Below are 115,343 nucleotides of genomic sequence, written 5' to 3' on the forward strand. Positions count from 1 at the left end.
ATAAAGCAGAGGGTTACAAGATCACTTGGCTTGCGCCTGATGTTGCGACCTTTATTCAAGGTTTGGTAAATGAGGAAAATCAGCCAGCTAACCTTGAGGGTTCACTGTAAAGAAGGTAATAGCTTCACGTATTCAAATGGTTTGAAGAAGCTGCATCCGTAACAAAGGATGCAGCTTTTTTGCAGCTATTTCAGTGATTACTTCCCGTTCCATGCGGTAGAAGAAGCACGGCATTGCCGAAATCATCGGTATGTTCTGTTTAGCTGCGTTCAGGCAGCTCTGTCGTTGAATCTTCCCCATAAAGCTCGTTCAAATGAGTGATGTGGCCCTCACCCCAGTCATTCATGGCCTGTAATAAAGGTGTCATTCGTTGACCATATTCCGTGATGGAATATTCGACTTTGGGAGGAATCTGCTGATAGATTTCACGATGGATGATGTCGTGATACTCCAATTCCCTTAATTGTTGGGTGAGCATTTTCTTGGTAATGTCAGGAATTGCTCTTTGAAGTTCACTAAATCTCATGGTGCCATGGGCGAAAAGCCGGAGCAAAATCACTGGTTTCCATTTGCCAACCAGGATGTCCAACGCCGTTTCAAACTTGCAGTACGTGCTAATGGGAAGCCCTCCAATCCTTTATGTATCTAAGGTTTCTTTTTGTATACTATGTTTTGTTTAAGTGCCTACTTCCAAATAGTTACCTCATAAAATATTATAGGCCTAGGTGTTGATCATACACAAGAAGAGGGGCTTACGAGTTATGAATATGGCGTTATGGATCGTACAAGGCATATTGGGAGCAGGATTTATTTTCTCGGGATGGATGAAGGCGTTCCAGTATGAAAAAGCAAAGAAATCGTGGCCTTGGGCAAACGAAGTTTCGAAAGGGTTAGTGTTTTCTATCGGGGTCTTGGAACTGGTTGGGGTCATTGGACTTATTGTACCTCAAGCAACGAATATCGCCCCTGGATTGACGCCACTGGCAGCGATTGGTCTCGCCATGGTTGTGCTGTTAGGAGCCATATTCCACATTGTCCGTAAGGAGTATAAGCAAATTGGTGTAAATATCGTTTTCCTGGCATTAGCTGTGTTCGTGTCGGTAGGCCGCTTCTGGGTTTCAGGTTCTTGAGTGGGACGTTGAACAAATATTTATGTTAAGGAAAGTAGAGGCGATTGATTTCCGGTAGGGTTACGGAGAGCGGTCGCTATTTTTTATCTGAAAATGCCACAAAATGTAGAGGATTATGGTAGGTAGATAACGATGTCCATTGCAACATGTGGAGGAAACCAGAATTGGTACTCTCAAAATACGCATAAAGAACGGGGGGGTGGTCCGGTTGCAGCGGCCAATATTACCAATTACTTCACCAAAATTACGAATCCTTCAGTTTACAGCACCTTGTATAGTGGTAATACGACATCCGAGCAGGATTTTCCTGCTCACATGGATAAGAGAGTATGACTACGTAAAGTCCAGATATATTGGGTAAAATTTCGGTGTACGGTTTTGCTTCCGCAGTGGAAAGTTATGCAAAGGATAAAAAGGTGAATTTGAGTAGAGGATGACGATTACCAAGTATTATTGAGATTCTACAGACAACAGATGGATTGCTGTTTCGACCTGGGGCAAACGCAGAGTATCAATTATCGAACTCATTTTGATGCCATAACAGGGAACCGTATATTAGGCGGAGGATTCATGTATTTCAAATAAAGAGCAGGTGATTATATGTCTGGCATCAAACATTGTTCAGGAATATTGCACGTAGTGAATATTCTGGCTCTGGTTCTGTTCTTGACGGCATGTACTTCTTACACCAACGTCTCTTCAGAAGAAGTCAAATCTTTTCGGCAGGATATCGAGCAAGATTTTCCTGCTATTCAAAAGACCGAAATTCGTTATTCCACACCTCGGGTCGAAATCGCTTATACGGTCAAAACAGAACCGGATGAAGAAGAGATTCATCGACTTTTCACTCAAACCACAGCATTTATGACTAGTCCTTCTTTTCAAAGTGAAATTATTGATGCGCAGTACCGTAGAAAATATCCAAGCTGGGGCGACCCAGAATTTGCCGTGACTATAACCTTGCGCGGAAAGGATATATCTGCTTACCGGTTTACTTGTAAGCCAGAGAAATACGAATCCGATTCTGGTAACGCGACATATGCTCAGTGGTACGTTCAGACACCGGATGATACTGTGGGCAAGCCCTATCCTGACTCTGGGATGGAGAATGAAAAGTGACATTATCAAAAATTTCAGAAAACATGAATCAATAAATTGATTAAGAGACTTAATGGTATACAGCCCTCAAATCCATGGGGCTGTATTTTTTTGAAAACCATTTATTTCGCTTCACTAGAGAGATCCAAAATAAGGATATAGGCTCGTCCGCGTTGCAGAAAGACAATTCCTCTGTTATTATTTAAACATCTAATATTTAGTTATCTAAATAATAGATTGGCTATACATTGTCGGTTTCCTCAGAAAGGAGCTCGAGAACCATGTTAAGAATGAAAGACAAAGTGGCACTTGTTACTGGAGGGCTTCTGGAATAGGCTTGTCCGCAGCTCAATTGATGGGTCTTGTTTCTGGCTTCAGATGAGTCCAAATTCATTAGCGGACAGACCATCCAGGTTGAGGGAGGCCCTTATATCGCCAACCCAACCGTTCCGGATGTTGAACAGTTTATGAAATTACACCATACGCATAGCCATTGAAGCGGAGACATCCAAATAAATTAGATGAGGAGCAATTCATATGGGAAAATTAGATCATAAAGTAGCTATTATTACTGGCGGGGCCTCGGGAATCGGTGAGGGCATGGTTGATCTTTTTGCACAGGAAGGCGCCATCGTTATTGCTGCAGACATTAATGAAGAAGCACTGGAGAAAGCAAGCCAAAAAGAGAATGTGTACGGTATGAAGTTGAATGTATCCTCAGATGAAGACTGGGAGATATTAGCGAAAGCAGTTAACGAACGTTTTGGTAAAATTGACATTCTGGTCAACAATGCAGGCATTTCGTCAGAGAAGCCATTTGAGGAAATCAATGCACAGGATTGGCAGAAGATGCTCTCCATCAATGGATTTGGTCCATTTGCCGGGATAAAACATGTCGCTCCTTATATGGCAGCGCAAAAGAAAGGCTCCATCATCAATATTTCTTCATATACCGCTCTGATTGGACAGGGCTTTAACCACTACTCGGCATCCAAAGGTGCGGTACGCGCGTTATCCAAAGCGGCAGCAACTACCTTTGGTCGTCAAGGTGTTCGGGTGAATGCCCTGTTCCCTGGGATCATCGAAACACCAATGACTCAATCCCTGAACACATCGAAAGAATTGCTTGAACGATTAATTCAGGCAACGCCATTGCAGCGTCTGGGTAAGGCTATTGATATTGCCAACGCCGCGCTGTTCCTGGCTTCGGATGATTCTTCGTACATTACAGGATCTGAACTGGTAATCGATGGTGGATACTCAGCCCAATAGCGTGTAAAATGATGACAGCCCTAAAGTTGAATTAGGGCTGTTGTTTTATTTTTACGAGGAGGATCAGATGGAAGAACAGAACATATTTGAGCTTATTCACAATATGGATAACTTCACCAATAAATTGATTATACAATGGAACAAATCCTTCAATGAGGACCTCGGCGTCTCTCATGTGCTTGTACTCAGTCACCTGAACCAAAATGGAAAAAGCCGACCTTCGGATATTGCGAAAATCCTGGGATTAACCCCGCCAACGCTCAGTTATTTATCGGACAAGCTGGTAGCCAAGGAATTAGCCGTCAGAATGGTTGATGAAGCTGACCGTCGCATTATTTACTTGAACATTACCCGCAAAGGAACCGAAGTCCTTGAAAGAGCAATCCTGGAGGGGCAGAAGTTGCGTAAGGATTTATTCCAGAAATTAACGCAAGAGGATCGGGCACAATTAGTCCATATTTTCGAGAAGATGAATCGGGAAGATTGAACAATAGCCTGGTCCTTTGAAATAAAGGAACCAGGCTGTTTTGTCTACAATGTTAACTGCCTATGCAGAGAAACATCCTGTTTTATTATGCCGGGAATCCGCCTCCTGGGGGAGGCCATGCGCCGTAGAAGCGACGCAGCAGCACAATCTCACCCAGATGATACGAGTTGTGAGAGGCGATGTTGCGTAGCAGACCGGCTTTGGTTTCACCTGGGAAATAGAGCAGTGGATCATCTAATTGCGCCGTTTCCGCAATAGCTACGGCAAGATCAATTCCATCCAGGAATGCCTGGATATCCGTCTGCCATGTGGCTTCATCCTGAGGACCTGTCTCTTCAGGCCAGCTCTCACTTACGTTCCCGGGGAGTTGCGGCTTGCGTCCCTCCAAGTGTTCAAGCATGAACTGCTGCCAATAATGCATGTGCTTCACCAACTGATAGATGGTGTAAGGCATGGCCTCATTTGTACGTGCAGCAAGTGTAACATCAATATCGGGTAATGCACGGGCGATGCGGATATGTCCGCGTTCTCCCACCAATGATTTGACAAGGGCTTGTCCAAAGCTTTGATTAGCATCTGACATGTGGAATCTTCCTTTCTTCTGGATCAGGTCGGTCAACCCGTCTCTATATAAGAATTATACAATTAAATTGCGGAAAATTAAAATATGGTAATCGCAACCCAAAATACTTAAACTTACATGGTATAATAGTGGAAATAAATCTCAAGACTCTAGGGTCGAGGAGGAAGCTCCGGTGAAAGTGATATTGGTTGACGACGAACGTCTAGCGTTGATAGGCCTTCAAAAATCACTAGAAAAAGAAGTAAGCGGCATCAAAATTATCGCTACATATATGAACCCGACAGAGGCCATGGCAGGTATTGTGAAGCACCGCCCTGATGTTGTATTTCTGGATATTCATATGCCAGAGATGGATGGTATGGATCTGGGAAGGCAGATTCAGGCAGCGACACCGGGCACCGAAATTATATTTGTGACCAGTTACGACCAATATGCAGTGCATGCCTTCGAGTTACAGGCTTTGGACTATCTGATGAAGCCCATCCAGAAAGATCGATTGAAGCAGACAGTGAGCCGAGTCCGGGAGAAACTGAGCGTAAAACGCGAGCTGCAGTCAAAGGATACAAACGTACCTTTAATTTGCTGTTTTAATCAGATTCAGTTTAAGCTTCCAGGCAAGGATATCCAGGTTGCCAAATGGCGCACAAGCAAGGCGCAGGAGCTGTTTGCATATTTACTTCATCACCGGAATCAGACGATTCATCGCAGTGTGTTGCTGGAGATGCTGTGGCCTGAATTAGAAGAGGAAAAGACGGTGCATCAACTCTATACCGCAATGTACCATGTCCGTCAAACCCTGAAAGCATGCAATATGGATATGGTCACCATTCACAGTGGACACTTGGAAGCGGGATATAGACTTGAATTGGGTGAAGCTCAGTTGGATAGTGAGCAGTGGGAGCAGGAAATCAGGCAATGGAAGGTTGTGGACGGCAGTACCATTCATGCCTATGAGCAAGCGCTTTATCTATACAAGGGCACGTATCTTGGCAATTACCAATACATGTGGGCTGAACCTGAACGGGAAAGATTACGATACATGTGGTTGTACCATATGCGACAACTTAGTCTGTATTACCAGCAACAGGGACTGGGTGAGAAAGTAATTGAGTGTACACGGCGTATCCAGCAGATGCTTCCAGATGAAGAGGAAAGTTATTTCGTTTTAATGAAACTATATAATGAAATGAACAACGATCTCGGTGTGGAGGAGCAGTATCGTCTCTTAACCACCAGAATGGAGCATGATTTGGAGATACCAATCAGTGAAAATATTAGCGCATGGTATCAGGACTGGAAGCTCGGTTTAACTAAAGTCATGAAAACGTAATTGATGAAATCACTTCAAACGAAACCTATGAACCGTTACAGATATATGATCATCATGCTAATCATTGTTGGCGTATTGATAGGCATGCGCTCGGCATGGTCGGCGTTTTTCCATACGGTAGATGAGCATCGCGCCGTTAATGGAGTGCTTGACTTGAGGGGCGTGGATCTGGAAAACTCTCCGGTGATGTATTTGAATGGGGAATGGGAACTCTACTCGGATAAGTTGCTAACCCAGAAAGAGATTGCAAAGAGGGATGGCAGTGCAAAGACTGTTCAGGTCCCTGGGGACTGGGGAAGTGCACAGAGTCAGGAACTGGAAAGTTCGTTCGGGTACGGAACGTATCGATTGCGCATTTTGACAGATCCGCTTCAGACACCTGTTACCTTCTGGTTCAAGGGAATTCAAAGTTCATCCGAGATTGAGATGAATGGAGTCACTGACGGCGGTATTGGTGAGGTTTCCACCGATAGCAGTACGTATATGCCCAGAAGTACTTCATATACAGCGACTTATGATCGGGAAGGAACAACATATATTGAATTATTGATCCGCGTAGCCAATTACGATAGCCCATATATGGGCGGAATTAGTAAACCTGTTCGCTTCGGCTCACAGGCAGCCGTTGATTTTTCGCGGTGGTACTCCATTGGATTTCAGATGGTTACCTTTCTGATTTTGGTCCTTCACGGCATATATGCCTGTATTCTCTACGCATTTAATCCGCAGGAACGCGCCTTGCTGGTTGCGGCCATATTAACTTTATCTGTGGGCACAGCAGTTATGATGGGTCATGATAATATTTTGATGTTATGGCTTCCGATTAATTATACCTGGGGCATTAAAATTCGATTAATCTCATTGTTATTACAAAATATTTGTATCCTTCTGTTATTCCAGAGGTTAACGGTGGTTCATGTACGAAAATCATGGCTTCAGTGGCATGTTGTTATTACTTTAATCTATACCGCCGTGATTGTGGTGGTGCCCATTCATATTACCTTTGCCATGATCCATTACCACGTCATTAACGTATTCTTTCTTCTATCATTAATCTGGTATCTATACATCGTAGGAACAATGATCTTCAGGAAACAGGGGGATCGGGATATTGTGTTTCTGCTGCTTACAGCAGGAGGCATTACATCCAACCTGTTATGGAGTGTGGTCGAGACTGCCAGAGATGTGACGACAGTGTACTATCCAATCGATATCATTTTTGCGATTACCGGCTTCTCAGCCTACTGGTTCAAGAAGTACTTCAGGAATGTCCGAGAGAATATGAGACTGAATACAGAATTGCAGAAGAGTGACAAAATTAAAGATCAATTCCTGGCTAATACATCCCATGAACTGCGGACTCCGCTGCACGGAATCATTAACATCGCTCACAACGTGGTCACCCGAGAGAAGAGCGGGTTGGATGAACGGAGCCTGGAGGATATGGAACTGCTTATCACGATCGGTCGACGAATGTCCCATCTGCTTGGGGATCTGCTGGATGTAGTCCGGCTGAAGGAGCATCGAATTGTGCTGCGTCAGGTCCCCCTTTCAATACAGTCGGTGGTACCTAGTATTATCGCTATGCTGCAATTCATGGCAGAACGGAAACCAGTCCGCCTTCATATGGAAATTCCAGAATCATTCCCTCTGGTCATGGCTGATGAAGAAAGACTTGTTCAGATTTTGTATAATCTGCTGCATAACGCGCTTAAACATACGGAGGAAGGAATGATCTACGTAAGCGCCGAAATTCGAGAAGGACATGCCCTGATCCATGTGACGGATACGGGCATTGGCATGGATGAGGATACTAGGATGAGGATATTCCTTCCGTATGAACAAGGGTCGTATGGAATAAGTGATGGACAAGGCATCGGGCTTGGACTGAATATCTGCAAACAGCTCGTAGAACTGCACGGCGGGGCACTAACGGTTCACTCGGAAATCGGAAAGGGCTCGGTATTCAGCTTCGATCTGCCGCTCGCGCATGAAACCCGTCAGGCTCAGCCACAGCTTCCCCTGATCTGGGAACAGGCGATGGAGATGATGGAAGATGCTCCTGGCGGATTCCTGTTACCCCGCTCCGGTATGAGCAAGGTGGAATCCTCGGCGACAGCGGAGATGGCCCCGTTGTTAAAAGAGGGGAGAGCCACCATTCTGGCTGTGGATGATGATCCGGTGAATCTGGATGTGCTGGTCAGTATTCTTTCGACCGAACCCTACACGATCACTACGGCCTGTTCAGGCCAGGAAGCGATGGAATTGCTGGGCACACGTCAGTGGGATCTGCTCATTACAGATGTGATGATGCCTAATATGTCCGGCTATGAATTAACCCAGAAGGTGCGGGAACAATTCTCCATGTCGGAGCTTCCCGTACTGCTGTTGACTGCTCGAAGTCAGCCGCCTGATATCTACACGGGTTTCGCATCGGGCGCGAATGATTATGTCACGAAGCCTGTAGATGCGTTGGAGCTGAAATATCGGATACGTGCATTGACCGTGTTAAATCAGTCCATCCAAGAGCGCCTGCGCATGGAAGCCGCCTATTTGCAGGCTCAGATTCAGCCCCACTTCCTGTTCAATACGCTGAATTCGCTTATGGTCTTAAGTGATATTGATACAGAGCATATGCGGAAGCTTGGTGAAGCTTTCTCATCTTATCTACGGATCAGCTTCAACTATCTCAATACAGGGGAACTGGTGAAATTATCACACGAGCTGGAACTCGTGGAGGCCTATCTTTTTATTGAGAAAACGCGATTTGAAGATCGCTTGTCGGTGGTATTGAACGTAGAGCCGGATCTTTCGTTGCTTCTCCCGCCGTTATCGATTCAGCCTTTGATTGAAAATGCCGTAAGACATGGGCTATTAAGCCGAAATGTGGGCGGGACGGTATGCCTGTCCATCACTCGCCATGAGGGTTATACCCGTATTGAGGTGAAAGATAATGGCAAAGGCATGGAACCGGAGAAGGTTGCAGAGCTGCAACATGCTACGCTGGGTGGAAAAGGCGGAATAGGCATTGTGAATACGAACCGCAGATTGCTGCAACGGTATGGTCAGGGGTTATCTATTGTAAGTGAGCCAGGTGAGGGAACAGTGGTGTCATTTGATATTCCGGATGAGATATAAGGAAAAGGCCGTAGAAGTGAAAACTTCCGGCCTTTTTGTTTTGCTTGCGCGTCGATTCCCTAATTTTAATTATTTCTAATGCTTCTTACATATGTTAGTATATTTAACATTAGATGCGCAGGTTCCGGTATTGGGCGCTAAACGTTGCTATAGTGGGTGAAGAGATCGATGCGCAATTGGGTCAAAAATGAGAATGTGCAGATGACGGCCATTGCCTTTGCCACAGCGGTAGGGGCGCAATTCAAGATTAATCCGTTCCGGGAGGATTACTTCCGAATCGGGTTGGGGGTCAGCATCCTTTTATTTTTGCTGATGATTATGCCGCATCTGTCTTATGTGAAGACAGGAATTTTGGCGGGGATTGCGAACTTCATCTTCCAATCGGTTGATTTACTGAATCATGTGAGTTCGATCTCGATCATCGAAAGCATGCAGGATAATCTGGGTGCGGGTATGTATTATGTTGTGTTTGCCTATGGCCTCAGCAAGTTCAAGAACAGATTCCATGAGATACCGCCTCTTCTGTTGGGTGGATTGATTACGTGCATTGATTTTTCATCGAATCTTGTGGAGCTATTCATACGCGGTGTGTTGAGTGGGACGAATATCTTTTATATGAAAGAATGGCTTTATCTGCTGGTCCTCGGGGGGGTACGAAGCTATTTTATCATCGGGTTGTATAACAGCTTTGCGGTAAGACAGATGCGATTGCTGCATGCGGAGCAGGAGAAACGGATGGAGCAGATGCTGAGTGTTAACTCAGGTCTGTACGGGGAAGTTTTTTATCTGAAAAAAGCCATGAATACGATTGAAGGCATTACCGTAGACAGCTACGACCTTTATCGGGATCTCAGGGAGCAGGACTTGAACGAATATAGCCAGCGGACACTCGGCATCGCTCAACAGATTCATGAGGTCAAGAAGGACTCTCAACGTATCCTTGCAGGTCTGTTGAAATTGTACGATAGCGAAAAATCGGTGAATATGAGTCTTTCCGAGGTACTGAACTTTGCGATCAAAGGAAACCGGAAATATAGTGAAATGCTGAACAAAAAGATTGAGATCCACATCGAGCAGCAATATGACTGCGACTCTCCTTACTACATTCCTCTTTTGACTGTGATCAACAATCTGATCGCCAATGCCGTGGAAGCCATTGAGTACAACGGGACGATTCGGATTCGCGTTTGGGAAGAGGGAGCGGATGTGCAATTTGCGGTCATCGATTCTGGAAAGGGTGTACCTGATACCAAGCATGACGTGATCTTCGAACCAGGGTATACGACCAAATTCAATGAATTAGGCATTGCGGCAACCGGAATTGGCCTATCCCATGTACGTGATATTGTTCATTCTCTGGAAGGCCGGATTGTGGTGGAATCTGCTCCGCAGGGCGGGAAGGGTTCCGCATTTATTGTATCCATTCCGAAAGCGAATCTGATCAATGAGGACGGTGCGGACCAAATGGTTCAAATGGATAAATAAATACACTCAAAAAGTCGTTGCTATTCATTAGGAAACTGCGAGATATTATAAAGAGAAAGGCTCGGGAAAGGAGAATTTAAATGAATATAACCATTGACCAACAGGGCAGCTCCAAGGTGGCCATCATCGAAAGCAGTGACATCGTTATTAACAACGTTCAAGACGCACTGGATTTGATGGCCTCTGTGAATTACACGGATAATGCCTATAAAATGCTAATCAACAAATCCAATCTCACCGAAGACTTCTTCGAATTGAAGACCAAACTTGCGGGTGACATTTTGCAGAAATACGTGAATTACCAGGTGAAACTGGCTATCGTCGGTGATTTTGATGGATATAACAGTAAGAGTCTTAGAGATTTCATCTATGAGTGCAACCGTGGCAAGCATGTTTTCTTTTTGAAAAACAAAGAGGAAGCGCTTCAGGCCTTGCATAACATCGAGTAATTCCACATTCAGAGTGGTAAGCCATGATCTATCCTTATGGAGGAGGTACCAGTATGATTGCAGATTTGGCTAGTACCGATTGGCACAGTGGCCTGTTTCGAACGTCATTGGAGGCACGCTGCGGACCGCACTCCCCGTCCAAAACAACGTTAAGGGGGCCAGATGTCCTGTTGTTCTGCCGTGTATCTTGAGGTTTTCCACATCAGATAACGTATACATCTGTAACTTGGAATTCGCCTTCACGATACATTTCTCCTATATAATCTTCGCCCCAAGAGGGTTCACCCAATTTGTTTACACTTCAAGAAAATGGTCAACATGTTGCTTGTGTTTCTGTAAAATCTATCCAGCAAGCTTGGTTTTCAGTTCGAAGAACTCTTCGGTAAAACATTTTTTTCATCCGATCTGCTACTCCTGCTTGTCCCTCTGTCCGACCAGACCATAAAAGAACAAATCCATTAGTTGATCCATATTCTGAGTCACGGCCTCTTGATTCGACGCTTTCCAATAACGACCCAGCTCATTTTTATACATTGTGAAGTACATCGTTATCATCTCAACCGTTTGATCTCTTTGAATATACCCCTCTTGCTTTCCCATTGCCACAAACCTCATATAAAATTGCATGATTTTCTGCTCGGTGTAACTTTCCATTAACTCTACCAAGCCACTCATCTCAGGGGATGGCGTTTTCTGAAACTCATCCGATATCATTTTTAGATTTTTGGCCTCCATCATCATGATTTCCTTGGTTTTTTCGGGGAAAGAGAGCTCTGAATCAAGAATGTTTTCGTATTGCTCCAACTGCTTGTCCATCCAGTTCATAAGCATATCGGAATAGAGCTGCTCTTTGGTTCTGAAGTAGTTATAAATGGTCGCAGGGGAAACTTTTGCATGTTGAGCGATTTCATTGACACTAACCTTCTGAAAGCCGAATTTTGAAAATAATTGAAAGGACACACGGTATATTTGCTCGATCTTTTTCTGTTTCCGTCGTTCATAGCCGTTCATCTTCTCCACCTCAAATGTAGTGTAGCTCAAGTTTTAGAGTAATTCAATATAATAAGTATAAATCTGTTGAAATCCTGATGTGATATAGTTATAATGTTTTTGTAGTCATTCACTATATATAGTCTATAACTTCATTTGCTTAGAAATACATTTTAAACATTCAATTAGGATAGGAGTGTATTTACATGAAACAAATACGGATTCCTACATTTCTGCATGATGTTTTTGGTGAGAAACAGAGCATTGCATCCCTATTAGCGGTACTGCTCTTTGGTGGTCTCCTGACCACAACGATGGGCCTGATCTTCCCGGAACTTACAGGGAACTTGCCAGTTTGGCGCATCGTTCTGGCGTTATTGCTCATTTTTGATATATTCTCCGGTTGTATAGCCAACTTCTCACCTTCTACCAGCAATTTTTACGCTACACGCAAAACCAATCGCATCGTATTTATTGCAATACATTTTCATATCGTGATTGTTGCGTTTCTATTGAATACGGATATTGGGTATGCAATAGGAATCTGGGCTTATACCATTCTGGGAGCATTTATCGTAAATTCCCTTATGGGTAAGCAATCACAACGATTTGTTGCAGGTTTGCTCCTGTCGATCGGCCTGGGTTGTATGCCCATGCTGCCAGATATGAAGCCGTATATGCTGATTACCTGTTCATTATTTATGCTTAAAGTGTTATTCAGCTTCGCCGTCGATCATTATGGCAGAACAACAAACAGCCTCGGTGAAGAAACATGAGCACTCCGTATACAATCGCCAGGCTAACGAAATCAGACAAACCTTCATTTGTATTCGTTTTGAGCAAAGCCTTTGCCCGAGATCCACTATTCCTGTACTTATTTGGTGATTCGGAGATGGATGAGAAGGCAAGGAGCCGTGTGATAGCTTTTGTTTCCTTTATGTTTGATAAAGCTTTTTTGGTCAGTGAGGAGGTCTGGGGGTTATTTGAAAATGAGTGCCTGCTCGGTGCATACATCGTAGAAAAACCAGAAAAGAACAAGCTTCAAAATATGAAAGAAGGATTTCTGCTCATGGGGCGGTTCATTCCGTTGTTTTTTCAAATGTCCGTAAAATCCTTATGGCTCCTTAATTCCTATATGCGAGTCACCAGATCCGCCGCTCCCCGGCTATCGCATCATTACCTCATTATGATTGGCGTAATACCTAAGTCTCAGGGAAAGGGAATTGGTAAATCGTTGCTGATGCACCTCATGAAAACAATTAATGGGGACACACATTCACAGGGAATTGCACTGGACACGGAAAACCAAGAAAATGTTAATATGTATCGCAAATGGGGATTTACCTTAAACAAAGAAACACACATCGATAATTTACGGGTGTATTGTATGTTTTATCATAAACAATCACATAACGTTAAAATTCCGAATGTTCTCGATGGATTAGGGAATCAACATTTGTGAATAACGGGATGAAATAAGGCATATTGAACAAATAATCAGGATGATGTGAGAGCGAGCGCCCCACCTGTCCAATAACAATAGTCAGCTGGAGTGCCGATATTGGGAGAACATGTGGAAACGAGTTGCTCCACATCATCCTGTTCATTCCCGGATTAATTCCACATTCAGAGTGGTAAGCCATGATCTATCCTTATGGAGGAGGTACCTTTATGATTGCAGATTTGAAGCTAGTACCGATTGGTACAATAGCCAGTTTCGAACGTCATTGGAAGTACTCTGTGGAAGAGGTATGGTCCTATTTAACGGAAAATGAAAAGCTCACAAAGTGGTTCTCCGAACTCGAAGTAACGGACCTTCGGGAAGGTGGGAGCATCAAGTTTAATATGCCGGATGGTACGTTCCTGGTTCTTCAAATTCTGGACTTTGTGCCGCATTCCGTTATTGAATACACCTGGGCAGAAGATCGGGTTCGGTTTGAGCTGCATCCAGAGCCGAATGGATGTCGGCTGCTGCTGATCGAAACCATTCATGCTATCACAAGTCATACACCTAAAGATCTAGCGGGGTGGCATGTGTGTCTGAGTGTCATTGGGGCATTACTCGCTGGCCGTACATTGGAATCACGTGAAGAGGAATGGGAAGCCTGGTATGAGAAGTATCAGGAGCATGTTGAAGATTTTCAGTCAATGTAGTCACAGGCTGCTGCCCCTCTGGGGCATGATCACAGGGGAGGAATGTATCGTGAAGGCGAATGACAAGTTACGAACTTATGCGCTATCTGATGTGGAAAACCTTAAAATACACGGAAGAACAACAGGAAGTAGAGCGCCCTTAACTTTGTTTTGGACCGGAAGTGCGGTTGAACTCAATGTAAAAGGCTCTGAGTTGTGGGTGGAGATTGAGTCCGATTATGACCTGTATGAGCCTTGGATCAGCATCCTGATTAACGGTGTCCCGGTGAGCAGACAGATGTTAATAGCAGGAAGGTATTGGGTCTGCGTATTCCGAGGTATGAACGAGAATGTGGTGAAACATGTACGTATCGTCAAAGATGTACAGGCCATGAATGGAGATCCAGGCTGCTACTTGCAAATACATGCGTTAAAAACGGATGGTGACTTCGTACCTGTAGAGGAAAAACCGTACAAGATTGAATTTATCGGCGACAGTATAACATCCGGAGAAGGTGCGATCGGGGCCAAAGCGGAAGAAGATTGGATTCCGATGTGGTTCAGCGCCATACATAATTATACGTATATGACTGCCGAAACGCTGAATGCAGAATACCGAGTCATCTCGCAGAGCGGGTGGGGTGTATTGACGAGTTGGGACAATAATCCGAATGCGAATATCCCTGATTATTACGAGCAAGTCTGTGGATTGTTGACCGGAGATAAGAACGCAGCACTTGGCGCAGGGGACAAGCATGATTTTAACTCCTGGCAGCCGGATGTAGTGGTCGTTAATCTGGGAAGCAATGATGGGGGGGCCTTTCAAACCCCGGCGTGGCAGGACCCCGTTACCGGAAAGGTGTACAAGCAACGCCTGAACGAAGACGGCACTTACCATGAAGAGGATCTGGCTGCTTTTGAGAATGCCGTGACCCGATTCTTGACCCAACTTCGAAAAAACAATCCAGAAGCGCATCTCGTATGGGCATACGGCATGCTTGGATTCCCGATGATGCCAGCGATTTATCGTGCTGTTGACGCTTATACGAAACAGGCTGGGGATACGAAAGTCTCGGTTATACAGCTTCCCAATACGACCGAGGAGACAGTAGGTGCCAGAAGTCATCCGGGTGAGTTGTCCCATAGAAGGACAGCTGATGCATTAGCGGAATATCTAAAGGGAATTTTAAATTAATAAGTTATGTTTAAAAAATGAGCAAAGCCAGATCTCTCTTGACTAGAGAGGTCTGGCTTTTGTTTTGCAGCGGTCTTTGGACAACTGAAAGGAATGTTAAACTACGTTATTTCCTTTGTACCTGGTAGCGGATCGAAACGATCTGCCCCAGTGTCTGTGTATGAATCATTTTAAAAAGGCTTGGTACCGTTCCTGTTGGAAACAGGGGGATTCCTTTGCCAAGAACCTTAGGAATAATGGCAATCTCAACCTCATCGAGCAGTTGTTGTTCCAGAACGGCTTGCACCAGCTGGCCTCCGCCAACAATCCAAATGTCACCGCTGGAGTCCTGCTTCAATCGGGGAATCAGGTGTTCCACAGCCTCGTCCGTAAATTGTACATGCGGTGCAGGGGCTTGTTTGGAACGGGAAAGTACATACGTCGGGCGATCCGCATAAGGGAAATCCTCTGACAGCTTGAGCACCTCTTCATACGTAAGACGTCCCATGACCACCGATCCAATCGTTGAATAAAACTCGCCATACCCGTTATCGCCACCATCGCCTTCCACATCGAACAGCCAATCCACCGAACCATCCGGTCTGGCAATGTACCCATCCAGACTCATCGCAATGTATAGCACTGTTTTGTTATTTGACATCATTCATCGCTCCTTTCTAAACTGTATGATACACTTCAATTATGACAAAACATGACGCAATTAGGTGGTCCAGTCCATGAATAATAGAAAGCTTGCCATTATGCGACTTATGGATTCAAGAAAAAAGTTCACAGCCCGTGAATTGGCTGAGCGCTTTCAGGTGTCGATTCGCACGATTCAGCGAGATCTGAATGATCTGCAGGAGATGGGGTTTCCTTTGTACACAGAGGTTGGAGTGAACGGGGGTTACCGAGTGCTTCCTAATCGAATTTTGCCACCTCTTCAGCTTACCCAGCATGAGGCGCTGGGGCTGTTTATGATGATTGAATATTTGGAGAACGTCCCGGATTTTCCGTATGGTTCGATTCGTACGCATTTGGGCGAAGAGTACTTCTCCACCTTGCCCCAGGACGTGCAGGATCTGATTACACGCATGAGGGAACATATCACATTTGTCCAACATCCGGGTGAGCATACCGAGTCATTAACAACAGAGATATTAGGCGCGGCGGTGGAACAAAGAGAGATTGAATTTATGTATCATTCCCGGCAGGGATATAAAAAAGTACAGGTCGTTCCCATCGGCATCTATTACGATCACGGGTATTGGTACATGCCGGCTCGTCGGAAGGATCGGGTGTTGTTGTATCGGGTGGATCGCATACAGAAGCTGATCATGCTGGATTCTATCGACGAGTCGGTTCCAAGTTTGCAAGCATGGCTGGAGTCCAAGGATGACAGGGAGAGCGTGGAAGTTGTACTGCAATTCACGGATTTTGGCGCGAGGCTGGCAGGATCGGATGTACTGTTTAACTCGGTTGAAGGTAATGAGTGGCGAGGAGGAGTTCCACCTGAGGAATTCCCTTTTACAGCGCGGAAGCTGCTCTCCTATGGGCCTGAAGTAAAGGTGATTGAGCCGCTGGAGCTGCAGAAACAAGTCAGAGATATGCTGGAGCGGAGTTTAAATCAGTACCCGTAAGTCGAAGGTGATCTGTGGGCAGGCCAATAAGCCAGGGAAAGTCCTTGATTGAAGGATAACGTGTTACCTGTATTGAAACTATAAGAATGCACATAGCGATAATATTTTACCAGACATGAATTACGGAATGGGGGGCTACCATGATTCAATTCATAAGAAATTTCACGATCCGCTCTATGCAGAGTCCAGGCGATGAACAACGGCGGTTGTTTGCATAGAGCTTGTAATCCATTTCCGCCATGCCAGTATAGTTCGCCTAAGATGCGTTCATCGGTTGACTCTGCTGCCTTAAAGATCTAACTTTTAAGGAGTGGAGCGATATGAAGTATATTAATGCAGATACCATCTTCCCGGAAGAGTTATTGAAGGAAATACAGCGCCATGTCCCCGGTGGGCTAGTGTATATCCCCAAACCGAAGGAAGCCCATCAAAGGTGGGGCGAGGGTTCTGGAAGCAAGATGCTTTTGAAACAAAGGAACGATGAGATCCGCCAACTATTTGCTGCGGGTATGTCCATTGACCAACTTATAGAGCAATTTTGTCTGTCCATCGACAGTATCAAAAAAATTGTATATTCCAAAAAGTGATTTAAAGGATAGAGCTGCATTCGTGAAATCGAATGTGGCTTTTTAATTAACGCATAACAATGAGGCATATATTATCAAAAATATGTATCCTCTATACCTCATGATTTATCCGGACATTATGGTCTGGATGCAGAACACACTGCGAATCAACATGGGATTTTCGAGGAGAGTAACGAGTTCAAAACGTTGCAAGATCAATATGATGTCCAGAACATATGGTGGGAAAAACCGAACGTCCTCTATGCATTTTTGATTAGAGTAGATGGCGTACCCGCAGGTTTTGTATTTGTGGCTACTGCGCCTCATTGTTCGGCAGACACGGATTTCTTTGTACATGAATTTTTTCTAATGCAGCCATTCAGAGGTGTGGGGATTGCAGAGTACGCTGCAAAAGAGGTATTCCGGAGATATCCGGGCCGATGGGAGATATTTACGAATCCTTCAGAGAAAAATAGAGTAGGTCAACACTTTTGGCGAAAGACCGTATCGAACTATACGCAAGGAAATTACAAGGAGCAACATGAGCAAACCTATGATGGGGAAAAGCTGATCTTCAGATTTTTAAATCATTAAATTCCTGTCCCGTGAACGAAAAGTCATGGGGCTAATTTAACGTAATCAAAGTAACAGAATCAAGCTCACTCTGCACCTCTAAATCAGTGAGAGTGAGCACCCCGGTTGTAGATACGTTATAACCATTGGTATTACTGATCCTCGTGCTACTTAGAACATCTAGTCATATGGGATCATATAGAGACAAGCATTGAAATGACAGAAAAAAAGGGATGGCAGACTTAAAAAGTCGCTGTCCCTTTTTGCACACCTGTTAGTCTACCCTGCTTACCAATCTATTTATGACCTTTGCGGACCTTGAGTTGCATGCGTTTGATTGTTGTATTCTGCATAACCTCAAGCACGAGTGGGCCTTTGCCGTTCAGAATTTCCACATCGGTTACATTATCCAGAATGGTAATAATCCCGATGTCGTCTGCCGTGACGCCTTCAATTTTGGCGATCGTGCCCACGAAGTCTACCGCCCGGAGTTTCTTTTTCTTGCCTCCGTTGAAGTTCAGCTTCATGATCTGTTGGTTCAACTGTTCACGCTTGTCTTTTTTGCGTTCTGGCACGATCTTCAACCGTTTCTCGAACGCTTCCCGACGACGGTCAACAGCTTCCTCGGAAGGAGCTTTCACGACAGGAATTGCAAATCCGATATACGATTCGATCTCGGCCAGACGTCTGCCATCCTTCGGGGTAACCAAGGTAAAGGCTTTACCTGTTTTCCCGGCGCGACCCGTACGACCTGTACGGTGCACGTAGCCTTCTTTTTCCAAAGGAATATCGTAGTTGATGACATGGGTAATATTCGTGATATCAATCCCCCGGGCAGCTACATCTGTTGCAATCAGATAACGGAATTGTCCTCTTCTGAATGCATTCATCACTTCGATGCGCTCATCCTGCTCCATGCCTCCGTGGATGCGATCCGCTGGATAATCGAGGTCAGCCATGACCCGGAACAGTTTATCCACGTTCTCTTGCGTACGACAAAACACGATACAGCTATCCGGGTTCTCGACAATAAGCAGGTCCTGTAGGAGCGCCGTCTTGTTCACCTCTGGTACGTGAATCACAGCATGTTCAATCGTGGCTGTTGTAAGACCGCTAGCCTTGATCTCAATCTCTACCGGATTGTTCATGTATTTACGTGACAGCTTAGCTACATCCTCAGGGAACGTAGCGGAAAATAACATCGTCACTCGCTCGCTCGGCAGTGCCTGAATAATGGACTGTACTGTCTCGATGAAGCCCATATTCAGCATCTCATCGGCTTCGTCAATAACCAGGTATGAGATCCGATCCAGCGGCAGGGTGCCGCGTTCGATATGGTCCAGTACCCGTCCAGGTGTGCCTACAGCGACATGCGTTCTTTGTTTTAACTCGGCTTTTTGGACATGAAAAGGAGACTGACCATATAGTGCGGTTGCTTTAATACGCTTAAAGCGACCGATATTGGTAATATCTTCGTTGACTTGCAAAGCCAGCTCGCGGGTTGGCGTGAGTATCAAAGCCTGAGGCTTGTTTTCGTTCCAATCTACCAGCTCACAGATTGGAATGCCGTAGGCGGCTGTTTTCCCGCTGCCTGTTTGGGATTTGACCACAAGATCTTTATTTTCAAGGGCTACTGGAATAACTTTGGTCTGAACCTCCGTTGGGGTTTCATAGCCCAGGCTATCCAGCGCTTTTACGATTTCTTCGCCAAGTCCATAATCTTTAAATTGTTGCTTACTCATCGTTAACCTCTTTTACGTTAGTTTTGAATACAAGAGCATATTGCATAATTCCTTAAAGTGACTTGTACAAGGGAGCGTTTAGTATCGAATTATTCAATATGCTTATATACAAGCATTGCACCGTACATTTATCGTATACCTCTTCATTATACTCTATATATAGGTTTGCTAACGGAGTAATTGCAGTGAGCAACAAGATTATTGTCACTTTTCGGGGCTAAGGTCTGTCGCTGTTCTTCTATGAAAGCCATCACTTCTGAAAATGAAGGTGTATCAAAGCGTTCCACGTGAAAACGAAATGTATCGGTTGCTATGCCTTTTGTTAATGAATAACCATTTTCCTGGCTTTGGTCTGCGGAGGAGAAGATTTGGCGATAGACGGACCTGTCCACACTTCAGCTCTGCGTCCAACCAATGTTCCATCCAAAGGGACAGAGACGGTCTCACCATTGATGATAAGTTCGGCATTTGTATGAAGTGAAATCAAGATGGGGCCTGATTCAACACCGTTATCTTCTTCATTATGGATGAGGACTTGTCCCTTTTCTTCAACAAAATCCGTGATCACTCCGCTAACAGGAGCTTTCCCCTCCTCCTTTTCTGCTGATTCTTCTGAACATCCTAACGTTAACAGAAGCAAAATGAGCGGCATTAGGGACAATTTTCGCACAACGGACACTCGTTACTCACCTCTTCCTTTGTAATGGTTCTATACGTATGACGGTTTCTGAGCCACCAAAGTTCCTGCACATCGCTGAAAAAGAACGGAAATATCCTCAATTTCATCTGGAACCGGGAAATGGAATATGTTAACATATGGGTAACTTACGGAACGGAGGGATATGTGTGGCAAATTTTATCCGATTGAGATAGTATGGCGAAACATTTGTTTGCGCTTGCTGTATTTCTGCCTGTGTGCAGCTCATCGGGATCGGTTTGCCTATTTACACGTATGCCGCTAGTCATTAAAGAAACACTCGTTTAGAGTGGTTTTTTGGTGTACTACTATTTTATTGCGAGCATTCAGGTATACCCAATATCCGAAATAGACTGCACAGGCATGGATGTCTGTGTTTCTTATTTTATTGAGGAAAAGGGGAGATCCTGAAATGACAAAATCGAACGTGAATGAGCAGTTGGAATTTCAAAAGGAACTAACATCTTTAGCTGCACAGAACGGGCTTCAGATTGCTGAGGAATCCGTGATAATCAATGAGTCCGGTATGGACTTTCGTGTAGGGTTTGCCACCGATGAACAGGGACAACAGTGGATACTGCGCCAGCCACGGCGCGAGGATGTATGGGAGCGGGCTGTAAATGAGCGCAAGGTGCTGGAGGTTGTAAAAAGGCATCTGCCGATAGAGGTACCGGAGTGGCGGATCTTTACGCCGGAGCTGATCGCTTATCCTTTACTTGTTGGAGAACCGATCGCCGTAGTTGATCCGGCAGGGGGAGGGTACGCTTGGCGTTTTTCGCAGGAAAGCCTATTCGAAGATTTTTTCGATTCGCTCGCTGCTACCCTCGCCGCATTGCATAACATTGATCCTGATGAGGCGGTAAAGGGCGGAGTGCGCAGCAAGACGCCTACAGAAGCTCGTGAAGCTTTTGCAGCCAATATTGAGGAGATTAAACAAAGCTTTGCGGTACCAGATCAACTGGCCAGTCGGTGGGAAACGTGGCTGACAACGGACAGCTATTGGCCTGAGCACTCAACGTTCAATCACGGTGATCTGCACCCACCGCACATTATCGTCAACGATGCCCAGCGGGTAACGGGGTTAATTGACTGGACAGAAGCAGAGATCGCCGACCCGGGTAAGGATTTTGTCATCTATTATGCGCTCTTCGAAGAGGAAGGCTTGCGGGATTTGCTCAATCGCTATGAGCAGGCAGGGGGAAGGACGTGGCCTCGGATGCTGGAGCATATTCGGGAGCAGTGGGCGGCATACCCGGCAGTTGTGGCAAAGTTTGCGTTAATTACTGGAGAAGAGTCCAATATGGAAATGGCGAGAGGTATGCTTGCGAACTGGGATGTGAAACAGGGCTAAAATTCTAAGCCAAAGTTAGAAACTGAAAAAGCGATCCCTCCATTGTTGTGGGGGATCGCTTTTTGGTTTGTTCTTGATCCAGGGTTTGTTATGTACGACCTGGCAGCAAAAGCCTAGAGGGGAGTAAAACTCTTACGCTATAACAGCGGTTATAGAATGGGCTCTTTTAGTATCTAACTGGAGGTAGACGCGGTGAATGGACGCCTATGTTATTCTCTTTCTGGATGATTGGTGTGCTTCTTTTCAAGTGATACAGAAAGGTGATACGGAAAGGGGGGTGTCCATGACATTTGGTTATCTTTTAAGGGATGCAGGTTTGGCTAAGCCACGGGTGCTCGTCGTTGGGCAAGGCGGGAACGCTACCGGTTACGCCCGGGTTCTGGAGAGCCTGGCTGGTTACCTGAAGGATGATTTTGATCTGGTCTACTTTGCCATCAGTGACTATGGTGATGTGTCACGTGATACCACATGGAAGCTGGAAATCAATCAGATGCTGGGTGACAAGTACGGCTGCTTGCAATTGCCGGGGCTATTACGTAAATATCGGCCTGATCTGGTGCTGATGTGCGATGATCTTGGTTTTTATGGACTGCATGAAGAAGCACTTCGGCATTATGAGGGAATCACGGTTGTATACTGTCCGATCGATACCCCGGTGGATTCATCCCGATTGAGGGCATTGAGTTATGCCGATGTAGTAGTCACTTACACACATTTTGGATTCAATATGGTATCCCAGGCCTTTGAACAAGAGAGGAGTCGGGGCGTACATGTCGGAAGCCCGCGGATGTACATTCTTCCTCACGGGGTGGAGACATCGCAGTTCTACCCATTGTCATCCCGGCCGCTTCAGAAGCAAGGACTGACAAGAGAAAGACGTCATGCACGGATGTTCATGTTTCCAGATCGACCGGATCTGCAGGACGCATTCATTGTACTGAATGCCAATCGTAACGGACAACGAAAAAGGGTGGATATTACCCTTGAGGCTTTTGCCGAGTTTGCTCAGGGCAAGCCGGATGTCTATCTCTATTTGCACATGGGGATGCGCGATTGCGGTGTTGACGTGCTCAAACTGGCGAGCGAGTACGGCATTATGGACCGACTATTGACAACAACCCGTGACAGGCAAAGGCCGCGTACAAACGAAATCGATCTGAACCTTATATACAACTCAGCTGATGTGGGGCTAAACACCAGCAGTGGCGAAGGATGGGGACTCGTTGCTTTTGAACATGCGGCCACCGGGGCAGCCCAGGTGGTGCCGGATCACAGTGCCTGCGGAGAATTGTGGCGGGCGGAAGGAATCTGTATTCCTTCCAAGCCAGAGACAGGAAACATGCCCGTGGTGTCTGCCAAGACAACTGCCCAAGTTCTGGAGGAATTGTATACCTCCCCTGTTTATCTGGAAGACCGATCCTGGCAGGCCTATCAATACGCAACTTCTCTGGAATGGAGGTGGCAGGAAATCGCAAAGCGCTGGAAACAACTGTTTCACCAGGAATTGCAGAGATTGGAGGAAAAAACGCATTGAAGCTATCCCTTTTGACATGGAATATGCAAGGAAAGGACTCCAAGGACCCGGATAAAATGGGCAATAAAATGAGCGCGCTGAAGAACTGGTTATTTTCCGGAGCTGTCGAAAATCCGATCATTTGTCTTCAGGAGTGCGGCAAGCTTGATGAGTTCAAACAATTGAGACCCATTAGTCCCAAATCCTCCGTATCCGCCGGAGATATCCGTTTTAGTTCAAGGCAGGTAATGTTTGTGGTCTACTACGAGGCGGAGGTCGATAACAATCGGACCAATCTGGCCATTGTGACCCGAGCGGATCTGGCAACCGGGAATGTGGAAGCTATCCTCCCGCCACCGCGTCAATCTGGACTTCGTTCTGTTGTTGGTATGGAGATAGCCCATACTGGAGGGTTGTATATCTACTCCCAGCATGCTCCGTCCTCAAATCCCAAGTTTGCTTCGAGGTATACCCGGCTTATGTTACCCAAAATTAGAAATTCACAATGGATCTATGCCGGAGATTTCAACTGCGAGCCTTCCGAGCTGGATCAGGGAACAGGGGACTGGCAGCAAGACTGGATCGTTACGGCGGGTTCGGAGCAAACCCAGATCAGCGGTGGCAAGCTGGATTATGTAGTCAGCCGAAATATGCTGTCCTCCATTCCAGGTAACGGAATTCGCTGGATCAGGGAAATTCCCGGCAAAGCCGACAATTTTGTATCGGATCACTATGTTCAATATTTTGAAGTTACGCTGAAATAAGAGCGTGAACGAATCATTTGAATACAGAGGAGGATTATCCACATGGGGAAGATTGAAAACACAGAACAGACCCCGATAATGTCACAAGCCAACGCACTTGCCCAGGGAATGAATATTTACGGTACACGTGACGTATCCTCGTTTATCAAATTGCTGGTTTCTCCGGCCAAGGCCGCGGTCAAGACGGTTACCTTTCTGGGGAAAGACTATGAGGTTCCCGAATATGTGAACCTGATTCAGGATACGGAAACCTATGATGAAGGCGGCGCGTTCCGAACACGTGAAGAAGTCCAGAACAGTCTGGCTGCTCATGTAGGCATACAGGGAAGCTATGGTGCGTTCAGCGGGGAGATGGCTCTTGATTACTCGGGTGAATTCAACAAGAACAGCCAGTATGCCTACGCATACCGAAATTTTTACGCTGAAGCGGCTACGCTGCAATTCCAGTATGACGCCCGTTTTTTATCCGATGAATTTAACGAACGACTGAACGAATTGCCGTATGAGCTGTCGGATGAAAATTTGGACGTGTTCAGCAGCTTCTTTAATGACTTTGGCATGTATTTTACCAATAAAATCGTACTTGGCGGTTCACTCCAATTTTACACCGCTGTAAGTGTGGAAGGCCTATCCAATGTGCAGGAAATCTCCGCCATGATGAAGGCACAGTACGAGGCACTGTTCAGCAGTGGCAGTCTGGATGCCGGAGTCAAGAACAGCAGTGCGTGGAAGCAGTACGCGTCACATAGCAGCACAACGGTTCGTGCCCATGGAGGCAATCCCTCGGAGGTGTCCGATCTGACACTGATCAATCCGTTGGAACCCGGGGAGAACACGGTAAATCTGTTCCGTAAGTGGGTGGACAGCGTCTCATCCGAGCCCGCCATTATTGATTTTACGCTTGAAGGGATCTGGCAGATTTGCGGGAAGAAGCGGCAAGCTGTGCAGGCCGCCTGGGAAAAGTACGCAAGAAGTATGCACCCGCACCTAGCTATTGGGACGCGCAGCCGTGGAATCACTTGGCCGATTGAAGATAAGGCCATCGTACCCGATATCTACATCGGATCTGTTCCCTACGAGCCCTCCTCCGGGCAACCGGGCGGTCCAGCCGGATATCAAGTCGTTATTTTGGACAGTAGCAATCTGAGCCATGTACTGCTCGATCGCTATTATACGGTTCCCAAAGAGCAAGGGTGGATCAGGACCTACCATGTGTTGTTTGATCAGATGAAGCAGGACATTCAGGGCAAGCTGGATACGGCCGGCAATATCCTGATTATCAGTTCTTTTGGCATTGACAGCGGCATGTCTCCCACGCCTGATATTGTTGGCATGTTACGCAGTGCCGGAGCGGGTGAACAACTCAATTATTGGCTGAAGGAACACCAGGAGAGCCAGGGACCGGGTAACTCATGGGTACTGTATCCGTCGAATTACATGCTGGTTGGCATTTTTGGCAATGGTCCAGATACGGGCATCGAATTTTATGATTATAATACGCTTGAAACGGCCCAGCTTAATGTATATTTGTATCGAGAGATCTACAGCGGCAACTATACTTTGGGACTTGGGGAAATGTAATTGCGGGGATAAACGGCTTTTTAGCCAGAATTGTCTGAAACCTGAGCTTATTGTCAGATGTTCATTACAAGCAAAAACCAACCCAGCTAACAGGCTGAGTTGGTTTTTTCGATTTCTGGCGATGCAGGCCATTTCCTCAATATATAGAGCTGTTAAAGTTAAGGCAGCATGTTTACATATTTACCGTAGACATAAGCTATGCGACCATCCAGTTTCACTTTTACCCAACCATACTTATCGGTACTGATCACCTCAAGGACGGTGCCTTTCGGTACGGCAGTAATTACTTTGGCTTTGGATGATGAGCTGGAACGCACGTTCAGGTAGGCTGCAGTAACCTTGGCTTGTTTACCTTTAACGACTGTACCTGGTTTACTTGCACCTGGTGATGTCGATGGTTTGCCGGGTTTCGATGTGTCTGGTGTCGGTTTAGGTACCGTTGGTGTTGTAGGCTTCTCAGGTGTAGTCGTCTCTTCCTCACCACTGCCAGTGGAAGCCTTGCGAGCTTTATTCAGCTCTTGATAGAACTCACCTTTGGTTTTCGCGCCAGACAATTTCGCTATACTCACGTTTACTTTGGTGGCAAGTGCAGTCATTTCTTCTTCAGTCACCGCATCCAAAATATTAATGGACGCAATATTGGTATACTTGCCATCTTCCGTTGTCGGAACGGTCATAATGCCATCGTTGATCAATTCTACGATATCTGCACGTGCAGGTGCTGTCAGATCCACACCGGTGATCTTCCAGTTGTGCTGGATCTTCGGTTCGTAGACGCCTTTCATCACATCTTTCAGATAAGCAATCGACAGATTACGGATCGTACCTTGTATCTCGCCGAATGCCGAAGCATCCTTGGAGGACCATAACGGTTTGAACTTACGTCCTTCCAGAGCGCCACCTTTGGCAATCAGCGCTTCCATCCGGTAAGCATTCATGCCGAGCTTGAGTGTATCGTCTTCTTTAACCACTGTGCCATTGCTGTACTTGAGGTTCTTAATCCGACTGCCGTAAGGCTTGGTCAGGTCAATTTCATACGTCACCCCGCCGAAGAAATCGTCGGTGCTGTATTTGGATGCACGTCGTTTCGGATCAAAACTGATCGTCACATCGCCAGGGCGTGTGGAGTTAAAATATCCCGCAGACCATTCCATGTAATCCTTCAGATCACGTCCGGTCACTTCATATACGGTTACTTCACCGAAGGTGTATTGGTAGTTGAACGCAATATCCTTTTTCTTGATCGGTCCAACGTCCAGCTTGGCTTTATCGTTATCAATCTGGTGCGCGACAACGTCGGCATCGCTATAATGCAGCATGACCTCGGTGAAGAAGCCCGAGAGTGGTGTCTCCTGAATCTGCACGGCAGGAATGCCTTTGATCTCATCTGCCGGTACCAGGTTGGTTCCTTTCAGTTCAGCCACTTCAATGTTGGCATCGGCACGAGCGAACTCATGGAACGGATGCAGTGTATTTTCCAGTCCGGGATCGGACACTTCATAAGAGCCATCAGCTGCTTTTACAGCGAGTGCCTGAGCTTCCTTGCTTTTCAGTACAACCTTGTCGCCTTCTTTGGCAAACGTGAGGTCAATCCGTGAAATGTGTGAACCATATTTGTTCGGCTCGGAGATCAATACGCCGTTTACCGTTTGCGATTCAATTAGTGTATGCATGTGTCCGGCAAAAATGGCAGCCAGCTCCGGGTTGGCATTGGCGATATCCGTGACCCCGGTTCCCGGGTTCCCGTTCTCGTTGTCCAGTCCCATATGCATGAGTCCAACCATGACGTCCACTTTGCCTTTCAGCTCGGCGATAGCCTTCTTGGTCTCTTCCACAGGGTCTTTGACAATGATACCGTCCAGGTGATCCGTCCCTTTTTCGAACTCGGTAATCATGGGTGTGTTCATTCCGATGATGCCAACCTTGATACCGTCTTTCTCAATAATCGTATAGGCAGGCATGTAGCGGTCGCCGTTTTCTTTGAAAATGTTACCTACCAAGGGTTGTCCCTTGAACTGTGAGGAAATCTTCTCTAATACGTCCAATCCAAAGTTAAATTCATGATTTCCCATAACCCATGCGTCATATTTCATTTCGTTCATTGCGACCATCATGGGAGATTGAGGTTGATCGTTGAACAGTTCAGCCGAGTTGTCCTGAATCATGTCGCCTGCATCCAGCAAAATCGTATTCGGATTCTCAGCACGCACCTTTTTCACGATCGAGTACAACTGCGTCATGCTTCCTGTCGGATTCGGACCGTCCAGAGCGTAGTCCCATGGCATGAATCGGCCGTGAATGTCCGATGTTCCCAGCAACGTAATCTTGGTTTCCTTGTCTGCTTCAGCAGCCTGAGCTGACGTGGAAGCGAAGGGGGCAAAGAGGATGGAGGCACATAGGAGGAATGATAAGGGCCATCCGGCGAATCGTTTCGGTGAAAATTTGCGCATGTTGTAATCTCCCTTGTTATCTAGTGTTATGTAAAGATAGGTGTCATTGGAGTTAATACTAGATAAACATTTGGTAAATGTAAACCACAAAATGACAAATAAAAGAGACTACTCTGGATCATTCGAGAGGAATTCACTGGAAATGATTAGAGTAGTCTCTACACGTCTCTTTATATGTTTAAACTTCTTCCTCAACAACACCCAAATCATAATTGATTGTATATGACGCTTGGCACTTCAGTATGAGCATGTTACTGATGAAGAAGGGATTTTCTCGTTATGGAAGAGAGCACTTTGCTCCAGAACAACGGGCTCCTTAACTCTTAAAGCGTCTCAATTGAACTATGACTACGAGAGGTGAAGAATTTTATTTTGACAACGATAGACACCAAAGCAAGCAAACCAAACATCATCCCGCTCCAGATAACCTGATGAATTCCAAGTTGGGCAATGAACCAGCCGCCAATGGAGGTACCGAGGGTAATCCCCAGATTAGAGAAAGAGACAAAGAGGCTATTTCCGAATTCCGGTGCTTCCCGAGACTCCGTTGTTAGCCAAGTTTGACTGACAATCAGACCACCAGAGTGAATGGCACCCCAGACAAACACCATAAGGATCATCGGGGTGAAGTAGGAGCCTGCATAATAAACGAGTAAATAAGCTGCCATGTATAGCACTGGGAAAAGGAGAACTGTCCTCGGAATATTCCGATGCAGAAGCTGTCCAAACACCAAATTCCCGGCAATCATAATGACGCCAAAGACCAAGAGCATTACACTAATCCAGGAACCGCCCATATGAGTGACTTGCCCAAGATATTCGGCGAAATAACTGTACACGGAGAACATGGCTGCAAAAATAAAAACGACGGTGGCAATGTTCAACCACAGCGCAGGTTTACGCAAAATACCGATCTGTTTGCCATAAGACATCTTTTCTTTCACAGGCATCGAAGGCAGCCAAATCCATATACCGACGAAAGCGATCATACTGACTACTGCACCGAACCAGAACGCAGTCTCCAGTGAGAAGCGATCCGCAAGATAGGAAGTTAGGGGTACGCCGAATGCAAAGCCAGCGGTGATGCCGGTAAACACTTTGGCAACCGCCTGACTGCTCTTTTCCGCTGGGACCAGTTTGGCACCCGTGACGAGAGCAACAGAGAAGAAGACGGGATGAAAGATGGCCGGGATAATCCGAAAGATGAACATCATGTCGAATCGGGTTGTGTAGGCATAGACTACGTTGGAAATGGCAAACAACAGCACAGCCGTTAACAATATGGTTTTACGATTGATACCGGATACGAGTAAAGTCAGGAAAGGGCCGGACACGGCAACGACCAGAGCGAAAATACTTACCAGCCATCCAGCCTGTGCAGCGGTGATGTTGAATTTCTGCGTAATCAGGGGCAGGACACCTATAATGCCTACTTCTGTAGTGATGATGGCGAATACACCCAATGCCAGAATGAGGATGAGCAGCGGGTTAACCTGTTGTGATTTCATTTTAAAAAGTAGACCTCCAATTGATTTTATATTTATATATATAGAAAAATAGATACAATAAGTTGAATAAATACCTCCTTATCTTATATTAATGATCGCTAAAAAATCAGGTTCTCTGCATTACATTATATCTAGATTTATAGATTTGTAAATATAATAAAGTGGAATGATCTTTGGTTCGCTAAATATAATCACTATCCAATACCTATAATTATTGAGGGATAAGCTATACTTTTTACATGGATAATTACAAATATATCCAGTAAAATGAAATTGTAAGCGCTTACCATATGGTCAACTATTATACTTTTAAAGGAGGAAATACATTGTTTAAGTCCAAATGGTTCAAAACGGTGGGTTCGCTCGCTTTAGTGGGTGTACTTGCTGCATCAGTAGCCGTGGGCAGTGTGAGTGCCGGTTTGGCGAAAGGCAGCAAATTTCTAGGGAATATCATCGCAAGCAGTGTGCCTTCCAATTTTAATCCCTACTGGAATCAGGTGACACCCGAGAATTCAACCAAATGGGATGCGGTTGAGGGTACACGCAACGTCATGAACTGGTCTCAGGCAGACATGGCATACAATCATGCCGTCAATAATGGATTTCCTTTCAAGTTCCATACTTTGGTGTGGGGAAATCAGCAGCCAGGATGGATAAACAGTCTTTCGGCTGCTGATCAGAAGGCTGAAGTGACACAGTGGATAAAAGCAGCGGGACAACGTTACCCTAAAGCCGCATTTGTGGATGTAGTCAATGAGCCGCTGCATGCCAAGCCTTCCTATCGCAACGCCATTGGAGGGGATGGAGCAACGGGCTGGGATTGGGTCATTTGGTCTTTCGAACAGGCGAGACAAGCCTTTCCCAATTCCAAATTGCTGATCAATGAATACGGCATCATCGGTGATCCGGCTAAAGCGGATCAATATATACAGATTATCAATATCCTGAAAAGCAGAGGCCTTGTTGACGGGATTGGTATTCAGGCCCATTACTTTAATATGGATAACGTTTCCGTAAGCACAATGAATACCGTATTGAACAAGCTGGCGGCGACCGGTCTGCCGATTTATGTATCCGAACTGGACATGACGGGTGATGACAATACCCAATTACAACGTTACCAACAGAAGTTCCCTGTACTATGGAAGCATTCCGCTGTTAAAGGTGTGACGCTGTGGGGGTACAACCAGAATCAAACCTGGCAAGCAGGTTCCCATCTGGTGAACAGCAATGGTACAGAGCGTCCAGCAATGCAGTGGCTGAGAAACTATCTGGCTAACAATCCTTAAGCAGCATAATAATCACGTTCTTCCTGCTATCACTTGTATCCAAAAAATAGCGCCTGTTCCGCAGATCAAGTAGCGGTCAGAGCGCTATTTTTTAATACGTCTTGACTAGGACGGAATGACAATACTGTTGAAGGAATCAGCTTCCAACTCGAACCGGAGTGTCTGCCCTTCATATGCCAGATGCAGGTCACGTCTGTCCTTGAACGGGTTGTTGATGACAATGACGAGAATATTGTCCGGGTTGCGGAAAGCGACTGCTTTGCCGCTCCAGGCTCCAGACAATCCTACTCTTCGCGCACCAGGAACGACATCATGAGCAAAATGTTTCATCACATAATACTCGGGATTCCGTATGGTTCCTTTGGCATCCGGATCTACTGTAATCATGGAGTTTTGCTCCCATCCCCACGTGCTGCGGCCTTTTGGCTCCAGAACCATGTTCCAGTAAATGTATGCATTCACTCCATTGCTGAAATAATGCTGATATAGATTGAATACATACTTGGCATAGTTCCAAGAGTTATTGCCATCACCGCACTCATTCTCGGTCTGCATGTAACGAAGCTCCGGGTAACTTGCGGCTGTACGTTGAATGGCGTTTTTGCCTGCCCATTGATAACCGACTCCCTTGATATAGGCGTACGCTTTGGGATCACTAAGCACCAGTCCGGCATATTCGTCGAAATCATTCGTTTTCTTCTTGATCAATTCTTCCCATGGATCAGGTGCATTGATCGTTCCCAGCCAGATTTCCGTGTCCAGACCATGCTCGTCAAAAGCAGGCCCCAGGTAATCGGCGATAAACTCACGCAGCTGCTCACCAGTCCACATGCAGGAAGGGAATTTCTGATCCGCGATGACTTCGTTTTGTACATGGACCTGATGGATCGTAATGCCAGCGTCCTGGTAAGCCTGTACAAATTTGACGAAATACAGCGCATACGCTTCCAGAATATCCTTTTCCCAGCGCAGCGTTCCGTAGTTATAGGCTTTCGGCGATTTCATCCAGGTTGGCGGGCTCCACGGCGAGGCGAAGAATTGCAGATTCGGATTGTAGGTCAGGGCCTCTTTGATGTATGGAATCAGATATTTGAAGTCGCGCTCGATCGAAAAATGTTCCATTGCCACGTCACCGTCCACCTCATTGTGACTATACCATTGCTCTGCATAATCACTCGCGCCAATGGGCAGGCGGCAGATGCTGAATTTCTGATCTCCCTCCGGATGGAAGAGGGAATGAAATACGTCATGGCGCTGTTCCTCATTCAAGTGGGACAGCGCCATATAACCAAGCTCATTGAAACAACCGCCAAATCCTTCAACAAGCTGATGCTGTTCACCTGTGAGCTTTAAGTTAGCGTTTTCATTTGTAAGTGTATAAGAAATCTCTTTCCACGAATGATCTGGTGTGGTGGAATAACCATGTAACGTCAGGGACATTGGAATTTCCTCCTCGCTTGAATCTCAGGTATGATGTACAGTCAGTATATCAAGACCTGTTGCAAAAGAAGATACGCTGAACCGCGTAAAATTTGCCCTAATCCAAGGTGGTGAAATTCATGATCATCCCAGAACCATATCGTTCTTATCTATCTCCGGAGAGCCGATGGCTGCCTGCGACGGACTGGAACGTCAAGCTGTTTGGTGCTCACATGCAGAAGGTGAAGCAAGGATGGCAAGTGCCGCTTGAATCACATTTGGCCTTCGAATTGATACTGATTCTGGAAGGGTCGCAGACGACGATACTGGAGAACATCCGATATGATCTCCAAGCAGGAGATATATTGCTTATCCCGCCTGGCTGCAAACATACCAATGAATGTAATCAGGAGCAGGGGCTGACCTACTTTATTGCCCATTTCAATGTAGATGAGGTTCTGTTTCGCCAAGAGATGAGTAGACGTGTGCAGATGCTGTTCCCATGTGGCGGCGAGGATAACCATCGATTGACGGAGGTCATGATGAAATGGGTGGACCTGCTTCAGGATAAAGAAGAATATACAACGTCGGATTTGTTCCGCATGCAGGCTGGTTTGCTGGAGATTTTAGCGATATTGGCAGAGCAGAGTTCCTCCCGTTCCCAAGAAGCCGTATCGCCTACTGTGGCCCATTATGCAACGCTGATTGCCGAGGCCATCAAGGGTCAGTTCAATGCCGGTAATATCCAGCGGGAAGGGCTGGGGGACAAGCAGGTTCGGATGGAAGAGATCGCTGCTTCGCTTCAAATCAGTCCTGGTTATGCACTGGAGACGTTTCAGAAAGTATATGGCATCTCCCCGCGCAGATATTTGTCCGAACTGAAACTTCACGAGGCCAAGCAGCTGATACATCAACCTGATCTGAACCTCACTCGGGTTGCTGCGATGCTCGGATATTCCAGTCTTGCGCATTTTAGCCGGCAGTTCAGAAGATGGACTGGCATGAGTCCCAGTGAATACAGGCAGACGATGGGCAGTATCCGTTTTTTCGATTAAACAATCGCATTCCCCGTGCGCGCGTGCTCGTATCCCGTTTAATGCTCACCAAAAATCCCCGCTGATGTTCAGACGGGGACTTCGCTGTGCATGTAGCAATCTACAGGGATGGCTTATGAATTGAATGGTACATTGAGATAAGTGCTTGGTGCTTGATCATGCTTTGCTTAATTAAGGTTGCACACTCTCGTCTTGCGCTTTATTTTCGAAGATCAAAATCGTTTTGCTGTTTCCGATATAACCAACTGTTGTATTGAATTGCTCCGAAATAAAACGTACCGGGACAAACGCCTTTCCATCCTTCATCAATAGGGGTGCATCGTTCATTGCAAGCCTATCGTTTACAACCACGTGTTTGTCGCCTACTGTCCACCGGACCGATGTATCATTCTGCGCAATCTGAACCTCCTGTGTATCCGGATTCCAGTTTACGCTGGCGTTCAACTGTTCGGAGACAAATCGGAGCGGTACATAGGTCCGACCTTCATCGATAAAAGGCGCAGCCTCCAGCGCATAAGCACGATCCCCGACGTAAGCCGTTGTAGACCCTTCAATCAGCCGCTGAAATCTCCCTTGTGGGGTGCGTTTCTGCTCCCGTACATTCATCTGGTTCAGAAGGTGCATCGTGTCGCTGCCGTTCGCAACATCTAAATAGTTATTTTGTACCGTTAGTCCGGCAGGTTCCGGTTCGGAGACTGAAGTCTGGGTACCGGAGGATAAGGAGGTGGAGGCCGAGATGTCCGTTATGGTATGGGCAGTGTTATTTCTTGTAAAAGTAAAACCTGCAATGGGTGTCAGATCCCACACCCGGTTGTTAGACAGTTTCAGCACCTCCAGCTTGGACAGCTGTCGTAACGGTTCCAGATCATAGATCTGATTGGACTCCGCATTAAGTTCCCTCAAATCTACCAATTCTTCCAGAGGCGTCAGGTGTTGAACCTGATTCCCGGAGAAGTCGAGTGTCCGCAGACGTGTCATATGCTCCAGAGGCATCAGATCGGTAATCTGATTGCCTGCCACATTCAGCTTCTGAAGTGTATTTGGCAGATCAGCCAGTACATCCAGTGTGTGGATGTGATTGTTGGCCACGTTGAGCTGGTGAAGCTTCCTTTTATCCCCTAGTGGTGTCAGATCGGTTATCGCATTATTGGAGATTTCGAGCCATTGCAGATCATTTGCATCTGCCAGCGCGGTGAGACTGGTAATCTGGTTTCCGCTGGCGTGAAACGTATGTAGTCTGGTGAATCCACGTACAACGTCTATGGAAGAAATGGAGTTGTTGCTGATAAACAGCCGTCCCAGGTCTTTTAGTTCAGCCAGAGCATCAATGGATGTAATGTAATTATTGCGAACGTCAACCTCGCGAAGCTGAGTCAGATGCTCCAGCGGTGTCAGATCTTCAATCTCATTGCCATATAGCCGGAGGTGAGTCAGATTCGTGGCGTATTCCAGACCAGCCAGGCTTTGAATGCCTGCATTGCTCAGATCCACGACGTTTAGCTGCTCCAGATCAGATGAGGTTAGAGGGGAATCTATCGGTTTGTTCAGAATCAGCTTCAGTCCGTTCTCCAGTGCAGGATCTTTGATCATTCCTTCGCCCAAGTCTGATGCGGTATAGGCCATCGCTTGCCCAGCCACCCCGAGACTCAGGATAAAGACTAGAAATAGTAGAGTCATTCTTCTCATTGCATGAATTCCCTCCGATTCCGATTTTGAGGATAGGTAAATGTACTGTTCTTATGTACTTTGTGAGTACCCATTTATGTTGATAAAATATTATAGTTACGATATGGACAGATAGAATAGATAAACACATCTATAGTTATTAACCCATCATCAGGTAAAAGGAACAAGAAATTCACGACGAGCGGATAACTATACTTCTATTCTATATGATATGAACCTTACACTGCACTTTTCCAGCCATCTTTTTCAAAAAAATCGTACAACTTCCCCATAACCTATTCAACATGAGGGCAGTTAGGGTATAGATGAAGTAAAGAATGCCATTTGGAGGAGAAGATGCGGGTATGCGTCAAGCCATGATCATTAGCAATCCATCGTCAGGCAAGGAAGAGGCTCAGCAATATGTGTCCCAAGTGCAAGAAATTCTTGAATCAGTGCAGTATGAAGTAGCGGTCAACGAGACGGCCGGAGAAGGTGATGCGACGAACTTCTGTCTGAGTGCCTGCAAAGATGGTTGTGACCTCGTTGTTTCTATCGGTGGGGATGGGACCTTGCATGAGACGATAAACGGCATGATGGATCAGGAACATCGTCCCAGACTGGGTGTGGTGCCACTGGGCACGGTGAATGATTTTGCGCGTGCGCTGAATATCTCGCTTGACCCGGAGGAAGCCATTCGGCAGTTGCGTTCGGATCAGATCCATAGGGTGGATTTGGGTAAAGTTAATGATCGTCTGTTTGCCAACGTGGTGGCAGCCGGTTCATTGGCAGAGGCGTTGTTCTCAGTATCATCGGAAGAAAAGTCGAGGCTGGGTTCATTCGCTTATATGAAAGAAGGCTTAAAAGACCTGATGAACACAACCGCCAAGCCACTAACTATTGAGTATGACGGGCAGTTCTGGGAAGGAGAATCTCCACTTTTTCTCGCGGCGCTGACCAATTCGGTCGGAGGTTTTGAGAAATTATCCCCGGAAGCAGCGGTGGATGATGGGTTAATTCATTGTTTTGTGATTCGGAGCATGAACGTCTTCAATACGGTTACTCTCGGAACGTCCTTGCTGTTTGGCAATCTGAAGAACCATAAGGATGTGGATTACTTTACGGCAAAAGAAGTACACGTCCGCTCCACGGAAGCCATCCGTACGAATGTGGACGGGGAGGAAGGGCCTTCTCTGCCCATTCGAATCCGTGTATTGCCTCGGCATATTGAAGTGATTGTCCCGGAAGAAATATAAGTGGGGAAGCGGTGAATAAAAAAACCTTCATTATTCCATATAAGAGTTCTATAATTCCATTGAAAACGATTGCAGTTCTGTGTCACAATCATAGATGGAAGATAAGTATATACCAGCAGGCAATGATGTTGGGCACAGGTATACAATACTATCCGAATATGGAGGGAAAGCATCTTGAGAACAATTAAACTGGGCAGCAGCGAACTTGAAATACCAGTTGTAGCCGTTGGCTGCATGCGAATTAATTCATTAAGCAGCAAAGAAGCTGAACATTTTGTTCATTCGGCGATGGAAGCAGGCGCGAACTTCTTCGATCATGCTGATATTTATGGAAACGGAGCGTGTGAGGAGATCTTTGCAGAGGCTGTACAGATGAATCCCCAGGTTCGTGAAAATATGATTCTTCAGTCCAAATGCGGTATCCGCAAAGGCATGTTTGATTTCTCGAAAGAGCACATCTTGAATTCGGTGGATGGCATTCTGCAACGCTTGAAAACCGATTATCTTGATGTTCTGTTGCTGCATCGTCCGGACACATTGGTTGAGCCGGAAGAAGTGGCAGAAGCCTTTGACCAATTGGAACGTGAAGGCAAGGTTCGTCACTTCGGGGTATCCAACCAGAACCCGAACCAGATCGAACTGTTGAAAAAATACGTTAAACAGCCACTGGTAGCCAACCAGTTGCAGATGAGTATTACCAATACCACGATGATTGACAGTGGAATCAACGTGAACATGGAAAATGATGCCGCGGTTAACCGTGATGGTGGTATACTCGATTATTGCCGTCTGCACGATATCACGATTCAACCGTGGTCCCCGTTCCAATACGGATTCTTCGAAGGGGTATTCCTGGGTAGTGATAAGTTCCCGGAACTGAATGCGAAGATCGACGAGATTGCTGCAAAATATGAAGTGAGCAACACGACCATCGCTATTGCCTGGTTGCTGCGTCACCCGGCGCACATGCAGCCAGTAACAGGTACGATGAATATCCAGCGTTTGCAGGATTGCATCAAAGCTGGCGATGTTCACCTTTCACGCCAGGAGTGGTACGAAATTTATCGTGCAGCTGGCAATGTGCTGCCTTAAACCAAAATCAATATGTATAGCAGATCAACCTGCTGTATTGCATGTAAAACACGAGCGTATATGCCGCTCGTGTTTTTATTTTATCCTTTATTTGATGCTTGTCCGTTCCCGGTATAAAATAAGGATAGGGCCTCTGCTTCATCAAAAGGATTTTTTTGTAATTAATACAAATTAGTTGAATTTATCTTATTGACCCTTGCTTAATTATTACATATAATTACTTTTGCATACCGTTAATCCTGTTTATGGTTTTTTATTTTGGAGGGTGGTGTTAGTTTGGAGCCGACAACCACGATACGCGATCATTTAGAAAGTTATCTGAAGCGTGAGCAGATGTCCATTAGTCTTTTTTCGGAAACGTCAGGAATTAACTCGGGTACGCTGAGCAATATTTTGAACAAGAATCGTCCGATTGCGATGCAGCAGCTGGATCGAATCACTTCAGCTATGAGACTTGAAGAAGGTTACTTCTATGAATTGTACATAGATGAGTGTTTTGTCCATGCTACCCCTGACTGGCGAAGACTGGGACCATTCCTTCATCGTTGTGCTGAGTTGAATAAATTGAACTGTATTGAAGAGGTTATCCGCTTGATGATGGATAATCTATCTTATATTCCTTTGTTATTTGATCTGGCTGAAGAATTCTACCATGCAGGTAAATTCGAACCAGCCGTTCTACTATATGAAACGATAGCCGAAAGTGAGAAAATGCAGCACTCCGAACGGCTTGCGCTGTGTCAGTATCGACTGTTCAGACTGGGACTGACCAATGATCAGCAACGAAATCTGATCATTGCCGCTCAATTCGAATACTATGTGGATCGACTGGATGAACGTTACCAGCTGGATGCGCTCAATGAACTGATAAATGCCTTTGGTGCACTGCACAGATGGAATAAAGTTCAGGAGCTGGCCGAGAAGTTACGGGTGAAAGCGACCATCCATTATGAGTTGAATGGGAGAAGAAAACAAGAAGAAACGAAAAGACCTATTGTCTTCTACATTCTGTATTCCTATTTGGCTTCAGGAAGTGCGTGTTATCAACTTAAAGACTATCCAGGCGCACTTAAATATGTATCTTTGTATACTGATAACAGTTGGGTGAAGAATCCCGATAAAGATGAAATGGTCGTCATGAATCAGTTTCAGGAATGGGCTGAGGGCAACCGTTATATATATCAATTAATGAGCGGACAGTTTGAAGTTTTGCCTGAATATCTGAGTTATATCTCAACGAAAGAAAATGAGATTTTTCCAGCACTTTGTGATATTGTGACTGCTGCGATCCGTTATGATGAGAATATTGATGACGTGCTTGAACAATACGGATCTTACTTTACGTACCAGGAACAGAGTAACCGGATTGGAAAGGTCAGCAGACAGGTTACAGATGATCGATATCTACGTCTATTAGTGGATTTGGGTGCGTATTATCTAAAGAAAGACGATTATTCCACGGGAATAGAATTTGTTCTGGATAGTTTAAGATTCTCTATTGAAATTAGCAGTGGACGAGGTATGCTTAGAGGTGTCGGACTGTTTGAGCAGTATAGGGAGTTTGCAACTGAGACGGCGAAACAGCAATACAAAATGATCATTAGTGAGGTGCAGAAACTCAATGAAGAGAAAGTTGGCTTTGCTGATAGCTACATGTAGTATTGTTATTTACATTGTAGCTCCTGCTACGGAACCTGTCTCAGGCAAGGAAGTTCCAGACCCCGCAATTATGAGAACTGCTGATCACGGATTCGGAACTTAAAAAATGGGTAAGGGGCGCTTCTGAATATTCATTCAGAGGCGTCTTTTTTTGCGTCTGGTGGAAGAAAAAGTATGTCGTACCCCTTGCGTCCTATCGATTGGCATAATAAACTAAAATATGACAAAAAGGAGGGGTGTTATGGATTGCCTGGAGTTGATGTCACAGATCGAAGAGGCCAGACAACAGCTTTACCGCTTGCAGTCAGAATACGACAGCCTGCTTCATCCTGAAGTTATCCAGCAATCTGTAGTTCTCGACGGCCTTATTAATCAATACAATCGAGCCAAAATAAAAAAAATAATCAATTAATGCTTCGCCTATTTACAATTTGGTTTCTGTATACTATAGTTAGTCACATGAGTAACTAACCGACTAACTAATTAACCATTGAATGAAAGTTGGAATCGCATGAAATCGACTTTGGATGAATCTCAGCCTATTTTTCATCAGATCGCCATGATGATTATGGATGACATTGTGGATGGCAGATTAAAGGTGGAGGAACAGGTTCCCTCAACCAATGAACTGTCTCGCTTTTACAATATCAATCCAGCCACAGCCCGTAAAGGACTACAGGAGCTCGTGGACAAGGGGATTATATACAAACAGCGGGGTGTTGGCATGTTTGTTGCGAAGGGAGCCAGGGAAGCATTGCTTGTTGAACGAAAACAGCATTTCTACGAAGAATATATCAAGCCGTTACTTGAAGAGGCCAGACGCATCCACATGAATGAAGACATGATTATTGATTTGATCCGGGGCAAAAAGGATAAGGAGAGTGAATTATGATTCAGATCGAGCAGGTGACCTACAGCTATCAACAGACGCCGGTGCTAAGAGATGTGACTTTACATGAGAGTGAGCCGATCATCAGTGCAATGTGGGGGAGAAACGGCGCAGGCAAGACAACCCTTATGAGTCTGCTCGCAGGTCATAACAGGCCTGATGCGGGAACCATTCGTGTGATGGGCCAGAACCCATACAACAATTTGGCTGCGCAGGAGAACTTGTGTTATATCCAGGAGAACCATCCCCTGGGTAGGAATTGGACGATCAACGACATGGTTCGATTCGGCCAATACTTCCATCCTCAGTGGAATCAGACCTTTGCGGAGCAATTAATCGATAGGTTCGAATTGCCAGTCAAGAAGAAGATCAGCAAATTCTCAAAAGGCATGAAGACCGCCGCCCAGATGATACTGGGTCTGGCCAGTAATGCAAGGGTAACGATTCTGGATGAGCCAACCAACGGACTCGATGCCGAGAAACGCAAATATTTCTACAATGCTTTACTGGAGACTTATGAAGATAACCCGCGTTTAATTCTAATATCAAGCCATCATATTGAGGAGATTCAGCCTTTGTGTGAGTCCCTTATTGTTCTGAAAGCAGGGGAAGTATTATTTAATCAGCCGATGGAAGAGATGCGTGAAAAAGGAGTTCTTCTAACAGGGAGAATAGATGATATCAACCGAGTAACAGCAGACGTGAAGGTCATAGAATCCTCCCAAATGGGGTCGACTGTGAAAGTGATGATTGATGAGCCCTACTCTAAAGCGTGGAAGGACATTGCTCATGCACAGGGGCTTTCTATTGAAAAGGCGACATTACAGGATTATTTGGTTAACAGGACTCGTAATCAAGAGGGGGTTAAGCGATGAACGCAATGAAAGGTACGAATCGACTGATTCTGGAGGATATGCGCTGGTATTTAATGATCTTCTCCTTCATCACCCTTATGCTTACTGTCGTCTATCTGGCCATTGGATTCATATTTGATGTGACGTATACGACGCAATTATTTGGTCCGATGTACGGAGGGATCTGTGCTTTTGCAATCGCGGGGATCATCACGTTGTTTCCGGTTGCGATAGGTATGGGGAGTACACGAATACAGTTCATGAAATCCTTCTATGTGATTTCGCTATGGATGGTCGTAAGTACCATTACGATACTGAATGTAATCTATCTTATAACGCATCTTCTCCATGAATATGGAATGCTTGACGTAACCTTTTATCAACCAGGCATGCTGTATTCAAGCGAATATCATTTTTTTTCCTATCTATGGATCGATCTGATGATTGGTTTTCTGGTGCTGGGGCTATCCATCTTCTCAACTGTTTGTTGGATTAGATTGGGGATGCGCAATTTTTTCGTCCTGTTCTTTGGGGTTAGCTTGATCGTCACGCTGGTATTTGTGCTATCCGATCTGAGTATGTGGGTACAGTGGTTTACGAATGTCAATCTCATCGCATTGTTCACTGCTCTGGGAGCCGTCGGAGGTGCTCTGCTTCTGAGCACTTATCCCATGATGAAGAACGTACCGGTTTCCATGAAAGGCAAAAAAGACTGATGGGAAACTGTTATATGAAGGAACCCAGACAATGATCCATTGTGAACAAAAAACACGAGTGCGAATATGCCTCGTGTTTTTTTGTGTCATCTTGGTGAATCTTTGTGCATCCCAAATGAGTTTGGTTGAGTTAAGCCTGGGCCTGTGGTTTGAATCCTTCGTCTTTGAGATACTCGCCAGCTTCGCTGCGAGATTCGAAAGCCATATCCAGATTAAGGCCGGAATATACATACCACATGTCATCTTCATATTTTAAAGTAAGTGTATGTCCATCTTCATCGATCCATGTTCCGCCACCAGTAGAGGTTGTAACCAATGTAGGAACAGTCTTTGCTTGTTCTGGCTCATTTGATTCTACAGCGTTGGGATTGTAAGACATCGCTTTGATCGTTTCATCTAACAATGTGCGCAGAGCTGCTTCGGAGTAATCACGAATATTGACGAATCCTTTATTATCGGTCTCATAGTTAGGCAGTAGCCCTGCATAGATATAACCGTTACCGTTAGGATGAATATGCAGAGCAACGATCTTTTTCTCATACGCACTGTCTTCGTAGTGGAAGTTAACACGACCGAGAGAAACATCTTTGCGTTGCAGTTGGGGATACGATTGTAGCACTTCAAGCTTTTGTTCAACGTTAAGCATATGTGCCTCCTGTACATGTTCAATAGTGGTGATTATAACATAGGTGAAAAGGAATAAACATCAATAAACAGGTGCAGTCTAGCACCTGTTTGAGGATTCACATCATAGATGATCGCTTATGTTGGTTCGGGAACTACCCATCAGAATGCTTCGTCCCAGCTCTTTCAAATGTTCCATCGCTTGCAGATAAGGATAAGGCCCATAACTTACGCGCGCCACACCCAGCCCGGCAAGTTGTTTCGGTGAAGGCTCATGGGATGTAACCATCACGTTGACCGGAAGCGACGAACGTTCACACAATTCCTGAATTAGTTGTTGATTCTGTAGGCCTGGAACGAACAGTCCGCTGGCTCCAGCTTCAGCATAAGCGTTTGAACGGATAAGCGCTTCCTCCAAAAGAGCATCATTATGTCGTTCAGGCCCATTTTGCAGAAAGATATCCGTACGCGCGTTAATGAATAGTGGAATGTCAGCTAACTCGGCGGCTTCCCGTGCGGCGGAAAGCCGCAGACATTGCTCCTCCACAGCGTACAGCCCGCCTCCGCCGGGAAGCTGATCTTCGATATTGATTCCCACGGCACCGTGATGGATCACTTGGCTTACATTTCCCTTCACTTCTGACGCAGACCTGCCATACCCTCCCTCAATATCGATCGTTACAGGGAGTTCGATGCTCTTGGTGATCCGCGCCAGATTGGCGAGCACCAGATGGAACGGCATCACTTCTCCATCTTGTTCACCATGTGCGGCCGCTACGGACCAGCTTCCCGTAGCGATTGCTGTTGCTCCAGCAGATTGGATGGCAAGTGCACTCCCGGCATCCCATACATTGACCAGAACCAATGGCTTCCCTGTCACATGGGATTGTTGGAACATCGACGCTTTTTCCTTTAGGGTACTCATATGGTTTCTCTCCTTCGTTAGATAGCTGTATTCCTCACCACAATACTTGACGTTCTTTTCTCTTGGGTCTCTTGGGTACTCAGGTATTCTGCTTCTCATGCGTTAAAAGCCAGTTTTTGCGCGTCAGCCCACCGCCGTATCCGCCCAATTCACCACTTGAATTGATTACACGGTGACATGGAATGACAATGGCAAGCTGATTCGCTCCGTTGGCCTGTGCTACCGCTCGGCATGCCGTTGGTTTACCCAGTGTATTGGCAATATCCTGATATGACCTTGTTTCCCCCGCAGGGATCGCTATCAGCTGCTCCCAGACGCTCTTCTGAAATGGTGTTCCTAAACAGAACAACGGGGTGCGGAATGAAGTTAATGTCCCTTCGAAATACTGCGCAACTTCCCGTTCAATTGAACGAATCGGCTCTGTAATCCCAGGTACAATGGCCGACTTCGTCCGTTTGCGCAACCGTTCGACCTCACGTTCCAGACCTCTGCGATCCACAAATTCAAGCAGATATAATGCTTTCTCATCAGCTACAGCCATCATGGGTCCGAGACGTGTGTCGATCCAGGACGCTTTCAATACATGTTCTTCATCTACTTGCGTAGGCGCTGCGCCCATGATTCGCGAGAAGGCATCCCGGAACCCGCTGCCTGACTCGTAACCGGTAGACAGCTGGGCATCAATGACTGTATGACCGGAGCGAATATTTTTCAGGGCCAGCCCCATGCGGCGGGCGCGGGCATACTCCACAAAGGTCATGCCAAATCGCTTCTTGAACTGACGTCTGGCCGTGGATTCGTCGATGGATAATGCCTTGAAGTCCTGTCCCTTCCAGCGTTTCTCGGGATTGCTCTCCACAGCTTCTACCAATACGCGAACCACATCTGATACCTGATTGGGATGAGATAAGGGGCGGCAACGTTGGCAAGGGCGATACGAAGCAAGCAGGGCCTGCTGCGCCGTCTCATAGAATTCACAGTTTTCGAATTTTGGCTTTCGCGCAGGGCAAGTAGGCCGGCAGAATACGCCAGTCGTCTTGACTCCGACGTAGAATAAACCTTCATATTCCGAATCCTTGGCAACCAGAGCATGGTAATATTGTTCTTTTAGTTCGGCAGAAATCATTGGGCGCACGTCCTTACATCAGTAGAATTGATCCTTGTTGATATTATAAAAAAACGATGCACGGGGCATCGCCGAAAATCAGGCATGAATATTTTATATTTCAGCATTTATGCAAAATGCTTATTTGAATGATGCTTCCTTTTTATTCGTTCGTCCAGTCCAGTTTACCAGAAAGATCCCCAGGAATATGCATAGCCCACCCGCATAGACGTAATTGCGAATCACTTCGTCCAGAAGAAGCCAGCCGGTTAATACACCGATTGCCCCACCTGCGGCACAACAACTTTTCAAAGGATAATATTCACTAGTTGACAGGGCGAAAAAAATATCTGATCTAAGCGATGCCATTAATGCCTTGAAGAATGAAATACAAAAAACGTAAAGCGGTGATAATATGTTGTCCGAACTTTTAGTACAAGCACAGCCACACCACGATCAGGAGGCAACATTACATATCCTAGAATCTTTTATACCAAAGATCAAAGCCTCCTTGCGACAAGTCCCCGCTGATTATTGAGATGGTACAAACTTTTGATATTAGTGCATTGAAATAAAATTAGGAGAGTGGTTGTAAAAAAAAGAGACTCATTTCTCTTTATATATATGTGAAGGCAATACGGCATTGCAGAAAACTTGGGAATGGTTGTTCTGGCTATGATTCCTCCTTATTGCTCTCATAACTAATAAAATAACTTTAGGAGTGATTTATTATGGCAAATCTAAGCGCTAATGGAGCAACTTTTATGAAAGGGCATGAGGGACTTAACTTAAAATTCTATGCCGATCCAAAAGGTTTTCCAACAGTTGGATATGGACATCTGATAACAAAGTCTAAAACATACACAGCAAATACAACTTTAACCCAAGCACAAGCTGACGCTCTATCAAAATCTTTGGGACTCAGTTATACTTCTCCAATTACTCAGTCTCAGGCAAATACATTTTTCACCAATGATACTGCAAGTGCTGTAGCTGCCGTAAATAAAGTGGCACTTCCTGCAGGTATGTCCCTTTCACAAAATCAGTTTGATGCACTTGTTTCGCTTACTTTTAATGCAGGCTCTGGTGTGCTTAGTACCGATGATGTAAAAGCTCTGCTTGCATACACGCTAATCTACCCATCTTTCCAAGGGCCACGTTCAACTCAGGAACTTGACAATTGTTCTAAACTAGTAAGTAAAGCATTTTCATATGATAGAAGTTTGCAAAGACGTAGAAATGAAGAAGCTGAACTATTCTGTAAAGGCTCGGGTTATACTCATAAATATCCAGTATATACACTATAGTTCAATCGTCTTACAACACAAACAAGAAAGGTCAGCCTTTATGGCTGACCTTTCTTGTTTTATCACAAAATTTATTACCACAAGCAAACTCATCTAGTCATCCGTTTTTTCAAGCTCAAAAATAGTCCCCTCTGATAATAAGATCAGCCTATCGTTATTAACAACAAAGAAACTTACGCTAACAGGTATACTGAGCTTTGTTGATGGATCACTTATATCGATGGCTTTTACTACATCATTAGCATTCAGATCCGGCATATCTATTTTATATAGTCTATAAAATGCGTCAGCGTTATCGCATGTTGATGTAATTTCATATAATGGATTCTTCAGCTCATATTGATAATCACTATAGTTTTTAAGTCCTTTAGATGAAAAAAGGTCTTTTTCGATTATAAGGTCATCCCCGATAAATTTTTGCCCTGTTGGATATTCAGAAGCATCATTATAAGAATTTGCAAACCCAAGGTGCTTCTTAACTTTCCAAGTTCCGTAAATAAATTTTTCAGTTTCACTATCCAATTTTACACGTCCTTGCGAACAATACTCGGAGGTGCTAGCTGGACTGGTAGACTCCTTTGCTTCAGGTTTTGGCTCACTAGATGTATTCGAACTTGAAGTCATTTCAACCTTTCCACAAGCTGATGCTAACATCAGCATTATGATCATACAAGCCAATAATGTTTTTTTCATATCTCACACTCCTACTATAAAATTATGTATTCGCATGTTTACTCGCTTGATAACTGAGCTAATCCCCGTATGGATTAAAATCTCCTATTTCATCATTTTTTATATCACCATGTGCTAAAAGCTACTTCCATACAGCGAATAATCCTTCACTGCTGTATATCAAGTGGGGGGATGCTTTACTTTATTTTTCCATGTCGCTCATTTTTCAACAATTTATCCCCTTTTATCTACCTAGCAGAAATTATATCAGAGCAATTTAAGTGATGAATGACATAAAATTAACATTATTTATGAATAAGGTTAACTTTATGTTATCTAAATCACAATCAGCAATTTCCAATAAAGCCCTGGACAGAGTCATGAGCTTCATCCCCCGTTAATTCGAATTGAAGTGGGTTTCAGAGCGCATCAACTACGGCATGAAATTTTGGTGCTTAGTCCTTCGCGGGAACGTCCGATCGCTTGCTTTGACCCCTTTTGCGCCTGATCCATGCTGGTGAACACGCATAATCGAGCTATCTTATAACTCATTTACATAATATGGAGCTTAATGTGAGACGATATGGTGTAGTAATTACTATAGAAGGTGCTGATTGGAAAGTTCTCTTTTGATGAATGCATCGTGCTTGTTATTTTAGATAAAATGGAGGGAGTTCCAATGGTGAATATCTATAAAAATAAATCTATACTCTGGGTGTCTGCCCTATGTGCCCTGCTGTTAACCAGTGCGTGTGGAGCGAAAAACAACAATGAATCCGTACAGGAACATGCTTATCCGCAATCGAAGCAGCCCATAGAGGAAGCGGGAAAGAGCTCCGTTCCCAATATGGAGGCGAAGAATAACAATAATCAGGCGGACGAAAGCGGGAGTGAGAGCAAGCTCTCGGCTAAATCGGAATCTTCCGCTAATGCGGAAGAACAGGTCACGATCGTGATTGACCAGACGGATAAGCCCTCCAAGGGCAATAGCTTTGATTTTGCGATCAAACAAATTCCTGAGGGCTACGCTTTGTCCGAGATGCGCTGGATGTCCAACATGGTAACGATTGTGAATTCCTACAAGGAAGCGATCGAACATGGCGCAAATGGAAAAGAAGGATTTTACATCAGTGGTGACGGGCAATTCTCCGGGTTTATTTATTCGGATGATATGAAGGGTGAACGGGGCAAAGCGACATTTGTGTTTACCAATGAAGAGGGGAACGAAGTCACTTCGGAAAAGGAAATTAAATTAAAATAATAATACGGCAGAGCCTTAGTCATGTGCGGTGTTGTTATCATTTGATTCCAATGGAGAAAGGGTGGAACAGACGCACTATGCGTGCGTCTCTCATTCCCTCATAAATGTGCAAGCAGCCATTAAGGCTGCTTTTTGTAATGCCGCAATGTTATATCTTATTTTTAATCCAGGGTGTACCCCGCTCTCGTATCTTAACGGATACGACTGCTTGCCTACATAAAGTCGAAGAAATAACGCACCACGTGGAACATGACCGGAGAGGTGTACGTCAGGCTGTCGACCCGGCTCAGGTAGCTTTTTTTCAGTGCATCGAACTTATTGTCATCCCCGATTAACAAGTCCCGTTTCAGGACAGAAACCGTCAGACTTCCGAAGAATCCCGCCAGACCAATTAACACACCGATGAAAAGCGCAAACCGTGCATCAAACGGGGTCAGATATGGATGAATGAAATAAGAGGCAGCGGTGGTTGCAACGAATGCACAGGCGAACCCTTCCCATGTCAAAAAAGGATTGGCGGTGGGCACCACTTTGCGTTTGCCCAGATAGAGCGAGGCCAGATAATGCACCACATCATTCAGCTGGGTTAACACGACCAGAAACAGAACCAGCTTTGAACCATATTCCGGTGATGCAAACGGAAAGTACGCCAGATGACTAAGTCCAAATACCATCAGCATCAATCCCCATTGCGTCGAGCTGACACTACGCAGGAAGCCAACCGTTCCCTTATTAATCAGACGTGGCAGGGGCAGTACCAGAAAGACATACAGCGGAATAAACACAATAAACATCCCATACCATCCAATATAGATCCAGTAGAACTGCACCGGAATAGCCAGGTACGCCCATAGAAACAGCCTGCGATCTGCTTTGCGGGTGCTGCGGATCATGGAGAAGTACTCTTTGAGAGCGAAAAATGTGAGTACCATCAGGGAGATCAAGGAGACAATCGGATTAAAGAGAGTGGCAAGACAGAAGATGACCAACATGCCCCACCAGGTTTTAATTTTGTTGCCAATGCCCGAATAGTCCTTGTCCGGCTGAAGCTTCGTAATGATTTTGTATACGATATGTATGACCAATAAAGCTATAAAAATCAGTGTTAAAGTAAAAAGTGAACTGCTCAAGTATGATCACCTGCTTATCCAGAAGTAAGATTTCAATATAGGGTACCTATGTTATTATGAAGGAATAGTGTGAACTTGATAAGGGGAAATTTCGTTATGACAGATAAACGCTCGATCTATATCCTGCTTACCAATACGGGAACGTTGTTTACCAAAGTGATCCAGAGTTATACCAGAGCACCTTACAATCATGCCTCCATCTCATTTGACCGGGAATTATCCGAGCTGTACAGCTTCGGCCGCAAGCATCCCAGCAATCCGCTGAATGGCGGGTTCGTTAAGGAAGACATTCAGACAGGTACATACAGCAAATATCCGAATACTACATGTGTCATTTATGAGCTTCAGGTGACGGAACGTGAAGTGGAAAAGATGAAGCGGGTGCTGCACATCTTCATTCGCAGCCGCCAGAAATATATGTACAATTTGCTGGGTGTGATTGGCATTACATTAAAGGAGCCGGTGGAGTTCAGCAACTCCTACTTTTGCTCGCAATTTGTTGCCGAGATTCTGCAACGCTCAGGCATTAAACTGTGGAACAAGCTGCCTGCGCTAGTGACCCCGGATGATTTTCGCCAGAGTGAACAACTACGGCTGGTATATGAAGGGAAGTTAAGGGAATATAAGCCGGGAAACGAAGATCCGGGTTCCAAGGAATAAAAGCATGAAGCAGCCTGCCGCCACGGATGTCCGGGCAACAGGCTGTTCTGAATGTGTTTCGGAGTATGCACAACCGCATTTCGAACTTGAAGCGGGAGTTCACCAAATGAGATCCAATATTTATCCTTTAATAACACGGATGGAGTGAGAGAAGATGGGAGAGGCGACATTTGTACTGGCGCCGGATTCATTTAAGGAGAGCATGACAGCGAAAGAAGTATGTGTGGCGATGGAAAAAGGATTGCGTAAAATCTACCCATCCGCGAGTTATATTCATGTACCAATGGCTGACGGAGGGGAAGGCACAGTGCAGTCGCTGGTGGATGCTTCTGGGGGAGCGATTCACCAGCGAGAGGTGAGCGGGCCACTTGGGCAGCCCGTAACTGCGCAGTATGGCATTCTGGGCGATGGGTTAACGGCAGCGATTGAGATGGCATCGGCCAGTGGCATCCATCTGGTGACCAAGGAGACCCGTAACCCGCTTCATACGACAACCTATGGAACGGGAGAGCTGATTCGGGCATGTCTGGATCAGGGTATTCGGAAAATCATTATCGGGATTGGCGGCAGTGCAACCAATGATGGCGGTACAGGCATGGCCGAAGCGCTTGGTGCAACGTTCTTGGATGCACAAGGCCAGCCACTTGTGCGTGGAGGCGGGGCACTTGATCAACTTGCTCATATCGATGTATCCGGCCTGGATGAGCGATTGCAGGACGTGGAATTCATTGTCGCATGCGACGTGACCAATCCGTTATGCGGGGAGCATGGCGCTTCACGGGTATTCGGGCCGCAGAAAGGGGCTACACCGGAAATGGTGCAGCTACTGGATGCAAATCTGTCCCATTATGCGGATGTGGTGAAGCAGCAGCTGAACAAGGATATACGTGATGTGCCCGGTGCTGGTGCAGCAGGTGGTTTGGGCGCAGGGCTTTTGATTTTTACACAGGCCGTGCTTCGCAAAGGCATTGAGATTGTCATTGAATACACGGGCTTGCGTGAGAAGCTGGTACATGCAGATGTGGTGTTTACAGGCGAAGGCGGCATTGATTTTCAAACGAAATTTGGCAAGACCCCTTACGGTGTAGCGCGGGCAGCCAAGGAAGCGGGCAAACCGGTTATCGCAATGGCGGGTTACGTTGGTGAAGGAATAGATACGTTGTACAACGAAGGCATTGATGCCGTGTTTGGTATTGTGCCGGGGGCGGCTGATTTGGAACAACTTTTACGCGAAGGCCCGGAGAATGTGGAGCGTACAACCGAGAATATTGCGAGAGTGCTGAAATTTGTGCATCTGGGCGGAAGTATAGATTGACAAGCCTGTCCTAAACAAGATTGTTTTCTGGGAAGGGGATAGCCCTGGCGGGTACACGATGCTTTGATAGGTCTCCCTGTTGTTGTGCAAGAAGCGGTTAAAGAGTAGGGAGACGTGACAGGTCTCTTGAATTTTGTGATGTGTAGGTCTCTGTAATTACTCGAAGAAAAATGATGAATAATGACGAAAAATATTTGAAATCCGGCCTGTTTTTCCCTACATGCCGGATTTTTTCCTTTTATTGGGGTGAATGTTCAGAATCCGTTCAGAGCTGTGTACTACAATAGGCCTATATTTTGATAAGCGAGATGAGGGAGGAAAGCGTATATGCAGTACAGGAAAATAATTAGCATGCTGCTCATATTGGTGTTAGTAGCTCCATGGTTGGCAGCACCAGCAGGAAAGGTAAGTGCAGAAGCATCGTCGGATCCGGTACCAGGAAATAATGGTCTATTAACGATAAAGTATGTGAACGAGAACTCAATTGAACTAAATTGGAAGTACGCCGAATCCGATTCTTCTACACCACCTGATGTAAATTACCAGGTTTACATATCCAATGCTCCTGATCTTGCAGACATGGAACAAATCAGCGGAACGTTAGGTCATCCCTACGGTGATCCGATTAATGGTTCAGAATCTACAGATGGTACATTTACGAAAATAATCACGAATTTAGTAGAAGGCGATACGTACTATTTCAATGTAGTTGTTAAAGATCGAAATAACTTGGAAGCTGCGTATCAAATGCAATCTATCAAATTCACTGTGCAGCTGAGTGAACTGGATCAGTACAACGAACTCAAAAAAAATGCAGACCGAGGCAACAGCAATGACTTTATCCAAGATGTTATTTTGTTGCTTCGTAATAAGCAATTCATTGGTACGCCTGATTTTGAATCTTTGCCTGTAGAAGATCAGGAGGCTATTGCAAAATACTTATTAGATATCGAGGCGCCAACAAGCAATGGATACGAGAAAAAGGGGCAAGTTGAGTTCTTGGTGCAATTAGCTCTGAAAGCCCTTGAAGTGACTCGCCAAATCGGTGGACCGAATGCAGTAGCTGCACTTGATGACCTGTATACGAAGCAAGCAGAAGGAATAAATCATTTTGATTATCCGAGTGCTGAGGATAAATTCTATCCACTCATTGCTGCATATAGCAATGCCTCCGAGGTAGATAAACGCACAACGGCTTATCTATACGAACTTAGACTCAAAACAACACCTTCCATTTCACGTGTTTTGAGATATGTAGACACAGCTGTGGAAGAAACACCTTTCATTAATCGTGCAAACACGACTGAGGAAATGTTAACGTCACTGGATAAATTCTATAAAATTTATGAGGACACTCTGGATTATAACAATGCGAATCAAGGAAGTCCGATAACGAGCTTCGCTTTGGATACAAGCAAAATGGATAACCTGACGCCAGAACAGAAGGAGCAGCTGGCTGATCATATGCTTACTCAAAGACCGGTTAATGGATATACAAGTTTTGAAGCCATTCAGACTGTATTTAACCAATTTTTCCCCGGTAATGAAACTGATGCGTTGGCTGCCGTAAATGCTGCAAAGAGTAGCAACGATATTAATGGTATGATTCTGGCCATGGAAAATCCTGCTCTGAGCATTACTCTACCTAGTGGGTACGGTGCTTTATCATTGCAGGAGAGAAAGTTCATTGCTGGTTTCCTTATGGATTATGTGAAGAAAGATTACAAAAATAAAGAACAGGTTCAATATATGATTGAACTCGCTGTTTTGGCGCAATCCATCTGGGAGCAGAAGGAGCTTGATGTTCTTAAGAACAAACTGGATTTATTTGCACAGCAGTTGGTGGATGGACCAGATTATTTTAATGACCAACAGACATATTTGCTACGCAGTCTTGGGCAACAACATTTGGAACGTAGCAAAGTAGATAAAGGCGTTTGGGCTTATAAATACCTGCATCTAGTGGCTTTTGAAAGGTTGGAAGGAGCATTTAAAGGGGATATTGTTAATCCGGACATTGTGCTGAATCTCTTTTCTATGCCTTTGGAGTCCTTTGAGAAAGCTACTTCTATTCCGCTAATGGATCAATGGCTAGATCATGCCATGAACGAATGGATTGCAGGTGAGGCATTCTTCAATAACTATAAATTTAGACGTACAGGTGCCCTTGATTTATCCAAAAGAGCTGACCTCAGTCCTGAAGGCCGTAAGGAACTGGCGGAATGGGTGCTTAACGAACAAGACAGCTACGAGGATGTTGGGAATCTACAATATGTGATCAACCAATTCTTTACGGCCCCGAATGTAACGGGGGATGATATAAACAACAAGATAACGGGCTTGAATGACACGATGGAGATTTCCCTTGATGGCAAACGGAACTGGATTGATGTTGCCTCCATTCAGAAATTCGATTTTAGTGGTGACAAAACGGTATGGGTTCGTTACAAAGCCACCAGCGATGAATTGCCAGGACGCGCGGTGAAGATTGACTTCACGGCAAATGGCGATAGCAATAATGGAAATGGTTCAACCCCTAACCCGGGTGGAAGTACAGGTGGTGGATCGTCCACAACTGCACCGGTTACCTCCACGCCTGCGCCAACAAGCAAACAGGAACAAATCGTGGTTGATGTCAACGGAGCTAACGGCACGAACCTGACCAAAACACCAATTACACGTACAACCGAGGCCAACGGTACGATCAAGGACCTCGTGAAGATGTCTGAGGCGATTGCCAAGGAATCGGTTGAAAAAGCGAAGCAATTGAACATGAACACAGCACGTATTGTCATTCCTGACGCCAAAGATGCGGTGTCCGAGACACGCATCGAACTGCCAAAAGCAGCGGTGAAGCAGCTAAATGATGGTGGGCTTAACCTTGAGATTTCCACAGAGAACGCTGTTATCTCGGTTCCAACGAGGTCGATTGCCGGATTTGACCAGGATCTGTACTTCCGCGTCGTTCCATTGAAAAAGGAATCCGAGCGCAAAGAAGTGGAAGAACGTGCGAAGACGGAGCGGTTGATCCAACAGATTACTCCAAATTCCAACGTAAAAGTATTGGCTCGTCCGGTTGAAATTGAAACAAATATGCAAAGCCATGAAGTAACACTGACATTGCCACTGCAGGGCAGTCTTCCAACCGATCCTGCTGCCCGTCAGCAAGCATTGGACAACCTGGCTGTATACATTGAACACAGTGACGGTACGAGAGAGTTGATTCAAGGCAAACTGGTGAAGCTCAGCGACTCCAGTGAAGGCATCGAGTTTACAGTTAACAAATTCAGCACGTTCACGCTCGTCGTGGTGGATGGACTGAAAGCTTCCCAAGGCTCGCATAACCCGTATATCAACGGATTTGGTGCTGATTTCCGCCCGGATGCATTTGTAACCCGTGCGCAAATGGCAGCGATGCTGGCTCGTAATCTGTCTGAGGAAGCGGGAACCGCATCGGCGAGCTCTGTAAACTACACCGATGTATCTGCCACCCATTGGGCAGCAAGTGATATTCAAAAAGCGCAATTCGCAGGCATCATGAATGGCATGAATGCCACTCAATTTGCACCAGAGGGTTCGATCACCCGTGCACAAATGGCAACCATTGCGTACCGCTGGATGCAGCAACAAAGCACAGACGCACCAAGCAGAACATCACAAGCAACAGATGGCTCTGTATTCACCGATGTATCTGCTGGCCTTTGGGCTTCCGACGCGATTACCTATGTACAATCGGCTGGCCTGATGACTGGATACAACGATGGTACATTTAAACCGGACAACAAACTGACCCGCGCTGAAGCTGTGAAAGTACTAAATGTACTGTTCAAACGGACGCCGGCAACAGGCGTAACTACACCATCTTTTACAGACGTACCTGCAGCACACTGGGCTTATGCAGACATTGAGGCTGCGGCACAGAAATAAGGTAACCATATCTATAACAACAAAAAGGGAGCCCCAACCATGAAAAACATGGCGGGGCTCCCCTTTTGATCATTTAAAGCCAGAACAAGTCCTGCAACCATCGTCGCTCGCTGAGCGGCTTTTTTAGTTTAACGAACGGAGTGAATGCTATTCATAATAAAGCGCAAACGCTGCATTAATCACTTTCATGCGGAGCGTCTTTGTAAAACGCGCCATCCCGCAGTTGATCTACAAATCCCTGTAACCAATTATAATACTGCTCGGCATGCTGAAGCTTATGCAGATCCCGCAAAGCCTCTTCCCGTTCCTCCGGCGGAGTTGTTCTGGCGAGAATAATCTCCGATAACTGCGGAATGACCTCCCGAAGGCTTTCCTGCATCACGTCGATTTCCCGTTGAAGCTTGGCCCCGAAGAAGTTCTGAAACGTACGGAAAAAGTTGGTTTCGGCCAGATACTGATCCTGACGTTCCCGCTTTTCCTCCAATTTATAAATCATCTGAGATTCGGTAAGAGAACGAACAGCGTAACTCATATTACTTTTGCTCATGTTCATGGACGTTTTCATCTCTTCCAGCGTCATGGGCCGATCTTCGAAGTACATAATGCCATACAGTTGGCCAAATGAATGATTGACTCCGTATAGATCCATCGTATTGGCAATCGCGCCAATCACTTTCTCCCTCAGCTCAGGCCGATAGGACGACGAAGAATGATTTTGGTCCTCGGCAGCTTCTTTTCCCACAATCTCACCTCTAGTATATGGATGGGACTCCCTGTTTTCATTTCATATTTTACATGACCTCCCGTTATTTTAACATAACCCGGAATTACATTTTTCAAATGTATTATACAATCATTTTTGTACAGAAGAGAATAAAGGGTGTTTGAAGGGTTGATTTTTAGAAAAATTAAATAAAATTTGGACGATTAGGAGTGTGCGGAATTGCGTGTGAAACTATGGAGGGAGACAGAAGCGGTTCTCTTCACCCTTCCTGCCCTTATCCCATTACTCATTTTCTGGCTGGGGCCCTTGGGATACATTGTATATCTGAGTTTTACGGATTGGGACTTCATGAGTCCTGACAAATTATTCGTCGGTTTGGATAACTACAGCTATCTGCTAACCAATTCTGAATTTTACCGTTCATTAAAAGTTACGCTGTTGTTCGGTCTTGGAAGTGTCGTGCCCACGATCGTTGGTGGATTGGCGTTGGCACTGCTCATGAACAGCAAGATTAAATCCTCCGGTCTGTTCAGGACGCTTCTTTTCTCCCCTTGGGTGACCCCGACTGTCGCGGTTTCCATTGCGTGGTCCTGGATTTTCGAGCCGGAAGTGGGGCTTGCTAATCTGTTGCTTGGCTGGGTCGGGATTTCCCCGATCGGCTGGCTGAGAGATGCAAACTGGGCACTGGTAGCTGTTCTCATCGTCACGCTGTGGAAATCGATCGGCTGGTCCATGGTATTCTACCTGGTCGCATTGCGTAATCTGCCATCCGATTTGCTTGAAGCAGCATCGATTGATGGGGCAGGCAGCTGGGACAAGTTCCGAAGCATTACACTGCCGTTAATCTCGCCAACTACGTTTTTTCTGTCCATCATCCTGACGATCCAGTCGCTTCAGGCCTACGACCAGATCAACGTGATGACTCAAGGGGGACCGGCTGGATCAACAAGGACGCTGCTCTATATGTATTATCAATCTGCATTTGAATCCTTCAATGTAGGCGAGGCTTCTTCCATCGCCGTTGTTATTATTCTGATCTGCGTTCTGCTGTCAGGGGTATCCTTCCTGCTCGGCCGACGCCTGGTGCACTACTGATGAACATGACCGCTCTAAGCAAACAAACCAGAAAAGATAATAGTCGTGAGGAAGCGCAGAAACGGAAGATCCCTAGTGGGGGAAAAGGATTTGCCACCGCACTCCGTTATTTGCTGCTTGCCCTGATCAGTCTGACGATGGCATTTCCGTTCTACTGGATGGTCATTAGCGGTTTCAAGACCAATGATGAGATCTGGCAGTTCCCGCCAACCTTCTGGCCCGAAACGTTCCGCTGGAACAATTATGTGGATGCGTGGCAGTCTGCGCCATTTTTCCGCTACATTTTGAACAGCACAGGGGTAGCGGCAGCGATATGTCTGATCCAGGTCATCAACTCAAGCATGATGGCTTACGCACTTACCCATATGCGTTTTCGCATGAAAGGGGTACTCACCGGATTGATCCTGGTAGGCTACATGATTCCGAGTACAGCTGTTTATCTGCCCAGTTATCTGGTGCTCAGCGAGCTTAAATTGCTGGATTCCTATACCGGACTGATTGTGTCCAACTGTGTCAGTGTGTTCTCCATCTTCCTGATCCGTCAGGCATTCATGCAGGTGTCTCACGAACTGGTGGAAGCCGGACAGTTGGATGGAGCGTCACACTTCCGCATTCTGTGGACCATTATGACGCCGCTGGTTCGTTCGTCGTTTGCCGTGATGGTGTTGATTACATTCATTGACCAGTACAACAACTATTTCTGGCCAATGCTTATTACCAAAGACCCGAATCTGCAATTGGTATCCGCAGGTCTGCGCAGCTTTTTCGTGGAAGGTGGAGCCTACGGTCTGGCATGGCCGCAGATCATGGCTGCCAGTGCCTTTACCATTGCACCGCTGCTTATCCTTTTCCTGTTTACCCAGAAAACGATCATGCAGAGTGTGAATATTACTGCCGGCGTGAACAAGAACTGATTTTCACAACATACTTTATATAGGAGGAATCAAAATGAAATTGGGTCAAGCGAGTATGAAATGGCGGAACAAATTAAAGCTCAGGTGGAGAGGGGGCATGTCACTGGTACTGGCTGCAAGTTTCGCCCTGATCACTGCATGTGGTTCCTCGGCCGATAGCGGCACAGGCAAGGGTTCAGAAGCAGCAGCGGCGAATGGAGCTGATTCTGCATCAAGTAGTCCGGTAGAAATTGAGTTCTGGTATGGTCTGGGTGGTAACCTGGGCGATAACATGAAGAAGACAATTGATGCCTTCAATGCATCCCAGAGTGAGGTTGTTGTGAAAGGGATTGTACAAGCAGACTACACGGAGACTGAACAGAAGCTTCAGGCTGCCATTGCCTCGAAAAAAGTACCTGCCGCTGTACTAAGCTCCAATATCGACTGGGCACGCAAAGGGTATTATGCATCTCTGGATGAGCTGATCGCTGCCGATCAGAGCTTTAACAAGGAAGACTACGTGCAGACCTTCCTGGAGCAGGGGAAAGTAGACGGCAAGCAGTATTTCTTACCGATGTATGGAACAACTCAGATCATGTATTACCGTATGGATGCGCTGAAAGAGAATCATATCGATCCTGCAACTCTGACGACGTGGGAGGCACTTGCTGAAGCGGCAGCGAAGATGAGCAAGCAGGAGAATGGCAAGACAACCTTCTATGGTTGGGAGCCGATGTGGGGTAGCGATAACATGATCGACGCCGTGCTGGGTAAGGGCGGGAAAATTCTGAGTGATGATGGCAAGACCGTAATGATTGATTCACCGGAATGGGTAGAGACGTGGGAGTTGTTCCGCAAGTGGATTAATGAGGACAAGACCATGGGAATTCATTTTGGCGGCCAAGGCTGGGAGTACTGGTACAAAACGATTGATGATGTCATGAAAAATAAAGCAGCCGGATACACCGGCTCCAGCGGTGATCAGGGAGATCTGGATTTCAGTATCGTTGCAGCCATGGAACAACCGGGCTGGGAAGGTGTAGGCCAAGGCAAACCTGTAGCGAGTGCCATCATGGCAGGCATCCCGGCTGTAGCAAGTCCGGAACAGCAGCAAGCAGCCTATAAGTGGCTGACGTATTTCTCGGAAACAGCCAATACAGCAGCATGGTCCATGAACACAGGTTACATTGCGGTTCGTCAATCTGCTCAGGAAGATCCTACATTCAAAACGTTCAGTGAAGAGAACCCGCAAATCAAGGTTCCACTGCAGCAGGCTTCCCATGCTTCGGCTCCTTTCCAGGACCCGACCGGAGGCAAAATCAATGATGCGCTGAAGGATGCAGCAGATCAGGTACAGATTAATAACATTCCAGCAGCACAAGCACTGAAAGAAGCTAAGGAAAAGGCTCAAAAAGAATTGGATCGTGTGAAATAACAAGGGAAACAAGCTTATCTTGGAGGAGCGGTGCAGACATGTACCGCTTTTCTGACCTAGTAATTCAGCAGACAAGGAGCGTAATCGATGCCCGAATTAACGCTGGGGAGCCTTTCGACCCCAATTGAGGCTATTTTGTTTGACAAGGATGGGACATTGCTTGATTTTACAGCCATGTGGGGCTTCTGGACCGATCGTGTGATGGAGAACTTCCGGGAGGAGCTTGCTGCCCGTGGTCTTCCATTCAATTCAGCAGAGATTCCTCACATATGGGGAACATTCCATGATGAGCAGGGACGAATGAACGGCTATGATGTGCGAGGACCCCTTGCCATGGGAACGATGGAGGAAGTCTACGCCGTATTGACCTGGCATGGTTACCGTGCAGGATTAAGCTGGGCGGAAGCGAAAATAATCGTGAGGGAATGCCTGCTACAGGCAGAATACGCCATGAATAAGGAACGCCCTGCTCAGCCCCTCCCAGGCGTCCTTGCCTTTCTTGAGCAGTGCCGAAGCAAGGGAATGAAAATGGGCGTTGTCACAGCAGATGAGACAGAAAATGCCCTAAGTCATTTGAAGTGGATGGGTATTGAATCTTTTTTCACCGTAGTTGTAGGAACGGATCAGGTAGGACGAGGAAAGCCGTTTCCTGACATGTTGTTGCTGGCGTGTGAGCGTCTGGGTGTACCTACTGCAAGAGCTGTCGTGATCGGCGATACGGATGGTGATATGGAGATGGCACGCGCTGCGGGGGCTGCCTGGAAGATTGCTGTCGGTGAACCTGCTCATATCAAGCTTGCGGATCTTACGGTTCGTTCATTTCATGAATTGCTGGAAGTCGAGGTAAGTCGATGACGAGTCATTCGTATACGGGATGGATACTGCTTGCCCTGGCGATTGGATTGGAGCTCAGCGGTACCATTCTGATGAGGGTCTCGGATGGTTTTACCCGATTATGGCCATCCATTTTTATGTTTGCCTGTTATGGAGCGAGCTTTACACTGTTGAATTTTGCTGTGAAGTATATGCCGCTTGGTGTTGCTTATGCCATCTGGTCGGGCGTAGGCATTACATTGATTGGGATCGTGGGACATTACTTTCTGGGAGAACGTCTGAAGGCGATGTCGATCGTCTGGATGGGCTTCATTCTGATTGGCATTATTGGACTGAAATGGAGTGATTCCTGATGGGAAATGAAAATAAACACGAACAGCCGTTAGTCAGCTTTCAGGTCATCACTGACACTCATGTGAGAGAGCAGGCTGATCATATCCATAACCGTCATCTGGAGAGCGCGCTGGAAGACATCGCAACATATAGCCATGGAAGCAGTGGAATTATGCACGTGGGCGATGTGACCGACCGTGGACTACCGCAAGAATACCAGGAGTTGCGGCGTATATTGCAGGCTCAAGGCGATTCACTGCCTCCAATACGTTACACCCTAGGTAATCATGATATAGGAGCCATTCTATGGGGAGATCCGCCGTTGAACCTAACCACAATGACCCAGCATGAGGTGGGTGAGGTGCTGGGGCATTCAGAGAATATGGGACAAAGAGAGGCCCAAGATATTGAGAAACCGCAGGAATCCATTTCAGTAGAAGAATTATGGCAGAAGCGGTTGAACGATTTTACAGCAACTACAGGGATGAGCGGATCGTACCACGACCACTGGATCAACGGTTATCATTATATCTTTCTGGGTACGGAGCAGCCTCATCCGAAAGATTGTGATATGTCTGTCGCTCAACTGCAATGGCTGGAAATGAAATTGTCGGAGCAAGCTTTGCCTGAGCAGCCGATATTCGTATTTCTCCATCAACCGCTAATGGATACGGTGGCGGGTTCCATGAAGGAACAGGGTTGGTATGGCGTGAATCAGGACGCAGCATTAAAGGCTGTTCTAAGTCGTTATCCGCAGGTCATCCTCTTCTCCGGGCACACCCATTGGCAATTGGAGGCCCAGCGTACCATGTACGAAGGTAAAGGACAGATGCCAACGATGTTTAATGCCTCTTCCGTAGCTTATCTCTGGACCGATGAGGATGAGCATCTGGAGGGAAGTGAGAGTTTACAGGTGGACGTATACGGTGATCGCGTTGTCGTTAAGGGGCGTGACCATGTGACGGGCAGCTGGATTGAAGGCACGGAATATACGGTTCATTATCCGGTAAAAGTAAACGGCGGTACTTGATCCATTCATCGGGAAAAGTTGATAAAGTCAGATCAAGGTGCAATGTATGCCCTCATCCTTTCTTTTCATTGCAGGATGTCCATAAGCAGGGCAGCAATAGAAGACTTCGCTCGTTAATTGAAGCGAAGTCTTTATTATGGATGTAAAAGTTCCACGTGAAACGTAGTGGTAAAGGTGGATTAGGGTAAACTTGTAAATGGGTCTTGCTGGGATTTATACTCAAATAAGTGGAAACGCGCCTGTCAGTACATATGTGAGGACGTTGAAGCAATGAAAGTTACTCTTCCTGTACGTTTTAATAAACACATAGCCAGGGTTTCAAGTCAGCACAAAGTTACACTCGGATCTGAGCAACCCAGTCGTCAGCCGGAACTATCGATCAGTAGAGAGGATGTATATGCGCATGAAGGAACTTCAAGTGAACACTAGATATGGCACGGTTCAAGGAGAGCTTCTGCATGGAGCGAGTGTATGGAAAGGCATTCCCTATGCCAAGCCACCCGTGGGTGAATTACGCTTTCAGGCTCCGGTACCACCCGAGTCTTGGGATGGAGTCAGAGAGGCGAAGCAATTCGGCCCTGAAAATATACAACCAAGAAATCCTCAAACCGAGGGCATATCCGGACAGCCTCCGGTGGAATCGGAAGATAGTCTTTATCTGAATATCTGGGCACCTGAAAAAGAAAGCCATGATGCACTTCCTGTGATGGTATGGATTCATGGTGGGTCATTCGTCTCAGGCGCTGGCAGCCAGCCGATGTACGATGGAACACAACTTGTTCTGCGCGGAGAGGTTATCGTTGTGACAATCAACTACCGCCTGGGACCACTCGGTTTCCTGCATCTGGCTCCGCTTGGAGAAGGCTTTGCATCCAATGTGGGTTTACTGGATCAGATTGCTGCACTGCAATGGGTACAGGACAACATCGAGGCTTTTGGCGGTGACTCGCGTAACGTCACTGTATTTGGAGAATCTGCGGGCAGCATGAGTATTGCGGCTTTGATGGCGATGCCAGCAGCCAAGGGATTGTTCCATCGTGCCATTATGCAAAGTGGAGCTTCACAGGTTGTGCCAGCAGAGCAGGCTTCAGCCATTCGTGATGGCATGCTGAAAGCACTGGGTGTAACACCAGACGACCTGCAACAACTCAAAACCATGCCAGTGGAACAAATTATCGCTGCTGGCGAGACGGTCAAACAACAAAGCGGTGCAGGCATGGCCCTGTTGTTCCAGCCCGTACTGGATGGAGTTACACTTCCGAAGTCACCTCTCCAGGCAGTAGAAGAGGGCGCGGCACAGAATATTCCTGTACTGATCGGAACCACTTTGCATGAAGGATCGTTGTTCATTCAGCCCCATGTGCCATATTCCGAAGAGATCGACATGGTGAAGGCGGTTGATTTCATGACACCTGATCTGGAGAACCGGGCTGCCATTGCGGACAGTTATCCCAAGACTGCAGATGGTCAGGCCCAAGTGATGACGGATCTGTTCTTCTGGCGCTCGGCTGTGCAATATGCGGCAGCTCAGCAGAAGCATGCACCTGTATGGATGTATCGGTTCGATTGGGTCATGCCGGAGCATCCGCTGTTGCAAAAATCAATTCATAGCATCGATATTTTCTTTGCTTTTAATACATTGCCTGTATTGAAGTTTATGAATGCCGAACCGGATGACGCCGCAGCAGAACTGGCAGGTAAGGTGCAGGATGCATGGATTTCATTTGCCAAGCAGGGCAAGCCAGAGACAGCGGGAATAGATTGGTCTGCTTATGAGGACAACCGGGCTACGCTGATTTTCAATCATGAAGTGCAGTTGGTTCATGACCCTGATGCTTCCAAACGTGAGCTGCTGGGGCTATAGTTCGATCCCATCGGGACTTTATCTTATATAGTCAAAAGATGTGCCTTGTCATTGGTTGACGAGGCACACCTTTTGTTATGAGGGGATCGAACCTGTCGACTTTAACGACGGTCCGCTATGGTACTATTTTTCATCTGTACCTGTGTGCTGTGAATTGTGTGAGTCCAAAGTTTACTTTCGGGATGCTTTTGTATTGGATACCACATCACAATAGAATGCTCGTTTGCCTCGGGAGAATAGCACTACCATGACATGAATGAACAATACCAAGAGAACCAGCACATGCAAACCAACAATGCCGACAGAAAGCCATATTTTGTAGGGCTGGAGCATCGCATTTTCGTTTAAGAAAGCATACTCATTTATCATTTGAGCAATGGTCACAAACAGCCAAGGGGCGTAAAGTGCAAGCAATCTTTTGAACAGGGAAGTGCTGGAAGGCTCGCCAGTCCGTTGATCAACATATCTGAATCGCATCAGGGCTGAACCTGGTGTTTTGCCTTCTTTCAGGGATGGGATAAAGAAAAATACAAACAGCATCGCGATCATGGTATTTAACATAATGGTCATGGCATTTGTATGGGTCAGATTGAAAGTAGACATTAAATTGGTTGCAAACACAACAACTACACTATCGATAATGAGCGCGAGCAGTTGGGCTACAGGGTAGACCTTGTTTTGTTCGAGGATTTGTTCGCTTTTCGCCTGAATACTTGCACGAGACGGGAATAAGGCAAGTACGATGGGTGCTGCAAAAAAACCGAGTACCGTTCCTGAAGTATTCAGCAGAAGGTCATCCACGTCAAACAACCGATACGGGCAATCGTAATAACCGTAGAAGCCGGTGATCTGGGTAATCTCAAAGAACAGAGACAAGCCGAATCCGCTTAACAAGGCCTGCTTCCAGTACGATCTCTTTTGCCAAAAATACCGGATGTACACACCAAGCGGCATGAGAAGCATGACGTTAAACAGAACTTGCAGAAAAGCTCTGCCCTGAATCATCCCCATATAACTGGAAGGCTGAGACCAGACGATTGGTGTTTCTTTCATAATATCTTTCACAAAGGTGAATGGAACAAGGTTGTAATAAACCGTATCGGCTGCTTGCTGTGCACATGTATTACGAGTGGTCGGGAAAGGAAGAATAACCAGACAGTATGCAGCCAGCAGGTAGAAAATAAATGAAAAGCTGACGGCAAATCGCGACCAGCTAAAAAATCCATCTTTTCGATATCCGTAGATTAACCAAGGAACCAGCAAAAACATGGCGATAATGACAAAAATCAAGAATGCCGTTTGGACAGGAAATATATAGGGTGACATAAGCAGAAACTCCTTCTAATCGGAAATGTATATCAGCAATTCGTGTGAGACACGACTTATAAGATAGTAACTTGTTGTGATGATCTACAATTGTTCTTCTGGAACTTCAGTATAAGGGGCCTTCCTTAAATCAGGGGGCGGGGCAATCTTAAATTTAGTTTAAAATCGATTAACCTCTTCCATTTTGTATTAACATGGAGCTGTAGAGATGATAAGGCGATACATAATAAGTCCTCCGGTGGAACAATGGACTGCGATCCCGTATACTTGCGAGGAAGCCACAAAATGAATGGAGAGTTTAATACATATGTCTAATTTGCCTAACTGCCCCAAATGTAATTCCGAATACACGTACGAGGACGGTAATTTGTTGGTATGTCCAGAGTGTGCGCACGAATGGGCGCCAGCGTCTGAACAAGAGAGTGCAGAAGAAACGAAAGTCGTACGTGATTCGAATGGTAATGTCCTGAATGATGGCGATACCGTTACGGTCATTAAGGATCTGAAGGTGAAAGGCAGCTCGCTGGTGGTTAAGCAGGGTACCAAAGTCAAAAACATCCGTCTGATTGACGGTGACCATGACATCGACTGCAAAATCGACAGTCTGGGCGCGATGAAGCTGAAGTCCGAGTTTGTGAAAAAAATCTAGCAAATCTCCTTTAGGGGAGCTGGATTGCCATGTTACTGGCCTTGTTTTAAGCCATAAAGAACGTTCATTTCTGCAATGCTGTGGAAGTGAAGGTTCTTTTTTGTTGTGTGGAGAAAGGGTAAGAATGAACCTTTGAAGGATCGGCTTTGTCTATAGATTTGAAAAGGCGGATGCAGAGAGAGGAGGTAAGCTTTTGAACGAAAGGGAATTGTTTGAAATGTACAACAAGGATGTGTACCGAACCTGTTACTACATGCTCCATCATGCTCAGGATGCAGAAGATGTATGCCACGATGTCTTTATTACGGTGTTTCGTCAGGATTGGCAGAAGGTTGAGTATATGAAGACATGGCTGATGAGAATTACGGTGAATCATTGTCTTAACTTTCTGAAGAAGGAACGCACAGCCAAGCAGCGGGAGAAAAAGCAGTTTATTCTCACGCCTCAACGAACCGCTGATCCGGTTGATACGTTGATCGAGCATGTGGAGGAGTCCGAGGTCTGGGCACAATGGGTTCATGAGCTGCCTGAGAAGATACGTTCAGCGATTCTGCTGCGTTATATGAATGAATTAAGTTTATCCGAAGCTGCAGAGATTCTGGAAGTACCCCTGGGCACGGTGAAGTCAAGAGTTTATAAGGGAATTCGATTGCTTAGGAAAAAATGGGATCAAGCGAGAAAGCAACATCAGAAAGGGGAAATGTATAGTGAAGCATACGGAAAATCTGTTGTCTCGTCATCTGAAAAATGATGCAGATATTCGCTATCCCGATTTCGATGCCATGTGGGATCAGATAGGGCAGGATCGGGAGCGTTGCCCTGAACTTCATGTATCAGAGAATAAAGCACATGTGCCACAACACTTCAAATGGAAAAAGACTGCATTGATCGGAACCGCTGCAGTTATTCTCATGGCGACGCCGGTATATGCAGCAGTCCACTATAATTGGGGTGATCTTTTAAATCACCGCAGTGGTATCCAGAATGCCATGCAAAAGGAGCTTGGACAGAAACTGAATCAGTCCGTGACAGAAAAAGGGGTAACATTAACTCTGGATACAGCCTTTTCCGATGATAATCGCACAGTTATTTTGTATACACTGGACCCTGGTAAGTATAAAGGTGATACCGTAAGATTCCCTTCTATTGGCCTGCGGGATGAGAGCGGCAAGCTAATTGAAGGGAGATACTACCATGTTCCTGATCAGACTGATGGCAAGTTTAAAGGGTATTTTGAGACAGAGTGGACGCCATCAGGAAAAGAAGCGAATGTTGACTTCACGGTAGGTGGAATCCAAATACTGGCTCCGGAAGAAAAAGAAATTACCCTAGATCTTTCTCAGCAGCAATCACAGGTGTTCAATATCAACAAGGATGGTTTGGGTAAACTTGTAGTTAGCGCATTCAACGAGAAGGAAAATAAGATGATGTTGTCTACATCATTAACCTTTGATCAGCTGGAGGTTCGTGACTATGCCTTTCCTTATTTGAAGATATACGATCAGAAAGGTCAGACGTTGGAGGAGAATGCACCGAGTATAAACGGTAAGCCTGGAGAACATGGTGAATATATATCAGAACAGTTCTATAACCTGAAGACGTTGAAGCAACAAGCATCATCTTATGTACTGGCTTACAGTAAAGAAGAAGGCAAAATGGATCAATCGCTGGATATTGGTATTCGTCTGGATAAGACAGAAATGCTTAGTGGTACGAGTAAACGAGTGCTGAATATCCCTCTGGATCAGCAATCGGATGAAGTGATCGTTAAGGAAACCATCATTACACCTACCCAAATCAGGGTGACCCTTGCTCATGATGAACCGTTCTTGCAACTACCCTATTTGAGATACACACTTGATGTGAATGGCGCCCAGCTAGATGGAGGAGTGTGGCTGTCAGAGGATTCGAAGCATGAAGCGGAACTACGTTTTGAAGTGAGCGCTGGTCTGGAAATCAATCCAGATACACCAATGACCCTTCATGCCCATCATAAAGTTCATTATTTTGAGGGTGAATTTGAGCCAGTTACATTATCCGCGATTAGTGAGAAACCACAGCAACTTGATTCAAATCTGGGCGGTTCTTTAATCCATTGGACATATTACCGCAAGGACGGGGATTTGTACGTGGAGAGATATAGTGATGATCTGCATTTTGGTGGAATTAATCAAACCTATACGATCCAGAAGGGCAAACGAAGTTATGGTACTCCGGCCAAAACTCAATTTGCCGGTGATGGAAAAAACCTGGGTATTGATCGCTATGAGAAGTACACATCGGATACGGCAATCGTATATCCTTGGATGTACAGCACTGAGGAGCCTGATCGTGAAGTGACTGTGCAACTGGAAGAGAAAACGAAATAGAGCTGCTTGGCGTATTTGAGGAAAGAAAAAGATCTGTAACTCATTGGAAAACAAGAGTTGACAGGAAATATTTTGAAGTAATATACTGGATAAAATTTAACAGTCAAACGCAATGATCAGGAGCATTAAGGTTCAAGGTTTGGTCCAGAGAACTGTCGATTTGGTGCAAGGCAGTCCAATCTTCCCCAACTCACCTGTGAGCAGCAGAATCGAAAAGCAGTTACGTGAGTATCGTCATTGTTCAGCGAACGAAGGGCTGGATGTTGAGAATGATGAGATATACTGACTTCATGTAGATTCTGACGGTTAACCTCCGTCATCAGGTCCTGAGATGTTATGGCAGGATAGGTTGGAGCATGTCATTTCCAATCCTGTTCATGGCAAGAAGAGTGGTACCGCGAAGGTCAGACCTGTCGCCTCTTAGTTGAGGCGGCAGGTTTTTATTTTTTTTGTATGACTTTAATGTTGAGAAAAGGCAGGTGCAGAATCATGGAAAGATCACGTGTGATTGAGTATTATTCCAGATTTGACGAGTGGGGAAGGTTGGACCGGGAACCGCTGGAGTTCATCATTAACATGCATTATATCCGAGAGTCACTTCCGGCAACCGGACTTGTGCTGGACAATGGCGCAGGACCCGGAAAATATGCGATGGAGCTTGCCAGGCTTGGATACCGTGTCACGCTGTCAGACCTGACCCCTGCATCTGTGGATATGGCCCGACAGAAGGCAAAGGAAATGGATTTGACACAGCAGTTTGACGGATTTCATGTATTGGATGCGACCCATCTGAACGGTATTGCAGATGAGACATATGATGCGTCTCTGATGCTGGGGCCACTGTATCATTTGCAGACAGAAGAAGAGCGGGTGGCTGCGGTACGGGAGCTGCATCGGGTGACCAAGCGTGGGGGAACCGTGTACGTAGCGATGCAGAGCCGGATGCGAATGGGCATTACATCGTTGCAATTTCCGCAGCAATGGAAACCACATGATCACATGAAAGCCATCCGGTCTTTTATGGAAAAGGGGATATTCGATCATTCGGATCAAGGAAGGTTTACGGGCGCATACTATTTTAACATTCAGGATATTAACCCATATATGGAGAAGCACGGATTTGAGACGGTAGACCTGATCGGATCGTCCAGTCTGAGGTCGATGCTCACCGAAGAGCAGCAGCAATATTGGAAAGAACGCGGAGAATACGATGAACTGATCCAGTACATGATTGAGGCAGCCAAAGACCCGTCGATATTGGGAATCTCATCTCATCTGCTGTACATTGGTAGAAAGAAATAATCATGAAATTATTGGTTTTTGAGAAGAATATGTCACGAAAGTGCCCTCTGGATAACAGGGGGCACTTGTATTTTTCATCAAAATAGTTCAATATTAAGATAAATAACAAAAGGTGATCTACTTACAATAGGTTAGATGAACGGCGGATCGCTTCATAACAGGGAGGAACAGACAATGGAAATTGGAATCAGTACATTTGTGGAGACGAACCCGGATGTAAAAACAGGAGAACTTATAAGTCATGCGCAGCGTATTCGGGACGTCGTAGAAGAGATTGTTTTGGCAGATCAGGTGGGGCTGGATGTATATGGCGTGGGAGAACATCATCGTGCCGACTATGCCGCTTCATCACCAGCTGTCATTCTGGCAGCAGCAGCTTCACAAACCAAGCGCATTCGGCTGACCAGTGCAGTGACCGTTTTGTCTTCGGCTGATCCGGTACGGGTATTTCAGGATTTTGCAACATTGGACGGCATTTCGAATGGGCGTGCGGAGATTATGGCAGGACGGGGTTCGTTTATTGAATCCTTCCCTTTGTTCGGCTACGATCTGAATGACTACGATGAACTATTCGACGAGAAATTGGATTTGCTACTCAAACTGCGCGATTCTGAAAAGGTAACCTGGGAAGGCAAACACCGCCCTTCCTTTAACAATCTGGGCATCTATCCGCGCCCCGTACAGGAGAAGCTGCCCGTATGGATCGGCAGTGGCGGTAACCAGGAATCCGTTGTCCGCGCAGGTCTGCTTGGATTACCGCTGGTACTCGCCATTATTGGTGGTCGCCCCGTTCAATTCGCACCACTGGTAGAGTTGTACAAAAAAGCAGCAGCACATGCAGGCCACGACGCTTCCAAACTGACTGTGGCTTCTCACTCTCATGGGTTCATTGCAGATACAACCGATGAGGCGGTAGAGAAATTCTTCCCGCCAGCTCAGGCTACAATGAATATGTTGGGCCGGGAACGTGGCTGGGGACACTATAGCCGTGCAACCTTTGACGCGGCACGAAGTCTCGAAGGAGCACTGTATGTGGGTGATGTGGATACGGTGGCTGAGAAAATTATTTACCTGCGCAAAGAAGTCGGTATTACCCGCTTCATGTTACACACCCCCCTCGGTACAATGCCGCATGAGGATGTCATGAGAGCCATAGAGTTGCTCGGTAAAGAGGTAGCACCGAAAGTTCGTGCTGAAATCTCGCGTTGGGAAGCTGAGAACGAAGTTGCGCGTTAATTGACAACGTAAATTCCTTTTATATCTAGTTAAGAAAGAAGGAGCAGGTCTTCATCGCATTACGGTGAAGTGCCTGCTCCTTCTTTCGTTTACTTTTCAATTCCTGGCTTAACTATTTGGAAGATGCTCCAACAAGGGAGAGTAAAACCATGGACAACGTATGATCATATAGTCTTTTGGCGGCTTCCTCACTCTCAATATGACCTCCCAGGTACAAATGGATGACACCATGCAGGGGGGCCCAGATCATACGGACTGCAAGCAGGGGGTCATTCTCCTGAAGCATTCCCTGCTCAATTGCAGCCACAACCAAGGCCGTAATTTGTTTAAGGGCTGTCGCTGTACCTTGCAGACTCTCTTCATCCGGTTTGAATTCTGCAAATGAACCACCAAACATGAGCTGATAGAAGCTGGATTGTGATATCCCGAAATTCCAGTACGCATAAGCGAGATCGCGAAAAAAATTCTCAAATGATGCTTGCTCAGGTACAGATTCAAACGATTGGGACAGGAGGGTACACCCCTCCAAGTATAGGTATTTGGCTAACCCCTCTTTCTTGCCGAAGAGGTTATATATAATTTTGGTCGAGCACTCCATGCGTTCTGCCACACGCCTTACCGTGACAGCTTCGGGACCGTGCTCTTGCAGCAAGGCTGCAGCGGCATGCACGATATTCTGGCGCAGATTTTCGGAGTGCTGAAGTCTGGCTTCTTGAAAGGTAGTGACCGTGTGAGCGGATTCTTTGGAACCCGAATTGTTGTCTTTCATCTATATCATCCTCATACATCCATATTGTTGTTTAACGGAAACCTTGTTTCTTATCGTCATTCTACTGTTTTACGCTGGAAATCGTCAAATGTTCAAAAGCAGTTGACAGGAAGAAGACAAAAGGGTACGATGATTTCATTAGGAAACAATGTTTCCAATAAAAAACGAGTGTTCTGAAAAGGTGGATGAGATATGAAGCAGGTTCAAAATCAATGGGTACTCATTACAGGAGCTTCTTCAGGAATTGGGCAGACTTTTGCATTGGAAATGGCATCAAAAGGGAAACATGTGGTCTTGGTCGCCCGATCAGAGTCCAAGCTGCGTCAACTGGCAGAGCGCATTGAACGAACCTATCAAGTGAAGGCGGAAGTCATTGTAGCGGATTTATCCCAAGCGGATGCACCACAACGTGTTTATGAGGAATGTAAGAATCGGGGCATACAGGTCCATACATTAATCAACAATGCGGGATTTGCTACGCATGGAATATTTGAACAGGTGGATGGAGCACGGCAGCAGGAAGAGATTATGCTGAATGTACTCGCGGTTATGAACATGACCCATCTATTCCTGCCAAGCATGCTGCAAAAGCGGAGTGGTACCATCATTAATGTCTCTTCTACGGCTGCTTTTCAACCTGATCCATACATGGCTGTATATGGGGCTACGAAATCCTTCGTCCTTTCTTTTACAGAGTCGTTGTATGAAGAGAACAGGAAACGTGGCGTGCAGTTCCTAGCACTATGTCCCGGAGCAACAGAGACCTCATTCTTTGACGTAGTAGGAGCCGAAGAGGCCTCGGTAGGCAAACGGGATACGCCCGAGCATGTTGTGGAAGTGGCGATGAAGGCATTGGAGTCAGGCAAGCCGTATGCTGTGCCAGGGGCCTCCAATTACTGGACGGCCCAGTTGGCCCGCCTTATGCCGCGCAGACAAATGCTGCGGGTTGTAGGGGGCATGCTTCAACCTCGTTCGAAGAGCAGTAAGCCGCAAAAGGCCCGGGTATAAACGTGCAAACCAAAAGACGCTACCAGAGAGGGAATGCTCACTGGCAGCGTCTTTAATAACGAAGAGAAATTTGATTGAATATATGACTTGCTTAGCAAACGAGCTGTTTAGGCGAGAATACCTTTGGATCGTGCTTCCTTGATCCAATCTGGAAACTCACTAAGAAGCCGATCATATAATTCTTCATCACTGATCTTGGATATATCGTCCAGAGCAAAAAAGTTAGCGTTATCAATAAAGCGTCCGGACATGTCATCGAGCTTTTCAAGGATTCCGTAATAGGACCTGCCTAGGCCAACAAATTGCCAGAACAGATTTTTGTTAGAGCTTTCGGTAATGAGCTGTGTAATTTTACGTTCTTTATCCACGCCTCCATCGCTAAAAAAGATAATGTAGGTTGGGATATTTGCATTAGGCTCCTCCTTTGTATACTTACGAATGACATTTTCCATGACCTTGGGTTCATTGTTTCCGAAGCCCTTGCTTCCGAGAGTATACGTACGATCAATGTAATACCGGTAATCCTCGGCTGTTACACTCGGCGCTCGCATAAAATCATCAGCAAAGAACCAGACATCCAACTCGCCATTGTCATCAAACGCTGCGGCAATCGCCAATATACGTTCAAAAGATTCTTGCACTATACCTCTACGGTATAAATGAAACATGGAACCTGAAGCGTCAAATACCACGGCTACACGTGCCTTTATAGGAGCGACCTTTTTCTTTTCCAGAGATAATGTAACTTTACGCTTAAGCAGATCTATTTTCGTCAAATTCAGGGGTGCAGGTTTCTTTTCTGGTGCAGGAGCAGGTGCTGTTGACTCTACGGATGCGGCTGATTCAGACTTGGCGTCACTATCACTTTCAATTTCGACTCCAAACGACTCGGCAAGTGGTTGCAGACCTCCAAAGAATCCGCGTCCGATGGCGCGAACCTTAAATCCGTCGCGATGCTTATAGATTTCTATAAAAATTAGTGCTGTTTCAGCCGTGGCTTGGGTAATTTCGTATGTAATTTGTTGTGAACCTGCTCTTACAATCGCTTGGCATTTCTGAACATTTGCGAAGGTTCCTCCCGCGTCAAGTGTAGCAGTAAAGACACATTTTTCTACAGGTGCTTGGCTTAGCTTGCTGGTATCCAGCACGAAGGATGACTTGAGATCTTCTGCATGTTGAAGAACAACGCTCTGGTGAGGATCACTATTCTGATTATAAAAAACAAAATAATCGTCCGAGGGTACTCGTCCCCCTTCGTTAACCATAAAACAGCTTGCATCCAGAGGGGAGGGTGCTGAAACACTTTGAATGGATACGTGAATCTGGGCTGCTTCATTAATGGTGGTATTTTGGCCTGTGTTTAGATGAATGATAGAATCCGCCATATTTCTGATTACCTCTTTTCTTCAAAGTCAATGTTAACTGTAGATCGTAACAAGCTAGATTTTGAGACAAATGTTACCGGAAGTCAACTAAATATTGACAGATTCAACAGATAATCTAATACCTCTAACTCAATTTCAAAATCAAGCAACTGCATAAATCAGGTATGTTCACCCATGTTCCTGCGTGTTCTCCGACTCATGCTTCTCCCGGTGCTCCTTCTTCATTCTCACATAATCCACATCCGTTTTGGCGATCTCCCATTGTGCTTTGAAAATGGCTGCCGCCTCTGCCTTCACTTTATCGTTCTGATAAGGCAGGATGGAGCCGTCCTCCTTCGAGTATTTGCGTCCACCTTTATGATTCGTATACCGCCTTGCCCGCGTATAGCCCATTTGCAGAAACTTGCGCGCCATATCCATACCGACAAAGTCATCCTTTTTCTTATACTCCAAAAATAGTTCATAGATCTTCTGCGAGGATTCTGTCGCAATTTCAGGTGTTTTGAACCGCCAGTGCGGTAAGATTTCGCTTTTGTAGGGCTCCACCATTAATACCCCTTGCTCTCCCCGGCCAACGGTATACAGCTCGGGTTGTTTGCGCAGATCAAGCTCATCGTAATTGAGGCTGTAATCAAACTTTTTCATGGATTCCGCTCCTCCTTGAAGATTATTATTCCTTTCCACCTCTTTACCCCGATTCTTGTTCCACATGCAAGGTTAATGGAAATGAAGAGAAGTACATACATAGGAGGGATACGGGTATGGGCATGTCCGGCAGATATCTTGTTGTGACCAAGGAATTAATTGAATCCATCAAATCAGGGGAAGTCAGTGTGCATGATTGTTCGGTCGATCTGGATATCGATAAAATGTGGCAGATGATTCAGTTTACATTGACTGGTGACATGGTGCACGGAGAGCCTCCTCTGGGCTATGTGGTCCCTATGGCAGGTGAACAATATATAGGCAATTATTCAGATATGGATCTGTTCCTCCTGACCAACGAACAGGTCCTTGAGGCGTACATGGCGTTAGAACAGCTGACACCTGAGGAATTGAGGAAACGGTTTAGCCTGGAGCAAATGGTGGCGGAGGGCGTGTATCCTGTCATGGAGGATTGGGATGCAGAGGAGACATTTCAGGAGATCGTTCAGACAATAAACGAAGTTCAGGCTTTATATCAGGCAACTGCTGCAAGCGGGAACGGCATTATTTTTTATATTTTCTAAGCTACCAACTTCGTCTGTTTAAGTGATCACCATTCCGGTTATGGATAGAAACGAGGGCATATTTGCCTAAACTCCGGTAGAAGAGAGGGAATACGATATGACACAGGACCAGAATGAAGAAAACAAGGCCATTCAGGACGACGAACCGGATCAATTCGAGTCCCCTGCAAGCTCCGATGGCGAAGAAGCGGATGAGAACAGCGACAGCGAGGCAGAGGGCAAAGAACAAGAGTAAACCTACTGTTGATGATTGCATCAAGCATAGTGCGATTGAACCCAATGGCGATACATGTTGAAAAATAACGTCAATCAGAGGTCGGACAGCTGTCCGGCCTTTTTTTGGACTTTATTTGTCGATCCGGTTTACAACAATTACCTGTAACCCTCATAATAGGAGTGAACCACATTTTTCCTAAGGAGGAGATCGTATCAAAAATCACAAGCTATTGAAGTGGATTGCCGTACCACTCGTTTTAATGATGGTTGCGCTTACGGGATGTCAGGCCGTAGGTGGCGTAGATATTGGCAAAGCTGTTGCCAACAGTACAACCGTCAAATCCGGTGAATCCAAACAGTCCATGCATATAAAAGTTGAACCTGCAGCAAACCTCGTCGAAGAGGATGCGCTTCAAATGATCGAACTCATTAATTCCGTTTCATTGGATATTGAAGATGCCAAAGTGAAGGACTCCAGCACGGCGTCTATCAAAGGTACACTTAGTATGCAAGGAAAGAAATTGCCTTTCCATCTGTCGATGGATAAATCGGAAATGGTCATTGATGTAGACGGAGCGCAAAAGCCTCTATACATATCTTTGGCGGATAACACGCTTCCTATGCTAGATACGAAGGCGTTGGAGAAGCAGATCGAGGAGCTTTCCCCGAAACTGCTGAACTTTGCGCTGAAGCATTTGTCCAACCCGAAAAATATTTCGGTAACTCCGGTACAGGAATCGGTTAACGGTGAATCACTCAGCCTCTCCAAGCTGCATGTGGAGATCAGTGGGGAAGAGCTTCTTGCCATGGTTAAACCGTTTCTGACCAGTGTTGCTCAGGATGAACAAGGGCTCAAGGATCTGATTGGGGATCTGTATGATGTGTTCTACCCTATCCTCGTTACGATGAACACGGTTGATCCTGGCGACGGCAGTGCCTTGCCTTCTGTTATTAGCGAATCACGGGATGCTGAGGTTGCTTCATTGTACGAAATGATTAAGGGTGGTCTTGACGAGATTCTTGCCAATTACGACAAGGAACTAGCGAGCTTGTTGACCGAAACGCCTGAATTGAAGACGGTGTTCGGAACAGAGACCAAGCTCAAATTGGACTTTTATCTCGATAGCGCATTGAATATCCGTAAACAGAACTATGATTTCAAAGTAGCATTGCCTGCTTCTGAAGATCTGCCGATCAAATCGGTATCCGTATACGGTGACAGCGAACTGTGGAATATTGGCGGACCGGTGACTGTGGATACCGTCGACAAAACGGACGGTGCAATCGATCTGATGCAGGGAGATATCACGCCAGGTCAGATGCTGCGTAATTTTGATTCCAATTCACTGATGTATCAGCTGTTGAAAGATGAAGCGGGCATTACGCGTAAAAATGTCATGCTGTATCCGAACGACGAATCCTATGGCGCAATCACCGTTAAAAATACAACATTTGTTCCTCTGCGCTATCTGTCCGAGGAATTGGATGCTGAAGTAAAATGGACCAAAGGATCGGAGAAAATCGTTGTCATTGACGATATCACCGGCAATGAGATTGTCCTGACTGTAGGTTCCAAGAAGGCAACCGTTGCAGGCAAGGAAGTAACGATGGTTGAACCCGCCTATGTAGGCAAAAACGGCAAAACCTATGTTCCGCTGCGCTTCATGGCAGAATCTCTTGGGGCATCCGTAGATAACGAAAAAGAAACAGGCTGGATTTTCATCGACCGGCCATAATTAGTAGAAATCAGATGATTGTTCTGACAGTAAATTGTTAGGTACGTTATTGTTCGTTGCAAGCTAGATAACGCCCGTTTCCGGCCTTTGTGCTGGAAACGGGCGTTTTTGTGGTTACCCTGTAAAGAATAGTGAATTCCATCCGGAAGCCGTCATGATGTCATCAGCGTCAGTTATGTTGCAAAGCCTGAGGCTTTTTGCTAAACCCGGTACTTCCCGCAGTAAAGCCCATCTGTTGGTAAAATTTATGCGCAGCTTCACGATCCGGGCGATTGCCGCTGTTCAGGGACAAGGAATCTACACCATGAGTGGCTGCCCATTGCTCTGCTTCCAGAATAAGCTGACGACCAATGCCGGAGCTTCTGAACTGGTCATGCACGATAAGAGCCATAATACGGCAGTGTTTTCCGTTTTTTTCATACAGGTAAGATGTTTGTAACCCAATTAATCCAACGACACGGCCACGAACTTCGGCAACCAAAGTTGCAAAATTTGAATCCGCAGCGATGTGCGAATAACGCTCCTTCATCTCGGCATACGTGGTTGGGTAACCGAGTTGATCCATGAGAATGACCATATCCTGCAGATCTTCAGGGGAACTGTTACGGATCGATACATTTAGACTCATGATCGCGTTGCCTCCTTTTGACGTTCTTTTAACGAGAGATCAATGATGGAATCCAGCAAACTGGAAAATGAAATACCTGCTGCGGCTGCACTTTTGGGCAGCAGACTGTTTCGGGTAAGCCCCGGCAGCGTGTTCACCTCTAGCACGTATGGCATGCCATCTCTAATCATCATGTCTACGCGGGCATAGACACTGCATTTTAACACCCGGTAACAGGTGAGTGCAGCAGCTTCTACACGTTTGTGCAGGTCCGCAGGCAAATGGACGACCTGCTCTTCAGCGCCGCCATCATTATATTTGGAGGTGTAATCGAAAAACTCCGCATTTGAACGAATTGAGATTACAGGAAGCATCTGACCATCGAGAACGGCGCAGGTGATTTCCTCGCCATCGATATATTGTTCGATCATGACAACTTCGTCCCAAACAAGCGCCGCTTCTACAGCTGCATGAAGAGCCGAGGGTTCCTGCACGACTTGTGTTCCGATGCTGGAACCACCTGAATTGGGTTTTACCACCGCAGGATAGGTTAACTGCTGCACAGTGGCTGATGACAATTCATCCAAACTGCTCACCTGAAGCCATTCGCCGGTAGGCACGCCCGCATGCTGGATGAGACGTTTGGACATATCTTTGTCCATGCATACGCTGCTCGCGAGTACACCACAGCCTGTGTATGGAACGCCGAGCGACTCCAACGTGCCCTGTATGGTACCATCCTCCCCATACTTACCATGCAGAGCGAGCAGTGCGACATCCAGTCCCGCCGCTTTTTCAATGAGATCCCGTTTGCTGTTGATCTCCACCGGAATAACTTCATACTTCACTGTATCCAGATGGTTGATCATCTCCTGTCCGGTGAGCAGGGAAATATCCCGCTCCGAAGATGTGCCACCCATAATCACGCCAACTTTCATGTGTATCCTCCTCATCTCATTTGAGCAATGGTTTCGCCAATGATACGAATGCCTTTGCGAATGTTCTCATCGCTGACCCGGGAGAAGCCCAGACGCATCGTATGTTGTCCCTGCCCCGGTTCAAGATAAAAGGTATCGCCGGGCATAAAGGTAACGCCCTTTGCCTTGCAAGCGGTGAGCAGATCTCTCGTCCGGTATTCCGGTGGGAATTGTACGAACAGGTGAAGACCGCCTTCACCTGAAACCCGGCACATCGGCAGATGCTGCCGCAAGCAGCGAACGACCAGCTCATATTTACGCTTATATTCCGTACGGGCCCGCTTCAGATATTTCTCGAAATTGCCGTTGCTCAGATATTGATAGAGCAGGGACTGGTCCAGTGTCGAGGTATGAATGCTGCGCGCCCGTTTCATGCTTTCCAGATAATCAATCAATGCCGCATCCGCAATGACCCAACCTACGCGCAGGCCCGGAAACAGCACCTTGGAGAAGCTGCCCAGATACACCAGTCCATTCCCTTTGCCCGCACTGGCGATCAGGGGAGAGACGTGGGAGCCGGAATAGCGCAATTCCTCGTTAAAGCCGTCTTCAATAATCGGCACATGGTACTGGTTCATCAACCGAATAATCTCTGCCCGTTTGGCAGGTGACGTGACGATCCCGGTTGGATTGTGATAAGAGGGCACGAGATAGGCCAGATCATACGGGTTTGCTGCAAGTTCCCGTTCCAGCTGCCTCAGATTCAGACCATCTGGCTCCATATCGACACCGGTGAGCTGAAATTGATGAAGCCTCAGATTTTTGACCGCGGTATGATGTGTCGGGTTCTCACACAGGGCCCTGCCGCTTTTTTTGCGTAGTGCGCTCAGGACCAGATCGAAACCTTCCGTAAATCCATTAGTGATTAGAATATCTTTGCCGCTTAGGTCAACACCCTTATTTTCCATATAACGCAGCAGATACTTCATAAGAGGCCTGTAGCCTTGCGCATATCCGTAATTCAGCAGCACTTCGCCTTCAAGAGACATCCGATCAAGGAAGGCCCTTTTTACATTGTGCATGTCAAAAAGCTTCTCATCAGGTGCAATGCTGGTAAATGAAATCTGACCGCGCTCCGAGCCGGAGCCATGCTTCATCAGATCGTATTGCTCCGCCTGAATCGCGTAGTCGCTGACACGCTCGTTCCAGTCCAGCTGCCACCCGGATGAAGCCTCAGGCGTTTCAATAGTGGAGCTGACGTAGTTGCCTTTGCCTTTGACCGCGTAAATCAGACCTTCCTCTTCAAGTTCAGCATAGGCGAGCAGGACCGTGCTGCGGCTCACTTTCATAAGTGTGCTGAGTTCACGGGTGGAAGGAAGCTTTTGTTTGGCTTGCAGGCCGCCTTTGAGCATCAATCGCTTCATATAATCTTTGACTTGTATATATACAGGGCGGTCCTCCGTCAATTGCAGATCGGAATACATCCCATCACTCCCTCTTTTTGCAATCTTGCCATATTATAACCCCTGCAGAAAGAACCACGATACCTTTGTTTCCCTGCGGGAGTGGTTGGTTGTTTGCGCAAACGTAAAAAAGCCCAGGCATCATGCCGGGCTGGGGTGAAACGTGATCCGTCTTTTATAGTTCTGCTGCTATGACGTTCTAGGTGACGTTGCATGACTAATCTCTCTAGGATCGATAGCTATCTGTCCTTCTACGTGTGTCTATTTATTCTCGCGACTATAATTGCAGGCTTTCTAAGTGAATCCATTTCTACAATGATGCAGTTAAAATTCTAGGATCTTTCTTCGTTTGCTTGCTGCAAGGGTCGAATAGATGTTGAATCGTAAAGCTATAGGTCTGGGTTCTTGCTAACTGTACTCCTGTCGTGCGCGCGTAACAGAATACAGTATGAAAAAGATCATCAATCATAGGGTACAATAGACGGAAGTAGATATAAAGACATATGTCTTAGTGCCCAAATTCTTCCTCATACCCCTATAGTACCACTTTGAATCAGGGAAGTTAACCTTTTTTTTGAAATATTTGTCGTAATAGTTGAAAAAAGCGTGAATTGTGCGTCATATAGAATGAAATGGTGTCCTTATGGGATATATGATAGGATGTAAACCTATAGATAACGAGGAAGTGAGCCAATTGATTAATATTACTGTGCCAACACCAGATGTCACCATCACGAAGCAGGCAGACCCACAGCTTAGCCACATTTATGGATTCACTGATTTCCACCTGATTACAAGGGAAAAAGGTGGTATCTTTATGTTTTACAATGCCGCTGGTGAGTTGTTATTTGTCGGGAAAGCACGAAAATTAAGACCGCGCATCAAAAAGCATTTTGAAGATACCGTATCACCCATGAAGTCACACCGCGAGGAAGTAACCACCATTGAAGTGTGCATTATTGAAGATCCAGTCGATCGCGAAATTTACGAGACCTATATCATCAACACGATGCGTGCGAAATACAATGTAGACAAGGTGCTGTACAAATAGGTATCTCGAATATAGCTCAAGAGCGATAAGAATCAGAATCAAATGATGGAATGTGCAGAATAAAGTGTAAAAGTATTCTTCGCAACGTTTGGGACATATAGCCTATACCTTGCGTCAACAGACAAGGATGTGATCTGCGGATTGCATCCCACGTCTGCTTAGAAGCATTAGATTTTTTCAATATGTAATTCGTAAATGGGCAATGTAGAACGTAGAGATGGTAGTACAGGATGAACCAAATACATAGAAGAGGTGATTGTTTTGATCGGACGTAGCGGTAACCCAACACTCAAAGATAGTACATTTGAAAACTCCAGCGGGTATGGAGATGATCGGTATCAAAGTAACATGACGATCAACGGTACGGTAAACAAGGCGTTTATTACGCTGATCATCCTGCTGGGCAGTGCATTTGCAACCTGGATGATGTTTTTCAATGGACAGGAAGTGCTTCCTCTCGCATACGGTGGGGCAATCGCCGGATTTATCCTCGCATTGATTATTTCGTTCAAGCCTGTTGCGGCGCCTTACCTTGTACCGATCTATGCGGTCGCAGAAGGGCTGTTTCTGGGTGCGCTCTCAGCTACGTATGAGTCGTTGTACAATGGCATTACGTTGCAGGCTGCTTTACTGACCATGGCAGTATTCATCGCGCTGCTGACGGCATACAAGACAAGACTGATCAAAGCTACGGAGAACTTCAAGCTGGGTGTTGTAGCTGCAACCGGGGGCATCATGATTATGTATCTCCTGAGTTTTGTACTTGGTTTCTTCGGTATTACCGTTCCTTATCTGCATGATAATAGCCTGATCGGAATTGGCATTTCTGTCGTAATCGTCATTGTGGCCGCGTTGAATCTGGTGCTTGATTTTGATTTTATTGAAAGTGGTGCCGACAACGGTGCTCCGAAATATATGGAGTGGTACGGTGCATTCGGATTAATGGTTACGTTGGTATGGTTATATATTGAAATCATTCGTCTGCTTGGCAAGCTGCGGAGCCGGGATTAATTCACTTCAACTTTTCAAATCCAATCATGCAATTCATCATCAAAAGCTAACTCGTGCTCAAGCATGCAGTTAGCTTTTTCGGCGTTTATTGGATAGTCTTAACATCGGACTGTGTCCGTTTTTTCATATATGAATTGACTGAGTGGAAAAGAATGTGATATTTTAATTGATAATGATTATCATTTTCGTTAAGGCGATATAGTAACGGCTTTAATTCACTGTACATCTCATATCAAACCGATCAAGCAGATCGAAAGGAGTGGCCTTATGTTACTGGAAAATGATTCGCAGACCTCTGCGCACTTGCCCGTTACCGGCCGCAGTCCCAAGACGGATCTTGCCAAGGCAAAAGCATATATGGACGAGCACTACGACGAACCATTGTCTATTGCGGATCTCGCCCACAGAGCCAATATCAGTGCGAAATATTTCGTGGATCTCTTCAAGAAGACCTATGGACAGAGTGCAATGGAATATCTGACCGATCTTCGCATCAATCGGGCCAAACGATATCTGAAAGAAACAGGGTACAAACTCCGTGAAATCGCGCTGAGGGTAGGCTATAGCGATGAGTATTATTTTAGCCGCAAATTTAAAAAGGAAGTGGGCGTATCTCCTTCGGATTATGCCAAAAATGCGAGAAAACGCATCGCCACCTGCTCCTCCAGCATCATTGGACAGCTATTGGCGCTTAATGTCATGCCTGTCGCTGCGCCGATTGATCCCAAATGGACCGCTTATTATTATAACGCGCACCGTACAGAGATTCAGTCACACTTGAGACTGACAGACCCGTATACCAGCTTGCGATTTGAAGCCAACGTGGAACGACTGGTTCATATCCGGCCGGACGCTGTTGTGGGTACGGATCAGATCAGTGATCAGGATCAAGCCAAGCTGGCTGAGATTGCACCCTGCTGTTTTGTGCCGAAGTATCACTTGGATTGGCGTGCACAGTTACGCATGATTGCCGCTTTTCTGGAGAGGGAAGAACAGGCGGAACAATGGATCAGTGTATACAACCAACGAGTCCAGAAGGCGCGCGATTCCGTACAGCAGAAAGTGGGCCGGGAGAAGGTCATCGTTGTCCGAGTGTACGGGCAGCATCTATATCTATATCGTAATCCGGGTATTGAGGAGGTCTTGTACAATAATGGTTTACGGCTCGATACGTTCCCTGATGTTCAGGCCAACACGCCGTTAACATTGGAACAGCTGGCTTCGCTAAATCCGGATCGGATTCTCGTTATGGTGTGCCCTGAGGCAGCATCGCGGGCATACTGGCTCAGCTTACAACATTCGCCTGTGTGGCGTCAGCTTAAGGCAGTAAGGCAATATCAGATTCATCTGATTACAGGTGATCCCTGGTTTGATTACTCCGCCGTAGGCGTGATGCGTATGCTGGATGAAGCTCTGCTGATTTTCACGGGATATTGTCCAAATGTATATCTGGATAACGTCCATGGTGATTCCCGGGCAACATGACATATAATCCATCTATCTAAATGAGAATGTTTATCAAGGGGGATACGTCATGTTTCAGCAGAAAAAAAGTAACGGACAACGTTCCGTTCATCAACTTCGTAGTATCGGTTTCTCAGTCTTACTCATGCTGGTATTGATGACAGGTCTGTTGTCTGCCTGTGGTACCAAATCAGAAAATGCGGGAGAAGCACAGAAAGAGCAGCCAACAACGGAGGCATCGACCACGGCATCATCTGGAACGTCAGTGGCAGAAGATGCAAAGGAAGAAACTACAGGTGAACGAACGGTAAAAGATGACTTGGGACATGATGTACTCGTTCCTGAGCATACAGAGCGTGTCTTTGCACCATACCTGGAGGATTCTCTGCTGACACTTGGTGTCAAACCGGTAGCCCAATGGGCAAGCGGAACGCAAGGGCATGTGTATCTCCAGGATCAACTGAGCGGGATACCTACCCTCGATTTCTCCAGCGGATTGCCCTCTCCGGAAGCGCTGATGGCGTACAATCCGGATTTTATCATTTTACACACGGCCCAATATGCCGAAAACGGTGTATATGAGAGTTATTCCAAGATTGCACCCACCTATGTATTTACGAATGCTTCAGGTGATGTAGAGAAGTCTTTGCAGGTGATTGGTGATCTGCTGGGCAAAACGGCTGAGGCCGAAAAAGCCATTGAGACGTACCATGCAAAGGTCGATGACGCAAAAGCCAAGCTGGCAAAAGTGACTGAGGGCAAGAAAGCAGCCATTATTCGTTTTGCTCCTCGGGGTATTAGTATGATGGGCGGCAACTACTTTAGTGGTTACGTAGTATATCAGCAGTTAGGGCTTGGCAAGCCTGCACTGGTGCAAACCGAGAACAGCGCAACGGTGTCTACTGAGGTGTTGCCTGAGATTGATGCCGACTTTATTTTTACGGTGGAACAAGGTCCCGGCAGCATGAAAGAACTGACGGATACCAAAGTCTGGAATAGCATGCCTGCGGTTAAAGCAGGACATGTATACGCTGTGGAGCCAGCTCCGTGGCTGGGTGGTGGATTGATCGCTTATGGTCATGTCATTGACGATACGTTGAAGGCGTTAACGCAATAACCCAGGAATTTTATTAATGAATTGATCTTCCATATGACATGAGAAGTACAGCTCCCCGCGGAGCACCCGAAACCGGACATGATTCCAGCGTTTCAGGTATGCCGTGAGGGAGTTCTTTTGTTTTTACGAGCAACCAAGTCGGTTACATCAGTATGTTGCATAATTCGATTTTTATCGCTCACGGGTACAAGATATAGATGAATAGAATCATTTCGATCTATATCTTGCTGATTGGAAGACGCTCTGGGGATTTATGCAAAATGCTCACATAAATATGGAAATATGGAGATAATCAAAATCATTTCTGGATATCGTCCATGGGACAGCCGGATCGACTCTCTTATAATTGGTAATGAGAATCAATCTCATACATTTCAATAATATTATTAAACATAACAGTATAAGTTGAGTTTATGAACTACACAGAAACGGAGAAGTCAGAAAAAACCTGGAGAAGCGGAGCGTTCGCCTTTATCTCCGGATTTCTCCCTGTATAAAGAGGGGATAGAGGAAATCTGGAGATAACAGCGATTGGAAGGTTATTCTGACGGCGGAGTGTATGTGTAGTTCAGTGTTCAACTTATATACGCAGAACAACGAGGAGGAACCATCCGTAATGACGTTTCAGCCCAATCAACCCGCATCTGACATCCTTGAACATATCGCACGCAGTACCATACAGATTCCACGCGCCGAACAATGGACCGTGAAATCCCGCAACGGCAATCATGCCTATCAGATCATGGTGTTCCAACCGGCAGAAGCGCCACCGCCTTCGGGATATCCGGTGATCTATCTGCTGGATGCCAACTCTGTGTTCGGAACGATGGTGGAAGCCGTTCGTGTACAGGGACGCAGACCGGAGAAGACCGGAGCACTTCCGGCCATTGTTGTTGGCATTGGATATCCAACGTCAGGCCCTTTTTCGCCGCACCGATACTATGACTTTACCCCGCAGGCCACTACGGAATATACCCGGAAGTCGGATGGAACCCCTTTGCCGGAACAGGGCGGGGCCGATGAGTTCTTGCAGTTTATTGAGGAGGAGCTGAAACCGGATATTGAACAACAGTTCCGGATCGACCGGAGCAGACAGGCCATATTTGGACATTCGCTTGGTGGATTGTTCGTGCTGCATACCTTGTTCAAGAAACCGGAAGCTTTTCACTATTACATTGCAGGCAGCCCTTCGCTTCACTGGAACCAGAACGTCATGCAGGCGGAAGAACAGGAATTTGTCGCACGGCTGGAACAGCATCCCGTCAACGTTAAAGTGTGGATTGGTATGGGTGAACAGGAGAAGACGCATCCTGCCCGCAACAATGATAAGGCGTCGAGTCTTACGGAACGGTTATCTGCGCTGAAGCAGCCGGGTCTGGACATTAAATATACGGAGTTCGAGGAAGAGAATCATGTCTCGGTATTACCGTTTCTGATTAGTCGTACGATGCGCTTTGCATGTAGCCCGGAGTCGTAGGAGGTAGAGGCAACCGCATTTCTCAATCAGAGAAATAGGGAGAGTGGGCGAGAGAGCAGCAATGCAAGGGAGGAACAGGAGTGAGTTACACAGGAATTGATGGAAAAGTGGCTGTAGTCACTGGTGCTGCGCAAGGGATCGGTCAATCCGTGGCAAGATTGTTTGCCGAGCAGGGCGCTATTGTTGCGGCTGTCGACATACGCGAGGATCAGTTAAATCAGCTGGTCACAGATCTGCGAAATCAGGGCCATCAGGCAACAGCCTGTCCTGTGGATATATCGGATCACCAAGCCGTCGAAGCAGTCGTTCAACTAATTGAGGAAACCGTGGGCCCCATTGGCATTCTGGTGAATGCAGCAGGGGTACTATACACGGGGGCAGTGAGTGAACTTCGTGATGAGGAATGGACAAAGACCTTTGATGTGAACACGCATGGCGTATTTTACATGTCACGTGCAGTGGTACGAAACATGGCCGAACGTCAATCGGGGGCGATCGTCACAGTTGGTTCAAATGCTTCGGGCGTACCCCGGATGCATATGTCTGCCTACGCAGCGTCCAAAGCGGCTTCGACCATCTTCACTAAATGCCTGGCGCTGGAGTACGCCTCACAGCATATTCGCTGCAATATTGTGTCCCCAGGCTCGACGGATACTGCCATGCAGCGAGCATTATGGCAGGACGAGCAGGGAGCTCAGGAGGTTATCGCTGGTTCCCAAGAGGATTACCGTCTGGGCATACCGCTAAACCGTCTGGCCCTGCCATCGGATATCGCGGATAGTGTGCTGTTTATGGTATCGGATCAGGCCAGACATATTACGATGCATGACTTGTGTGTGGATGGAGGCGCCACGCTGGGTGCCTGAATCAAGATAAGGAGATGATAATCATGTCAAAAGCGGGTACCGTTGCTACAGCTTCCGCCTTACACCTTCTGGATCAATATCGGGAGGGGACGTCCTTTTTCTGGTCTTCGCCGCAACATACCTTGCTGGCTCAAGGGGAACGAATTCGATGGTCTGATGTAAATGTTACAGATGAAAACAACCCAAATTCTTATGCTGCAATTGATATTAGTGAACAAAAGCGTGGCGAAGAAACGCATCTCTTCATTGATCGAATAGAAAAGCTTATGGATGAGGCCAGACGTGCAGGGCAAACCAAACCCATGGTGGTCGGGGCCATTCCATTCGATCCGCTTGATTCTTCTGCCGAGCTATTTGTGCCAGAGACGGTGCAATGGGCTGAACCGCTATCCCCGGACTCCAGAGCAATGGTGGAAAAACGTCCAGTTGCATTGGGTTGTGTGGTGCGTGAAGAACCTGTTGGAGCGGAATTCAAGCAAAGCGTAAACAACGTTTTGGTTGATCTGAACCTAGGGAATCTGAACAAAGTTGTTCTATCCCGTTCTCTGCAGGTAACTTCACAGAGCTTCGTGGACACGCATCAATTACTCCGTAATTTGTTCAGGGATAACACACATGGGTATACATTTGCCGTTCCGATGACGAATCTCCCTTCTTCAAAAAGTAATATAACAACGGATAAACGTGCCAATGTTGAGGTGGGGAAAGAAACCCATCGGACTTATATCGGGGCAAGTCCCGAATTGCTGGTTACCCGAAAAGGGTCCAAAGTCAGAGCCAATCCACTTGCCGGGTCTGCTGCCCGGAGTGAAGATCCGGCTGAGGACCGCCGCCGCGCAGAAGCGCTGCTGGCTTCAGCCAAAGATCGCCATGAACATGCAGTAGTCATTGAGGCCGTTGCAGAGGCACTGCATCCACTGTGCAAACACCTAACGATTCCGACAGAGCCTTCTCTGATCCAGACACGGACCATGTGGCACTTATCTACGGAAATTCACGGGGAGCTTGCCGACATGAATACATCGTCCTTGGAACTGGCCTTTGCGCTTCATCCTACACCTGCAATTTGCGGCACGCCTGTCCAGACCGCCCGGGAAACCATCCGAGAGCAGGAACCGTTCGAACGTGGGCTATTTACCGGCATGGTGGGCTGGTGTGACAGTGACGGTGACGGCGAGTGGGCCGTAACGATCCGATGTGCAGAGGTGGAGGGCAAGACCCTTAAACTATTCGCTGGAGCGGGTATTGTTGCAGGTTCCACAGCAGAAGCGGAGCTGGCAGAGACCTCAGCGAAGTTCAGAACGATGCTGCTTGCCATGGGCTTGAATTCATCTGTGTCCAGTATGAAGGAGGCATGAGTGATGCTATCAGGATTTCAGGCCTGGCCTGAAGAAGTTGCAAAGCGTTATCGTCAGGAAGGCTGCTGGGAAGGCATTACGTTTGGAGAAATGCTACGCCAGCGCGCGGATCTATATGGCAATCGGGTAGCCGTTATCAGCGGCGAACAACAATTAACCTATGCGGAGCTGAACGAACGGGTGGATCGTCTGGCTTCTGGCTTATATGCAAAGGGAATACGACAGCATGATCGAGTTATTATCCAGCTGCCCAATATCACGGCGTTTATCGAGGTGTGTTTCGCTTTATTCCGCATTGGTGCACTGCCTGTATACGCACTACCTTTGCATCGGAAGAGCGAAATCATGTATTTTGCCCGGTTCTCTGAGGCCGCAGCATACGTCATTCCTGATCAGGACGGAGGGTTTGACTACCGAACACTGGCAGAAGAGGTTCAGGCAGAGGTTCCGGGGCTTCGGCATGTATTCGTGGCGGGAGAAGCTGGACGGTTCACGGCCCTGGATGATATCTATGCACAACCAATCACACAAGCGGATCAGCCTGTTTCTTCTGACGTTGCTTTTCTGCAGTTGTCTGGCGGAAGTACCGGGCTGTCCAAAATGATCCCCCGCACCCATGATGACTACATCTACAGTTTGCGTAGAAGTGTGGAGGTCTGCCGGCTCAGCCCGGGGAGTGTTTATCTGGCCGTGCTGCCTATAGCACATAACTACCCGATGAGCTCACCAGGTTTTCTGGGTACGCTGTACGCGGGTGGAACGATTGTGCTGTCACGGGGATCAAGCCCGGATGAAGCTTTTCCACTCATTCTGCGCCATCAGGTGACTATCACGGCTCTAGTACCACCACTTGCGCTCATATGGTTGAACGCGGCGGCTACAAGGGGGATCAAATTCCCCTCACTTGAGGTTCTTCAGGTTGGTGGAGCCAAATTCAGCGCCGAGGTAGCTGCGCGTGTCCAACCTGTCCTTGGCTGCACCTTGCAGCAAGTGTTCGGCATGGCAGAAGGACTGGTGAACTACACCCGTCTGGATGACCCGATGCATGTCATAGTTAACACTCAGGGTAAGCCAATGTCTCCGTATGACGAAGTACGAATCGTGGATGACGAGGACATTGAAGTGGAACAGGGACAATCGGGACATTTACTGACGCGGGGACCATACACGATTCGTGGTTATTACAAGGCTGACGAACATAATGCCAGATCCTTTACCACGGAGGGCTTCTACCGTACGGGAGATATTGCCAGCCTTACGGCTGATGGATATCTCGTTGTGGAAGGACGGGCGAAGGATCAGATTAACCGTGGCGGCGATAAAGTGGCAGCCGAGGAAGTGGAAAATCATCTGCTGGCCCATCCTGCCGTACATGATGCGGCACTGGTATCCATGCCGGATGAATATTTGGGTGAGCGTTCCTGTGCGTTTATCGTGCCGAGCGGTGAGGTTCCGGCTGCTGCCGAGATCAAGTCTTTTCTGCGTAACCGGGGACTGGCGAGCTATAAGATCCCGGATCGGATTGAGTTTGTACAGTCTTTTCCCAAGACGCAAGTTGGCAAGGTCAGCAAAAAAGCGTTACGCGAGATGATTACCACCAAACAGCCCATCTCCTGATAGTGATTCCTTAACGATAGCGTTGCAGGGCAACGATGAACCATGAACAAGATTGGGATAAATAAAGGTGAAAAGAGGGATATTCATGGCACTTCCAAAGATTCAACCCTATGCAATGCCTATAGAGTCGGAGCTTCCTGGCAACAAGGTAGCGTGGACGCCGGATGCGAAGCGCTCAGTACTCCTGATTCACGATATGCAGCAATATTTCATGAACGCCTTTACGGCAGGGGAATCCCCTGTGGTAGAGCTGATCGATCATATCTCACAACTTCGTTCGAAGTGTCATGAGCTTGGCATTCCGGTGGTCTACTCCGCACAACCGGGCGGACAGACACCGGAGCAGCGCGGGTTACAGCTGGACTTTTGGGGGGCTGGGATTGATGGAGGGCCTGTGCAAAAAGAAATTATTGAAACGCTCACACCCGCTCCGCAAGATACCTTCATGACCAAATGGCGATACAGCGCCTTCCAAAAGACAGAATTGTTTGAACTCATGCAGCAGTATGGTCGCGATCAACTGATCGTCTGCGGCATTTATGCCCATATCGGATGTCTGATGACCTCTTGTGAAGCCTTTATGCGAGACATTCAGGCATTCTTGGTTGCGGATGCAGTAGCTGATTTTTCGGCTGAAAAACATCGCATGGCTCTGACGTATGCAGCAGAACGGTGCGCGGTAACACTGACAACCGGGCGTTTGCTTGAGGCTCTAAATGATTCAGCCACAGACGTAATTGGAGGAGTGCTGAAATCCGAGGCGGGTAAGCAAGAGGACCAATCCTATGCCTCACCTGCTCAGGAGGTTGTATCGGAGGCTGAGCAGCAAAGGGCATCGGCAGCGGAGAGACTCCAGGAGGGAAGTCATGGCGTTGACCATGTGACATTGGAAGCATTGAGAAACCAGGTCGGAGAGATGCTGCAGGAGCAGCCTGCGCACATTGGAGAGCATGATGATCTGATTCAGAACTGGGGACTGGATTCCATTCGTATTATGAGTCTGGCTGAGCGCTTTCGTGTGGAAGGAGCGGGAATAACGTTTGTGGATTTGGCAGAGGTGCCTACATTGGCTGCATGGGCGGCGTTGCTGGATAAGGCCTATACGAAAGTACTCCCGAACGGAGACTACTTTTGAGCGGGGCCGTGCATACGTCGCACAGTCGGAACACGGCTTGGCCCCTATCCTCTGCACAGTCCGGCATCTGGTTCGCGCAGCAGTTGAATCCGGACAATCCGATGTACAACACCGCCGAGTATGTGGTCATTCAGGGCAACGTAGACGCCAGACGATTCGAAGAGAGTGTGCGCCAGACCGTTTCGGAAGCTGAGTCGCTGAATATGGTTTATGGTGAAAATGAACAAGGTCCGTGGCAGTCTTTGAATGCCACGGATACATGGACATTTCATGTTATTGATGTGAGGGAAGAAGCGGAGCCCCATACAGCAGCACTGACGTGGATGAAAAAGGATCTGGCCCATCCCGTCAATCTGGCGACAGGGCCACTCTTCACGGAGGCGCTGTTCCAGGTGAGCCATGAGTGTTACTACTGGTACCAGCGCATTCATCATATTGCGATTGACGGATATGGTGTTTCACTGATTACCCGCAGGGTGGCCAGCCTATACTCCGCAAGTGTAAGAGGGGAAGCTGCAGATCAAGTACAGCGAGCGGCATCGTTCGGCTCGTTATCCGCCGTTCTTCAGGAAGACGAGGCGTATCTTGCCTCAGCGGACAAAGAGCAGGATCGTCAGTTCTGGATGGACCGCTATGCAGACGAACCGGATGTTGTCAGTCTGGGGGAACGGGCTCCGCGAACATCTACCTGCTTCCTGCGGCAGAGCGGTCTGCTCACACAGCCACAGCGCGAGCAAATGCAGGTTGCAGCGGCAAGGTTCGGTTCGACCTGGCCGGATTTGTTTATAGCGGCAACGGCTATCTACGTTCACCGGATGACGGGGGCGACGGACGTTGTGCTGGCTCTGCCCGTAATGTGCCGATTGGGATCAGCATCCCTTCGGATACCGGGCATGGTCATGAACGTGCTTCCGCTGCGTCTCAACGTGGATTCAACAATGACCGTGTCAGAGTTGCTGAAACAGGTTGCCCAGGAGATTCGGATGGTACGCAAACATCAGCGCTATCGTCACCAGGATCTGCGGCGTGATCTCAAGCTGCTTGGGGAGAATCGTCGGTTGTTCGGACCCATGATTAATGTGATGCCATTCCACCATGAATTGAACTTCGCGGGGCAGCGCGGCATGATTCATAATCTGTCCACGGGTCCGGTGGATGATCTGTCCATTCATGTGGTGGACCAGGGTCATGGTCATGGGCTGAGTATTGATTTTGATGCCAATCCGTCCATCTACAGTGATTCCGAACTGCTGAACCATCAGCTGCGTTATATGCAGCTTCTGAACCAGGTGATGCAGGAAGGGATGGAGACGGAAACGGTTGGGCGTCTGGAATTGCTGCTTCCTGTCGAACGTGAGCAAGTACTGGTTACATGGAATGGAACAGGAGAGGTGCCAGCCGACAGCCATTCGGCAGCACGGTTTGAACAGCAGGTCCGCCGCACGCCTTCTGCAACGGCGCTGACATTCGAAGGGGAATCCCTGACGTATGCGGAGCTGAATGAACGGGCGAATCAGTTGGCGCATGAGTTGATACAGCGATATCAGGCAGGACCAGAACAGAAGGTAGCCATTGCTCTGCCTCGTTCACTGGAAGTGATTATTGCCATTGTGGCTGTTCACAAAACGGGGGCTGCCTATCTGCCGCTTGATCCTGACTATCCCGAAGAGCGCCTGATCTACATGCTTGCGGATGCCAAGCCTGCTTGTGTAGTGACGGTGATGAGCAATGTTTCCAATCTGCCGACCATGTCCAGTGCACCTGTCATGGTGATGGATGAACCGGCTATGGCAATGAAAGTCAGTAGCCAGCTCAAAACGAATCCCGAAGGTGATGATCTGACAGGAACAGCTTCTCTGCTCAATCCTTCTTATATTATCTATACTTCAGGTTCCACAGGTAAGCCCAAGGGCGTAGCCGTAACCCATCTGGGGCTGGCGAACCTGCTTGAGGATATGAAGACGAGATTACGGGTGGGTCCGCAGGACCGCTGGCTGTCGGTAACGACGATTGCTTTTGACATATCCGTACTGGAAGTATTCCTGCCGCTTACGACGGGAGCCCGGCTGGATATTGCACACAAAGAGACAATTCTTGATCCGGTAGCTCTCGCTGAGAAGATGAGAGAACGGGAAACCACCATCATGCAGGCTACGCCTACGTTATGGCAGTCTTTGGTGACGAGCCGTCCGGGGCGATTCGACGGGCTAACCGTGATTACCGGAGGAGAGGCGTTGACGGAGGAACTGAAGCTTTCTTTGCAGGAGCTGGGGTGTCACGTCAATAATCAGTACGGACCGACCGAGACGACCATTTATTCGACGGCAGCAGCACTGGAGACAGGGGCAACGGGGAAACCGTCGATTGGTGGTCCGGTTCGCAACACGCAGTTATATGTGTTGGATCAAGGCTTGAAGCCAGTACCTCCGGGTGTAGCAGGGGAGCTGTATATCGCAGGTGAGGGACTTGCGCGGGGGTATTTGGGCAGACCTGATTTGACTGCAGAACGCTTTGTAGCCAATCCCTTCGGTCAACCAGGCAGTCGGATGTACCGTACAGGTGATTTGGCGAAATGGTTGCCGGATGGTTCCATCGATTATTTGGGTCGCGCAGATCATCAGATCAAAATTAGAGGATTCCGAATTGAACTGGGCGAGATCGAATCGGTAATCTCCAGATATCCGGGCGTTACTCAGGTCACGGTCATGGCTCGCGAAGATCAACCGGGAAACCAGCGGCTGGCAGCGTATGTAGTAGCTGAGTATGAACTCGAAAATCGTATGGATATGGCAGAACTAAGAGCATATGTAGCTGATGCGTTGCCGGATTACATGGTGCCTTCTGCATTCATGCTGCTGCCCGAGATGCCGCTGACACCGAATAAAAAGATCGATCGTAAACGGCTTCCTGTACCCACTTTGCTATCAAATGCCAATGGACGGGAGGCGCGTACACCACAGGAGGAGATTCTGTGCAGTCTGTTTGCTGAAATTCTTGGTGTAGGTCGTGTGGGCATTGACGATGATTTCTTTGAACTGGGTGGACATTCCCTGCTTGCCGGGCGAATTACAGCACGTATCCGTGATGTTTTCGGTGCAGATCTAACCATTGGCAGTGTATTTGAAGCTCCAACAGCAGCAGGACTAGCCCAACGATTGGATCAGGCGAAATCGGTGAGACCTGTTATTCAGCCTGTCCCACGTCAGGGCGAGCTACCACTTTCTTTTGCCCAGCGGAGATTATGGTTCATGTATTGTCTGGAAGGCGCCAATCCGACGTATAATATTCCGCTGGTTGCCCGCTTGACTGGGGAGCTGGATGCGGATGCTTTGGAGAACGCTCTACAGGATATTGTAGACCGTCATGAGACATTACGAACGTTGTATCCGCCTGAACTGGGTTCTGCGAGCCAACATATTCTGAATACCGCTGATGTCAAAGTGAAATGGAATGTAACCGCTGCTACCGAGCAGGAGCTTCCCGAGCTTCTGACAGAAGCGTCACGCTACAGCTTTCAGCTCTCCACTGAGCCGGGCATCCGCGCCGAATTATTCAGAACCGGGACAGATGAGCATGTGCTGCTGTTGCTGCTCCATCATATTGCCGGAGATGGATGGTCATTGTCGCCGCTGATCCGGAATCTGTCGGAGGCTTATACGGCACGTCTGCGGGGTTCTGCCCCTGCTTGGGAGCCGCTTCGCATTCAATATGCCGACTATGCGGTATGGCAGGAGAGATTGCTGGGGGATGAGAAGCAGCAGGACAGTCTGATGGCAAGGCAGATGGAATTCTGGACCAACCAGCTGGCCCATTTACCGGAGCAGGTTACGTTTCCTACTGACTATGCCCGTCCAGTCGTGTCCAGTTACCGCGGCGGGTCAGTTCCTTTTACGATCAGCCCACGTCTGCATGAGCAACTGATGGTAACCACACGTGAGAATAAAGTCAGCCTGTTCATGGTGCTGCACTCGGCACTGTCCTTGCTGCTTACCCGAATGGGGGCAGGAACGGATATTGCAATAGGAACACCAATTGCCGGACGGAGCGATGATGCGCTGGATGAAGTCGTTGGCATGTTCATTAATACCCTTGTGCTGCGTACGGATACTTCAGGTGATCCCACCTTCCGCGAACTGCTGGCCCGTGTGCGGGAGGTCGATCTGGCTGCATATGAACATCAGGATCTGCCCTTTGAACGATTGGTTGAAGTGTTGAATCCGCCGCGATCCCGTTCCAAACATCCACTCTTCCAAGTGATGCTTGTACTGCAAAATACACCGGACATTCGTCTCGATCTGCCGGGTGTTACGGCGGAAACCTGCATGCATGGTGTGGGTTCATCCAAATTTGATCTGACGCTAGAGCTGACAGAGCGGCGTGAGCATAACGGATCTCCAGCCGGAATTGAAGGTGTGCTGGAATATAGTACGGATCTCTTCCGGGAGTCTACCGCAGGCGAACTTGTGGTCCGATGGATTCAGGTGCTTGAGGATGCAGTGAAGCAGATGGATGAACGGATCAGCAGATTTCATGTCGTGACTCCGACAGAGCAGGCGCAGCTTGAAAAGGACCGGTCCTTTACGCTGAGTGAGGATGCGCATCTGACCATAGCTGAGCGGTTTGAAATAACAGCAGCAGCCCATCCGGAAGCGACAGCCCTGAATTATGAGGATATCACCTTGAGTTACGGGGAACTGAATGCAAGAGCCAACCGGCTTGCCAGATTACTGATCGCTGAAGGTACTGGGCCGGAACAGATGGTGGCGCTGGCCTTGCCTCGCTCGGTGGAGATGGTCGTTGGTATTCTTGCCGTGCTCAAAGCAGGCGCAGCTTATCTACCACTGGACCCGAATTATCCGGCAGACCGATTGAGACATATGCTGACAGATGCAGCACCAAAAGTGATGATAACGAGTACAGAGGTGTATGCCTTGCTTCCGCAGGTAGCGGAAATTCAGTGTATTAATATGGACGATCCGCATACCCTGTGGCAATTGGAAGCCATGGATGAGCGAAATCCGGCAGACAGTGAACGTAACGGACGTGTAACTGAGCTGAGCCCGGCCTACATGATCTATACCTCAGGTTCGACAGGTAAGCCCAAAGGGGTTGTTATTCCGCAAGCCAATGTCATCCGTTTATTGGATGCTACGCAGCACTGGTTCCATTTTGACGCGAGCGATGTGTGGACGCTGTTCCATTCCTATGCATTTGATTTCTCCGTGTGGGAAATTTGGGGACCATTGCTGCATGGAGGGCGATTGGTCGTTGTGCCCCATGAGATCAGCCGTTCACCGGGAGCCTTCCTGCAATTGCTCGTTAAGCAAAAGGTAACCGTATTGAACCAGACGCCATCCGCATTCTACCAACTCATGCAGGCGGACCGGGAGAATCCAGCCTGGGGGCAGCAGATCGCGCTCCGCTACGTGATTTTTGGGGGCGAGGCACTGGAGCTTGGCCGCTTGGACGATTGGTATGAACGCCATGCGGATGATGCACCAAAACTCATCAATATGTATGGTATCACCGAGACGACAGTTCACGTTAGCTACCAGGAACTGCATGCAGGCGGTTCTACGGAGGGGGCAAGCAGCTGGATCGGTTGCGCTATACCGGATCTTCGGGTATACGTGCTGGATGATCATCTGGAGCCTGTACCGACAGGAGTAACCGGAGAGATGTATGTAGCCGGAGCGGGCCTGGCCCGTGGTTATTGGAATCGACCGGATCTTACAGCAGAGCGATTCGTCGCTGATCCATATGGCCCCCCGGGTACCCGCATGTACCGGACGGGAGATCTGGCAAAGCGCCTGTACGATGGCTCGCTCGATTATTTGGGCCGGGCGGATCAGCAGGTGAAAATACGGGGGTTCCGTATTGAGCTTGGCGAGATTGAAGCGGTACTGGCAAGATTTTCAGGCGTGGCCCAGGCTGCAGTAATTGTCCGTGAAGATCAGCCGGGAGATAAGCGTCTTGTAGCTTATATCGTTCCGGCATCAGATGGGAGGGGGCTGGAATCTGCTGCTTTGCGTCGTCATGCATCCGCCAGCCTTCCCGATTATATGGTTCCATCGGCGGTCGTTGCGATGGAGACCCTGCCGCTTACCCCGAATGGCAAGCTGGATCGCAAAGCACTTCCTGCACCGGAGATGCAGTTAACGACAGGTGGTAGAGCACCCCGTAACCCGCAGGAGGAGATCCTCTGTGATTTATTTGCCGAAGTACTGGGGTTGCGAAGTGTAAGCATCGACGATAGTTTCTTCGAACTGGGTGGGCATTCCCTGCTCGCTGTTCGCCTGATGAGTCGCATTCGTGAGGCTATGGGTCGGGAGCCGGGAATCGGCATTCTGTTCGAAACAGCCACCGTAGCGGGACTGGCGGGGCGGTTGGAGATGGATTCGGATTCAGGGAAAAGTTCGCTTCAGGTGTTATTGCCGCTTAGAACGCATGGGAAGCATCTGCCCTTATTCTGTGTCCATCCAGCAGGAGGGCTAAGCTGGTGTTATGCGGGGCTGATGAAACATCTGGGCATGGAGTATCCGCTCTATGGGTTACAGGCCAGAGGCATTGCCGAGATTGAGGAACTTCCGCCCACACTGGAAGAGATGACGGCCGATTACATCCGTCATATCCGCTCGATACAGCCTGAAGGACCTTACCGTCTGTTGGGTTGGTCTCTCGGAGGTAACGTTGCCCAGGCCATGGCGGTGCAGCTGGAATCGGAAGGGGAAGAAGTGGAGTTCCTCGCCATGCTGGATGCGTATCCGAGCCATTATCTGCCGATTCGTGGAGAACCGGATGAGGAAGAAGCGTTAACCGCTTTGCTCGCACTGGGTGGCTATGATCCGGACAGCATTGGGGATGGGCTGCTGGATATGGCAACAGCTATGCGCATACTGCGCAGTGAGGGCAGTGCGCTGGCGAGTTTGGACGAAGAAACCATCATGAAGCTGCGGAAGACCTATGAGAATTCCGTACGGATCTTGGGGGCCTACACGCCATCCCGATTCGAGGGGGATCTGATCTTCTTCCGTTCCACCATTATTCCGGAATGGTTCGACCCGATTGAACCGGAAATGTGGAATGCATATATCGGAGGCCAATTGGAGCGTCATGATATTGCTTGTCGTCACAAGGACCTCTGCCAGCCTGGCCCGCTGGAGGAAATCTGCCGAACACTGGCTGCCAAGCTGGAAGAGCTGAACAAGCGCAACATTCAACATAAATAGGAGGATAAGGCGATGAGTAACCCTTTTGAACATGAAGACAGCAATTATCTGGTGTTAATTAATGAGGAAGGTCAATACTCCCTTTGGCCTGCTTCCCTTGCGGTACCCGCAGGTTGGACCATGATGCTTGGCAAAGCCAAGCGTCGGGTATGCCTCGATTACATCGCTGAGCAATGGACAGATCTGAAACCACTGAGCCTCTGTGATGAACTAGGTATGCCTGGTGCTGTTCATGAGAGTATCAGATGAAATTCGGTCTGAATCCGAAGCTCGCCATTGTCCGTATCGTCTACGTGCTGGTGATGCTGGACGGGGCCATGAATGGAACTTTCTTGAACAAAATACGACGAACTATCAGTGAGGAGCTGGGGATTAACCCAGTTGAACAAGATATCCATTCAGATCAGAGTATGTGGATGCAGTCCATTGAATATCAAAAATCCCTGGCGGGGTTCGCCAGGGATTCTGTCATTTCAGCATGATTGCTAGTTCATAAATCTACAAGAAGAATCTAAAATATCCATTGCTATGTTCCTTACGTTCGTTTCTATGGCTTACGCTGCTCGAGCAATAATCTGATTTCTCTCCAGAACCGCTTGAGATTCAGCGTTTGCAGGACGGTTTGGAAAGGGGATTATGCACTGGTTTGATAAAATAAAAAAATGAAGGAGGGGTTTGTAACCCCCTCCTTCATATTAATGCCTGATACAACTCTTCCATTGTGATGACATCCGGCTGGGCAGGCAATTCTTCACCTGCGGAACAAGCTGCCAACATATGTCCTTGATCCAGCCGCAGACTAAGGAATGGATAAGAAGCGGCCTCCGGCGAGTGCCAGTTCCCGTCAGCTTTGCGGATCATGGAGAAAGAATCGAGCGGCATGGACAGGCCCATGCCGACGGCCTTGATGTAGCTTTCCTTGAGCGTCCATAGGCGATAGAACGTCTCCAGCTGCATCTCAGCGGGCTCGGCAGCCAGAAATTGGCTCTCCGTGAGCGAGAAGAAGCGTTCCGCAATCTTCATGTCGATCGGCGCTATTTTTTCCACATCCACACCCAGATCAGCGGTAGCGACAACGCCAGAGATTAAAGCAATCCAATCCCCGGAGTGTGAAACATTAAATTGGACATTGGGATCGTGACTGAGCGCAGGTTTGCCGTATTTGTTACGGGTAAAGAACAGCTCCCCCGGCTTCTGGCCAGTCAGCTTGCTTAGCGTCACCCGGGTCAACACTTCACCCAGAACAGAGCGATATGCATCCGCCAGACGAACGAATCGTGAAGCTTGTTCCCGTCTTTCCTCCGATACATGAGACAGGAAAAAGTTCCAGTAGCCTTCCGGCAATTCTGCCGGAACTTGCAGAACACGAATAGTTATCATCATTTATCACCTGACGTTGTATTCGGCATCAATGGCAGGCTTTCCTTTATATTCATCCCGTTTCTCGCGTCTTCCCCATATCGCCTCAGGCCAGTTGTGTTCTTTTCCATTCCTCATGTGCAGCCCGTACTCGATTCCACATTTCTCTGCGTTCCAGTTCCGTATAATTCACCAACGGTTCGTGGAATCGTTCAGCTAGTACGTCTTTCCATTCGCTGTAGGTTTGAATCTCCGTTTTGCATATACCTTCGATCCCATGCGTGCGGAGCATGCATCCTCGCAGCTCGTTGCTGTGGGCTGCATCCCTCTGACGGAGCAAAAATGCGTTATGCCATGGTGATTCGGCTGACTGACTGTAGAATTCATGCTTGGGAAGGAACTCTTCCAGACGGGTAAGCTCTTCGGGAGCGTAGTCGACACCTTCACTTGGCCCATTGGGTTCATATTCAAGTCGCCATCCGCCAGAGGCAACGGATGATGGCAACAATGTATAAGTAAACGGCGCTTGGCCGTAGGTTCCATAACGAAGAGGGAGAGGTTCAAAGGGCATGCCGCCCAGGCCAACATCCACAATCCAACGCTCCACATTCGGGTCCTCATCTGGCAGAAGGACGGACAGACCAAGATGGAACGAGTTCACTCGCGGCTGCTCTCCATGTGGCTGAACTCCGGCACGATGCCAATGCACCGTATATCCCAGGGAGCGAAGCAGAATGCTGAATCCTCCATTCAGATGGAAACAATATCCACTGCGCCCTTGTAATATAAGCTGGATCGATTCTTGAACATCGATGCCCGCAGGCCGACCAGCAAAAATATCGACCGTTTGCCAGGATAGATGCTGCACATGTGCCCGCTGGATTTCGGATAGAAATTCCAGTGAAGGCTCCTTGATATCATCAATGCCTATCCGTTTCAGGTAGGCCCGTATTTCAGGTTGAGTCAATGTAACATTCATCCAGATCACCTCAAGTCATGTAGTGGGCTGCAGGTACTCGTTATGATTGGCTGCTCCCTGATTTCATTGTAAAAGTGAATGGCTAAGATGAACACATAGGTTTACTTTGATTGTACCGGTACAGTTTAGGGGATAGTGAACTATAGAGGTTATGCCGCATACACATCTTTCCATGAATGGGAGTGTAATTTCTTTTTCTGGGGTATGTTAACCGTTTGGAAGGGATATAGGTTAGAATATAGATAGAAAGCAGGATTAGGAGATGGAAAAATGGCTAATGATGAAGTGATTTTGACACAGGAAGGCTTGGAAAAGCTGGAGGACGAACTGAGGGATTTAAAGACGGTGAAGCGTAAGGAACTGGCGGCGCGTCTGAAGCTCGCAATCAGTTACGGTGACCTGAAGGAAAATAGTGAGTATCATTCAGCCAAAGATGATCAGGCTTTTATGGAAACCCGCATTTTGATTCTGGAGAAAATGCTGACCAAAGCAAGAGTCATCACTTCGGACAATATCGATTCGAATAAAGTAAGCATTGGCTCAACCATTTTGCTTAATGATATTGAATTTGCCGAGAAGATTGAATACAAGCTGGTTGGTCCAGCCGAGGCTGATGTTGCCGATAACAAAATATCGTATGAGAGCCCGCTTGGCAAAGAACTGATGGGCAAAGAAGTAGGCAGTGTCATTCATGTCAATGCGCCAATGGGCATTATCAAATATGAGTTGCTTGAAATTAAAATTTAATAACAATAGAGGTGTTCCGGAAGCTATGGAAATGGCTGTTGGGACACCTCTTTTTTTGTCCTTATCGGATAATATATACGAAATTCTCCTTAATACATAGCAGATAGGCTGCTGCACCCACCACGGCAATGACAAGCAACAGCAGACCGACCATTTTGTGTGTCAGAATACAAACAATACCGTAGCGGCGCTTGTTCCCGGATCACCACGCAGGTGATACTAGATGTTCATGGCGTTCAGGGAAAGCTGCGGATACATATTAACGGCACTTCCGTGGGACCCGAAAATGAAAAAAGCCCTTCCACTTCTTATTTGGGAAGGGAAAGGCTAGCATGGAAGTATTAATGATTATGAAGGATGTGTTTATCGGCAGATGACCCGGATTTTTCGGGTTCATCTTTCATGTCAGCAACCTTTATCACGGGATATGTTTTCACCGCTCGGTCCAAAGTCTGCTTCTCCATCAGCTTTCCGTCCAATACAACAGCAGAGATGCTTGTTGTATTTCGAATGTTCTCCAGCGGGTTCTTGTCAAGCAACACGAGATCGGCAAGCTTTCCTTTTTCTACGGTGCCCAGTTCCTGCTCTCTCTCCAAATATCGCGCCGGATTCAGCGTTGCCGTCTGCAAGGCTTGCAGCGGTGTGAGGCCGCTTTTAACGAACAATTCGAGTTCATCGTGCAATGAAACGCCGTATATAAAGTTAGTCATTTCGAAACTGGAATCGGTGCCTGCAAGCATAGGTACACCGGCATCGTTTAACTTTTTGACCATGCCCGGCGTTGTGGAATTGATGGCTGTCACTAATTCCGTTGGTTCGGGAGGAGTCGCGCGAATGATCTCGGCCCATTGCTTCTGCACGGCAGTCGGTACATATTTGGACCGCGGATCGATTTCGGTTTTGGCCATATTCAAATAGGTAACAATGGTCGGTACAGGCCAGACTCCCTTTTCTTTGAATTTGCGGAACAGCTTGTTGGCCTTTACGGAATCATAGGCTTGGGAGGCCTCGATCTCTGACAGCGAATAACCGAGCAAATCACTCATGTCGGCATTCTTGAAAATATCGTCTTCGATGCTCGAAGTGGCAATAAACAAACCGTGCAGATGTTCTATGCTCTTGAATCCCAGTTGAGCGGCTTCGCTGGCCCGTACCTCTACAGGCAAATGGCCGACCACCGGCAAACCGTACTTTTGGGCCTCATCCATGACCGCCAGAAACAGTGGACGGGGCAACCAAGAGTATACCTTGATATGATCCGCGCCTTTTGCCACGTTAAGACGTACGGCTTCCCGCGCCTGTTCCTCTGTTTTCAAGTAGAACATGTGGGGAGCATCGTCAGCAGGACCTCCATTTAAGGTCGATCCTGCATAAACAAGGCGTGGGGCAGGCATACCGGCTTGAATGCTCGTTTTCCATATATCTACATTTTTCAAAGCTGCCCCCATTTCCCGTATTCCAGTCACTCCGTTAGCCAAAAAGAGCGGGAAAGCGTCTTTATAGTTATCTTCCAGATGGACGTGCATGTCCCACAAACCGGGAATAACGTATTGGCCCTTAGCATCCCTTACTTGTGCGTAATCGGGGATGGCTGTTTCTCTACTGTTTCCAATGTAATCTATCTTATTGTCCTTAATGATAATCGTCTGATCATTGGTTAACTTTCCGGACTTTACGTCCACGATCGTTGCATGCTGAAGTGCCAGCGTCTGTCTAGTCTCAGGTTCAATGCTTGCATAACCGACACCTGTACCTCCCGTTAATGCAATCAATAATGCGAAGAATCCTATTAGGGACTTCCTGAAGCTGCGCATTTTCCTTATTAAACTCATCTTTGTTGTCCACCTCCCAGAAATGTATCGTATCAACCGATATAACTTGATTGTAGAGTGCGAATCCTGCTTTTTTATTAATTCATTCTTACAAAAAGCTTACAGTTGAAAGGGTGGAAGAAAGACAGGCTGAGAACGACCGAAATCTGTGTAGAATAGATTCAAAACGTTCACATAGGGAATTCATGTCGGGGGTACACGAAGGCTGTTCGGGTTGCTAGCAACAATCTTAAGGTTTTTGTAAGAATCGAGTAATTAAAATGAAGGCTTTTCCCTTTACAATAGAGATATAATCACCCGCAAGGGACTGTACATAAAGGAGAGCACGAGCAATGATATATATTGTGCGCACCATTATCGTCATCAAATCCTATGGCGACTTAAAGTCCGTTTCCCATGTCAGTTTGAATATCAAACAGGGCATAATTTACGGATTGCTTGGGCTGAAGGGAGATGATGATGTTGCTTAAACTAATCTCGCTGGAAATACGGAAGTACCGGTTTGCACGTCACATAGGCTATGCCGCCATGGCTAGCCTGGCGCTCCTTCTGTTCCTGACCATGATAGGCATTACCGATTTTGGAGCCAAGGATTACGCTTTTTCCACTTACCCGGATTCGTTCATGCTAATCGATACCTTCGTTAGGGCAACCTTCATGATATTCGCCGGGGCGCTGCTCTCAAGTATGATTATCGGAGAATACAGAAGAAAAACGTTAAGTGTGCTTTTTACGTATCCAATCAAACGCTGGAAGCTGATCGCTGCCAAATTAGTCATCATCTTCGTTTTTACGTTCGGAATGATCCTGTTCACCGATGTGCTGATGGGTGCTGTCTTGGTTGCCGTGGATCGCTTCTATCCATTCATTGCTGATTCGCTGACGATGGAACAGATACGAGTGCTGCTGCTCAAGTACACCTTCAGTTCGCTGTCAGCTGCCGCAATGGCTCTGATTCCTTTGTTATTCGGGATGCGCAAGCATTCGAATACAGCCACCATGGCCTCCTCCATCTTTCTGGTGCTCATCGTATGTTCCGGGTTTAACGGTCTGTTGGTATCCATTAACTCCATCCTCGCGATCCACCTTTCGCTCGGAGCTGCCGGTTTATTGATTGCCTTGCTATCGATGCGTCGACTGGAGACGAAGGACGTGAACTAGACTGAATATTACAAAAGGGTACACGGACACGATGCCAAATCTCGGATATCCTCCAAATTCAAGAGAACCGTCAGGGCGAACTCCCCTGACGGTTTTTTGAGTTTGGTAGAAAATATGGGGATTGAGATGGTGGGGGAGGTTCAAATTGACTACAAATCACATACTGCTTTCTGAGGATGATTTCCTTGCTGGGTGAATTGGTTGTTCATATGTTGGGAAAAATGGGTTTTGGAACTGTGGAATGGGTATACCGGAGCGAGTGGATTGTCGTAGCGCATCATAATCAGATTGCTTTGTTAAACGAAGAAGGCAAAGGTAATACATGAGAGTAGACATTACTGTAAATAAATAACATTTCGATTAATTTCGATTTTCGAATGACCTGAGGGGATGACTGTTATATAATAACGGAAAATCTTAGAACAGATGGAGTAGATATAATGAATTTGAGTAAGTCCAATAATCCCAATTTGAATCAAGACGGAGCCAACAAGGGTGAACGCTTCTCACAGGCCGGATTCATTCTGGCTGCCATCGGCAGTTCAGTCGGTCTGGGCAACATGTGGAAGTTTCCTTATATTACGGGAGAGAACGGGGGAGCTGCGTTTTTCCTGCTCTTTATCGTCTGCCTCCTGTTGATTGGTCTGCCTGTTCTGCTGGCTGAGCTTGCAATTGGTCGGAGCGGCAGAGGTAGCGCGGCGACGGCCTTTATCAAGGCAGGTGGGCAAAAAGGGTGGCTTGCGGCTGGATTACTGCAAGTACTGACGCCGTTTATCATCCTTTCCTTTTATGTGATCATTGCAGGTTGGACGCTGCAATATGCAGTGACGTCCTTTAGTGGCACGTTGTATAACAATTCGGATTATGCCGGACAATTCGGTGACTTCGTGGGTGGTTATTTACCGATTGTATGGCAGTTGGTTTCGGTTCTAATCACAGGCTGGATTGTAGCCAAAGGGGTATCCAACGGGATCGAGAAGTTTAACAAGATACTGATCCCCGCAATGCTTGTCCTGCTCATTATCCTGATGGTTCGTGCAGTGACTTTGCCGGGAGCTGGCGCGGGAGTTTCTTTCTTCCTAAATCCGGACTTCTCTCAGCTGACGACCGAATCGGCGCTGGTTGCACTGGGGCATGCCTTCTTCTCCCTATCGCTGGGTATGGGTATCTTAGTAACGTACGGCTCGTATGTCGATAAAAATCAATCGCTCGGTGCAGCAACAGTCGCTGTCGGTGCGGGTGACCTGCTCTATGCATTCATTGCAGGTTTGATCATTTTTCCGACGACATTCTCATTCGGAATTGCACCTGATCAGGGGCCGTCACTAATCTTTGTGGCTCTTCCAGCGGCCTTTTCGGCCATGCCTCTCGGGTTCCTGTTTGGAGGACTATTCTTCGTCCTCCTGGCAATTGCAGCATTGACGTCAGCAGTATCCTTGCTGGAAGTTCCGGTGAAATATTTCATGGAAAGATTGTCCTGGAGCCGAAGCCGCGCGGTATGGACCATTTCACTCGCTGTGTTCATCGTTGGGCTTCCTTCGGTTTTGTCGCTCGGATTGTTCCCTGAATGGACCATTGGTTCGAAGAGTGTGTTCGACTGGATGGACTTTGTAGCATCCAACATTTTGCTTCCGATTGGTGGATTGCTCGTTACTATTTTTGCCGGGTACTTCTGGAAAAAGGCAGCCGAAGCATCCGGCCTGCGTGCAGGCTGGTTCCGTGTATGGCTGTTCATGCTGCGTTATGTAGCGCCAATTCTGGTGTTTCTCGTTCTGCTGCACACCTCCGGTATTATCCACTTCTAAAAGCTGCGGAGTGCAGCTGGTTGAAATAAGCGGCTGTGTAGATTTGCCATGAATAAAACCTCTTGGAAGAAATGCAAAAGCCCTTGTGTTCCCTCGTCAATTTTGGGACAATACAGAGTAGAGGTTTTTTCGACAGAACCGATGAGCCATATGCTTTTTTGCGAAAAGAGGACAATAACATGATTAAATCATCCATATATGGATTAACATTAGAGCAATTACGTGCCTGGCTGCCGGAGCACGGGCAGAAGAAATCCCGCGCTTCCCGCATCTGGGAGTGGTTATATCAGGAACGTGTGAATGATTTTACAGAGATGACCGACGTCCGTCAGGAATGTCTGGATGTCATTTCCGAGCATTTCACGATGAACTCGCTGAGTGAACATGTGAAGCAGGAATCGGCGGACGGTACGGTGAAATTTCTGCTTCGTATGCAGGACGGGAATTTGATTGAAACGGTCTTAATGCGCCAAAAGTATGGGCTAACTGTATGTGTAACCACCCAAGTGGGATGTAACATTGGCTGCAGCTTTTGCGCGAGCGGGCTGATCAAGAAGAGCCGCGATCTGTCCGGTGGCGAAATTGTGGAACAGATTATGCATGTACAACAGTATCTTGATGCAGCTGGCCAAGGTGAGCGGGTAACTAACGTGGTCGTAATGGGGATTGGCGAACCGTTCGATAATTTCCAGAACATGTCTGACTTCATCGAAGTGATCAAAGATCGTAAAGGTCTGGCGCTTGCAGCCAAGCGGATCACCGTATCCACGAGCGGGCTGCCTGACAAGATCAAGGAATTTGCAGACAGCAATCTGCAGGTCAATCTGGCGATCTCCCTCCACGCACCGAATAACGAACTGCGTACACAGATCATGAAGATCAACAGGGCCTTCCCGATTGAACAATTGATGGACGCGGTGGATTATTACCTGGCCACGACAAACAAGCGTATTATGTTTGAGTATATTTTGCTTCGGGACGTCAACGACAAGCGGGAACATGCCGCAGAACTGGCTGAACTGTTGTCCAGTCGCAAAAGTATGGTCAGTATCAATCTGATTCCGTATAATCCGGTGGATGAGCACAGTCAATATCAGCGGAGTACAGAAGAGTCCATTCTGGGGTTCTATGATACATTGAAAAAGAACCAAATTAATGCCACTGTACGCATGGAGCATGGTACCGATATTGATGCGGCTTGCGGACAATTACGCAGTAAACAGATGAAAAATAATGCTGCTGACGCACAGCCAGGCCGTCTGGCTTTGGGATGAGGATGCAAGAGGAGAAGTCAGGTTAACGCCTGACTTCTTTGTCATGATATATGCTAAGTAAACGCTCCCCTAAGTGGAGCACTCCTAACGAACTCACTGCACTTTATTGAGGGAAATTACTTGAATTAGAAATGCTAACGAATTTCAGTCACGTTATTCCAGTAAAAGCCGCATAAGAAGTGCAAGTTAGGTTTACAAAACAGAAAATAAGGTGTGTAAGATTCCTTACATTCCCCAAATGGCTAAATCGCCAATAATAACACTTGCTGGGTTCCTTAGAACTCAAAAAGAGCATCCCAAAGTCCTGTTCCAGACCTTTGAGGATGCTCTTTTTGTCGTTATTTCAGTTTTTTGGTCATCAGCAGATGAGGAATGCCGTCTTCCATAAATATGTTCGAGGCTGCCGTATATCCGAGACGTTCGTAGAACCCCGAGGCTTGTACCTGTGCGTGCAGCTTGGCTTTCTCCAACCCTTGATCGAGTGCCATCTGCTCAAGCTTACCAATCAGCACACGACCGAGTCCATGTTTACGATAATTCAGCATCACACAGATTCGCTCCAATTTGGCAACATTTTCGACCACACGCAGTCTGGATGAAGCGGCCGGTACACCGTCCACGTAAAGTAGAATATGTCTTGCTTCTGTACCAAGGGCGTCATAGGCATCAAACTCATCCTCGGCAGACACGCCTTGTTCTTCAACGAAAATAGCGGTACGAATGGCAAAGCAGGCGTCGAGCACCTCCTGGTTATTCGCTTCAACAATAGTTGTTTTCATGAATGTTTCTCCTTTGGTCAATAGTAATCCTATCCTGACATGGTAAACTGGTACATAGCATGAACGTAAACCTATTACATGTGTTGTTATGATTAAAATTTAAATCGATTTCAATCATTTATATCATCAATTATGTTGCGAATGCAACAATTTATTATGGAGAGTGAAGACATTGACTGAAAAAAAAGAAGTGTTGCGTGAAATTGGTATGATTGCCCGCTGTCTGGATGCTATTAGTAACGTTGAATTCCAACATTTAAACCTGTCTCGTGGACAGTATCTGTATCTTTATCGCATTTGCGAAAATCCAGGCATTATTCCCAACCAGTTGGCTGAATTAATCAAAGTCGATCGTACCACGGCGGCCAGAGCCATTAGTAAACTGGAATCGGACGGGTTTGTCGTCAAACAGTCGGCAATGGGTAATAAAAAAAATAAGCTGTTATATCCGACTGACGCTGGCCTGGAAGCTTGGGAGTTTATCCGCAGAGAGGGTGTTCATTCCGATCAGGTAACGCTGGAAGGCTTAACGGATGAAGAGATTGAGATTGCCGTTCAGCTTCTGCGCCGGATGCGTCATAACATTGAAGTGGATTGGAAATTTGTCAAAAAGGGCGGCCGCCGGCCTTATATGGATCAATCTGAATGAAACATACCTCTACCCTTGATCCTTACATCCCAGAACTTAGCCAGCCCTATCTCAAGGAGAAGAGTAGTGATTCGAAAGTTGCAACAACGCAGGAGGACAGCATGCAGATCATGAATCGGAAAAGAATACTATGGTTGGTCATACTGGCCGTCAGCATCATGGCAGCATGGATTATTTTCATGAAGGAGCGGTTTGTCATGAACGAGCTGTCCCCAACCGTTTCATTTGTCCAGCATCATATGACCAACCCCAATGGCACACTGGCAACGTATCTCCAGGATGCTTCGTCAGAAGATGCAGATATCGTGGCAGGCCGAGAGGCGTTGTCTGAATCTCTTGGTCTGTGGATGCAATACGCCGTCGCCAAGAACGATCAGGTGTTATTTGAACAGGCTTATGATCGGTTAACGACCTATTTTCTGATGCCGCAAAACTACATTGCCTGGAAACTGGACGCGAACGGGGCATCACATGTGACTACCAATGCGCTCGGTGATGATTTTCGAATTGTTGATGCTTTATTGAAGGCAGCAGATCAATGGGAACAGAGCCGGGAAGAGAAGCTGACCACAGCGTCGAATATTGTTCGTACCCTGACACAATCCGTTCAGAACAAGGGATATTATGTTGATTTTCACGATTTCGCCCATGGAAACACCCCCGATACGAGTACATTAAGCCTGGTTTATGTTGACCTGCGGGCTCTTCAGGCGATGGAACAGCATGAGATGCTGGAGCCTGGAACCTATGCTAAATACGAATCACTGCTGAAAAGCATGCCGGATGACGGCGTGTTTTATCCTAAAACCTTTAATGTCGAAACGAAAAAATATACATATGATGACACGGTCAACCTGATTGACCAGTTGATTGTGGCTAATCATCTTACGGTAACCGGCCGGAAACCGGACAAGCTCATTACCTTTCTGAAAAAGGAATTCAATACCCGTCATCGGTTGCCGGGTCAATATAAACGCTCGGAGCGAACCTCTGCGGTATCCTATGAATCTCCATCCGTCTATGGACTCGCCATACTGCTCGCTGTTCGATCGGGTGATCCAAAATGGGCCAAGCAGCTGTATAACCATATGATCGCCCTGCGCAATCTGGATAAAGCTTATCCAGGAGGATATGTATTTGATGGAAATACACATATGTTTGACAACCTGTTTCCGCTGCTTGGTGAGACTGAATTGCAAAAAACACTTAAAAAGTAATATAAATGTCATTTTATATTTTGGTTAATGTGGTAGCATAATATTTGTGTTTTCATGTCGTAATTTGTCGTAATTTAGACATCACTTAGACATCACAAATCCATTAACCGGAGAGAAGGTCACTATGAGGAACAAAGCACCCATTCTTCGTATGGCATGGGGATATGCCATTTTGATCGGATTAGCTGTGATCCAGCAACTCGTTGTCTATCTAAAAATTGAAATGAATCAGAGCTATACCACACTGGATCTGGTGTTCAGCATCGCATCGCTTGGTGCGCTGGTTCTTGGTTTTGTGATACCTGTCGGGGTGTCTGTCGTTGCCGGATTTGTATATCTGGTCTCGTATTTTGTCTGGCTTGTTACCTATGCGGATGCAAATGTACTTACATTCTCATGGTGGCTGTTAATTCCGGCCAATGTGGCTGTGGCTGCTTTTATCAAGGCAAGCCTTGTGCGCACTGCACGGGTCATGGAGCGACTGCAGGAGCTGCAAGAACGTAATCCGGAGATTGACCCGGATACATCCTTGGGCAACAAGGAAGCTCTAGCCGATACGGTCATGAAGCAAAGCAATCTCGCCAGACGTTACTCGGAGCATTATGGGTTCAGCATGGCGATGTTCAAGATTGAATTTTTGCCACTGGTGCTGGAATCGCTTGGCTCCATACGATATGCACAGTTTCTGCTAGAGTTGTCCAATACGATCCAGAAGCAAATCCGGTATGAGGATTACAAGTTTTTTGTGGATCGGGGACGGTTTGTGATCATTTGCCCGATGACCGATGTGGAGTACTTGCCCTTGCTTACAGAGCGGATCAAAAAAGCGATGATGGATCTGCAGATGATTGATAAAAAAGGAAATGAACTACAGACGGTTATTCGATCCGGTGCACTGGTTTTCCAGAAGGAGCAGTTCGAAAAGTATGAGGATATTGATGCTGTTATTGCTGCACTGGAACGGAACACAGAGACAGATCTCATAGGAGAGTATATCTAAAACTAGCAGGAAAGGAGAGATGCTCTGTGGAATACATGTCCTGGTTCATACCCATCTGTATTGCTGTCAGTTGCATATTGGGTGTTTTTACCATTTTATTAACGATCGCCACTCTTCGCTTTCGCTCCAAGGTGAATCGCAAGTACGATCGGAGGAAGGTAAGTGGCTGACTTTATTTTGATATTATCCATATTTAGTATATGGATCGCTGTATTTGAATCCATAGTCATCATGGCTGGAGCCATTCGTTTTATTCAGAAACAGGATAAAAGGGGGATTCAGCTTCCTGTAAATATGGATCATTATCCGACCGTAACCATCATGGTACCTGCGCATAATGAAGGTATGGTTATTGTGGCTACCGTAGAGCATATCCTGCGCCTGAATTATCCTGAGGATAAGGTCCAGGTTATCGTTATTGCAGATAACTGCACCGATGATACCGCGGAGAAGCTCCGGACATTTTTGAGTAAAACCAGTTATGTACATCGGAATGTGACCGTTATGGAACGTAAGGGTACGGGAGGCAAGTCCGGTGCATTGAATGACGGTCTGGACATATCCACCGGAGAGTGGATTTGCATCTTTGATGCCGATGCTGCCCCTGAGCGGAATTCCCTGATGTTTTTGACGCAAAAGGCTTTGGAAAATCCCGAACAATACGGTGTTGTATTTGGCAGAAATAAAGCACGGAACCGGGGACAAAACTTCCTTTCCCAATGCATTAATCTGGAGATTATCACATCTCAGCGGGTGTATCATACAGGGCTGTGGGAATTATTCCAGCTTGGTTCCATTCCGGGGACCAATTATATTATTAAAACAAAGCTGATCCGGGAGATCGGCGGCTGGGATGTTACAGCGATCACGGAGGATACGGCATTATCCTTTGAGATTCTGAATCGTGGTCAGTTTGTTGCCCTTGCGCCTCAAGCAGAAGCGTACCAGCAAGAGCCGGAGAAGCTCAGCGTGTATATGAAACAGCGCGAACGGTGGGCAAAAGGGAACTATCAGGTTGTTCTGGATAATATCCATAACCTGTTCAACCGATCCAGCTGGCGCAACAAGTTATTGGTTCTCTATTATGCGGTCAGCTATTTTTGGTTTATGCTTGCCATTATTGTATCGGATATTATCTTTCTTGTTAATCTCGTCTACCAGATCATTGCAATATTTAAACCGGACGTGAGTTCGCCGTTCCAGTTTGCCGGAGATGCCTATGTGTTCCTCGTCATTGGATGGGCATTAATGTACTTTATATATGTATTACAGATTAATCTTGCACTCGCGGCAGATATTGGACAGAGTAATACGCGTAATTTTATTTACGCCTGCGTATCCTACTTTACGTATGCACAGCTGTTCATTATCATCTCGATCAAGGCTTTCTACTCTTTGGTTATGGACAAGATCAAGAAACGTGAGAGCAAATGGTACAAAACACAGCGCTTTGGCTGAGCAAGCTACTTGACCAACCACGAGCCAGGCGGTTCTGCAAAGCAGAGCCGCCTGTTCTTATAATGCCAGAGAGGTTAAATTTCGTTACATTCGATCCCTGATAGGGGAAGGGACAGTGATCATGAACAAGTCAGCCGTGAAGAAGAAGGCTTATATTCCTCAAAAAGACCGCAAATGGATAGGGCTCAGTCTGGTGTTGACCGCAGTTATTTTGGCTTACGGTCTGTGGAGTTTAATTCATCTGTATAACAATACAACAAACTGGAACGACCAACACATCAGCGAGGCGTATAAGGTTTATGGCTCTCAAGCCCGAATCTTGCTCTTTGTTGTGCTGGCTTATTACGTGATTCTGTTTATGATAAAACGAAAGTGGCTTGACGCCTGGGCGGGAATCAGGAAGCTGGCTGTAAAGCTGCTGGGTATAGCCCGGCGAGTACACGTCCCGGTTGCCATGGTTGCGATGGGTTTGATTGCGCTTCATGTGGTCGGAGCCTTTTTGTTCGATTTTAAGCTGGACTTTAACCATATTACGGGTCTGCTCGCCGGTCTGGCTCTGCTACCTGTTCCGATTGCTGGGTTTTTCCGTTACAAGAAGCTGGACCGGCAGTGGCATCTGAGATCGGGTCTCGCCTTTGCTGTATTGTTCTTGATCCATGCTTTTCTATAGCAGAGAAAGAAGACGTTGGCATGTTTATTTATTCGAGGCTTGCCAATTCCTAATCTGAAAGGTATTCCCGAGTTAACTTCCGAAGGTGTATAATCTTCCAGGCTGAATATGAGAGCTGAATTTCATAACAGTAACGGAGGGTTGTGCAATGAGCGAACGGGGATCGGATTTTTACGAAGATGAGGCTAATTTTGAGAAATACATGGAACGTCGGCAGTGGCAGGAGAATGCCAATGATACGTTGGAGAAACCTGTCATGCTGGAGCTAATCGGAGACGTTGGGGGCAAGAGCATACTGGATCTCGGCTGCGGGGATGCGAGGTTCGGAGCAGAACTGCTGGGGCCTGGCCACCTCGGTGGCAGTTACACAGGAATTGAAGGTTCAGTGAATATGATTCAGGCTGCCCATGAATCGATAAAGGGACAGAACGCACACATTGAGCAAGCGTATATGGAAGATTGGAGCTACCCTGCGAATACATATGATCTGGTCATCTCCAGACTGGCGATTCATTATATTGAGGATGTGGACAGCCTGTTCCGCAAGGTATACCATACGTTAAAAGAGAATGGCACATTCGTATTTTCGGTAGAACATCCTGTGATCACGTCAACATTGCAGCCATCAGGGGTCCGAACTAACTGGGTCGTCGATCAATATTTTGTGGAGGGATTTCGAGAGCAGCAATGGCTTGGAGGCACGGTGAAAAAAATGCATCGTTCCATTGAATCCTATTACATGGCATTACAGCAGGCAGGATTTCAGGTGCAGTATCTGCGGGAATCGGCGCCTCAGCGTCCCAATTTCGTGAACGAGGAGACGTATCTGCGCAGACAGCGTATTCCGTTGTTTTTATTCCTCTCTGCCCGGAAATAACACACAGAAAACTGTGGATAATTCATAATATAGCCAAGCAGCCCAAAAACCTGTCCACATGTGGATAAGATTTGTGGGCTGCTCGGATTGTTCTGACTGTGAATAGATAAATTGAACTAAAAAATATTTACACTTGCCACTCCGATGACAGAACTACCTTCCGATCGCTGTTATCCCCAGATTTTTTTGAATCCCTTATTTAAAGGGGAAAATCCGGGGATAAAGCGTATGCTTCCGATGTAGCTTTCTTTTAGAAAGCTTTTAGGCGAGCGCTCCGCTTCTTCAGGTTATTTCTGTCCTCTCCGTTCTCGTGTAAATGTTTAGTTCAATTTTATATAGATATAGAAAATTATTTGTCCGATGCTCTTACATAGACCCGTTGTCCATGCCGATCCACATCCACAGGCGCTTCAAAAAAGCTGCTCAGTACATCTCTGTGCATCAACTCGCTGGTTAATCCGCTATTCACGATCTCGCCCCGCCGGAGCAGAAGACTGTGACTGAACACAGGCAATATTTCTTCCGTATGATGGGTCACGTAGATGAGCGAAGGGGTGTCCGGTTTCTGTGTCAGTTCACTGATACTTTCCAGCAGCCGCTCTCTGGAGAACAGATCAAGCCCGTTGCAGGGTTCGTCCAGAATGAGCACACGCGGATTAGCCATCAGGGCTCTGGCAATAAGCAGTTTCTGCTTCTCTCCCTGGGAGCAGGTACGGTATTCGCGATCCCACAGATGCTGACAGCCGAGTGTACGCATCAATTCCCGTGCCTGATCCAGATCCTCATCCGAAAGTTTATCGTACAGTCCGATGGTGGCATGTTTACCGCTGATCACGACATACTGGGTGCGGTCGGTGCCATACAATTTCTCCTGAAGGGAGGAGCTGACCCAGCCGATCGACTTCCGCAGCTCACGCAAATCCACATCCCCGTAGCGGTGTCCGAGCACGGTTATCGTACCTTCTGTCGGCCAAAGATATCCGGTAATCATGTTCAGAAGGGTGGTTTTGCCAGAACCATTCAGGCCAAGCAGTGCCCAATGTTCGCCTTCGTTTACACGCCAGCTGACATCGTTCAGCAGGGTGATTGGTCCCCTTTTCCAACTAACATGCTGTACATCAATGATCATGGGTTATTCCTTCCTTCTGTTTAGCCTCTGTCTCGATTCGATTATCCTGACCCTATTGTAGTCACAAAACCACTGTTGTATCAATATATTAGGCGTTTCTTGGCCGATCTCGGCGCAGGAATACAGCACACACCCCGAGCAGAGGCAAAAAGGAACATAGCTTGATGACGAATGAAATGCTGGTCACATCAATCAGGGAACCAAGCACAACCGATCCAAGTCCCGCCATGCCGAATGACAGGCCGAAGAACAATCCGGACACCGTTCCGATATGACGTGGCAGCAACTCCTGCGCATATACAATGATAACGCTGAAGCCGGACATGAGAATAAGTCCGATGATGCCGCATAATACCATCGATAAAGCAGGTCCCGCATACGGCAGCAACAGTGAAAATGGAGCAGTACCCGCGATGGAGAACCAGATCATCGGTTTACGTCCATAACGGTCAGCCAGTGGGCCGCCGAGCAAGGTTCCAACCATACCCGCAAATTGCAGAACGAACAGGCAGATCTGTGCCTGCGAAAGAGGCAGGTTATACACATCGGCGTAATAGAATGCATAGTATCCGGTCATGCCGGCAATATATACGAATTTGGAAAACAGCAGCAAGATGAGAATCCCCATCGTAAAAGCGATAAATCCCCGACTTGCAGGCTGAGCAGCAGGCTGCACGATGCCATTGGCCTGTACAGGCTGTTGCTTATGGCTGCGATTGTCTGCCAGCTTGTCTCTGTACCAACGGCTCACAGAAGATTGGATAACGATCCCGATTAGAGCAAAAGCCATAAGCCACAGAAAACTAAGCTGTCCATGTGGGAGCAGGATAAAGGCAACCAGCAGCGGGGCGAGAGCCTGACCTGTGTTGCCACCGACCTGGAAGATGGACTGTGCCATTCCGCGTCCTCGACCTGCCGCCAGATGGGCAACGCGCGAGGATTCGGGGTGGAGAATGGATGAGCCTATGCCAATCAATGCTGCGGAGACAAGCAGCATCCATAACTCGGAAGACAAGGCAAAGCCGAGAACACCGATGAGGGAGAATAACATGCCGCCGGGAAGCAGGATCGGCATCGGTTTGCGATCTGACATATAACCGACCAACGGCTGCAGGACCGATGCGGTAATATTCAATGTGAAGGCAATCCACCCCATCTGGGCGAAACTGAGCTGCAGGGTTTGCTGGA

General features: G+C 47.0%; 105 protein-coding genes (2 of these 105 running past the window's edge). 75 read left to right on the forward strand and 30 right to left on the reverse strand.

What is annotated here, in order from left to right:
• On the forward strand, positions 1 to 110 hold the 3' portion of the coding sequence (locus ACFTRD_RS21005) for an SMI1/KNR4 family protein (RefSeq protein WP_379383395.1). The gene continues 856 nt to the left of window position 1, outside the view; 110 of the gene's 966 nt are visible here — the last part of the coding sequence; the start codon falls outside the window, past its left edge; the stop codon is at positions 108 to 110.
• A 149-nt stretch (positions 111 to 259) separates the two neighbouring features.
• Here the strand turns inward: ACFTRD_RS21005 and ACFTRD_RS21010 are convergent, their stop codons facing one another.
• On the reverse strand, positions 260 to 619 hold the full coding sequence (locus ACFTRD_RS21010; protein WP_379384427.1) for a winged helix-turn-helix transcriptional regulator: 360 nt from the start codon (positions 617 to 619) through the stop codon (positions 260 to 262).
• A 142-nt stretch (positions 620 to 761) separates the two neighbouring features.
• Here ACFTRD_RS21010 and ACFTRD_RS21015 point away from each other — a divergent pair, with 142 nt between their 5' ends.
• The 5 genes from ACFTRD_RS21015 to ACFTRD_RS21035 all read left to right on the forward strand — a co-directional run bounded on the left by ACFTRD_RS21015 (position 762) and on the right by ACFTRD_RS21035 (position 3,987).
• Positions 762 to 1,130 carry a DoxX family protein gene (locus tag ACFTRD_RS21015; RefSeq protein ID WP_379383397.1) on the forward strand — a complete coding sequence of 123 codons (369 nt, stop codon included), beginning with the start codon at positions 762 to 764 and terminating at the stop codon, positions 1,128 to 1,130.
• 132 nt (positions 1,131 to 1,262) lie between these two features.
• A complete protein-coding gene (locus ACFTRD_RS21020) occupies positions 1,263 to 1,463 on the forward strand; it encodes a hypothetical protein (RefSeq protein WP_379383399.1) in 201 nt (66 codons plus the stop codon).
• A gap of 267 nt (positions 1,464 to 1,730) precedes the next feature.
• On the forward strand, positions 1,731 to 2,249 hold the full coding sequence (locus ACFTRD_RS21025) for a hypothetical protein (protein WP_379383401.1): 519 nt from the start codon (positions 1,731 to 1,733) through the stop codon (positions 2,247 to 2,249).
• A gap of 516 nt (positions 2,250 to 2,765) precedes the next feature.
• Complete coding sequence (locus ACFTRD_RS21030) at positions 2,766 to 3,500, forward strand: SDR family NAD(P)-dependent oxidoreductase (RefSeq protein WP_379383403.1); 735 nt, start codon at positions 2,766 to 2,768, stop codon at positions 3,498 to 3,500.
• Between the two features lie 67 nt (positions 3,501 to 3,567).
• Complete coding sequence (locus ACFTRD_RS21035) at positions 3,568 to 3,987, forward strand: MarR family winged helix-turn-helix transcriptional regulator (RefSeq protein WP_379383405.1); 420 nt, start codon at positions 3,568 to 3,570, stop codon at positions 3,985 to 3,987.
• 85 nt (positions 3,988 to 4,072) lie between these two features.
• On the opposite strand, the gene ACFTRD_RS21040 is transcribed toward ACFTRD_RS21035, so the two are convergent.
• Positions 4,073 to 4,570: a DinB family protein gene (locus ACFTRD_RS21040; protein ID WP_379383407.1), complete on the reverse strand. Its 498-nt coding sequence runs from the start codon at positions 4,568 to 4,570 to the stop codon at positions 4,073 to 4,075.
• 172 nt (positions 4,571 to 4,742) lie between these two features.
• On the opposite strand from ACFTRD_RS21040, the gene ACFTRD_RS21045 reads away from it, so the two are divergent.
• The 4 genes from ACFTRD_RS21045 (at position 4,743) to ACFTRD_RS21060 (ending at position 10,972) form a co-directional block, all read left to right on the forward strand.
• Positions 4,743 to 5,900: a response regulator gene (locus ACFTRD_RS21045; RefSeq protein WP_379383409.1), complete on the forward strand. Its 1,158-nt coding sequence runs from the start codon at positions 4,743 to 4,745 to the stop codon at positions 5,898 to 5,900.
• Between the two features lie 3 nt (positions 5,901 to 5,903).
• On the forward strand, positions 5,904 to 9,038 hold the full coding sequence (locus ACFTRD_RS21050) for a hybrid sensor histidine kinase/response regulator (protein ID WP_379383411.1): 3,135 nt from the start codon (positions 5,904 to 5,906) through the stop codon (positions 9,036 to 9,038).
• Between the two features lie 168 nt (positions 9,039 to 9,206).
• Complete coding sequence (locus ACFTRD_RS21055; protein ID WP_379383413.1) at positions 9,207 to 10,523, forward strand: sensor histidine kinase; 1,317 nt, start codon at positions 9,207 to 9,209, stop codon at positions 10,521 to 10,523.
• An 80-nt stretch (positions 10,524 to 10,603) separates the two neighbouring features.
• Complete coding sequence (locus ACFTRD_RS21060) at positions 10,604 to 10,972, forward strand: DUF4180 domain-containing protein (RefSeq protein ID WP_379383415.1); 369 nt, start codon at positions 10,604 to 10,606, stop codon at positions 10,970 to 10,972.
• Between the two features lie 69 nt (positions 10,973 to 11,041).
• Here ACFTRD_RS21060 and ACFTRD_RS21065 read toward each other — a convergent pair whose 3' ends face one another.
• Both ACFTRD_RS21065 and ACFTRD_RS21070 read right to left on the reverse strand, forming a co-directional pair.
• Complete coding sequence (locus tag ACFTRD_RS21065) at positions 11,042 to 11,215, reverse strand: hypothetical protein (RefSeq protein WP_379383417.1); 174 nt, start codon at positions 11,213 to 11,215, stop codon at positions 11,042 to 11,044.
• Positions 11,216 to 11,380: 165 nt separating this feature from the next.
• A complete protein-coding gene (locus ACFTRD_RS21070) occupies positions 11,381 to 11,983 on the reverse strand; it encodes a TetR/AcrR family transcriptional regulator (RefSeq protein ID WP_379383419.1) in 603 nt (200 codons plus the stop codon).
• 185 nt (positions 11,984 to 12,168) lie between these two features.
• Here ACFTRD_RS21070 and ACFTRD_RS21075 point away from each other — a divergent pair, with 185 nt between their 5' ends.
• The 4 genes from ACFTRD_RS21075 to ACFTRD_RS21090 all read left to right on the forward strand — a co-directional run bounded on the left by ACFTRD_RS21075 (position 12,169) and on the right by ACFTRD_RS21090 (position 15,290).
• Positions 12,169 to 12,738 (forward strand): hypothetical protein, encoded by a 570-nt coding sequence (locus ACFTRD_RS21075; protein WP_379383421.1) that lies wholly within the window; start codon positions 12,169 to 12,171, stop codon positions 12,736 to 12,738.
• On the forward strand, positions 12,735 to 13,424 hold the full coding sequence (locus ACFTRD_RS21080; protein ID WP_379383423.1) for a GNAT family N-acetyltransferase: 690 nt from the start codon (positions 12,735 to 12,737) through the stop codon (positions 13,422 to 13,424). Before ACFTRD_RS21075 ends, ACFTRD_RS21080 begins: the two co-directional genes overlap by 4 nt.
• A gap of 209 nt (positions 13,425 to 13,633) precedes the next feature.
• Positions 13,634 to 14,116 carry an SRPBCC family protein gene (locus tag ACFTRD_RS21085; protein WP_379383425.1) on the forward strand — a complete coding sequence of 161 codons (483 nt, stop codon included), beginning with the start codon at positions 13,634 to 13,636 and terminating at the stop codon, positions 14,114 to 14,116.
• A gap of 25 nt (positions 14,117 to 14,141) precedes the next feature.
• A complete protein-coding gene (locus ACFTRD_RS21090; protein ID WP_379384429.1) occupies positions 14,142 to 15,290 on the forward strand; it encodes an SGNH/GDSL hydrolase family protein in 1,149 nt (382 codons plus the stop codon).
• 106 nt (positions 15,291 to 15,396) lie between these two features.
• On the opposite strand, the gene ACFTRD_RS21095 is transcribed toward ACFTRD_RS21090, so the two are convergent.
• Positions 15,397 to 15,933 carry a dihydrofolate reductase family protein gene (locus ACFTRD_RS21095; RefSeq protein WP_379383427.1) on the reverse strand — a complete coding sequence of 179 codons (537 nt, stop codon included), beginning with the start codon at positions 15,931 to 15,933 and terminating at the stop codon, positions 15,397 to 15,399.
• Positions 15,934 to 16,006: 73 nt separating this feature from the next.
• On the opposite strand from ACFTRD_RS21095, the gene ACFTRD_RS21100 reads away from it, so the two are divergent.
• The 3 genes from ACFTRD_RS21100 (at position 16,007) to ACFTRD_RS21110 (ending at position 18,069) form a co-directional block, all read left to right on the forward strand.
• Positions 16,007 to 16,909 carry a helix-turn-helix transcriptional regulator gene (locus ACFTRD_RS21100; protein WP_379383429.1) on the forward strand — a complete coding sequence of 301 codons (903 nt, stop codon included), beginning with the start codon at positions 16,007 to 16,009 and terminating at the stop codon, positions 16,907 to 16,909.
• Between the two features lie 320 nt (positions 16,910 to 17,229).
• The gene (locus ACFTRD_RS21105; protein WP_379383431.1) at positions 17,230 to 17,496 is read left to right on the forward strand and encodes a CD3324 family protein; all 267 of its coding nucleotides are present in this window, start codon (positions 17,230 to 17,232) and stop codon (positions 17,494 to 17,496) included.
• 186 nt (positions 17,497 to 17,682) lie between these two features.
• On the forward strand, positions 17,683 to 18,069 hold the full coding sequence (locus ACFTRD_RS21110) for a GNAT family N-acetyltransferase (protein WP_379383433.1): 387 nt from the start codon (positions 17,683 to 17,685) through the stop codon (positions 18,067 to 18,069).
• Positions 18,070 to 18,344: 275 nt separating this feature from the next.
• Here the strand turns inward: ACFTRD_RS21110 and ACFTRD_RS21115 are convergent, their stop codons facing one another.
• Complete coding sequence (locus ACFTRD_RS21115; protein ID WP_379383435.1) at positions 18,345 to 19,790, reverse strand: DEAD/DEAH box helicase; 1,446 nt, start codon at positions 19,788 to 19,790, stop codon at positions 18,345 to 18,347.
• A gap of 322 nt (positions 19,791 to 20,112) precedes the next feature.
• Entirely contained in the window at positions 20,113 to 20,469 is a 357-nt protein-coding gene (locus ACFTRD_RS21120; protein ID WP_379383437.1) for a hypothetical protein, read from the reverse strand.
• 430 nt (positions 20,470 to 20,899) lie between these two features.
• On the opposite strand from ACFTRD_RS21120, the gene ACFTRD_RS21125 reads away from it, so the two are divergent.
• From ACFTRD_RS21125 to ACFTRD_RS21140, 4 genes are all read left to right on the forward strand, one after another.
• Positions 20,900 to 21,838 (forward strand): macrolide 2'-phosphotransferase, encoded by a 939-nt coding sequence (locus ACFTRD_RS21125; protein ID WP_379383439.1) that lies wholly within the window; start codon positions 20,900 to 20,902, stop codon positions 21,836 to 21,838.
• A 283-nt stretch (positions 21,839 to 22,121) separates the two neighbouring features.
• The gene (locus tag ACFTRD_RS21130; RefSeq protein ID WP_379383441.1) at positions 22,122 to 23,372 is read left to right on the forward strand and encodes a glycosyltransferase family protein; all 1,251 of its coding nucleotides are present in this window, start codon (positions 22,122 to 22,124) and stop codon (positions 23,370 to 23,372) included.
• The gene (locus ACFTRD_RS21135; RefSeq protein WP_379383444.1) at positions 23,369 to 24,115 is read left to right on the forward strand and encodes an endonuclease/exonuclease/phosphatase family protein; all 747 of its coding nucleotides are present in this window, start codon (positions 23,369 to 23,371) and stop codon (positions 24,113 to 24,115) included. The genes ACFTRD_RS21130 and ACFTRD_RS21135 overlap by 4 nt, the downstream gene beginning before the upstream one ends.
• Before the next feature lie 42 nt (positions 24,116 to 24,157).
• Positions 24,158 to 25,696, forward strand: coding sequence for an MAC/perforin domain-containing protein (locus tag ACFTRD_RS21140; protein WP_379383446.1), 1,539 nt, complete (start codon positions 24,158 to 24,160; stop codon positions 25,694 to 25,696).
• A 158-nt stretch (positions 25,697 to 25,854) separates the two neighbouring features.
• Here ACFTRD_RS21140 and ACFTRD_RS21145 read toward each other — a convergent pair whose 3' ends face one another.
• Complete coding sequence (locus ACFTRD_RS21145; RefSeq protein ID WP_379383448.1) at positions 25,855 to 28,146, reverse strand: 5'-nucleotidase C-terminal domain-containing protein; 2,292 nt, start codon at positions 28,144 to 28,146, stop codon at positions 25,855 to 25,857.
• A gap of 323 nt (positions 28,147 to 28,469) precedes the next feature.
• Entirely contained in the window at positions 28,470 to 29,654 is a 1,185-nt protein-coding gene (locus ACFTRD_RS21150) for an MFS transporter (protein WP_379383450.1), read from the reverse strand.
• A 290-nt stretch (positions 29,655 to 29,944) separates the two neighbouring features.
• Between ACFTRD_RS21150 and ACFTRD_RS21155 the strand changes: the two genes are divergently transcribed.
• Positions 29,945 to 30,943 (forward strand): endo-1,4-beta-xylanase, encoded by a 999-nt coding sequence (locus ACFTRD_RS21155; protein WP_379383452.1) that lies wholly within the window; start codon positions 29,945 to 29,947, stop codon positions 30,941 to 30,943.
• A gap of 105 nt (positions 30,944 to 31,048) precedes the next feature.
• Here the strand turns inward: ACFTRD_RS21155 and ACFTRD_RS21160 are convergent, their stop codons facing one another.
• Positions 31,049 to 32,383 (reverse strand): glycoside hydrolase family 30 protein, encoded by a 1,335-nt coding sequence (locus ACFTRD_RS21160; RefSeq protein WP_379383454.1) that lies wholly within the window; start codon positions 32,381 to 32,383, stop codon positions 31,049 to 31,051.
• 119 nt (positions 32,384 to 32,502) lie between these two features.
• Between ACFTRD_RS21160 and ACFTRD_RS21165 the strand changes: the two genes are divergently transcribed.
• The gene (locus ACFTRD_RS21165) at positions 32,503 to 33,417 is read left to right on the forward strand and encodes an AraC family transcriptional regulator (RefSeq protein WP_379383456.1); all 915 of its coding nucleotides are present in this window, start codon (positions 32,503 to 32,505) and stop codon (positions 33,415 to 33,417) included.
• A 171-nt stretch (positions 33,418 to 33,588) separates the two neighbouring features.
• Here the strand turns inward: ACFTRD_RS21165 and ACFTRD_RS21170 are convergent, their stop codons facing one another.
• Positions 33,589 to 35,103, reverse strand: coding sequence for a leucine-rich repeat domain-containing protein (locus ACFTRD_RS21170; protein WP_379383458.1), 1,515 nt, complete (start codon positions 35,101 to 35,103; stop codon positions 33,589 to 33,591).
• 344 nt (positions 35,104 to 35,447) lie between these two features.
• On the opposite strand from ACFTRD_RS21170, the gene ACFTRD_RS21175 reads away from it, so the two are divergent.
• From ACFTRD_RS21175 to ACFTRD_RS21205, 7 genes are all read left to right on the forward strand, one after another.
• The gene (locus tag ACFTRD_RS21175; RefSeq protein ID WP_379383459.1) at positions 35,448 to 36,338 is read left to right on the forward strand and encodes a diacylglycerol/lipid kinase family protein; all 891 of its coding nucleotides are present in this window, start codon (positions 35,448 to 35,450) and stop codon (positions 36,336 to 36,338) included.
• Positions 36,339 to 36,512: 174 nt separating this feature from the next.
• Positions 36,513 to 37,430 (forward strand): aldo/keto reductase, encoded by a 918-nt coding sequence (locus ACFTRD_RS21180; RefSeq protein WP_379383461.1) that lies wholly within the window; start codon positions 36,513 to 36,515, stop codon positions 37,428 to 37,430.
• Positions 37,431 to 37,706: 276 nt separating this feature from the next.
• A complete protein-coding gene (locus ACFTRD_RS21185; protein ID WP_379383463.1) occupies positions 37,707 to 39,089 on the forward strand; it encodes a transcriptional regulator in 1,383 nt (460 codons plus the stop codon).
• Positions 39,090 to 39,330: 241 nt separating this feature from the next.
• Positions 39,331 to 39,501 (forward strand): aspartyl-phosphate phosphatase Spo0E family protein, encoded by a 171-nt coding sequence (locus ACFTRD_RS21190; RefSeq protein WP_192271942.1) that lies wholly within the window; start codon positions 39,331 to 39,333, stop codon positions 39,499 to 39,501.
• A 99-nt stretch (positions 39,502 to 39,600) separates the two neighbouring features.
• Entirely contained in the window at positions 39,601 to 39,981 is a 381-nt protein-coding gene (locus tag ACFTRD_RS21195) for a GntR family transcriptional regulator (protein WP_379383465.1), read from the forward strand.
• Complete coding sequence (locus ACFTRD_RS21200) at positions 39,978 to 40,853, forward strand: ATP-binding cassette domain-containing protein (RefSeq protein WP_379383466.1); 876 nt, start codon at positions 39,978 to 39,980, stop codon at positions 40,851 to 40,853. Before ACFTRD_RS21195 ends, ACFTRD_RS21200 begins: the two co-directional genes overlap by 4 nt.
• Positions 40,850 to 41,548, forward strand: a complete 699-nt coding sequence (locus ACFTRD_RS21205) for a hypothetical protein (RefSeq protein WP_379383467.1) — start codon at positions 40,850 to 40,852, stop codon at positions 41,546 to 41,548. Before ACFTRD_RS21200 ends, ACFTRD_RS21205 begins: the two co-directional genes overlap by 4 nt.
• A 130-nt stretch (positions 41,549 to 41,678) precedes the next feature.
• On the opposite strand, the gene ACFTRD_RS21210 is transcribed toward ACFTRD_RS21205, so the two are convergent.
• From ACFTRD_RS21210 to ACFTRD_RS21220, 3 genes are all read right to left on the reverse strand, one after another.
• Positions 41,679 to 42,194, reverse strand: a complete 516-nt coding sequence (locus ACFTRD_RS21210) for a hypothetical protein (protein ID WP_379383469.1) — start codon at positions 42,192 to 42,194, stop codon at positions 41,679 to 41,681.
• 102 nt (positions 42,195 to 42,296) lie between these two features.
• A complete protein-coding gene (locus tag ACFTRD_RS21215) occupies positions 42,297 to 43,097 on the reverse strand; it encodes an isocitrate lyase/PEP mutase family protein (protein ID WP_379383471.1) in 801 nt (266 codons plus the stop codon).
• A gap of 79 nt (positions 43,098 to 43,176) precedes the next feature.
• The gene (locus ACFTRD_RS21220) at positions 43,177 to 44,223 is read right to left on the reverse strand and encodes a bifunctional transcriptional activator/DNA repair enzyme AdaA (RefSeq protein ID WP_379383473.1); all 1,047 of its coding nucleotides are present in this window, start codon (positions 44,221 to 44,223) and stop codon (positions 43,177 to 43,179) included.
• Positions 44,224 to 44,933: 710 nt separating this feature from the next.
• Between ACFTRD_RS21220 and ACFTRD_RS21225 the strand changes: the two genes are divergently transcribed.
• Positions 44,934 to 45,509 (forward strand): lysozyme, encoded by a 576-nt coding sequence (locus tag ACFTRD_RS21225; protein WP_379383475.1) that lies wholly within the window; start codon positions 44,934 to 44,936, stop codon positions 45,507 to 45,509.
• 93 nt (positions 45,510 to 45,602) lie between these two features.
• Here ACFTRD_RS21225 and ACFTRD_RS21230 read toward each other — a convergent pair whose 3' ends face one another.
• Positions 45,603 to 46,202, reverse strand: coding sequence for a hypothetical protein (locus ACFTRD_RS21230; protein WP_379383477.1), 600 nt, complete (start codon positions 46,200 to 46,202; stop codon positions 45,603 to 45,605).
• Positions 46,203 to 46,860: 658 nt separating this feature from the next.
• On the opposite strand from ACFTRD_RS21230, the gene ACFTRD_RS21235 reads away from it, so the two are divergent.
• The gene (locus ACFTRD_RS21235) at positions 46,861 to 47,442 is read left to right on the forward strand and encodes a hypothetical protein (RefSeq protein ID WP_379383480.1); all 582 of its coding nucleotides are present in this window, start codon (positions 46,861 to 46,863) and stop codon (positions 47,440 to 47,442) included.
• 212 nt (positions 47,443 to 47,654) lie between these two features.
• On the opposite strand, the gene ACFTRD_RS21240 is transcribed toward ACFTRD_RS21235, so the two are convergent.
• Positions 47,655 to 48,572, reverse strand: a complete 918-nt coding sequence (locus ACFTRD_RS21240; protein ID WP_192271928.1) for a phosphatidate cytidylyltransferase — start codon at positions 48,570 to 48,572, stop codon at positions 47,655 to 47,657.
• A gap of 96 nt (positions 48,573 to 48,668) precedes the next feature.
• Between ACFTRD_RS21240 and ACFTRD_RS21245 the strand changes: the two genes are divergently transcribed.
• The 3 genes from ACFTRD_RS21245 to ACFTRD_RS21255 all read left to right on the forward strand — a co-directional run bounded on the left by ACFTRD_RS21245 (position 48,669) and on the right by ACFTRD_RS21255 (position 54,474).
• On the forward strand, positions 48,669 to 49,232 hold the full coding sequence (locus ACFTRD_RS21245; RefSeq protein WP_192271926.1) for a hypothetical protein: 564 nt from the start codon (positions 48,669 to 48,671) through the stop codon (positions 49,230 to 49,232).
• 154 nt (positions 49,233 to 49,386) lie between these two features.
• On the forward strand, positions 49,387 to 50,547 hold the full coding sequence (locus ACFTRD_RS21250; RefSeq protein ID WP_379383483.1) for a glycerate kinase family protein: 1,161 nt from the start codon (positions 49,387 to 49,389) through the stop codon (positions 50,545 to 50,547).
• 327 nt (positions 50,548 to 50,874) lie between these two features.
• Positions 50,875 to 54,474, forward strand: a complete 3,600-nt coding sequence (locus tag ACFTRD_RS21255; protein WP_379383485.1) for a DUF4073 domain-containing protein — start codon at positions 50,875 to 50,877, stop codon at positions 54,472 to 54,474.
• Positions 54,475 to 54,649: 175 nt separating this feature from the next.
• On the opposite strand, the gene ACFTRD_RS21260 is transcribed toward ACFTRD_RS21255, so the two are convergent.
• Complete coding sequence (locus tag ACFTRD_RS21260; protein WP_379383487.1) at positions 54,650 to 55,216, reverse strand: GbsR/MarR family transcriptional regulator; 567 nt, start codon at positions 55,214 to 55,216, stop codon at positions 54,650 to 54,652.
• Positions 55,217 to 55,417: 201 nt separating this feature from the next.
• Here ACFTRD_RS21260 and ACFTRD_RS21265 point away from each other — a divergent pair, with 201 nt between their 5' ends.
• The 7 genes from ACFTRD_RS21265 to ACFTRD_RS21295 all read left to right on the forward strand — a co-directional run bounded on the left by ACFTRD_RS21265 (position 55,418) and on the right by ACFTRD_RS21295 (position 62,682).
• Positions 55,418 to 56,293, forward strand: a complete 876-nt coding sequence (locus ACFTRD_RS21265) for a carbohydrate ABC transporter permease (RefSeq protein WP_192271918.1) — start codon at positions 55,418 to 55,420, stop codon at positions 56,291 to 56,293.
• Positions 56,293 to 57,207 carry a carbohydrate ABC transporter permease gene (locus ACFTRD_RS21270; RefSeq protein WP_379383490.1) on the forward strand — a complete coding sequence of 305 codons (915 nt, stop codon included), beginning with the start codon at positions 56,293 to 56,295 and terminating at the stop codon, positions 57,205 to 57,207. Before ACFTRD_RS21265 ends, ACFTRD_RS21270 begins: the two co-directional genes overlap by 1 nt.
• Before the next feature lie 34 nt (positions 57,208 to 57,241).
• Entirely contained in the window at positions 57,242 to 58,621 is a 1,380-nt protein-coding gene (locus ACFTRD_RS21275; protein ID WP_379383492.1) for an ABC transporter substrate-binding protein, read from the forward strand.
• An 87-nt stretch (positions 58,622 to 58,708) separates the two neighbouring features.
• Complete coding sequence (locus ACFTRD_RS21280) at positions 58,709 to 59,476, forward strand: HAD family hydrolase (RefSeq protein WP_379383494.1); 768 nt, start codon at positions 58,709 to 58,711, stop codon at positions 59,474 to 59,476.
• Complete coding sequence (locus ACFTRD_RS21285; RefSeq protein WP_192271912.1) at positions 59,473 to 59,808, forward strand: DMT family transporter; 336 nt, start codon at positions 59,473 to 59,475, stop codon at positions 59,806 to 59,808. Before ACFTRD_RS21280 ends, ACFTRD_RS21285 begins: the two co-directional genes overlap by 4 nt.
• The gene (locus ACFTRD_RS21290; protein WP_379383497.1) at positions 59,808 to 60,818 is read left to right on the forward strand and encodes a metallophosphoesterase family protein; all 1,011 of its coding nucleotides are present in this window, start codon (positions 59,808 to 59,810) and stop codon (positions 60,816 to 60,818) included. The genes ACFTRD_RS21285 and ACFTRD_RS21290 overlap by 1 nt, the downstream gene beginning before the upstream one ends.
• A gap of 403 nt (positions 60,819 to 61,221) precedes the next feature.
• A complete protein-coding gene (locus tag ACFTRD_RS21295; RefSeq protein WP_379383499.1) occupies positions 61,222 to 62,682 on the forward strand; it encodes a carboxylesterase/lipase family protein in 1,461 nt (486 codons plus the stop codon).
• A 171-nt stretch (positions 62,683 to 62,853) separates the two neighbouring features.
• On the opposite strand, the gene ACFTRD_RS21300 is transcribed toward ACFTRD_RS21295, so the two are convergent.
• A complete protein-coding gene (locus ACFTRD_RS21300; protein WP_379383501.1) occupies positions 62,854 to 64,008 on the reverse strand; it encodes a VanZ family protein in 1,155 nt (384 codons plus the stop codon).
• Positions 64,009 to 64,315: 307 nt separating this feature from the next.
• Between ACFTRD_RS21300 and ACFTRD_RS21305 the strand changes: the two genes are divergently transcribed.
• The 5 genes from ACFTRD_RS21305 to ACFTRD_RS21325 all read left to right on the forward strand — a co-directional run bounded on the left by ACFTRD_RS21305 (position 64,316) and on the right by ACFTRD_RS21325 (position 69,564).
• Positions 64,316 to 64,657 (forward strand): zinc ribbon domain-containing protein YjdM, encoded by a 342-nt coding sequence (locus ACFTRD_RS21305; RefSeq protein WP_192271904.1) that lies wholly within the window; start codon positions 64,316 to 64,318, stop codon positions 64,655 to 64,657.
• Positions 64,658 to 64,850: 193 nt separating this feature from the next.
• Positions 64,851 to 65,408 (forward strand): RNA polymerase sigma factor, encoded by a 558-nt coding sequence (locus ACFTRD_RS21310; RefSeq protein WP_379383504.1) that lies wholly within the window; start codon positions 64,851 to 64,853, stop codon positions 65,406 to 65,408.
• Positions 65,365 to 67,026: a DUF4179 domain-containing protein gene (locus ACFTRD_RS21315; RefSeq protein ID WP_379383506.1), complete on the forward strand. Its 1,662-nt coding sequence runs from the start codon at positions 65,365 to 65,367 to the stop codon at positions 67,024 to 67,026. The genes ACFTRD_RS21310 and ACFTRD_RS21315 overlap by 44 nt, the downstream gene beginning before the upstream one ends.
• A 489-nt stretch (positions 67,027 to 67,515) precedes the next feature.
• The gene (locus ACFTRD_RS21320) at positions 67,516 to 68,328 is read left to right on the forward strand and encodes a class I SAM-dependent methyltransferase (RefSeq protein WP_379383508.1); all 813 of its coding nucleotides are present in this window, start codon (positions 67,516 to 67,518) and stop codon (positions 68,326 to 68,328) included.
• A 174-nt stretch (positions 68,329 to 68,502) separates the two neighbouring features.
• Positions 68,503 to 69,564, forward strand: coding sequence for an LLM class flavin-dependent oxidoreductase (locus tag ACFTRD_RS21325; RefSeq protein WP_192271896.1), 1,062 nt, complete (start codon positions 68,503 to 68,505; stop codon positions 69,562 to 69,564).
• 112 nt (positions 69,565 to 69,676) lie between these two features.
• Here the strand turns inward: ACFTRD_RS21325 and ACFTRD_RS21330 are convergent, their stop codons facing one another.
• Complete coding sequence (locus tag ACFTRD_RS21330) at positions 69,677 to 70,333, reverse strand: TetR/AcrR family transcriptional regulator (RefSeq protein ID WP_379383511.1); 657 nt, start codon at positions 70,331 to 70,333, stop codon at positions 69,677 to 69,679.
• A 192-nt stretch (positions 70,334 to 70,525) separates the two neighbouring features.
• Here ACFTRD_RS21330 and ACFTRD_RS21335 point away from each other — a divergent pair, with 192 nt between their 5' ends.
• Positions 70,526 to 71,341, forward strand: a complete 816-nt coding sequence (locus ACFTRD_RS21335; protein WP_379383513.1) for an SDR family NAD(P)-dependent oxidoreductase — start codon at positions 70,526 to 70,528, stop codon at positions 71,339 to 71,341.
• 107 nt (positions 71,342 to 71,448) lie between these two features.
• On the opposite strand, the gene ACFTRD_RS21340 is transcribed toward ACFTRD_RS21335, so the two are convergent.
• Both ACFTRD_RS21340 and ACFTRD_RS21345 read right to left on the reverse strand, forming a co-directional pair.
• On the reverse strand, positions 71,449 to 72,726 hold the full coding sequence (locus ACFTRD_RS21340) for a VWA domain-containing protein (RefSeq protein ID WP_379383515.1): 1,278 nt from the start codon (positions 72,724 to 72,726) through the stop codon (positions 71,449 to 71,451).
• Positions 72,727 to 72,894: 168 nt separating this feature from the next.
• Entirely contained in the window at positions 72,895 to 73,371 is a 477-nt protein-coding gene (locus tag ACFTRD_RS21345; RefSeq protein WP_379383517.1) for a DUF4385 domain-containing protein, read from the reverse strand.
• A gap of 116 nt (positions 73,372 to 73,487) precedes the next feature.
• Between ACFTRD_RS21345 and ACFTRD_RS21350 the strand changes: the two genes are divergently transcribed.
• From ACFTRD_RS21350 to ACFTRD_RS21360, 3 genes are all read left to right on the forward strand, one after another.
• A complete protein-coding gene (locus ACFTRD_RS21350) occupies positions 73,488 to 73,955 on the forward strand; it encodes a YfbM family protein (protein ID WP_379383519.1) in 468 nt (155 codons plus the stop codon).
• A 97-nt stretch (positions 73,956 to 74,052) separates the two neighbouring features.
• On the forward strand, positions 74,053 to 74,190 hold the full coding sequence (locus tag ACFTRD_RS21355; protein WP_379383521.1) for a hypothetical protein: 138 nt from the start codon (positions 74,053 to 74,055) through the stop codon (positions 74,188 to 74,190).
• A gap of 211 nt (positions 74,191 to 74,401) precedes the next feature.
• The gene (locus ACFTRD_RS21360; protein ID WP_379383523.1) at positions 74,402 to 75,907 is read left to right on the forward strand and encodes a copper amine oxidase N-terminal domain-containing protein; all 1,506 of its coding nucleotides are present in this window, start codon (positions 74,402 to 74,404) and stop codon (positions 75,905 to 75,907) included.
• 169 nt (positions 75,908 to 76,076) lie between these two features.
• Here the strand turns inward: ACFTRD_RS21360 and ACFTRD_RS21365 are convergent, their stop codons facing one another.
• Genes ACFTRD_RS21365 through pdxR form a run of 3 tightly spaced genes read right to left on the reverse strand, consistent with a single transcriptional unit; the run spans position 76,077 to position 78,915 of the window.
• Complete coding sequence (locus ACFTRD_RS21365; RefSeq protein ID WP_379383525.1) at positions 76,077 to 76,535, reverse strand: GNAT family N-acetyltransferase; 459 nt, start codon at positions 76,533 to 76,535, stop codon at positions 76,077 to 76,079.
• Positions 76,532 to 77,452 (reverse strand): D-alanine--D-alanine ligase, encoded by a 921-nt coding sequence (locus tag ACFTRD_RS21370; protein ID WP_379383527.1) that lies wholly within the window; start codon positions 77,450 to 77,452, stop codon positions 76,532 to 76,534. Before ACFTRD_RS21370 ends, ACFTRD_RS21365 begins: the two co-directional genes overlap by 4 nt.
• Positions 77,453 to 77,463: 11 nt before the next feature.
• The gene (gene pdxR / locus ACFTRD_RS21375) at positions 77,464 to 78,915 is read right to left on the reverse strand and encodes a MocR-like pyridoxine biosynthesis transcription factor PdxR (protein WP_379383529.1); all 1,452 of its coding nucleotides are present in this window, start codon (positions 78,913 to 78,915) and stop codon (positions 77,464 to 77,466) included.
• Between the two features lie 673 nt (positions 78,916 to 79,588).
• Between pdxR and ACFTRD_RS21380 the strand changes: the two genes are divergently transcribed.
• The 12 genes from ACFTRD_RS21380 (at position 79,589) to ACFTRD_RS21435 (ending at position 97,701) form a co-directional block, all read left to right on the forward strand.
• Positions 79,589 to 79,945 (forward strand): nucleotide excision repair endonuclease, encoded by a 357-nt coding sequence (locus ACFTRD_RS21380; protein ID WP_379383531.1) that lies wholly within the window; start codon positions 79,589 to 79,591, stop codon positions 79,943 to 79,945.
• A 261-nt stretch (positions 79,946 to 80,206) separates the two neighbouring features.
• Positions 80,207 to 80,956 (forward strand): Bax inhibitor-1/YccA family protein, encoded by a 750-nt coding sequence (locus tag ACFTRD_RS21385; protein WP_379383533.1) that lies wholly within the window; start codon positions 80,207 to 80,209, stop codon positions 80,954 to 80,956.
• Positions 80,957 to 81,223: 267 nt separating this feature from the next.
• Complete coding sequence (locus ACFTRD_RS21390) at positions 81,224 to 82,441, forward strand: ABC transporter substrate-binding protein (RefSeq protein WP_379383535.1); 1,218 nt, start codon at positions 81,224 to 81,226, stop codon at positions 82,439 to 82,441.
• 49 nt (positions 82,442 to 82,490) lie between these two features.
• The gene (locus tag ACFTRD_RS21395; protein WP_379383537.1) at positions 82,491 to 83,537 is read left to right on the forward strand and encodes an ABC transporter substrate-binding protein; all 1,047 of its coding nucleotides are present in this window, start codon (positions 82,491 to 82,493) and stop codon (positions 83,535 to 83,537) included.
• 616 nt (positions 83,538 to 84,153) lie between these two features.
• Positions 84,154 to 85,014 carry an alpha/beta hydrolase gene (locus ACFTRD_RS21400; protein ID WP_379383539.1) on the forward strand — a complete coding sequence of 287 codons (861 nt, stop codon included), beginning with the start codon at positions 84,154 to 84,156 and terminating at the stop codon, positions 85,012 to 85,014.
• Between the two features lie 80 nt (positions 85,015 to 85,094).
• Positions 85,095 to 85,880 carry a 2,3-dihydro-2,3-dihydroxybenzoate dehydrogenase gene (locus ACFTRD_RS21405; protein ID WP_379383541.1) on the forward strand — a complete coding sequence of 262 codons (786 nt, stop codon included), beginning with the start codon at positions 85,095 to 85,097 and terminating at the stop codon, positions 85,878 to 85,880.
• Positions 85,881 to 85,903: 23 nt separating this feature from the next.
• On the forward strand, positions 85,904 to 87,238 hold the full coding sequence (gene dhbC, locus ACFTRD_RS21410) for an isochorismate synthase DhbC (protein WP_379383543.1): 1,335 nt from the start codon (positions 85,904 to 85,906) through the stop codon (positions 87,236 to 87,238).
• Positions 87,239 to 87,241: 3 nt separating this feature from the next.
• Positions 87,242 to 88,855, forward strand: a complete 1,614-nt coding sequence (locus ACFTRD_RS21415; protein WP_379383545.1) for a (2,3-dihydroxybenzoyl)adenylate synthase — start codon at positions 87,242 to 87,244, stop codon at positions 88,853 to 88,855.
• A gap of 85 nt (positions 88,856 to 88,940) precedes the next feature.
• On the forward strand, positions 88,941 to 89,990 hold the full coding sequence (locus tag ACFTRD_RS21420; protein WP_379383547.1) for an isochorismatase family protein: 1,050 nt from the start codon (positions 88,941 to 88,943) through the stop codon (positions 89,988 to 89,990).
• The gene (locus ACFTRD_RS21425; protein WP_379383549.1) at positions 89,987 to 97,219 is read left to right on the forward strand and encodes an amino acid adenylation domain-containing protein; all 7,233 of its coding nucleotides are present in this window, start codon (positions 89,987 to 89,989) and stop codon (positions 97,217 to 97,219) included. The genes ACFTRD_RS21420 and ACFTRD_RS21425 overlap by 4 nt, the downstream gene beginning before the upstream one ends.
• A gap of 12 nt (positions 97,220 to 97,231) precedes the next feature.
• Positions 97,232 to 97,468: an MbtH family protein gene (locus ACFTRD_RS21430; RefSeq protein WP_192271859.1), complete on the forward strand. Its 237-nt coding sequence runs from the start codon at positions 97,232 to 97,234 to the stop codon at positions 97,466 to 97,468.
• Positions 97,465 to 97,701 (forward strand): hypothetical protein, encoded by a 237-nt coding sequence (locus tag ACFTRD_RS21435; protein ID WP_379383551.1) that lies wholly within the window; start codon positions 97,465 to 97,467, stop codon positions 97,699 to 97,701. The genes ACFTRD_RS21430 and ACFTRD_RS21435 overlap by 4 nt, the downstream gene beginning before the upstream one ends.
• A 208-nt stretch (positions 97,702 to 97,909) precedes the next feature.
• On the opposite strand, the gene ACFTRD_RS21440 is transcribed toward ACFTRD_RS21435, so the two are convergent.
• Positions 97,910 to 98,602 (reverse strand): 4'-phosphopantetheinyl transferase family protein, encoded by a 693-nt coding sequence (locus tag ACFTRD_RS21440; protein WP_379383553.1) that lies wholly within the window; start codon positions 98,600 to 98,602, stop codon positions 97,910 to 97,912.
• Between the two features lie 82 nt (positions 98,603 to 98,684).
• Positions 98,685 to 99,557: an arylamine N-acetyltransferase family protein gene (locus ACFTRD_RS21445; protein ID WP_379383555.1), complete on the reverse strand. Its 873-nt coding sequence runs from the start codon at positions 99,555 to 99,557 to the stop codon at positions 98,685 to 98,687.
• Positions 99,558 to 99,827: 270 nt separating this feature from the next.
• Between ACFTRD_RS21445 and greA the strand changes: the two genes are divergently transcribed.
• Positions 99,828 to 100,304 carry a transcription elongation factor GreA gene (greA, locus tag ACFTRD_RS21450; protein ID WP_192271851.1) on the forward strand — a complete coding sequence of 159 codons (477 nt, stop codon included), beginning with the start codon at positions 99,828 to 99,830 and terminating at the stop codon, positions 100,302 to 100,304.
• 341 nt (positions 100,305 to 100,645) lie between these two features.
• Here the strand turns inward: greA and ACFTRD_RS21455 are convergent, their stop codons facing one another.
• Entirely contained in the window at positions 100,646 to 102,136 is a 1,491-nt protein-coding gene (locus ACFTRD_RS21455) for an amidohydrolase family protein (RefSeq protein WP_379383557.1), read from the reverse strand.
• Positions 102,137 to 102,468: 332 nt separating this feature from the next.
• Here ACFTRD_RS21455 and ACFTRD_RS21460 point away from each other — a divergent pair, with 332 nt between their 5' ends.
• The 5 genes from ACFTRD_RS21460 to rlmN all read left to right on the forward strand — a co-directional run bounded on the left by ACFTRD_RS21460 (position 102,469) and on the right by rlmN (position 106,376).
• Positions 102,469 to 102,606, forward strand: coding sequence for a hypothetical protein (locus ACFTRD_RS21460; protein WP_379383559.1), 138 nt, complete (start codon positions 102,469 to 102,471; stop codon positions 102,604 to 102,606).
• Positions 102,596 to 103,297, forward strand: a complete 702-nt coding sequence (locus tag ACFTRD_RS21465) for an ABC transporter permease (protein WP_379383561.1) — start codon at positions 102,596 to 102,598, stop codon at positions 103,295 to 103,297. The genes ACFTRD_RS21460 and ACFTRD_RS21465 overlap by 11 nt, the downstream gene beginning before the upstream one ends.
• A 185-nt stretch (positions 103,298 to 103,482) precedes the next feature.
• Positions 103,483 to 103,623, forward strand: a complete 141-nt coding sequence (locus ACFTRD_RS21470; protein WP_379383563.1) for a hypothetical protein — start codon at positions 103,483 to 103,485, stop codon at positions 103,621 to 103,623.
• A gap of 114 nt (positions 103,624 to 103,737) precedes the next feature.
• Positions 103,738 to 105,102: a sodium-dependent transporter gene (locus ACFTRD_RS21475; protein ID WP_379383565.1), complete on the forward strand. Its 1,365-nt coding sequence runs from the start codon at positions 103,738 to 103,740 to the stop codon at positions 105,100 to 105,102.
• 179 nt (positions 105,103 to 105,281) lie between these two features.
• Positions 105,282 to 106,376: a dual-specificity RNA methyltransferase RlmN gene (gene rlmN, locus ACFTRD_RS21480; RefSeq protein WP_379383567.1), complete on the forward strand. Its 1,095-nt coding sequence runs from the start codon at positions 105,282 to 105,284 to the stop codon at positions 106,374 to 106,376.
• A gap of 338 nt (positions 106,377 to 106,714) precedes the next feature.
• Here rlmN and ACFTRD_RS21485 read toward each other — a convergent pair whose 3' ends face one another.
• The gene (locus ACFTRD_RS21485; protein WP_379383569.1) at positions 106,715 to 107,155 is read right to left on the reverse strand and encodes a GNAT family N-acetyltransferase; all 441 of its coding nucleotides are present in this window, start codon (positions 107,153 to 107,155) and stop codon (positions 106,715 to 106,717) included.
• A gap of 208 nt (positions 107,156 to 107,363) precedes the next feature.
• On the opposite strand from ACFTRD_RS21485, the gene ACFTRD_RS21490 reads away from it, so the two are divergent.
• The 6 genes from ACFTRD_RS21490 to ACFTRD_RS21515 all read left to right on the forward strand — a co-directional run bounded on the left by ACFTRD_RS21490 (position 107,364) and on the right by ACFTRD_RS21515 (position 113,026).
• Positions 107,364 to 107,804: a MarR family winged helix-turn-helix transcriptional regulator gene (locus tag ACFTRD_RS21490; protein ID WP_379384431.1), complete on the forward strand. Its 441-nt coding sequence runs from the start codon at positions 107,364 to 107,366 to the stop codon at positions 107,802 to 107,804.
• 101 nt (positions 107,805 to 107,905) lie between these two features.
• Entirely contained in the window at positions 107,906 to 109,021 is a 1,116-nt protein-coding gene (locus ACFTRD_RS21495; protein WP_379383571.1) for a glycosyl hydrolase family 8, read from the forward strand.
• A 124-nt stretch (positions 109,022 to 109,145) separates the two neighbouring features.
• The gene (locus ACFTRD_RS21500; RefSeq protein WP_379383573.1) at positions 109,146 to 110,021 is read left to right on the forward strand and encodes a diguanylate cyclase domain-containing protein; all 876 of its coding nucleotides are present in this window, start codon (positions 109,146 to 109,148) and stop codon (positions 110,019 to 110,021) included.
• A 162-nt stretch (positions 110,022 to 110,183) separates the two neighbouring features.
• Positions 110,184 to 111,479 carry a glycosyltransferase family 2 protein gene (locus ACFTRD_RS21505; protein WP_379383575.1) on the forward strand — a complete coding sequence of 432 codons (1,296 nt, stop codon included), beginning with the start codon at positions 110,184 to 110,186 and terminating at the stop codon, positions 111,477 to 111,479.
• Positions 111,480 to 111,594: 115 nt separating this feature from the next.
• Positions 111,595 to 112,149: a hypothetical protein gene (locus ACFTRD_RS21510; RefSeq protein ID WP_379383577.1), complete on the forward strand. Its 555-nt coding sequence runs from the start codon at positions 111,595 to 111,597 to the stop codon at positions 112,147 to 112,149.
• Positions 112,150 to 112,297: 148 nt separating this feature from the next.
• Positions 112,298 to 113,026: a class I SAM-dependent DNA methyltransferase gene (locus ACFTRD_RS21515; protein ID WP_379383579.1), complete on the forward strand. Its 729-nt coding sequence runs from the start codon at positions 112,298 to 112,300 to the stop codon at positions 113,024 to 113,026.
• A 349-nt stretch (positions 113,027 to 113,375) separates the two neighbouring features.
• Here the strand turns inward: ACFTRD_RS21515 and ACFTRD_RS21520 are convergent, their stop codons facing one another.
• Complete coding sequence (locus ACFTRD_RS21520; protein WP_379383581.1) at positions 113,376 to 114,155, reverse strand: ABC transporter ATP-binding protein; 780 nt, start codon at positions 114,153 to 114,155, stop codon at positions 113,376 to 113,378.
• 88 nt (positions 114,156 to 114,243) lie between these two features.
• A protein-coding gene (locus tag ACFTRD_RS21525) for an MFS transporter (RefSeq protein WP_379383583.1) crosses the window boundary here: on the reverse strand, positions 114,244 to 115,343 show its 3' portion. It continues 127 nt past the right edge of the window; only the last 1,100 of its 1,227 coding nucleotides appear in the window; its start codon lies off the right edge, out of view — the gene reads right to left on this strand; its stop codon occupies positions 114,244 to 114,246.

The organism is Paenibacillus sp. NPDC056933 (assembly GCF_042674385.1).
GTDB lineage: Bacteria > Bacillota > Bacilli > Paenibacillales > Paenibacillaceae > Paenibacillus.

Coding starts and splice junctions, on each gene's coding strand:
- ACFTRD_RS21015 (WP_379383397.1), top strand. CDS start 762: ATGAATATGGCGTTATGGATCGTACAAGGCATATTGGGAGCAGGATTT.
- ACFTRD_RS21020 (WP_379383399.1), top strand. CDS start 1,263: ATGTCCATTGCAACATGTGGAGGAAACCAGAATTGGTACTCTCAAAAT.
- ACFTRD_RS21025 (WP_379383401.1), top strand. CDS start 1,731: ATGTCTGGCATCAAACATTGTTCAGGAATATTGCACGTAGTGAATATT.
- ACFTRD_RS21030 (WP_379383403.1), top strand. CDS start 2,766: ATGGGAAAATTAGATCATAAAGTAGCTATTATTACTGGCGGGGCCTCG.
- ACFTRD_RS21035 (WP_379383405.1), top strand. CDS start 3,568: ATGGAAGAACAGAACATATTTGAGCTTATTCACAATATGGATAACTTC.
- ACFTRD_RS21040 (WP_379383407.1), bottom strand. CDS start 4,570: ATGTCAGATGCTAATCAAAGCTTTGGACAAGCCCTTGTCAAATCATTG.
- ACFTRD_RS21050 (WP_379383411.1), top strand. CDS start 5,904: ATGAAATCACTTCAAACGAAACCTATGAACCGTTACAGATATATGATC.
- ACFTRD_RS21055 (WP_379383413.1), top strand. CDS start 9,207: ATGCGCAATTGGGTCAAAAATGAGAATGTGCAGATGACGGCCATTGCC.
- ACFTRD_RS21060 (WP_379383415.1), top strand. CDS start 10,604: ATGAATATAACCATTGACCAACAGGGCAGCTCCAAGGTGGCCATCATC.
- ACFTRD_RS21070 (WP_379383419.1), bottom strand. CDS start 11,983: ATGAACGGCTATGAACGACGGAAACAGAAAAAGATCGAGCAAATATAC.
- ACFTRD_RS21075 (WP_379383421.1), top strand. CDS start 12,169: ATGAAACAAATACGGATTCCTACATTTCTGCATGATGTTTTTGGTGAG.
- ACFTRD_RS21080 (WP_379383423.1), top strand. CDS start 12,735: ATGAGCACTCCGTATACAATCGCCAGGCTAACGAAATCAGACAAACCT.
- ACFTRD_RS21085 (WP_379383425.1), top strand. CDS start 13,634: ATGATTGCAGATTTGAAGCTAGTACCGATTGGTACAATAGCCAGTTTC.
- ACFTRD_RS21090 (WP_379384429.1), top strand. CDS start 14,142: ATGATCACAGGGGAGGAATGTATCGTGAAGGCGAATGACAAGTTACGA.
- ACFTRD_RS21095 (WP_379383427.1), bottom strand. CDS start 15,933: ATGATGTCAAATAACAAAACAGTGCTATACATTGCGATGAGTCTGGAT.
- ACFTRD_RS21100 (WP_379383429.1), top strand. CDS start 16,007: ATGAATAATAGAAAGCTTGCCATTATGCGACTTATGGATTCAAGAAAA.
- ACFTRD_RS21105 (WP_379383431.1), top strand. CDS start 17,230: ATGAAGTATATTAATGCAGATACCATCTTCCCGGAAGAGTTATTGAAG.
- ACFTRD_RS21115 (WP_379383435.1), bottom strand. CDS start 19,790: ATGAGTAAGCAACAATTTAAAGATTATGGACTTGGCGAAGAAATCGTA.
- ACFTRD_RS21125 (WP_379383439.1), top strand. CDS start 20,900: ATGACAAAATCGAACGTGAATGAGCAGTTGGAATTTCAAAAGGAACTA.
- ACFTRD_RS21130 (WP_379383441.1), top strand. CDS start 22,122: ATGACATTTGGTTATCTTTTAAGGGATGCAGGTTTGGCTAAGCCACGG.
- ACFTRD_RS21140 (WP_379383446.1), top strand. CDS start 24,158: ATGGGGAAGATTGAAAACACAGAACAGACCCCGATAATGTCACAAGCC.
- ACFTRD_RS21145 (WP_379383448.1), bottom strand. CDS start 28,146: ATGCGCAAATTTTCACCGAAACGATTCGCCGGATGGCCCTTATCATTC.
- ACFTRD_RS21150 (WP_379383450.1), bottom strand. CDS start 29,654: ATGAAATCACAACAGGTTAACCCGCTGCTCATCCTCATTCTGGCATTG.
- ACFTRD_RS21155 (WP_379383452.1), top strand. CDS start 29,945: ATGGTCAACTATTATACTTTTAAAGGAGGAAATACATTGTTTAAGTCC.
- ACFTRD_RS21160 (WP_379383454.1), bottom strand. CDS start 32,383: ATGTCCCTGACGTTACATGGTTATTCCACCACACCAGATCATTCGTGG.
- ACFTRD_RS21165 (WP_379383456.1), top strand. CDS start 32,503: ATGATCATCCCAGAACCATATCGTTCTTATCTATCTCCGGAGAGCCGA.
- ACFTRD_RS21170 (WP_379383458.1), bottom strand. CDS start 35,103: ATGAGAAGAATGACTCTACTATTTCTAGTCTTTATCCTGAGTCTCGGG.
- ACFTRD_RS21175 (WP_379383459.1), top strand. CDS start 35,448: ATGCGTCAAGCCATGATCATTAGCAATCCATCGTCAGGCAAGGAAGAG.
- ACFTRD_RS21190 (WP_192271942.1), top strand. CDS start 39,331: ATGGATTGCCTGGAGTTGATGTCACAGATCGAAGAGGCCAGACAACAG.
- ACFTRD_RS21195 (WP_379383465.1), top strand. CDS start 39,601: ATGAAATCGACTTTGGATGAATCTCAGCCTATTTTTCATCAGATCGCC.
- ACFTRD_RS21200 (WP_379383466.1), top strand. CDS start 39,978: ATGATTCAGATCGAGCAGGTGACCTACAGCTATCAACAGACGCCGGTG.
- ACFTRD_RS21205 (WP_379383467.1), top strand. CDS start 40,850: ATGAACGCAATGAAAGGTACGAATCGACTGATTCTGGAGGATATGCGC.
- ACFTRD_RS21210 (WP_379383469.1), bottom strand. CDS start 42,194: ATGCTTAACGTTGAACAAAAGCTTGAAGTGCTACAATCGTATCCCCAA.
- ACFTRD_RS21215 (WP_379383471.1), bottom strand. CDS start 43,097: ATGAGTACCCTAAAGGAAAAAGCGTCGATGTTCCAACAATCCCATGTG.
- ACFTRD_RS21220 (WP_379383473.1), bottom strand. CDS start 44,223: ATGATTTCTGCCGAACTAAAAGAACAATATTACCATGCTCTGGTTGCC.
- ACFTRD_RS21225 (WP_379383475.1), top strand. CDS start 44,934: ATGGCAAATCTAAGCGCTAATGGAGCAACTTTTATGAAAGGGCATGAG.
- ACFTRD_RS21230 (WP_379383477.1), bottom strand. CDS start 46,202: ATGAAAAAAACATTATTGGCTTGTATGATCATAATGCTGATGTTAGCA.
- ACFTRD_RS21235 (WP_379383480.1), top strand. CDS start 46,861: ATGGTGAATATCTATAAAAATAAATCTATACTCTGGGTGTCTGCCCTA.
- ACFTRD_RS21245 (WP_192271926.1), top strand. CDS start 48,669: ATGACAGATAAACGCTCGATCTATATCCTGCTTACCAATACGGGAACG.
- ACFTRD_RS21250 (WP_379383483.1), top strand. CDS start 49,387: ATGGGAGAGGCGACATTTGTACTGGCGCCGGATTCATTTAAGGAGAGC.
- ACFTRD_RS21255 (WP_379383485.1), top strand. CDS start 50,875: ATGCAGTACAGGAAAATAATTAGCATGCTGCTCATATTGGTGTTAGTA.
- ACFTRD_RS21270 (WP_379383490.1), top strand. CDS start 56,293: ATGAACATGACCGCTCTAAGCAAACAAACCAGAAAAGATAATAGTCGT.
- ACFTRD_RS21275 (WP_379383492.1), top strand. CDS start 57,242: ATGAAATTGGGTCAAGCGAGTATGAAATGGCGGAACAAATTAAAGCTC.
- ACFTRD_RS21280 (WP_379383494.1), top strand. CDS start 58,709: ATGCCCGAATTAACGCTGGGGAGCCTTTCGACCCCAATTGAGGCTATT.
- ACFTRD_RS21285 (WP_192271912.1), top strand. CDS start 59,473: ATGACGAGTCATTCGTATACGGGATGGATACTGCTTGCCCTGGCGATT.
- ACFTRD_RS21290 (WP_379383497.1), top strand. CDS start 59,808: ATGGGAAATGAAAATAAACACGAACAGCCGTTAGTCAGCTTTCAGGTC.
- ACFTRD_RS21295 (WP_379383499.1), top strand. CDS start 61,222: ATGAAGGAACTTCAAGTGAACACTAGATATGGCACGGTTCAAGGAGAG.
- ACFTRD_RS21300 (WP_379383501.1), bottom strand. CDS start 64,008: ATGTCACCCTATATATTTCCTGTCCAAACGGCATTCTTGATTTTTGTC.
- ACFTRD_RS21305 (WP_192271904.1), top strand. CDS start 64,316: ATGTCTAATTTGCCTAACTGCCCCAAATGTAATTCCGAATACACGTAC.
- ACFTRD_RS21320 (WP_379383508.1), top strand. CDS start 67,516: ATGGAAAGATCACGTGTGATTGAGTATTATTCCAGATTTGACGAGTGG.
- ACFTRD_RS21325 (WP_192271896.1), top strand. CDS start 68,503: ATGGAAATTGGAATCAGTACATTTGTGGAGACGAACCCGGATGTAAAA.
- ACFTRD_RS21330 (WP_379383511.1), bottom strand. CDS start 70,333: ATGAAAGACAACAATTCGGGTTCCAAAGAATCCGCTCACACGGTCACT.
- ACFTRD_RS21335 (WP_379383513.1), top strand. CDS start 70,526: ATGAAGCAGGTTCAAAATCAATGGGTACTCATTACAGGAGCTTCTTCA.
- ACFTRD_RS21340 (WP_379383515.1), bottom strand. CDS start 72,726: ATGGCGGATTCTATCATTCATCTAAACACAGGCCAAAATACCACCATT.
- ACFTRD_RS21345 (WP_379383517.1), bottom strand. CDS start 73,371: ATGAAAAAGTTTGATTACAGCCTCAATTACGATGAGCTTGATCTGCGC.
- ACFTRD_RS21350 (WP_379383519.1), top strand. CDS start 73,488: ATGGGCATGTCCGGCAGATATCTTGTTGTGACCAAGGAATTAATTGAA.
- ACFTRD_RS21355 (WP_379383521.1), top strand. CDS start 74,053: ATGACACAGGACCAGAATGAAGAAAACAAGGCCATTCAGGACGACGAA.
- ACFTRD_RS21365 (WP_379383525.1), bottom strand. CDS start 76,535: ATGAGTCTAAATGTATCGATCCGTAACAGTTCCCCTGAAGATCTGCAG.
- ACFTRD_RS21370 (WP_379383527.1), bottom strand. CDS start 77,452: ATGAAAGTTGGCGTGATTATGGGTGGCACATCTTCGGAGCGGGATATT.
- pdxR (WP_379383529.1), bottom strand. CDS start 78,915: ATGTATTCCGATCTGCAATTGACGGAGGACCGCCCTGTATATATACAA.
- ACFTRD_RS21390 (WP_379383535.1), top strand. CDS start 81,224: ATGTTACTGGAAAATGATTCGCAGACCTCTGCGCACTTGCCCGTTACC.
- ACFTRD_RS21395 (WP_379383537.1), top strand. CDS start 82,491: ATGTTTCAGCAGAAAAAAAGTAACGGACAACGTTCCGTTCATCAACTT.
- ACFTRD_RS21400 (WP_379383539.1), top strand. CDS start 84,154: ATGACGTTTCAGCCCAATCAACCCGCATCTGACATCCTTGAACATATC.
- dhbC (WP_379383543.1), top strand. CDS start 85,904: ATGTCAAAAGCGGGTACCGTTGCTACAGCTTCCGCCTTACACCTTCTG.
- ACFTRD_RS21415 (WP_379383545.1), top strand. CDS start 87,242: ATGCTATCAGGATTTCAGGCCTGGCCTGAAGAAGTTGCAAAGCGTTAT.
- ACFTRD_RS21420 (WP_379383547.1), top strand. CDS start 88,941: ATGGCACTTCCAAAGATTCAACCCTATGCAATGCCTATAGAGTCGGAG.
- ACFTRD_RS21430 (WP_192271859.1), top strand. CDS start 97,232: ATGAGTAACCCTTTTGAACATGAAGACAGCAATTATCTGGTGTTAATT.
- ACFTRD_RS21435 (WP_379383551.1), top strand. CDS start 97,465: ATGAAATTCGGTCTGAATCCGAAGCTCGCCATTGTCCGTATCGTCTAC.
- ACFTRD_RS21440 (WP_379383553.1), bottom strand. CDS start 98,602: ATGATGATAACTATTCGTGTTCTGCAAGTTCCGGCAGAATTGCCGGAA.
- ACFTRD_RS21445 (WP_379383555.1), bottom strand. CDS start 99,557: ATGAATGTTACATTGACTCAACCTGAAATACGGGCCTACCTGAAACGG.
- greA (WP_192271851.1), top strand. CDS start 99,828: ATGGCTAATGATGAAGTGATTTTGACACAGGAAGGCTTGGAAAAGCTG.
- ACFTRD_RS21455 (WP_379383557.1), bottom strand. CDS start 102,136: ATGAGTTTAATAAGGAAAATGCGCAGCTTCAGGAAGTCCCTAATAGGA.
- ACFTRD_RS21460 (WP_379383559.1), top strand. CDS start 102,469: ATGATATATATTGTGCGCACCATTATCGTCATCAAATCCTATGGCGAC.
- ACFTRD_RS21465 (WP_379383561.1), top strand. CDS start 102,596: ATGTTGCTTAAACTAATCTCGCTGGAAATACGGAAGTACCGGTTTGCA.
- ACFTRD_RS21475 (WP_379383565.1), top strand. CDS start 103,738: ATGAATTTGAGTAAGTCCAATAATCCCAATTTGAATCAAGACGGAGCC.
- rlmN (WP_379383567.1), top strand. CDS start 105,282: ATGATTAAATCATCCATATATGGATTAACATTAGAGCAATTACGTGCC.
- ACFTRD_RS21485 (WP_379383569.1), bottom strand. CDS start 107,155: ATGAAAACAACTATTGTTGAAGCGAATAACCAGGAGGTGCTCGACGCC.
- ACFTRD_RS21490 (WP_379384431.1), top strand. CDS start 107,364: ATGATTGCCCGCTGTCTGGATGCTATTAGTAACGTTGAATTCCAACAT.
- ACFTRD_RS21495 (WP_379383571.1), top strand. CDS start 107,906: ATGCAGATCATGAATCGGAAAAGAATACTATGGTTGGTCATACTGGCC.
- ACFTRD_RS21500 (WP_379383573.1), top strand. CDS start 109,146: ATGAGGAACAAAGCACCCATTCTTCGTATGGCATGGGGATATGCCATT.
- ACFTRD_RS21515 (WP_379383579.1), top strand. CDS start 112,298: ATGAGCGAACGGGGATCGGATTTTTACGAAGATGAGGCTAATTTTGAG.
- ACFTRD_RS21520 (WP_379383581.1), bottom strand. CDS start 114,155: ATGATCATTGATGTACAGCATGTTAGTTGGAAAAGGGGACCAATCACC.